General features: G+C 56.8%; 91 protein-coding genes and 1 pseudogene (1 of these 92 running past the window's edge). 52 read left to right on the top strand and 40 right to left on the bottom strand.

The features are described from left to right. Window positions 1–155: 155 nt before the first annotated feature. From ACR0AA_RS14770 to ACR0AA_RS14705, 14 genes are all read left to right on the top strand, one after another. Entirely contained in the window at window positions 156–1,106 is a 951-nt protein-coding gene (locus tag ACR0AA_RS14770; protein ID WP_480756332.1) for an MBL fold metallo-hydrolase, read from the top strand. Window positions 1,107–1,440: 334 nt separating this feature from the next. Further along, complete coding sequence (locus ACR0AA_RS14765) at window positions 1,441–1,590, top strand: FAD-dependent monooxygenase (RefSeq protein WP_480756331.1); 150 nt, start codon at window positions 1,441–1,443, stop codon at window positions 1,588–1,590. 537 nt (window positions 1,591–2,127) lie between these two features. Further along, window positions 2,128–2,892, top strand: coding sequence for an IclR family transcriptional regulator (locus tag ACR0AA_RS14760; RefSeq protein ID WP_480664671.1), 765 nt, complete (start codon window positions 2,128–2,130; stop codon window positions 2,890–2,892). A 189-nt stretch (window positions 2,893–3,081) separates the two neighbouring features. Continuing rightward, entirely contained in the window at window positions 3,082–5,544 is a 2,463-nt protein-coding gene (locus ACR0AA_RS14755) for an FAD-dependent oxidoreductase (protein ID WP_480664672.1), read from the top strand. Between the two features lie 26 nt (window positions 5,545–5,570). Further along, window positions 5,571–6,812 carry a Tm-1-like ATP-binding domain-containing protein gene (locus ACR0AA_RS14750; RefSeq protein WP_480664673.1) on the top strand — a complete coding sequence of 414 codons (1,242 nt, stop codon included), beginning with the start codon at window positions 5,571–5,573 and terminating at the stop codon, window positions 6,810–6,812. Window positions 6,813–6,851: 39 nt separating this feature from the next. Continuing rightward, a complete protein-coding gene (locus ACR0AA_RS14745) occupies window positions 6,852–7,784 on the top strand; it encodes a tripartite tricarboxylate transporter substrate-binding protein (RefSeq protein WP_480756330.1) in 933 nt (310 codons plus the stop codon). A 158-nt stretch (window positions 7,785–7,942) separates the two neighbouring features. After that, window positions 7,943–8,410, top strand: coding sequence for a tripartite tricarboxylate transporter TctB family protein (locus ACR0AA_RS14740; RefSeq protein ID WP_480756329.1), 468 nt, complete (start codon window positions 7,943–7,945; stop codon window positions 8,408–8,410). Between the two features lie 7 nt (window positions 8,411–8,417). After that, window positions 8,418–9,944: a tripartite tricarboxylate transporter permease gene (locus tag ACR0AA_RS14735; RefSeq protein ID WP_480664676.1), complete on the top strand. Its 1,527-nt coding sequence runs from the start codon at window positions 8,418–8,420 to the stop codon at window positions 9,942–9,944. A gap of 4 nt (window positions 9,945–9,948) precedes the next feature. After that, window positions 9,949–11,436 carry an aldehyde dehydrogenase gene (locus ACR0AA_RS14730; protein WP_480756328.1) on the top strand — a complete coding sequence of 496 codons (1,488 nt, stop codon included), beginning with the start codon at window positions 9,949–9,951 and terminating at the stop codon, window positions 11,434–11,436. A gap of 17 nt (window positions 11,437–11,453) precedes the next feature. Next, window positions 11,454–12,743 carry an aspartate aminotransferase family protein gene (locus ACR0AA_RS14725; protein WP_480756327.1) on the top strand — a complete coding sequence of 430 codons (1,290 nt, stop codon included), beginning with the start codon at window positions 11,454–11,456 and terminating at the stop codon, window positions 12,741–12,743. Beyond that, window positions 12,740–13,696, top strand: coding sequence for a phosphotransferase enzyme family protein (locus ACR0AA_RS14720; protein WP_480664679.1), 957 nt, complete (start codon window positions 12,740–12,742; stop codon window positions 13,694–13,696). Before ACR0AA_RS14725 ends, ACR0AA_RS14720 begins: the two co-directional genes overlap by 4 nt. Then, on the top strand, window positions 13,693–14,478 hold the full coding sequence (locus ACR0AA_RS14715; RefSeq protein ID WP_480664680.1) for an SDR family NAD(P)-dependent oxidoreductase: 786 nt from the start codon (window positions 13,693–13,695) through the stop codon (window positions 14,476–14,478). The genes ACR0AA_RS14720 and ACR0AA_RS14715 overlap by 4 nt, the downstream gene beginning before the upstream one ends. A gap of 73 nt (window positions 14,479–14,551) precedes the next feature. After that, on the top strand, window positions 14,552–15,904 hold the full coding sequence (locus tag ACR0AA_RS14710) for an aminotransferase class III-fold pyridoxal phosphate-dependent enzyme (RefSeq protein WP_480664681.1): 1,353 nt from the start codon (window positions 14,552–14,554) through the stop codon (window positions 15,902–15,904). A gap of 96 nt (window positions 15,905–16,000) precedes the next feature. Further along, on the top strand, window positions 16,001–16,774 hold the full coding sequence (locus ACR0AA_RS14705; protein ID WP_480664682.1) for a metallophosphoesterase: 774 nt from the start codon (window positions 16,001–16,003) through the stop codon (window positions 16,772–16,774). 367 nt (window positions 16,775–17,141) lie between these two features. Here the strand turns inward: ACR0AA_RS14705 and ACR0AA_RS14700 are convergent, their stop codons facing one another. After that, on the bottom strand, window positions 17,142–17,264 hold the full coding sequence (locus tag ACR0AA_RS14700) for a hypothetical protein (RefSeq protein ID WP_480664683.1): 123 nt from the start codon (window positions 17,262–17,264) through the stop codon (window positions 17,142–17,144). Between the two features lie 110 nt (window positions 17,265–17,374). Here ACR0AA_RS14700 and ACR0AA_RS14695 point away from each other — a divergent pair, with 110 nt between their 5' ends. Next, window positions 17,375–18,316 carry a LysR family transcriptional regulator gene (locus ACR0AA_RS14695; RefSeq protein WP_480664684.1) on the top strand — a complete coding sequence of 314 codons (942 nt, stop codon included), beginning with the start codon at window positions 17,375–17,377 and terminating at the stop codon, window positions 18,314–18,316. 9 nt (window positions 18,317–18,325) lie between these two features. Here the strand turns inward: ACR0AA_RS14695 and ACR0AA_RS14690 are convergent, their stop codons facing one another. Both ACR0AA_RS14690 and ACR0AA_RS14685 read right to left on the bottom strand, forming a co-directional pair. Further along, window positions 18,326–19,786 (bottom strand): sulfatase family protein, encoded by a 1,461-nt coding sequence (locus ACR0AA_RS14690; RefSeq protein WP_480756326.1) that lies wholly within the window; start codon window positions 19,784–19,786, stop codon window positions 18,326–18,328. Between the two features lie 194 nt (window positions 19,787–19,980). Continuing rightward, the gene (locus ACR0AA_RS14685; RefSeq protein ID WP_480664686.1) at window positions 19,981–20,574 is read right to left on the bottom strand and encodes a TetR/AcrR family transcriptional regulator; all 594 of its coding nucleotides are present in this window, start codon (window positions 20,572–20,574) and stop codon (window positions 19,981–19,983) included. A 178-nt stretch (window positions 20,575–20,752) separates the two neighbouring features. Between ACR0AA_RS14685 and speB the strand changes: the two genes are divergently transcribed. From speB to ACR0AA_RS14670, 3 genes are all read left to right on the top strand, one after another. Beyond that, window positions 20,753–21,712 carry an agmatinase gene (gene speB, locus ACR0AA_RS14680; RefSeq protein ID WP_480664687.1) on the top strand — a complete coding sequence of 320 codons (960 nt, stop codon included), beginning with the start codon at window positions 20,753–20,755 and terminating at the stop codon, window positions 21,710–21,712. 363 nt (window positions 21,713–22,075) lie between these two features. Next, window positions 22,076–22,456, top strand: a complete 381-nt coding sequence (locus tag ACR0AA_RS14675) for a hypothetical protein (protein WP_480664688.1) — start codon at window positions 22,076–22,078, stop codon at window positions 22,454–22,456. A gap of 153 nt (window positions 22,457–22,609) precedes the next feature. Then, complete coding sequence (locus ACR0AA_RS14670; protein ID WP_480664689.1) at window positions 22,610–23,491, top strand: SDR family oxidoreductase; 882 nt, start codon at window positions 22,610–22,612, stop codon at window positions 23,489–23,491. Here ACR0AA_RS14670 and ACR0AA_RS14665 read toward each other — a convergent pair. Beyond that, window positions 23,488–24,390: a LysR family transcriptional regulator gene (locus ACR0AA_RS14665; protein WP_480756325.1), complete on the bottom strand. Its 903-nt coding sequence runs from the start codon at window positions 24,388–24,390 to the stop codon at window positions 23,488–23,490. The genes ACR0AA_RS14670 and ACR0AA_RS14665 overlap by 4 nt on opposite strands. On the opposite strand from ACR0AA_RS14665, the gene ACR0AA_RS14660 reads away from it, so the two are divergent. Then, window positions 24,284–24,919: a PACE efflux transporter gene (locus ACR0AA_RS14660; protein ID WP_480664691.1), complete on the top strand. Its 636-nt coding sequence runs from the start codon at window positions 24,284–24,286 to the stop codon at window positions 24,917–24,919. The genes ACR0AA_RS14665 and ACR0AA_RS14660 overlap by 107 nt on opposite strands. 186 nt (window positions 24,920–25,105) lie before the next feature. On the opposite strand, the gene ACR0AA_RS14655 is transcribed toward ACR0AA_RS14660, so the two are convergent. Beyond that, window positions 25,106–25,996, bottom strand: a complete 891-nt coding sequence (locus ACR0AA_RS14655; RefSeq protein ID WP_480756324.1) for a LysR family transcriptional regulator — start codon at window positions 25,994–25,996, stop codon at window positions 25,106–25,108. Between the two features lie 92 nt (window positions 25,997–26,088). Between ACR0AA_RS14655 and acdA the strand changes: the two genes are divergently transcribed. Then, window positions 26,089–27,309 carry a 3-sulfinopropanoyl-CoA desulfinase gene (gene acdA, locus ACR0AA_RS14650; protein ID WP_480664693.1) on the top strand — a complete coding sequence of 407 codons (1,221 nt, stop codon included), beginning with the start codon at window positions 26,089–26,091 and terminating at the stop codon, window positions 27,307–27,309. Between the two features lie 307 nt (window positions 27,310–27,616). Here acdA and ACR0AA_RS14645 read toward each other — a convergent pair whose 3' ends face one another. Both ACR0AA_RS14645 and ACR0AA_RS14640 read right to left on the bottom strand, forming a co-directional pair. Further along, the gene (locus ACR0AA_RS14645) at window positions 27,617–27,913 is read right to left on the bottom strand and encodes a hypothetical protein (protein WP_480664694.1); all 297 of its coding nucleotides are present in this window, start codon (window positions 27,911–27,913) and stop codon (window positions 27,617–27,619) included. A 152-nt stretch (window positions 27,914–28,065) separates the two neighbouring features. Next, a complete protein-coding gene (locus tag ACR0AA_RS14640; protein WP_480756323.1) occupies window positions 28,066–29,073 on the bottom strand; it encodes a helix-turn-helix domain-containing protein in 1,008 nt (335 codons plus the stop codon). A gap of 379 nt (window positions 29,074–29,452) precedes the next feature. Here ACR0AA_RS14640 and ACR0AA_RS14635 point away from each other — a divergent pair, with 379 nt between their 5' ends. From ACR0AA_RS14635 to ACR0AA_RS14625, 3 genes are read left to right on the top strand one after another with little or no spacing between them, the layout of a single operon-like run. Continuing rightward, a complete protein-coding gene (locus ACR0AA_RS14635; RefSeq protein WP_480664696.1) occupies window positions 29,453–29,833 on the top strand; it encodes a hypothetical protein in 381 nt (126 codons plus the stop codon). Next, entirely contained in the window at window positions 29,830–31,047 is a 1,218-nt protein-coding gene (locus ACR0AA_RS14630) for an HlyD family secretion protein (protein ID WP_480664697.1), read from the top strand. The genes ACR0AA_RS14635 and ACR0AA_RS14630 overlap by 4 nt, the downstream gene beginning before the upstream one ends. Continuing rightward, window positions 31,034–31,405 carry a hypothetical protein gene (locus ACR0AA_RS14625; protein ID WP_480756322.1) on the top strand — a complete coding sequence of 124 codons (372 nt, stop codon included), beginning with the start codon at window positions 31,034–31,036 and terminating at the stop codon, window positions 31,403–31,405. The genes ACR0AA_RS14630 and ACR0AA_RS14625 overlap by 14 nt, the downstream gene beginning before the upstream one ends. Window positions 31,406–31,584: 179 nt before the next feature. Here the strand turns inward: ACR0AA_RS14625 and ACR0AA_RS14620 are convergent. Beyond that, window positions 31,585–31,719, bottom strand: a pseudogene (locus ACR0AA_RS14620) (IS3 family transposase); the annotation flags it as partial. A 164-nt stretch (window positions 31,720–31,883) separates the two neighbouring features. On the opposite strand from ACR0AA_RS14620, the gene ACR0AA_RS14615 reads away from it, so the two are divergent. Further along, window positions 31,884–32,072: a type II secretion system protein GspG gene (locus ACR0AA_RS14615; protein ID WP_480664841.1), complete on the top strand. Its 189-nt coding sequence runs from the start codon at window positions 31,884–31,886 to the stop codon at window positions 32,070–32,072. Beyond that, window positions 32,009–32,233, top strand: a complete 225-nt coding sequence (locus ACR0AA_RS14610; RefSeq protein ID WP_480756337.1) for a type II secretion system protein GspG — start codon at window positions 32,009–32,011, stop codon at window positions 32,231–32,233. Before ACR0AA_RS14615 ends, ACR0AA_RS14610 begins: the two co-directional genes overlap by 64 nt. A 102-nt stretch (window positions 32,234–32,335) precedes the next feature. Here the strand turns inward: ACR0AA_RS14610 and ACR0AA_RS14605 are convergent, their stop codons facing one another. Next, window positions 32,336–32,653 (bottom strand): type II toxin-antitoxin system RelE/ParE family toxin, encoded by a 318-nt coding sequence (locus ACR0AA_RS14605; RefSeq protein WP_480664699.1) that lies wholly within the window; start codon window positions 32,651–32,653, stop codon window positions 32,336–32,338. Next, window positions 32,650–32,913 (bottom strand): type II toxin-antitoxin system ParD family antitoxin, encoded by a 264-nt coding sequence (locus tag ACR0AA_RS14600; RefSeq protein WP_480664700.1) that lies wholly within the window; start codon window positions 32,911–32,913, stop codon window positions 32,650–32,652. Before ACR0AA_RS14600 ends, ACR0AA_RS14605 begins: the two co-directional genes overlap by 4 nt. Window positions 32,914–33,368: 455 nt before the next feature. Between ACR0AA_RS14600 and ACR0AA_RS14595 the strand changes: the two genes are divergently transcribed. The 3 genes from ACR0AA_RS14595 (at window position 33,369) to ACR0AA_RS14585 (ending at window position 49,085) form a co-directional block, all read left to right on the top strand. Continuing rightward, on the top strand, window positions 33,369–46,694 hold the full coding sequence (locus ACR0AA_RS14595; protein WP_480756321.1) for a hypothetical protein: 13,326 nt from the start codon (window positions 33,369–33,371) through the stop codon (window positions 46,692–46,694). A 3-nt stretch (window positions 46,695–46,697) separates the two neighbouring features. Then, complete coding sequence (locus ACR0AA_RS14590; RefSeq protein ID WP_480756320.1) at window positions 46,698–47,192, top strand: invasion associated locus B family protein; 495 nt, start codon at window positions 46,698–46,700, stop codon at window positions 47,190–47,192. A gap of 261 nt (window positions 47,193–47,453) precedes the next feature. After that, window positions 47,454–49,085 carry a bifunctional aspartate transaminase/aspartate 4-decarboxylase gene (locus tag ACR0AA_RS14585; protein WP_480756319.1) on the top strand — a complete coding sequence of 544 codons (1,632 nt, stop codon included), beginning with the start codon at window positions 47,454–47,456 and terminating at the stop codon, window positions 49,083–49,085. Window positions 49,086–49,224: 139 nt separating this feature from the next. Here ACR0AA_RS14585 and aspT read toward each other — a convergent pair whose 3' ends face one another. Then, on the bottom strand, window positions 49,225–50,934 hold the full coding sequence (gene aspT, locus ACR0AA_RS14580; RefSeq protein WP_480756318.1) for an aspartate-alanine antiporter: 1,710 nt from the start codon (window positions 50,932–50,934) through the stop codon (window positions 49,225–49,227). Window positions 50,935–51,318: 384 nt separating this feature from the next. Continuing rightward, on the bottom strand, window positions 51,319–52,221 hold the full coding sequence (locus tag ACR0AA_RS14575) for a LysR family transcriptional regulator (RefSeq protein ID WP_480664705.1): 903 nt from the start codon (window positions 52,219–52,221) through the stop codon (window positions 51,319–51,321). 131 nt (window positions 52,222–52,352) lie between these two features. Here ACR0AA_RS14575 and ACR0AA_RS14570 point away from each other — a divergent pair, with 131 nt between their 5' ends. After that, window positions 52,353–53,216, top strand: coding sequence for an MBL fold metallo-hydrolase (locus ACR0AA_RS14570; protein ID WP_480756317.1), 864 nt, complete (start codon window positions 52,353–52,355; stop codon window positions 53,214–53,216). A 116-nt stretch (window positions 53,217–53,332) separates the two neighbouring features. Here ACR0AA_RS14570 and ACR0AA_RS14565 read toward each other — a convergent pair whose 3' ends face one another. From ACR0AA_RS14565 to ACR0AA_RS14550, 4 genes are all read right to left on the bottom strand, one after another. Then, window positions 53,333–54,181 carry an enoyl-CoA hydratase/isomerase family protein gene (locus tag ACR0AA_RS14565; protein WP_480756316.1) on the bottom strand — a complete coding sequence of 283 codons (849 nt, stop codon included), beginning with the start codon at window positions 54,179–54,181 and terminating at the stop codon, window positions 53,333–53,335. 74 nt (window positions 54,182–54,255) lie between these two features. Continuing rightward, window positions 54,256–55,044, bottom strand: coding sequence for an SDR family NAD(P)-dependent oxidoreductase (locus ACR0AA_RS14560; RefSeq protein WP_480756315.1), 789 nt, complete (start codon window positions 55,042–55,044; stop codon window positions 54,256–54,258). A 12-nt stretch (window positions 55,045–55,056) separates the two neighbouring features. After that, complete coding sequence (locus ACR0AA_RS14555) at window positions 55,057–56,022, bottom strand: LLM class oxidoreductase (protein WP_480756314.1); 966 nt, start codon at window positions 56,020–56,022, stop codon at window positions 55,057–55,059. A gap of 12 nt (window positions 56,023–56,034) precedes the next feature. Next, a complete protein-coding gene (locus ACR0AA_RS14550) occupies window positions 56,035–56,811 on the bottom strand; it encodes a CmcJ/NvfI family oxidoreductase (protein ID WP_480756313.1) in 777 nt (258 codons plus the stop codon). A gap of 114 nt (window positions 56,812–56,925) precedes the next feature. Here ACR0AA_RS14550 and ACR0AA_RS14545 point away from each other — a divergent pair, with 114 nt between their 5' ends. After that, window positions 56,926–57,831 carry a LysR family transcriptional regulator gene (locus tag ACR0AA_RS14545; RefSeq protein ID WP_480756336.1) on the top strand — a complete coding sequence of 302 codons (906 nt, stop codon included), beginning with the start codon at window positions 56,926–56,928 and terminating at the stop codon, window positions 57,829–57,831. Between the two features lie 84 nt (window positions 57,832–57,915). On the opposite strand, the gene ACR0AA_RS14540 is transcribed toward ACR0AA_RS14545, so the two are convergent. The 7 genes from ACR0AA_RS14540 to ACR0AA_RS14510 form a co-directional block, all read right to left on the bottom strand. Beyond that, a complete protein-coding gene (locus ACR0AA_RS14540; RefSeq protein WP_480664711.1) occupies window positions 57,916–58,965 on the bottom strand; it encodes an AI-2E family transporter in 1,050 nt (349 codons plus the stop codon). Between the two features lie 67 nt (window positions 58,966–59,032). Then, a complete protein-coding gene (locus ACR0AA_RS14535; RefSeq protein ID WP_480664712.1) occupies window positions 59,033–59,836 on the bottom strand; it encodes a TIGR03084 family metal-binding protein in 804 nt (267 codons plus the stop codon). Window positions 59,837–59,839: 3 nt separating this feature from the next. Next, window positions 59,840–60,220 (bottom strand): hypothetical protein, encoded by a 381-nt coding sequence (locus ACR0AA_RS14530; protein WP_480664713.1) that lies wholly within the window; start codon window positions 60,218–60,220, stop codon window positions 59,840–59,842. Continuing rightward, complete coding sequence (locus ACR0AA_RS14525; protein ID WP_480664714.1) at window positions 60,221–62,194, bottom strand: acetyl/propionyl/methylcrotonyl-CoA carboxylase subunit alpha; 1,974 nt, start codon at window positions 62,192–62,194, stop codon at window positions 60,221–60,223. It lies immediately after the preceding gene. Between the two features lie 3 nt (window positions 62,195–62,197). Beyond that, window positions 62,198–62,992: an enoyl-CoA hydratase/isomerase family protein gene (locus tag ACR0AA_RS14520; protein ID WP_480664715.1), complete on the bottom strand. Its 795-nt coding sequence runs from the start codon at window positions 62,990–62,992 to the stop codon at window positions 62,198–62,200. Between the two features lie 2 nt (window positions 62,993–62,994). After that, window positions 62,995–64,614 carry an acyl-CoA carboxylase subunit beta gene (locus ACR0AA_RS14515; RefSeq protein WP_480664716.1) on the bottom strand — a complete coding sequence of 540 codons (1,620 nt, stop codon included), beginning with the start codon at window positions 64,612–64,614 and terminating at the stop codon, window positions 62,995–62,997. After that, a complete protein-coding gene (locus ACR0AA_RS14510; protein WP_480664717.1) occupies window positions 64,614–66,398 on the bottom strand; it encodes an acyclic terpene utilization AtuA family protein in 1,785 nt (594 codons plus the stop codon). The genes ACR0AA_RS14515 and ACR0AA_RS14510 overlap by 1 nt, the downstream gene beginning before the upstream one ends. A 113-nt stretch (window positions 66,399–66,511) precedes the next feature. On the opposite strand from ACR0AA_RS14510, the gene ACR0AA_RS14505 reads away from it, so the two are divergent. Together ACR0AA_RS14505 and ACR0AA_RS14500 are read left to right on the top strand one after the other, a co-directional pair. Continuing rightward, window positions 66,512–67,150 (top strand): TetR/AcrR family transcriptional regulator, encoded by a 639-nt coding sequence (locus ACR0AA_RS14505; RefSeq protein ID WP_480756312.1) that lies wholly within the window; start codon window positions 66,512–66,514, stop codon window positions 67,148–67,150. Beyond that, entirely contained in the window at window positions 67,147–68,304 is a 1,158-nt protein-coding gene (locus ACR0AA_RS14500) for an acyl-CoA dehydrogenase family protein (RefSeq protein ID WP_480756311.1), read from the top strand. The genes ACR0AA_RS14505 and ACR0AA_RS14500 overlap by 4 nt, the downstream gene beginning before the upstream one ends. Window positions 68,305–68,313: 9 nt before the next feature. Here ACR0AA_RS14500 and ACR0AA_RS14495 read toward each other — a convergent pair whose 3' ends face one another. After that, the gene (locus ACR0AA_RS14495) at window positions 68,314–69,309 is read right to left on the bottom strand and encodes an AraC family transcriptional regulator (RefSeq protein ID WP_480756310.1); all 996 of its coding nucleotides are present in this window, start codon (window positions 69,307–69,309) and stop codon (window positions 68,314–68,316) included. A 97-nt stretch (window positions 69,310–69,406) separates the two neighbouring features. On the opposite strand from ACR0AA_RS14495, the gene ACR0AA_RS14490 reads away from it, so the two are divergent. The 3 genes from ACR0AA_RS14490 (at window position 69,407) to ACR0AA_RS14480 (ending at window position 73,445) form a co-directional block, all read left to right on the top strand. Further along, a complete protein-coding gene (locus tag ACR0AA_RS14490) occupies window positions 69,407–70,615 on the top strand; it encodes an acetyl-CoA C-acetyltransferase (protein WP_480756309.1) in 1,209 nt (402 codons plus the stop codon). A gap of 15 nt (window positions 70,616–70,630) precedes the next feature. Then, window positions 70,631–72,772 carry a 3-hydroxyacyl-CoA dehydrogenase NAD-binding domain-containing protein gene (locus ACR0AA_RS14485; RefSeq protein WP_480756308.1) on the top strand — a complete coding sequence of 714 codons (2,142 nt, stop codon included), beginning with the start codon at window positions 70,631–70,633 and terminating at the stop codon, window positions 72,770–72,772. 316 nt (window positions 72,773–73,088) lie between these two features. Then, window positions 73,089–73,445 (top strand): hypothetical protein, encoded by a 357-nt coding sequence (locus tag ACR0AA_RS14480; protein WP_480664723.1) that lies wholly within the window; start codon window positions 73,089–73,091, stop codon window positions 73,443–73,445. Between the two features lie 90 nt (window positions 73,446–73,535). Here the strand turns inward: ACR0AA_RS14480 and ACR0AA_RS14475 are convergent, their stop codons facing one another. Then, window positions 73,536–74,780, bottom strand: coding sequence for a B12-binding domain-containing radical SAM protein (locus tag ACR0AA_RS14475; RefSeq protein WP_480664724.1), 1,245 nt, complete (start codon window positions 74,778–74,780; stop codon window positions 73,536–73,538). Between the two features lie 242 nt (window positions 74,781–75,022). Between ACR0AA_RS14475 and ACR0AA_RS14470 the strand changes: the two genes are divergently transcribed. Further along, a complete protein-coding gene (locus ACR0AA_RS14470) occupies window positions 75,023–75,220 on the top strand; it encodes a hypothetical protein (RefSeq protein ID WP_480664725.1) in 198 nt (65 codons plus the stop codon). 452 nt (window positions 75,221–75,672) lie between these two features. Continuing rightward, on the top strand, window positions 75,673–78,465 hold the full coding sequence (locus tag ACR0AA_RS14465) for a bifunctional aconitate hydratase 2/2-methylisocitrate dehydratase (protein WP_480756307.1): 2,793 nt from the start codon (window positions 75,673–75,675) through the stop codon (window positions 78,463–78,465). Between the two features lie 107 nt (window positions 78,466–78,572). On the opposite strand, the gene ACR0AA_RS14460 is transcribed toward ACR0AA_RS14465, so the two are convergent. Beyond that, window positions 78,573–79,844, bottom strand: coding sequence for an MFS transporter (locus tag ACR0AA_RS14460; protein ID WP_480756306.1), 1,272 nt, complete (start codon window positions 79,842–79,844; stop codon window positions 78,573–78,575). Window positions 79,845–80,043: 199 nt separating this feature from the next. Between ACR0AA_RS14460 and cyoA the strand changes: the two genes are divergently transcribed. Genes cyoA through ACR0AA_RS14435 form a run of 5 tightly spaced genes read left to right on the top strand, consistent with a single transcriptional unit; the run spans window position 80,044 to window position 84,879 of the window. Further along, complete coding sequence (gene cyoA, locus ACR0AA_RS14455) at window positions 80,044–81,105, top strand: ubiquinol oxidase subunit II (protein WP_480756305.1); 1,062 nt, start codon at window positions 80,044–80,046, stop codon at window positions 81,103–81,105. Window positions 81,106–81,138: 33 nt separating this feature from the next. Next, a complete protein-coding gene (gene cyoB, locus ACR0AA_RS14450; protein WP_480756304.1) occupies window positions 81,139–83,172 on the top strand; it encodes a cytochrome o ubiquinol oxidase subunit I in 2,034 nt (677 codons plus the stop codon). Further along, window positions 83,172–83,810 (top strand): cytochrome o ubiquinol oxidase subunit III, encoded by a 639-nt coding sequence (gene cyoC / locus ACR0AA_RS14445; RefSeq protein ID WP_480664730.1) that lies wholly within the window; start codon window positions 83,172–83,174, stop codon window positions 83,808–83,810. Before cyoB ends, cyoC begins: the two co-directional genes overlap by 1 nt. Then, window positions 83,807–84,163 carry a cytochrome o ubiquinol oxidase subunit IV gene (gene cyoD / locus ACR0AA_RS14440; protein WP_480664731.1) on the top strand — a complete coding sequence of 119 codons (357 nt, stop codon included), beginning with the start codon at window positions 83,807–83,809 and terminating at the stop codon, window positions 84,161–84,163. Before cyoC ends, cyoD begins: the two co-directional genes overlap by 4 nt. Further along, window positions 84,160–84,879, top strand: coding sequence for an SURF1 family protein (locus ACR0AA_RS14435; protein WP_480756303.1), 720 nt, complete (start codon window positions 84,160–84,162; stop codon window positions 84,877–84,879). The genes cyoD and ACR0AA_RS14435 overlap by 4 nt, the downstream gene beginning before the upstream one ends. Before the next feature lie 275 nt (window positions 84,880–85,154). Here the strand turns inward: ACR0AA_RS14435 and ACR0AA_RS14430 are convergent, their stop codons facing one another. Both ACR0AA_RS14430 and ACR0AA_RS14425 read right to left on the bottom strand, forming a co-directional pair. Continuing rightward, window positions 85,155–85,562 carry a substrate-binding domain-containing protein gene (locus ACR0AA_RS14430; protein WP_480756335.1) on the bottom strand — a complete coding sequence of 136 codons (408 nt, stop codon included), beginning with the start codon at window positions 85,560–85,562 and terminating at the stop codon, window positions 85,155–85,157. A 127-nt stretch (window positions 85,563–85,689) separates the two neighbouring features. Beyond that, window positions 85,690–85,896 (bottom strand): LysR family transcriptional regulator, encoded by a 207-nt coding sequence (locus ACR0AA_RS14425; RefSeq protein WP_480664733.1) that lies wholly within the window; start codon window positions 85,894–85,896, stop codon window positions 85,690–85,692. Window positions 85,897–86,076: 180 nt separating this feature from the next. Here ACR0AA_RS14425 and ACR0AA_RS14420 point away from each other — a divergent pair, with 180 nt between their 5' ends. Continuing rightward, a complete protein-coding gene (locus ACR0AA_RS14420; RefSeq protein ID WP_480756302.1) occupies window positions 86,077–87,024 on the top strand; it encodes a tyrosine-protein phosphatase in 948 nt (315 codons plus the stop codon). Between the two features lie 5 nt (window positions 87,025–87,029). Here the strand turns inward: ACR0AA_RS14420 and ACR0AA_RS14415 are convergent, their stop codons facing one another. Next, window positions 87,030–87,917 (bottom strand): LysR family transcriptional regulator, encoded by an 888-nt coding sequence (locus ACR0AA_RS14415; RefSeq protein ID WP_480664735.1) that lies wholly within the window; start codon window positions 87,915–87,917, stop codon window positions 87,030–87,032. A gap of 153 nt (window positions 87,918–88,070) precedes the next feature. Here ACR0AA_RS14415 and ACR0AA_RS14410 point away from each other — a divergent pair, with 153 nt between their 5' ends. Continuing rightward, window positions 88,071–88,688 (top strand): nitroreductase family protein, encoded by a 618-nt coding sequence (locus ACR0AA_RS14410; protein WP_480664736.1) that lies wholly within the window; start codon window positions 88,071–88,073, stop codon window positions 88,686–88,688. A 9-nt stretch (window positions 88,689–88,697) separates the two neighbouring features. After that, a complete protein-coding gene (locus tag ACR0AA_RS14405) occupies window positions 88,698–89,672 on the top strand; it encodes a DMT family transporter (RefSeq protein WP_480756301.1) in 975 nt (324 codons plus the stop codon). A 32-nt stretch (window positions 89,673–89,704) separates the two neighbouring features. Here the strand turns inward: ACR0AA_RS14405 and ACR0AA_RS14400 are convergent, their stop codons facing one another. The 10 genes from ACR0AA_RS14400 to ACR0AA_RS14355 form a co-directional block, all read right to left on the bottom strand. Beyond that, on the bottom strand, window positions 89,705–91,282 hold the full coding sequence (locus ACR0AA_RS14400; RefSeq protein ID WP_480756300.1) for an ATP-binding protein: 1,578 nt from the start codon (window positions 91,280–91,282) through the stop codon (window positions 89,705–89,707). Then, window positions 91,276–91,962 (bottom strand): response regulator, encoded by a 687-nt coding sequence (locus ACR0AA_RS14395; RefSeq protein ID WP_480756299.1) that lies wholly within the window; start codon window positions 91,960–91,962, stop codon window positions 91,276–91,278. The genes ACR0AA_RS14400 and ACR0AA_RS14395 overlap by 7 nt, the downstream gene beginning before the upstream one ends. Window positions 91,963–92,124: 162 nt before the next feature. After that, window positions 92,125–94,224, bottom strand: a complete 2,100-nt coding sequence (locus ACR0AA_RS14390) for a VIT and vWA domain-containing protein (protein ID WP_480756298.1) — start codon at window positions 94,222–94,224, stop codon at window positions 92,125–92,127. After that, the gene (xrtT, locus tag ACR0AA_RS14385) at window positions 94,221–95,669 is read right to left on the bottom strand and encodes an exosortase T (RefSeq protein WP_480756297.1); all 1,449 of its coding nucleotides are present in this window, start codon (window positions 95,667–95,669) and stop codon (window positions 94,221–94,223) included. The genes ACR0AA_RS14390 and xrtT overlap by 4 nt, the downstream gene beginning before the upstream one ends. Window positions 95,670–95,740: 71 nt before the next feature. Then, window positions 95,741–96,670: a hypothetical protein gene (locus ACR0AA_RS14380; RefSeq protein ID WP_480756296.1), complete on the bottom strand. Its 930-nt coding sequence runs from the start codon at window positions 96,668–96,670 to the stop codon at window positions 95,741–95,743. A gap of 6 nt (window positions 96,671–96,676) precedes the next feature. Next, complete coding sequence (locus ACR0AA_RS14375; protein ID WP_480664743.1) at window positions 96,677–97,990, bottom strand: TRAP transporter large permease; 1,314 nt, start codon at window positions 97,988–97,990, stop codon at window positions 96,677–96,679. 4 nt (window positions 97,991–97,994) lie between these two features. Continuing rightward, window positions 97,995–98,528 (bottom strand): TRAP transporter small permease, encoded by a 534-nt coding sequence (locus ACR0AA_RS14370; protein WP_480664744.1) that lies wholly within the window; start codon window positions 98,526–98,528, stop codon window positions 97,995–97,997. A 70-nt stretch (window positions 98,529–98,598) separates the two neighbouring features. Then, a complete protein-coding gene (locus tag ACR0AA_RS14365; RefSeq protein WP_480664745.1) occupies window positions 98,599–99,576 on the bottom strand; it encodes a TRAP transporter substrate-binding protein in 978 nt (325 codons plus the stop codon). 51 nt (window positions 99,577–99,627) lie between these two features. Continuing rightward, entirely contained in the window at window positions 99,628–100,878 is a 1,251-nt protein-coding gene (locus tag ACR0AA_RS14360) for an NAD(P)/FAD-dependent oxidoreductase (RefSeq protein ID WP_480756295.1), read from the bottom strand. Further along, window positions 100,875–102,008, bottom strand: coding sequence for an enolase C-terminal domain-like protein (locus tag ACR0AA_RS14355; protein ID WP_480664747.1), 1,134 nt, complete (start codon window positions 102,006–102,008; stop codon window positions 100,875–100,877). The genes ACR0AA_RS14360 and ACR0AA_RS14355 overlap by 4 nt, the downstream gene beginning before the upstream one ends. A gap of 98 nt (window positions 102,009–102,106) precedes the next feature. Here ACR0AA_RS14355 and ACR0AA_RS14350 point away from each other — a divergent pair, with 98 nt between their 5' ends. Beyond that, window positions 102,107–103,027: a LysR family transcriptional regulator gene (locus ACR0AA_RS14350; RefSeq protein WP_480664748.1), complete on the top strand. Its 921-nt coding sequence runs from the start codon at window positions 102,107–102,109 to the stop codon at window positions 103,025–103,027. Here ACR0AA_RS14350 and ACR0AA_RS14345 read toward each other — a convergent pair. Continuing rightward, window positions 102,988–104,682, bottom strand: coding sequence for a thiamine pyrophosphate-binding protein (locus ACR0AA_RS14345; RefSeq protein WP_480664749.1), 1,695 nt, complete (start codon window positions 104,680–104,682; stop codon window positions 102,988–102,990). The two genes, ACR0AA_RS14350 and ACR0AA_RS14345, sit on opposite strands and share 40 nt — an antisense overlap. 112 nt (window positions 104,683–104,794) lie before the next feature. Here ACR0AA_RS14345 and ACR0AA_RS14340 point away from each other — a divergent pair, with 112 nt between their 5' ends. The 6 genes from ACR0AA_RS14340 to queF form a co-directional block, all read left to right on the top strand. Beyond that, window positions 104,795–105,493, top strand: a complete 699-nt coding sequence (locus ACR0AA_RS14340) for a GntR family transcriptional regulator (protein WP_480756294.1) — start codon at window positions 104,795–104,797, stop codon at window positions 105,491–105,493. Window positions 105,494–105,495: 2 nt separating this feature from the next. Further along, window positions 105,496–106,215 carry an aspartate/glutamate racemase family protein gene (locus ACR0AA_RS14335; protein ID WP_480756334.1) on the top strand — a complete coding sequence of 240 codons (720 nt, stop codon included), beginning with the start codon at window positions 105,496–105,498 and terminating at the stop codon, window positions 106,213–106,215. Window positions 106,216–106,334: 119 nt separating this feature from the next. Next, window positions 106,335–107,033 carry a 7-cyano-7-deazaguanine synthase QueC gene (queC, locus tag ACR0AA_RS14330; RefSeq protein ID WP_480756293.1) on the top strand — a complete coding sequence of 233 codons (699 nt, stop codon included), beginning with the start codon at window positions 106,335–106,337 and terminating at the stop codon, window positions 107,031–107,033. Further along, window positions 107,033–107,386, top strand: a complete 354-nt coding sequence (queD, locus tag ACR0AA_RS14325; RefSeq protein WP_480664752.1) for a 6-carboxytetrahydropterin synthase QueD — start codon at window positions 107,033–107,035, stop codon at window positions 107,384–107,386. The genes queC and queD overlap by 1 nt, the downstream gene beginning before the upstream one ends. Next, the gene (gene queE, locus ACR0AA_RS14320; RefSeq protein WP_480664753.1) at window positions 107,383–108,084 is read left to right on the top strand and encodes a 7-carboxy-7-deazaguanine synthase QueE; all 702 of its coding nucleotides are present in this window, start codon (window positions 107,383–107,385) and stop codon (window positions 108,082–108,084) included. Before queD ends, queE begins: the two co-directional genes overlap by 4 nt. Window positions 108,085–108,101: 17 nt before the next feature. Further along, a protein-coding gene (queF, locus tag ACR0AA_RS14315) for a preQ(1) synthase (RefSeq protein WP_480664754.1) crosses the window boundary here: on the top strand, window positions 108,102–108,369 show its 5' portion. It continues 197 nt past the right edge of the window; the window shows 268 of its 465 coding nt (coding positions 1–268); the start codon lies at window positions 108,102–108,104; the stop codon falls past the right edge of the window.

Here is a 108,369-nt window from a genome sequence, read left to right as displayed (position 1 = left end):
AGACGGCGACACGCTGACACTGCGCGGCAGCGCAAAGGGAGACGGCTATACCATCGGCTTCGGCGACTGCATCGGAACCGTCCAACCACCGATCGAAAACCCGTTCAAACGCAACTGAAAATCAAAATCACCCGCAAGGGCACCGGAGGACACCCATGGCAAAGGCATTCGCATCCCAAGGCGATCTGACAGAAAAGAAAATCACGTTTGATGAGATCGGCGAGGGGCTTTACGCCTTTACCGCCGAGGGCGATCCGAACTCTGGCGTCATCATTGGCGACGACAGCGTCATGATTGTCGAGGCACAGGCGACCCCGCGCCTGGCCAACAAAGTGATCGAGTGCGTCCAATCGGTGACCGACAAACCGATTAGCCATGTGGTCCTGACCCACTACCATGCCGTTCGTGTGCTGGGCGCCAGCGCCTTCAACGCCCAGCAGGTGATCATGTCCGATGTGGCCCGCTCGATGGTCGTGGAGCGTGGGCAGGAGGATTGGGACAGCGAATTCCAGCGTTTCCCGCGCTTGTTCGAAGGCCATGAAAGCATCCCAGGCCTGACCTGGCCTACCACCACTTTCAGCGATAGCATGACGGTGTATCTCGGCAACCGCCGCGTGGACATCAAGCAGATCGGCCGCGCCCATACGGCTGGCGACGCGGTGATCCATGTGCCGGATCAAAATGTGATGTTCACCGGGGACATCGTCGAGGACCATTCGGCGTGCTATTGTGGCGACGGCCATTTCGAGGATTGGGGCGGAACGCTGGACGCGATCAAAGCCTATGACGTGGACGCCATCGCTCCGGGCCGCGGCGCCGCGCTGGTCGGAAAGGACGCAGTCGAACGCGCCATTGAAAGCACTCGCGACTTCGTAAACTCGACATACGGCCCGGCCAAGCGTGTTGCAATGAAGGGCGGATCGCTCAAGGACGCCTGGGACGCGGTACGAGACTCCTGCGACCCCAAGTTCAAGGACTACGCGATCTATGAGCACTGCCTGCCGTTCAACGTCAGCCGTGCCTATGACGAAGCCCGTGGGATCACCCATCCGCGCATCTGGACCGACAAACGGGATCTGGATATGTGGGAACAGCTGCAAGGCTGATCCCCACCCTTCTCGCCCAAACTCCGCAAGGTCGGTATTCCGCTGCTCCGGGACCGAAATCCCCTCGCCTTCAAGTTTTAAGCCTGCCGATCAAAACGCATCAGACGCGGTGCGTCCCCCGGTCATCATTGTAGGCGGGGGGCATCGGTTTGGCCAATGCGCTGGATTTGGCCGGCAGGGCAATCCGGCGCGTCCAAACTGCTACAAAAGAAGACTGACGACATGTGGCATTTAGACCTCCAGACCGGCTGGGATTTGCACCGCAATGAAGAGCTGGAGGAGGGAAAATACGCAGACATCTGGATGCAACGCTGGGCGATAATGTGGATATGAAATGGTCTGGTCGCCGATCTACACCTTCCGGTGTCGCCGCATGACCAATTTCCGCCACAGGCGCGAGGTCTTTGCTGGTGATGCTGCGCACCGGATATCGCCATTTGGGGCACGTGGTGCGAATTCCGGGTTTCAGGATGCCGACAACTGACGTTGGAAGCTTGGCCTCGCCATTTTGATAAAGGTGCCCGAGACCCTTCTTGACACTGACGACGACGAGCAAATTTTTGGGATGCCACCCTCAAACAGATGGAACGCCATGCGTTTGCGCGGCCCCTTGTGAGTCCAGGACGTCTTATCCTCGTGCTGGCCAATCACATTGGTCACCATGAGACTCTCTAACAAGCGCTTGTAGCCTCGAAGTAGTGAATACTGAGGGCAGGAAACAATAGCGCCGGCTTGCTGCGTCAACATACAAAAAGGCAAATGAAGGCGGCCTAGAGAACAAGAAACGACACCTTGCCGGTATCGGCAAGAAAACTTTTTTCGACAACTTAGCTCCACAGGTGCATGTACCGCTGCATCAAACCTACAGACCCGCTGACGGCAGAAAGTAGGTGCGTTTTTCGCACCCTTGGTGCCTTGTGTGTTGGCGGCAGTGCCAATCTCGTGCCAGGTTGACAACTGGAAAGGGCCAAAAACCTTTTTCAGACCATTTTTGGACGTTAATCGAAAGAACAAGGCCATCATGAAAACAGTCGACAAAGCCATGAGCCTATTGCGTCAGTTCTCGCTGGAAAATCTGGAAATCGGATTGAACGAATTTGCGCGCGCCACCGGCGAAGACAAAGCCGTGGTTCGCAGGTTGCTGATTTCACTCACCAAACATGAGTTCATCGAACAAAATCCAGAGAACCGAAAGTATCGGCTTGGACACGCCTTTCTGTCATTGGCACGATTGCGAGAAGCCACAGTTCCGATGATCAAAGCCACACAGGTCGTTTCGCAGTGGTTGTCGGCGCAGGCAAATGAAACCGTTCATGTTGGCATCCCCGGAGCCACCGGTATGTCGACCGTGTCCTTCACTCTGCCTCCTCGGGGGAACGTCATAAACCTCCGCCCCGCAGATACTTATCCGTACCATTCTTCGTCTTCTGGGCTCGCTTTTTTGTCATTCTGTTCCGACGAAACCCGAGAGCGATTATTGGCGCAAAATCGTGAAAAACTAACTAAATTTACCGTGACCGAGGTCGATGAGCTCCTCAAGCTCATAGCTCAGAATCGTGACCGCGGATATTCCACGACTCGCAACACAGTCGAATTGGGTGTGGCAAGCGTGGCGATGCCTTTCTTCACCGATGGCAAAGACCCGGCAGGCACCATAGCAATTGCCGTTCCGGACCTGAATATGGACGACGCGCGTTGTGACGAATTGGCTAAGCTGTTGAAAACAGCAGTCGAACAACTTGAGACCGCGCTGACCGGTTCTGCGCGGCAAACAGGCGCGGGATAAGTTGTCCTTTGGCGTCTTTTTTTGAACGGTGCGATAATCGCACTGATGGTGCTTTTTTCTTTGCGCTACCCTTTTACTCTGTCAAAAAATACGGGTTCGCGCGAATGAGGTCCGCACTCCAAAAGGCCTGATTTGCAACCAGTTGAAAACCTGCGGATTGCCTGCAACGCGGGCTGAAAGGTTGATGTGATGGCCCACTCTCTTCCCGAACAGGCACCTGTTGTGATTGTCGGCGGCGGAATTATCGGCGTGTCGACTCTGTATCACCTGGCAAAGCGTGGCGTGCCAGCCGTTCTGGTCGAGCGTCGGAAAATCGCAAGCGGCACGACCTGGCATGCAGCGGGGATCGTAGGGCAACTTCGTGACAGCACCGCGCAGACAGAGCTGGGCAAATATACAGCACGCCTGTTTCGCAGTCTGGAAGAGGAAACCGGGCAAGCCACTGGATACAAACCGAACGGCACGATTAACCTTGCGATTGGCGATGTGCGGCATGAACAGCTGCTGCGCAGTCATGATCACGCGGTTCGGATGGGGATCGAGACTTTCCTCCTGTCGCCGGAAGAACTGAAAGAAAAGTGGCCCTGGATCGAAGCGGATGACGTGAAATCGGCCTTTTTCGTGCCGTCAAACGGTCAGGTGAACCCTTTGGACGTATCGGTGGCGCTCAGCAAAGGGGCCCGCGCCTTGGGGGCGCAAGTGTTCGAGGACACCAAGGTCAATCAGCTGATTATTCGTGATGGCAAGATTACCGGAGTCGAGACGGATAAAGGTGTGATCGCCACGAACAAAGTGCTGCTGGCAGGCGGCATGTGGAGCCACCTGTTCGCCAAAGCGCACGGCGTCACGGTGCCGCTGCACGCGACCGAGCATTTCTACATCGTCACCGAACCAGTCGACGGTCTTCCAAAGACACAGCCGATCCTCAACATCGCCGAGGAAAGGACCTACTGGAAAGAAGATACCGGCAAGCTGCTGATCGGCTCGTTTGAAAAGCACGGCAAGCCTTATGGCAAGGACGGTATCCCCGAAGATTTCGAGTTCGACGAACTGCCCTTTGACATGGAACATGTCGAACCGAACCTCGAAAAGATGTTCGAACGTATGCCCGCCTTGGGTGAGATGGGCATTCAGACTTTCTTTAACGGGCCCGAGAGCTTCACTCCGGATGGCCGCCCCTATTTGGGCCCGACAAGCGAGATTAAAGGCTTGTTTGTAGCCACGGGCATGAACTCGAACGGCATCCTGAACTCGGGCGGTGTTGGCCTGACAATGGCGGAATGGATGACTCAAGGGGCTCCGTCGCGCGGGATGGGTCCGATGCTGGCCCGCCGGGCGCACCCGTTCCAGCGCAACACCAAATACAACCACGACCGCAGCGCAGAATCCGTGGGTTTCCACTACGGAGTCAGCTGGGTCGGCCGACAAATCCACTCGGCCCGTGGCGTACGCCGCGTTCCCCTGCATGACCGCCTCAAGGAAGCGGGCGCGACCTTTGCCGAACGGATCGGGTGGGAAATGCCGATGTATTACGACCCGCAACAGAAGGGTTGGAACGAAGAACCAAACCTATGGTGGAAAGACTGGTCTGGCCATGTGCAGACCGAATGCCTAGCCGCCCGAGATGACGCAGTTCTGATCGACCAGTCGATGTATTCAAAGATACAAGTTCAGGGCCCGGATGCGGTCAAGGCGCTGAACAAGGTCTGCGGCGCACAGATGGATGTCGAGGTTGGCACTTCGGTCTACACTCAGTTCCTGAACGCACGCGGCGGGATCGAAGCGGATGTTACCGTGACCCGCACCGCGCATGATTGCTTCATGGTCATCACCGGCCACCCCAGCCAGATGCGCGATCAAGGCTGGGTCAAGGACCATGCCGATCCGGACTGGCGTTTCGAGGTATTCGACGCGACCTCGGCCTATGGCTTGATCACGATCCACGGCCCCAAGTCCCGTGAGATTCTGGCGGCCATTTCAGGCGACGACCTGTCAAATGAGGCTTTCCCCTTCGGCGCAGCTCGCGAGATCGACATGGCCTATGCCCGCGGTTGGGCCATCCGTCGTTCGTTCCTGGGTGAGCTCGGGTATGAGCTGATGATGCCCACCGAATTCGTGGCTGGCGTTTATGAGGCGCTAATGGAGGCAGGAGAACCACGCGGCCTGCGCCATATGGGTATGTTTGCGATGAATGCGTGCCGCTTGGAAAAGGGCTTCCGACACTTTGGCCACGACATCGCAGAAGATGATACACCTTACGAGACCGGGCTTGGCTTTGCCGTGGCCCTGGACAAGGAAGACGACTTCCTCGGCCAGGCCGTTCTGGCCGAGCAAAAGGCAGGCGGCGCGGCTACCGGTTCCCGAACCGTGTCGTGTATTGTCCAGGGCGTGGATGCCAAATCCGGGCCTTACCTGATCCACAACGAGCCGGTCTGGAAAGACGGCCACATCGTGGGGCATGTGACGTCCGGCGATTGGGGGTTTCGGCTTGAGGCGATGGTCGGTTTGGCAAGCCTGCACCGCGACGAAGGAGTTTCAAAAGCCTGGATCGACGAAGGCGGCTTTGACGTGCAGATCGCCGGAAAAATGTACCCGCTGAAGGTACAGCTGGCTCCGTTCTACGATCCCAAAGGCGAGATAATGCGCGGTTAAGGAAGCCAAGGCAAAGGGAGGATTTCATGGTGGACAAGACCATTCTGGTCATCGGTACCTACGACACAAAAAATGACGAGCTGGAATTCATGGCCAGCAAGATCCGCGCATTGGGCGGTAGTGTGACAACACTGGATGTCAGTGTGCTGGGCGATCCCGCCAAACCGACCGACTATTCGAAACATGACGTGGCCAAAGCTGGCGGCAGTTCCATTCAGGCAGCAGTCGACAGCGGCAGCGAACATGTGGCCATGCAAATTATGTCCGCCGGTGCCTGTGTATTGGCCCGCCAGATGCACGAAGAAAGCCGGATTGACGGTGTGATTATTTTGGGCGGCACAATGGGTACAGATTTAGCCTTGGATGTCTGTCAGGCCCTGCCGATCGGCGTGCCAAAATACGTGGTATCGACTGTATCCTTTTCGGCTTTGATCCCGGCAGAACGCCTGTCGCCCGACATTCAGATGATCCTGTGGGCCGGAGGGCTTTATGGATTGAACGCGATCTGCAAATCCTCGCTGGCGCAGGCAGCTGGTGCTGTCCTGGGTGCAGCCCGCGCCGCAGAACCCGCTGTCAGTGGTCGCCCCGTGGTGGGGATGACATCGCTTGGCACGTCCTGCCTGAAATACGTCAAAACCCTCAAACCGGCACTTGAAGAACGCGGTTATGAAGTGGCGGTGTTCCACGCTATGGGCATGGGCGGCATGGCTTTTGAACAAATCGCAAGCCAGAATGGGTTCGTCTGCTTGATGGACTTTGCCGGCTGTGAACTGGGCAACCTGATGGCTGGCTCTGTCGTAAACGCGGGCAAGGACCGGCACCGCGCAGCAGGGCGTGCGGGTATCCCGCAAATCGTGGCTCCGGGATGCATGGACCTGATTGATTTTGCCGGTTGGCAGGACATCCCGGAACAGTTCAAGGACCGTCCAATCCACACCCACAACAAGCTGGTCAAGAACACCTACTATAACGCCGACGAACGGTGTGAGATTGCCCGGGAAATGAACAAACGTCTCGGGGAAAGCAAAGCGCCGACGCATCTGATCATCCCGCGCGAGGGGATCGAGGAATGGGATCGCCCGGGTGGCGATTGTCACGACGCTGAGGGGCTGGCGGCATTCATCGGGGAACTCAGCGCCACAGTCGCACCCTCGGTTCAGGTCACAGAATTGGACGCGCACATCAACGACCCCGAATTCAGTGCCGCAGCGCTGGAGATTTTCGACCAATGGGTTGCCGACGGAAAAGTCCCCGCAGGCATCAACTGACCAAACTACGCAACAATTTTCGTCACTAGGGAGGACATTATGACGAACGTTTTCAAAATGGCTTGTGCGGCCACCATACTTAGCGCAACAGCGGCTCTCGCCGAATACCCTGAAAAGCCGGTTTCCTTTGTCGTGCCGTTCCCACCGGGTGATTTGGAAGACGTTCTAACCCGCATCATCGCTGACAAGTTTCAAGAAATGTACGGTGTTCCGGCAGCCGTGGTAAACAAGCCCGGCGGTGGCGGAGGCCCGTTCCCGGGGGCTGTCGAGGTGGCAGGCGCACCAGCGGACGGCTACACGATCGGCTCGTTCGTGATCGATGTGCCGGTCGTTGGGCCGGAAATCGGCATTCCGGAATTGAGCCCGAACCCGTTTGATCCGGTCGGCATCTTTATGACCTACCCGTTCGTGATCGCCACCCTGAAAAGCCAACCCTATAGCAACTGGGAAGAACTGGCTGACTATGGCAAAGAGAACGATGTTTCGCTTGGTCACTACGGCTCGTTCCTTGCACCGACACAGGTAACATTCGCCGCAGCGCAAAAAACCGGATGGGACTTCGGCTCCGAGGCAGCGTTCGATCTGCTGGACTGCAACGTTCTGGCCTCGGGCGATGCGGATATCGTCAATGCCACGATCCAGACTCTGTTGCCCTGCATCGACGATCTGACGATCCTCGCAACCATCGGCGAAGAGCGTACGCCGCTGACACCGGATGCACGGACCGTGGGTGAGATCGTTCCCGAACTGCCCCTGTCGCTGTGGAATGGTCTGTTTGTGCCCAAGGGTACGCCGGATGATGTGAAAGCCAAGATCGAAGCAGCCGCTACTGCGGCGCTGGACAGTGACGCCGCCAAGACTCTGGCGCAGGAAACCGGCGTGCTGATCTATTGGAAAGACGCTGCTGAATCGAATTCTCAGATCGAGTCTGACATCGAGGTCAACGGCGTAATCACTGAACTGCTGGAGTAACGGCCAAGGTGTGAGGGGTGGCAAACCCCTCACACGCTTCCAGAACGTTAAACCAGCTCGCTTCAGATCAGGGAAGAGGACCAGTCGTGACACGCATCAAGTTTTTCCAGGAACTGTTTCAAAGATACCGGCGCCCCGGGGACAAAGTCTTTGCTGTTGTGTTCCTGCTGTTTGCCCTCTTCCTGTTCAGCCAACTGGGCGAGCAAACCCAGTGGGTCAAACGCACGAAATGGTTTGCGCAGCCGTCGCTTTGGCCGACCGTTGCGGTGTGTGGGATGGTTTTATTTGGCGCCTTTCATGCATTGGGCTCGTTCGTCTCTCCGCGCATTCCCGGCCGTTGGCGCGAGGTCGTGTTCTGGCTTCGCTCGCTGGAATATGTGCTGTACTTCCTGATCTATGTGGTTCTGGTGCCGCTGTGTGGTTATCTCCCCTCAACACTGGTTTTCGCTCTTTTTCTGTCGCTACGGGCCGGGTTCCGCAGCAAACAGGCATTGGGGCTGGTCGTTCTTTTCGCGTTCAGCGTCGCGATAATTTTCCGTGGCTTTCTGCAGGTCAAAATCCCCGCCGGACAAATCTACAATCACCTTCCCGATGCGCTCCGAGCCTTCGCGTTGACCTATCTCTGAGGCTGACATGGACACTCTTCTTTCCGGTATTTCGCTTCTTGCACAATGGGACGTAATGATCGCCCTGATCATAGGTTCCATCGGCGGTGTCATCATCGGTGCACTGCCCGGCGTCGGCCCTGCTGTTGCCATTGCCATTCTGTTGCCCGCAACCTTCGCATTCGAGCCGATCGTTGGTCTGACCCTTCTGTTGGGAATTTACGGCTCGTCCATGTACGGCGGTGCCATCCCTGCGATTCTGATTAATACGCCCGGTACGCCGGTGAATGCGCTGACAACTTATGACGGTTATCCCATGACCAAACGCGGTCAGGGCCACCGGGCATTGTCACTGGCCTATTCAGCATCATTTTTCGGCGGCATCTTCTCGGTCATCTGCCTAATCGTGCTGTCACCCCTTCTGGCCCTGATCGCACCGCATTTCGGCAGCCGAGAGATTTTTCTGGCCGCATTCATGGGTATCCTGCTGGTTGTTGTGGCGCATCGCGGTCAGACCTTTGCCGCCGGTATGCTCGCCTGTTTCGGTATCTTTCTGAATACTGTCGGTCTTGAGCCCGTCAAATATACGCGCCGCTTCACGTTCGAGCAAAGCTGGCTGACGTCGGGATTCGATCTGATCGTTGTGGTGCTGGGCTTGTTCGCGATCAGTCAGGCCTTCTTGCTGCTGATAGACAAGGATCACGCACCCAGTGACACGCATGTCGAAGGCAACATGTTTTCCGGCTTGAAAGAGTTGCTGGGGATCAAACGCATCGCAGGCGTCTCCTCCTCCTTAGGCGTCTTGATGGGTATGATCCCCGGCGTCGGTGAATTCACCGCGCAATTCCTCTCTTACACCTACGCGCAAAAAACGTCGAAAGACCCGGAATCCTTCGGCAACGGCTCTCCCGAAGGTCTTGTCGCATCCGAGGCCGCAAACAACGCAGTCCCGGGTGCGGCGATGATTCCGCTGTTGGCCCTTGGCATCCCGGGCGAAGCGCTGACAGCGATGATGCTGTCGGTGTTTTATGTCCACAACGTGATCCCCGGCCCACAGCTGTTCGAAAACCAGCTGGACTTTGTCATGGCGCTTTATGTGGCGCTGATCCTGCTGAACGTGATTGTTCTGGTGTTCCTGCTGTTTTCGACCAATCTGTTGTTGAAGATCATCCAGATCCCGACCCGGTTTCTGGGCATCATGATCCTGACTCTGTCCTTCATCGGCGTATATTCCCTGCGCAACTCCATCACCGACTGTGCCGTTGCAGCGGGGTTCGGTGTGTTTGGTTTGATCCTCAAACGGCTGAACTTGCCGATCGTCCCGATCATTCTGGGCATGGTTCTGGGCGGCATCATGGAGGTCAAGCTGCGCAGCGCCATGGCGGCGGTCAAAACTCCGATCGATTTCATCAGCCGTCCGATTGCCGCGATCATATTCATCATGATCATCGGCATCCTGATCCTACACGTCCGCACCCTGATCAAAGAGCACAGGGCCAAGACCAAACCCGAGCCGCTCGGACCGGATACCGAACATTCAAGCCAGCAGGGATAACGACATGCTGAACCAGGAAAAAATCGACAGGCTGAGACATGCCGACATTCCCTTGCAAGGACATTTTGTTGATGGGCAGATCGTTCCGTCAACCTCGGGCAAAACGCTGGACGTTCTTTCCCCGATCAACGGTCAGGTCATAACCCGGATCGCCGAAGGCGAGGCCGAGGACATGAACGGAGCCGTGGCTTCGGGCCGGGCGGCGTTCGAGGACGGTCGCTGGTCTCGCATGGCCCCGGCGGCGCGAAAAAAAGTACTGTTGCGTCTGGCCGACCTGATCGAAGAACGGGCGCTCGACATTACGGTTTTGGGGGTTCGCGACAACGGGACCGAGATCAACATGGCCCTGAAGGCCGAAGCCCTGTCTGCGGCCCAAACCTTTCGGTATTACGGCGAGGCAATCGATAAGGTCTATGGCCAGATCGCTCCGACCGCGCACAACATTCTGGGCCTCGTACATCACGCGCCAGTCGGAGTCGTCGGCGCGATTGTTCCCTGGAATTTCCCGCTGATGATCGGCAGTTGGAAGATTGCTCCGGCTCTGGCTGCAGGTAATTCCATCGTGCTTAAACCGGCAGAAAGCGCCTCGCTGTCGCTGTTGAAAATCGCCGAACTGGCGTCAGAGGCTGGTTTGCCCGACGGCGTCTTCAACGTTGTGACCGGCAAAGGCAGCGTCGTGGGCGAGGCTTTGGCACTGAGCCTGGATGTGGACATCATGGTCTTCACCGGGTCCGGTGCCACAGGGCGCCGGTTGCTGGAGTATTCGGCCCGGTCGAACCTGAAACGCTGCTACCTGGAATTGGGCGGCAAATCTCCCAACATCGTGTTCAACGACGCCAAAGACCTAGCCGAAGCCGCAAAAGTGTCAGCGGCTGGGATTTTTCGCAATTCAGGTCAGGTCTGCATCGCCGGCTCACGCCTGCTGGTGCAGGAAGACACTGCCGAGGACTTCATTGCGGAAATGGCACGCCACGCGCAGGCTTACCGCGTCGGCGACCCCCTGGATCTGAACAGCCAGATTGGTGCTGTGCATTCAATGTCAGAGCTCGAGGCCAACCTGGCCTTTGTAAACCGAGCCGAAGCCGAAGGCGCGGAATGCCGCTCGGGGGGCCAGCGTATCCTTAAAGAAACCGGTGGGTACTACATGCAGCCCACGATTATGGCCGGGGTCAAACCGGGCAGCGATCTGTTTCAGAACGAAGTGTTCGGGCCGGTGCTGTCAGTCACCACGTTCAGGGACGAAGACGAAGCGGTCGCGCTGGCCAATTCCACGGTCTATGGCCTGTCGTCAGGCGTCTGGACAGCCGACCTCAGCCGCGCCCACCGCATGGTCGATCGCATCCGCGCCGGGATCGTGCATGTGAACACCTATGGCGGTTCTGATCTGACCGTGCCGCTCGGGGGTGTGCGCCAGTCTGGCAATGGCCACGACAAATCGCTGCACGCGATGGAAAAATACTTCGACCTGAAATCCGCCTGGATTCAACTTTAACTTCTGGAATGACTGCGATGGCACTCTCTCCCAAATCTGCAGAGCTGATTGAACGGCGCAACAAGCTGTTGGGTCCCAATGTCTCGACCTTTTATGACGAACCCGTTCATGTCGTGAGGGCCGAGGGTGTCTGGCTGTGGGATGCGGATGGGCGTAGATATCTGGATTGCTACAACAACGTGCCGCATGTCGGGCACTGCAATCCGCGTGTGGTTGATGCGATCTGCCGTCAGGCATCGACCCTCAACACCCATACCCGCTATTTGCATGACGGTATTCTGGACTATGTCGAGAAGCTGACCGGCACCATGGACGCGTCGCTGGACACCGCGATCATGACTTGCACCGGGTCCGAAGCCAACGACATTGCCCTGCGCATGGCCGAGGGCATGACCGGTAAGCGGGGCGTCATCGCCACCGATGCGACCTATCACGGCAACACCTCACTGGTCAGTCAGTTGAGCAAATCGAACGTGCCGACCGTGGGCTTTGGCCTGGGTCAGTATTTCCGCTTTGTCAAAGCGCCCGACAGCTATCGCAACCCCGACCCCGACGGCACCAAATTCGCTAACGCTGTAGCCGAGCAGATCGCCGAACATGAGAAATCCGGCGTTGGGTTTGCCGCCTTGGTGGTCTGCCCCTATTTCCTGAATGAAGGCTTCCCGGACAATCCTGATGGCTGGCTGAAACCGGCGGCGGATGTGGTGCGCAAGGCCGGAGGCTTGCTGATTTGTGATGAGGTGCAATCCGGCTTTGGCCGCACCGGCACCCATATGTGGGCGCATCAGAAGATGGGCATCGTGCCCGATGTGATGACGCTGGGCAAGCCCATGGCCAATGGCCATCCGGTGGGGGCCGTGGTGACTCGGTCTGAAATTCTGGCGACCTTCCGCAAAGGGTACCGCTATTTCAACACCTTCGGCGGCAACCCGGTCTCCTGCGCAGCGGCCATGGCCGTGCTGGAAGAAATCGAAGACAAGCAACTGCTGGCAAACGCCAAATACGTGGGTGACCATGCCCGCGCGCGGTTGGAGGCATTGCAGCAGAAGTACGACTTCATCGGCGATGTGCGCGGGTCGGGCTTGATCTTTGGGGCCGAAATGGTGACTGACCGGGACACCAAGGAACCTGCCAGCGAATTCACCGACCGCGTGATCAACGAAATGCGCCAGCGGGGCATCATTCATTCCAAACTGGGGCGGCACAAGAACACGCTCAAGATCCGCCCGCCGATGCCATTTTCCACGGAAAATGCCGATCTGTTGTTCGACACGCTTGATGACGTATTGGCGGAAACATCGCTATGACCGTTGCAGAGACGATCAAAAAGGCACTGTCGCTCTGGGGGTTCGGAGGCTCAGATTGCCAACTGGTCGCAGAGCGCGAAAACCGGGTGTTCAGGGTAGATCATCAGGGCCAGGTGTATGCCCTCCGCCTGCATCGGCCGGGATATCGCACCGATGCCGAGCTATGGTCGGAACTGGAATTGATGGCCGCACTGGCGAAAGGTGGGCTTTATGTCCCTGCCCCGATCGCTTCGGCTTCGGGAAAGTTCCTGCATGTGCTGGACGGGATTCAGATCGACGTTCTGACCTGGTTGTCTGGTGCCCCAGTCGGAAAGTCAGGGACCACTCTGGAGCTTGACGACCGCGCCGGATTGTTCCGCGGTATAGGGCGAGAAATGGCACGGATGCATGTGCTGACCGACGCCTGGACTCCACCCGAAGGCTTTACCCGCTGCGCTTGGGACCGCGCCGGACTTGTCGGTGAGAAACCTGTCTGGGATCGTTTCTGGGATAACCCTACCCTCTCTGACGAAATCCGAACCTTGTTCCTGAAGGTCCGGAATGTTGCGGTTCAGGAATTGCAACGCCTTGAACCGAATTTGGACTATGGCCTCATCCACGCCGATCTGGTCCGTGAAAATGTGTTGGTTGACGGTGACAAGTTGCAACTGATCGACTTCGACGACAGCGGCTATGGATTCCGACTGTTCGACCTCGCCACGACCCTGCTCAAGAACATCGATGAGCCCGATTATCCCGAGCTGCGCGCCGCCTTGATCGAGGGGTACAGATCTGTGCGCGACATCGACACCACGGCGCTGGACCTGTTCCTACTGCTCAGATCCGCAACCTATGTGGGCTGGGTCATCACCCGGATGGAAGAAGAAGGATCAGAAATCCGCAACGAAAGGTTCAAGCACAACACCCGCAAACTGGCGCAGGCCTATCTGGCGGGTCGGGAGGATTCATCATGAAACGATTTGACGGAAAAACCGCAATCATAACCGGTGCCGGAACGGGTATCGGTGCGGCAACGGCCTGTCGCATTGCCGAGGAAGGCGGCAATGTCATCCTGACCGGACGGCGGGTCGAACCTATCGAAGCCGTGGCCACCCGCTGTGATGGTATCGCGATTGCCGGGGATGCATCGTCTGCGGAACACATGGATCACCTCGTCGCCACTGCACAGGACAAGTTCGGCGGCCTTGACATGATGGTCTGCAACGCTGGTGGCTTTGGGTTTGGCACATTGTCGGACATCACGGATGACGATTGGGCCAAGGCCGTGCAGGCCAACCTGAACACAGCCATGGTGGCCGCACGATCCGCGATGCCTGCGCTGATCGAACGGCGAGGCAACTTACTGATGATGGCATCAATTGCCGCCTTGGCTGCCGGTCCCGAGGCGTGCGGATACGTCACTATGAAGCATGGGCTACTGGGCTTGACCCGATCAATTGCCCGCGACTTCGGCCCAAAGGGCGTTCGCTGTAACGCCATCTGCCCGGGGTGGGTGCGTACAGAGATGGCCGATGCTGAAATGGCGGAGCTGGTCGAACGAAAGAACCTGACTTCGATCGAAGAGGCCTATGCCCTTGTGACGCGCGATGTGCCTATGGGGCGTCCCGCCACTGGCGATGAAGTCGCTGCCGCCGTGGCGTTCCTGTGCTCGGGCGATGCGTCCATGATTACCGGCGCAACCCTGACCGTGGACGGCGGTGCAACCATAGTCGACGTCCCAACGCTGGCATTTTGATAACCCGGCTCTGTTTGAGCCAAAGACGACCAAAAGTTTCGATGCCGACAGGCAATCTACGGAGAACCATGAAATGAAAGACTCCAATTTCTTGAAAGAAAACAACGCCCGGCATTTCTGGCATCCGATGGCACATCCTGGCGACAGCCAGAAGAACCCGCCCACCATTCTGACCGGCGGTGAAGGGGTAAGTATCGTCGATATTGACGGGCATAAGGCCATCGACGCTGTAGGCGGTCTGTGGAACGTCAATCTGGGCTATTCCTGCGACCCGGTAAAGCAGGCCATCTCCGAACAGTTGAACGCCCTGCCCTATTATTCAACGTTCCGCGGCACCAGTAACGACAAGGCCATCGAGCTCTCTTATGAGCTGGCTCAGTTTTTCGCCCCCGACGGGTTGACCCGCGCGTTCTTTACATCAGGCGGTTCAGACTCGGTCGAAATCGCACTGAAACTGACGCGGCAGTATCACAAGGTGCGCGGTGAGGCCGGGCGTACCAAGTTCATCAGTCTGAAACAGGGCTATCACGGCACGCATTTCGCGGCCGCCTCGGTCAATGGCAATCAAAAGTTCCGTGCTGCCTATGAACCGATGCTGCCGGGTTGCTTCCACATCCCGGCGCCCTGGACATATCGCAACCCGTTCGACGAGACCGACCCCGAACGCCTAGCGCAACTTTGCGTCAAAGCGCTGGAGGCCGAAATCGCCTTTCAGGGCGCGAACACCGTAGCTGCCTTTATCATGGAACCGGTTCTGGGCGCAGGTGGAGTGATCCCGCCACACAAAAGCTTTATGCCAATGGTGCGCGAGGTCTGCTCGAAACACGGTGTCCTGCTGATCTCGGATGAAATCATAACCGCATTTGGCCGCACCGGCAGCGAAAGCGGCGCACGGCATTGGGGCGTGCAGCCCGACATCATGACCACCGCCAAGGCCATAACCAACGGCTATTTCCCATTCGGCGCGACGATGATTTCCGGTTCAGTCGCCGAGGTGTTCGAAAGCGACACCACTGGCAAGGCCTCGGTGGATCAGGGTTACACCTACTCAGGCCACCCTGTCGGGGCGGCAGCGGCGCTGGCCGCGCTTTCGGAAATCAATCGTCTGCGGGTTTGGGAAAATGCAAGCCCGCGTGGGGATGAGCTGTTTGCCGGATTAAAGAAGTTGGCCGACAAGTATGATGTAATCGGCGATGTGCGCGGCGGCGAAGGCCTGATGTGCGCGCTGGAACTGGTCTCGGACCGGTCAACCAAGGCACCGGTCGCAAAGCATCTGCCGTTGCAGGTGCAGAAAGCGGCCTATGAGGACGGTGTGATGGTCCGGGTATCGGGCAACAACATCATCTTGTCGCCACCGCTGATCATCACATCCGACGACGTCGCCAAGATCCTGTCGGCGCTCGATACTGGTCTGGCGTCGCTGTAAGGGTGGCCTTTCAGGGTCATGCAGGGGCGATTGCCTGCTTGACCGCGAGAGCCGCTTTATCGTCGACCGAACCGGCTTGCTTGGAATAGATCAGGAATGAAACAGAAGGACCCCAGTATGACCGCTCCGATCTATGCCATTGGTGATATTCACGGACAACTGGGGCAGCTTGAAACCGCGCTGTCCCGAATAGAGCGAGATGGCGGTCCAGATTCCCAGATCGTGTTTCTGGGCGACTACATTGATAGAGGTGCGCATAGCCGCGAGGTGATCGACCTGCTGGTCGAGGGTCTTGCCACGGGCCGAAACTGGGTTCCCCTGTTGGGCAATCACGACCGGATGTTTGCGATGTTCATGGAAGACTATCCCCGCCATGACTCTCAGTTTCTGGTTGGGTATCATTGGCTCGACCAACGGATCGGCGGTATGGAAACGCTTCGGTCCTACGGGGTGGAAGTGTCCGATGGGGATCGGCTCTATCAAGTACATCAACGCGCGCGCGCGGCGGTCCCGTCAAATCACGTCGAATTTCTGCGAAACTGTCCCTATTTCCACCAGCGGGACGAGTTACTTTTTGTTCACGCTGGGATCAGGCCCGGAGTGCAATTGGAAGATCAAAGCAAAGATGACCTGATCTGGATTCGTGGCGAATTCCTGAACGAGACAAACGAACATCCATGGTTGGTGGTGCATGGGCATACACCAGTGCGAAAAGCGGAACATTGGGGAAACCGCATTAATCTTGATTCAGGCGCTGGTGTCGGGCGTGCAATAACCGCTGCTGTGTTCGAAGGACGGACCTGTTGGGAATTGACAGATCAAGGTCGCGTTCGGCTGGACCCTAAGTTTGGCGTGGCATCGACCACTTAGTGCAGGTCAGGCGCTGGTTTCGTTTCGGCACGTTGTCCTATGAGGCGCCCGGAGTGGTCGACATCAAAACCCAACAAGACCGGCGCACGATCCGAGTTGGGTTCCCTAGAACCCTGATCCCAGCCCCATCCCCGGCTTGCAGACACATCGCTTGACCAAAACACTCTTCACGAAATCTACCCAAAAGTGCCAGTCGTCGAAAAAACACTTATGTCAGCTGAATTTTGTGCACACATTTCTGCGGATATTGACGAGCCTCAGCACAGATTGGAATGGTGCAGCACTAAATCTGTTCAAGCGCGGCACTGCCTTTGCCCCGCCGCTCGGACGGGAAAATCGTAACCTTCATCATGCCGTTCGAATACTTTTAAACCTGATTGGCGATGTACTGGTGTACCCGCGTTTCGGCGCTTTCGGACAATAGCGCGCTGGCAACGCGCCATTCCACATCTGCGACCTGCGCGGCCGAGGCCACCACACTCAGGGCCAACCTGTAAATCGCGGAAACCTAGCAAAGAAAAGTTCGTGCTGATACCGGTAAATATCCGCTACATAGTTCCGCATTTATAATAACATCTGTGCCGCATCCGGAGAGCGTGAATGTCCGCAAGAATGCCCAAGATCCCTTCACTCAAGCTATTCGTCGAGGTCATGCACGCAGGCACGATTGCTAAGGTCGCCGAGCAGATGCACCTGACGCCGTCTGCGGCCAGTCGGATGTTGTCTGCATTGGAACGCGATCTGGAACTCACGCTGTTCCGCCGTGAGCGGCAGCGGCTGATGCCGACCGAGGCGGCGGAAACTTTCCTGCCCGAGGCCATGCGCGCGCTGAACGTAATGGATGAACTGCCCCGAATATCTGACGCTATACGCGACGGCGCGAATAGGGAACAGTTGATCCGTATCCTGAGTTTCCCGCGCTTGGCGGAACAAATCATGCCAGCTGCCGTGCAACGATATTATAGGGAAACCGGCTCGGATACGCGCATCAACATCAGCGTCGAAGCGCGCCAAAACCTGAAACGATGGGCAGCGTCACGCATGTTCGACGTCGCCCTCACCTCGGTTCCTGTCGTCCATCCCGGTGTACGTGGAGAGCCGATCATAGACTTTCCTCTGTGTGTGACTTTGCATCGCGATCATCCTTTGTCAGGAGACCGCGAAATACCGGTACAAGCCCTGGCGGATGCGCCCCTGTCGTTAATCGAGGAGGGTTCGATTTTGCGCCAACGTATTGCAAAGGTGTTTGACGAAGCAGGGCTTGTTCCAAATGTCCGCCAGGAAAGCGGGACAGTTGACGTGTCGATTTATATAGGGTTGGCGGCTGGCAGCATAACAATAAACGATGGGATTTTCCCCAAATCGTTGTTAGAACAAGGTTTTGTTTTGCGCCGCCTGAAAACGCAGCATAGCGTTCCAGTCGGTTTCGTTATCCCCCTCGACCGCAAAGTCGAAGGGGCCGCTGCTCATTTCATGGACGCAATCCGGCACGAGGTTCTGGCCTATCGCAACAACCTGAACAAAGTACTGGATGCCGATTGACCCAAAGTCTCAGATACTTTCCAGATTGACCTCTTTGCCGGGGACAGGCGAGGCCGCAATCGACCCTGCGCCTCTTACAACATCATAGCCACCCAACGCTTCGATCCGGGCCAGCTGATCGGCTTTGCTGCGCGCGTCCATAGCTTCGGGGTCGATCCGTTCGCGCAGCAGCGCGACCAACTCTGCCTCTTTCGGGTGGCTGCTCTTATTGGCAAGCAAATCATTTGCCTCATCAGGATCAGAGGCCAGATCAAACAGCTGATTGGGCATGTTTACGTGGTAAATCAGCTTCCAATTGCCATCTCTGATCAGAAAGCTGGAATTTAGGCTGCCCATGGCGTGATATTCGACAAAGCCTGGCCGCGGGTCCTGCCGCCCGTCGATCACCTGCAAGAGCGAACAGCCTGGAAGGCCTTGGTCATGTGATGTGGACACGTCGAACAGATCCAGAATTGTCGGAAACAAGTCCACGTGACCGACGCAATCAGAAACCGTCTTAGCCTCTGGCAAACCAGGACCCGCCATAATCAGGGGGACACCGGTAGAATGCTCATGTAGATTGGCTTTGCCCAAAATGCCGTGGGCGCCGATTGCCTCGCCGTGATCAGATGTATAGGCCATCCATGTCGTGTCGGTAAGGCCCAGATCATTCGCCTTGTCGATCACCTTGCCGATCTCCGCGTCGGTTTGGCTGATTAGCGCACAATAGCCCGCATAAGCCTGTCGCATGAAGGTTTCGTCCATACCTTCGGGCAGTTGGTTCATCCACGCCAGATAGGCCATCGCCGGGTGGTCGTAACGATCAGGCGCATCCCAAGTCGACGGCAAAGGCATGTCCTTGGGTGGGTACAAATCCCAGAATTCCTGATCAGCTCGGAACGGCGGGTGCGGGCTGGGATACGATACGATCAAGGCCCACGGCTCAGGGTTATCGGCGTTTTTGTGCAACCATTCAATCGCCCGTTCAGTGATCTGACGGTCGTAGATCTGATAATCGGTCTGGCCCGGGCCCGAGTTGCCGTAAATCGCCTTGTGCCCCGAGCGGCTTGGCACGCCTTCTTCGGTCGCCCGCAGCAACGTCAGCGGAGACCCAATGCCGCCAACGACGTGCATCGTGTGAATTTCCTCGGTGAATCCGTTGTCGTCCTTTTCTGAGCGGTAATGCAGTTTCCCTATGGCGGTGACCGAAATACCTTCATCCCGCAATCGATGATGCCAGGTTTTTATCGCCCCGTCGTACATCGTTGCGTTGTCCCAATACCCTGTCTGATTCGGGTAGCGCCCGGTTGCAATCGCGGCGCGTGCCGGGCAGCACAATGTCGTGGCGGCATAGGCATTCTCGAAAAGGACACCGCGCCGTGCCAGACAATCAAGGTTCGGAGTCCGCACATGTGAATGGCCTGCGGCGCCAAGAAAACTGCGCGCATGGTTGTCCGTTACAAATAAGATCAGGTTGTTTGTACGTGTCATGATTTCCCGCCAATTTTGCCGTATTGGCGTCGATAGATATCCTCAATATCTGCCGAAGTTGTTGCGTTTTTGGAAACACCTGCTTCCGAATTCAACGTCGTTGTTCGCGTGGTTTTGCTACTGGCAATTTTCGCTCGATCCGAAGACAAAGCGCTTGCAAAGAGATACTTTTCGAAAAGCCCAATGGATGAACGTCACATCCAGCTTTTGACCGTATTACGTAGGGTTTCAGTCGCCAAAGCTTGGATCTGGCCGCGTTCATCATCTTCGGCGATGCTCACCATTAACAGCAACGACACGGCCAGGCGCATTGCAAACTTGATCTGGATCGCAGAGAACTGTTGGCTCGAATAGGCTAGGACGTTGTCACGCACCGTGTTTACGATATCGGCCTCATAATTTTTGTCCGCCTCACGGATTCGATCATTCATCATCATCGCCTTGGTCAACTCGACGGCCAATGAATGGTCAAAGGCAGTGTGCTCTTCGATGTGCCGACGGAACAGATAAGCCGCCAAGTCCGCGGCGTTCATTGGTTCGGTCAGTTCATTCAATGCCTGTATGTTTACGCGTTTTTCTTCAGCGAGCCACTCGTCATACAGGCGTCGAAAGATGTCATCCTTGTGGGCAAAGTACCGATAAACCGTGCCGATCCGGCATCCGACGGCATCCGCGACGTGGTTTGTCGTAAAGTTCTCGAACCCACGATCAACAAGGACTTGTCGAGACGCTGTAAGGATTTCCTCCACTTTTTCTTGTGCGCGTAGTTGAAGCGGTGTTTTGCGCATCGCGCTCTTTTCTCTTCTAAAATTTCAGCATTCGCGTGAGTTCGCCCAACCAACTTAGCAACTTCAAATACGAGGAACCAGCAAGGTCGCAGAGTGCAGCTCATAAAAATGATTATTTACTCATTTTTATAATTCTCGTAGCGTCCCCAACTATCGAGGCAACAATTTTGAGGTCATCATGTCCTGCGATGAAGTGGATCAGGCATTCCTGCGCACAGAACTTAAGGGCACCCAAAGCGAAAACACTTTTGCTGGCGCGCTGAGTTTTATGCGTCGTAAGTACTCGCGCGATCTTTCCGGGGTGGACGTGGCAGTCACCGGAATCCCGTTTGATTGCGCAGTATCGCACCGGCCCGGCGCCCGGTTCGGACCAGCAGCTATTCGCAAGGCATCGGCCCATTTCGCGACCGGCCCGATCTGGCCCTGGCGGTTCGATCCCTTTGATACCCTCGCCGCTATTGATTATGGCGACTGTCCAGTCGACTACGCGAATGCACCATCTATCGACGCAACGATTGAAGACCACGTCCGCCCGATTGTCGAAAGCGGAGCTTATCTGCTGTCGCTCGGTGGCGATCACTATTGCTCGTACCCGCTTCTCAAGGCGGTTGCTGCGGCCCATGGGCCTCTGGCCCTGGTTCACTTCGATGCGCATCGCGATGTCGAACCGTCCGACAACCGCGTGCAGGACCATGGGGCGATGTTCGGCTACGCAATCGAAGACGGAGTGATTGACCCCCAAAAAACTGTACAGATCGGCATTCGCACCACCTTTGAAGACGAAGGTGACTACGGTATGACCATCCTCGGCGCAGACAAGGTGCACGCCAGTCGCGCAAGTGAAATCGCTAAAATTGTTCGCGAGGTTGTGGGCGATAGCAAATCGTATCTGACCTTTGACATTGATTGCCTCGATCCCGCTTTCGCTCCGGGCACCGGAACGCCGGTCCCCGGCGGCTTGAGTTCCTGTCAGGCCCTCGCGATCTTGCGAGAACTTACCGACATCAATTTTGTTGCATCCGATTTGGTCGAGGTCCTGCCCGCCCACGACGTCAGCGACACCACAGCGCTGGCGGCGGCGATGGTCTGCGCCGAAATGCTCTGTCTTCGGGCAGCGCGTGTACGCCAGGCATCCTGACCAAACCAGCAGAGGGCCAAATGCACCGCTTTCACAAACAACTCTCTGGGAGGAGAACCAATATCGACGAAAGACTGTTGGAGAGTTGTAAGCCGAAACGGGCATCGACCTCGTCTATGATGTCAACGAAAGCAACGAAACGCTAAAAACCAAACTGTTGGCCGGAAACGCAGGCTATGGCGTTGTCGTGCCTTCAGCCTCATTTTTTAAACGCCAAATTCAGGCACGTGTCTTTCAGCCATTCAACATGACGAAACTGCCCAACGCGAACCATCTTTGGGGCGCGATCCGCAACAGAACGGGCGTCTACTCTGGCGTAACTGACCATTCCGTCACCAATATGTGGGGCCCACCAGAATCGGCGTGAACCTTCCCCGCGTGCGCGAGTTTCTTAGGGAAGATGCTCCCATCGGTTCCCGGGAGCTGGTCTTTAACCCAAAGTACATGGAAGAACTGTCCGAATTTGGCGTCCACTTCCTGGATGCACCAACGGAAATCATCCCGTCTGCGCTGAAATACATCGGCGAAAACCTGATTGCACAGGACACAAAGGGCTGCGACCGGAATGTGAACGAAAATCAAGTCAGGTATTTCAAGGCAATCGTGCCATTGCGGCTTCTGACCTTGAAGGTGGTCGCAAATTTGGTCGCGTTGGCAAAAGGTTCCGAGTGTCCGCCTGTTGGAAACGGCCAGTTGCTATTGGATAGCACTTGCCTTGGATTGCGCCGCAGGCTTTGTAGCTGACCCAGCCACCTATTTTCTGCGATCTAGGCGAGCAACTGGAATATGCGGCTGATCAGAAGCTTTCCCTCAATACTATCTATCAACTAGATATATTGTAATTAAACACATCGCCCCAACACCTGTAGAAGCATCGCCGAAACAGGAGATATCACTATGACAAAGAAGATCACCATAATCGGCGCCACCGGGCATCTGGGCCATCGCGTTACCACCAAGCTCATCGAAAAAGTCGCGGAAGTGACCGCCATCGTGCGGGACCCGAAAGCGGCAAAAACAAAGCTGCCCGCAGGGGTTCACCTTGTGCAGGGAGATGTATCTGATCCGGCCAGCCTGGTATCAGCTTTGCAAGGGACTGAGACGCTTTACATCACACTGAACACCGAGTCGCTGGACACCACCCTGCCCTTCCACACCGAACGGGAAGGCGTGATCAATATCGTCGCGGCAGCAAAAGAAGTCGGCGTTCAGCACATCATGCAAATTGCAGGTGTTGACTATGCCTATCCCGAGTTTTCAACCGAAGGCTTGGCATATGGAACCAATGCGATCCGCAAGCATGGGATCGACGCCATCAAAGCGTCCAGTATCCCTTATACATTCTTCTATTGCTCGTTCTTTCTGGATTCACTACCCAAGCTTTTGATGGATAACCAACTGGCCGTGATCGGAAATCACGTCCATCCGATCTGGTTCACAAACTCCAGCGACTTGGCGGAACTGGTGTTCAATGCCATCGGCAATGATGCGGCCAAAAACAAAGAATTCGCGGTTCAGGGCCAGCAAGCCAAAACTTACACCGAAGCGGCGACCGAATTTTTGGAGACTTACGCCCCCGAGGCAGAAGTCATTCAATTGCCGATGGAGGCGGTTGGACAGATGGGCCTGCCGGAAGATCAGGCCACTTTTATTGAGCACGTTCTGACATTCGTTCAGCAACTGAAGGAAGAACAAGTGGCCGGTGAAACATGGGAGGCTCTTGGCGCGCCAAAATACACGATCTCCTCATTCGCCAAAGAGCTTCGCGAGGAAGCTTAAGCCGAAGCAGAGTTCTGAATATTGGCGGATTTTGTCAGTTTTTTCACCAGATTGGCGGTTGCCTGGCCCATCGGCCTTTCGAATGACCAGACCATATCCACCGCGCGCTCGGCATAAGGTTTGGTCTCGAATTGCAGCGGCAGGATTTTAAGGGCGCCAGTTTGAATGAAGGCATCTACCGCATGCAAGGGCAGCGCCGACCACCCCAGGTCGGCCTGCACAAGCTCGATGGCCTCGGCTGTGGTACTGACCTGCCAGATCGATGGCGAGGCCTTAAGGATCGCACTGTTGGGATTATCGGCCTCTTTCAATAAGATCTGACGATGCAGGCGCAACTCCTCCCATGAAACCGACGACATATTCGCCAGCGGGCTTTCCGGATGGCTGACGCAGACCAGCCTCAGAGTTCCCAACGAGCGAAAGTCGAGCGCTTCTGGGATACCCTCGGGTTCCAGAATAATACCCAGATCCACCGCGCCCTGAACGACCAGCCGTTGAATTTCCCCGGCGGTAAATGACTGGATTTCCACATCAACGGATGGGAATTCAACGCTGAACGCGCGGATGATCTCTCCTAGGTTGGCCAGCTTGATATGCGGCGCCATGGCAAGCGTGATGCGGTTCTCTACGGTCATGGACAAGGCATCGGCAACGGCCAGAAACCTGCTGCGGCGTTCCAACAGAATTTCAGCCTGCGAGATCAACGCCTCACCAGCCTTGGTCAGGGTCGGGTACCTTCGGCTACGGTCGAAAAGCGTCAGATCCAAATCGACCTCAAGATTGGCAACCAATGTGCTGATCACCGATTGCGCTTTTTTACATTTTCGGGCTGCCGCGGAAAATGACCCCTCGCCGTGGGTTGCGACGAATGCCTCTAATTGCTCAAACGATGCGCGCATAGCGGTGCTCTGCCATCTATCTATTTACCATATGGTATCCACCTTTATTGATCTCTCCACCCAAGTACAACCGTTACAAGGACATAAATTCAGGAGAACACACATGAGCTTTGGCGGTCGGGTTGTACACGCAGTACTGTTTGAGGTCTTCGCGCTTTTGGGCATTGCGCTATTGCTGCCGATGATCTCGCATGTTGATGTCCACAAAACACTGATCCTAGGTGTGTTCTTTTCTTTGGCAGCGATGCTGTGGAACGTGGTTTTCAACACAGGGTTCGATTGGTACCTAGCGAACATCCGCAGAAACACGCACAAGTCGGCGGCGGTGCGGGTTGTTCATGCTTTGCTGTTCGAGGGGACATTTGTCGCGCTGACCCTGCCTGTTCTTGCCTGGGCCCTGGGTCTGACAATAAGGGGCGCAATGAAACTGGAAGCAGCGCTGATCGTGTTTATTCTCATCTATACATTTTTCTTCAATATTGTGTTTGATTGGTGTCGCGTGAAACTCACCAACCCGACGGTGTGTTGACCGGGCAAATTGTAACCCCGCGTCGTCGACGCCGAGTGAAAACAACCCGTCGCGGAATACAAGATTTGACGACATCCGGCCGGTTTGATCGAGCGCCCGATGCCAAGTCTTTCTATCCGTTTGCGGACACTTGTTCGCATTTGCCGCCCAGTGAATTGTCCCAGAATGCGTTCGGGAACGGTCAGCTCAGGTCTTCACCTTTTTGGCACCGTTAAGGTCTGCCTCGAGTAGCGATTTCAATTTTGGACGCCAGACGTCTGCCAAAGCGTCTTCACGTGTCACCAACGAGATGTTTCGAAACAATGGCCGAGGCTCACAGGGCAAGACAAGAACCTGGTCTGCACCGTAACGAATGACATCCGCTTTTGGCAAAAGCGCGTATCCGATCCCGTGTTTGACGCAGTTCACGATCGTTTCGATATTATCCAGGATGATCACATCATCGGACTTCAATTGCATTTGGTCGCAATGTTGGGCGATCAGTTTTCCAATGCCCGACGACGGGATGAAGTGCAGAAAGGGATAGGCTTGAGATAGCTCAGCTAGCCCGCCGGCCTTGCTGTACAATGGCGCTGTCACCACCATCTCTTCGCGGATAAGCGTTTCGCAGCACAGCCCATATGTTGCTTCGGAAATTTCCGTTACAACAGCCGCGTCCAGTTGGCCGTTTCGCACCTGTTCACACAATGCCTCGGACAGTCCTGTACTTGTGCCGAACACTGCTTTTGGAGCCATCTTCGCGGCACTCGTGAGAAATCTGGGCAAGATCCGAGCGCCAGCAGAAGGGACAAATCCGATCCGGTAGGACCCCGTTAGTTCATGCGTTGACACGCAGCGCGATTTCAAAACCGAAAAGGCATCGACTATGGTCTTTGCGTCCTGGGCAACCCGAATTCCCAACGGGGTCAGCTTGGGCGGTCGGTACCTGCGATCGAACAATCGAGCCCCAAGTTCTTCTTCCAAGGACTTCATCTGCATGCTCACCGCCGACAACGTCATGTTTCGGATTTCCGCTGTGCGAGTGAAAGAGCTTTGTTGCGCGATAGTAACCAGAGTTTCAAAGGCTGAAATTTGCATAAATTCAACAAACTTTAATTTAATGACAAAGTAAATTCGATTGAAAAAAACATGTCATACCTCACATACTCGTGAGCAGAGAGGATGACCCAATGTTTGATCAAGGAACAAATTCGTATCAGGCAATTGCTCGCGAACTGGCCGCCGGGTTTGCAGAACGAGCGGGTTATTGGGATGAAAACCGCACGTATTGTTGGGAAAACGTGCGCGAACTTACCGAAGCCGGGCTTATGGGGATGACGATCCCGACAAAGTTCGGGGGGCTGGGAGCCTCGTATTTTGACGTGGTTCTGGCGGTCGAGGAAATCGCCAAAGCCTGTGCACTGAGCGCCCGGATCGTGGTCGAGGCCAATATGGGCGGCATCAGCGCAATCATGGCGTACGGAACAGACGAACAGCGCGCCTTTGTAGCTCCGCTTGTCCTTTCAGGTGATAAGCCCGCAATTTGCATAACAGAGCCAACCGCGGGCAGCGCTGCGACCGAGATGCAGACGACCGCCCGGCGTGTTGGCTGCAAGTACTTGATAAACGGCACAAAACACTGGATCACGGGTGGCGGCGTTTCGAAGCTTTATCTGATTTTTGCGCGCGTTTTGGATGACGACGGAAAAGACAAAGGGATAACTGGTTTTCTGGTTCACTTTGACCCTGAAAACGGCATCGCCCCCAAAGGGTTCGATGTGATCCGCCACGAGCGGACCTTGGGTCTTTGCGGTATGCCCGAAGCTGAGTTGCGCTTTTCCGATCTGGAAGTTGATGAGCGGTTCGCACTGATAACTCCCTCAGGGATAAAACGCGGCTTTGCGGATCTAATGACCGCATATAACAGTCAGCGTGTTGGCGCAGGAACAGTTGCCATGGGCATTGCATCAGGTGCGCTGGAACATGCAAAAAGATACCTGCGCGAACGTCACCAATTTGGCCGCCCGCTGCAGGAGTTCCAGGGCCTACAATGGATGATTGCGGATATGGACACAGCGGTTCATGCGTCTCGTCTGATGTTGCACGAGGCTGTGCAAGCATTGGGTTCAGCTGGTTTTCCTGACATGATGATGGCGGCTCGGGCAAAGGCATTCGCCTCCGAACAGGCGGTGAAAGTGGTCAATGACGCCCTGCAAATTTTCGGTGCCCGTGGATATGGTGCCCAGGAACCGATCGAACGGATGTATCGCGACGTCCGAATGTTCACAATCGGTGGCGGCACTGCTCAGATTTTGAAAACACAGGTCGCAGGTTCGTTGTTGGGTATCAAAACACCGCAAACAAGGGATGGATACGCAAAGCTCGCGGGTCGGTCCTCATTTACGAACTAACCTGACGCCCGGTTCTCGCTATAAGCTGTTCGAGTTTGACACGTTTATAAACACGCATGACGGGTGAGGCGCCCAACATGGTTTCGCACAGAAATAGACATTTTCTTTGTTTAAATGGCTCAAAATAAAGTTGCCACCCGAGCCCTTTTGAAGGCTGGATGGCAACTCAGTAGAAACTGTGCGGGGTAGCCGGCCAAGCAGCGCCTGAATTTCAACGGCGCTTGTACAGAAACAAAACCTGACCGGTCGTCGTTTTATCTAATGTGCTTCCTCCTATTGCGGCGATAGCTGCGTTGGTGATTTCGTATTAGTCCTGATTGCTCCAGTGATCACCATTTTTATAGTCATCGCGACGCTCTTCCGCGCGGTCCTGGGCATCTTCAAAGTTGTCTTTCTGGATCGCGCCGCCCACAGCACCAACTGCAGCACCGGCCGCAGCGCCACCTACGATGCTTTCGCCCGCAATACCGGCAACGGTGGCGCCGACAACCGCGCCTTTGATGGCTTTGTCAGTGACGTAGTCCGCCTGCGCTGCGGCCGCCATTGTGATCAGGATTGCTCCGGAGATTGGTGCGATAAAGAGGTTCTTGTTTGAGGTCTTCATTGGGTTCATCCTTGTTCTGGTCAGCAACCACTGCGGCTGCCGTGTGCCCATGAACTAGGTGGCCCGATGGCGGGAATTCTTTTGGAGATGGGACAAGGTTTTGTGGATCCTGGACATCTTCAGGATCTGTGGGTTTCAAAGAACAAATGGACTTACCGACCGGCCTTTCGGAACCTGGCGGGCGTCTCACCCGTCCAGCGCTTGAACGCCACCGAAAAAGCCGCCTGATCTGCAAAACCAAGCATGAAAGCTACGCGCGCGACACCCTCGCCACTGCGCAGCATTCGTTTGGAAAGATCACACAGCACGCCTTCCAACAGCTGCTTAAAGCTTGTGCCCTCGGCTGACAGGTGACGTGTCATCGTACGCCGGGTAAGCCCAAGCTCGCCGGCTATTTCATCCCCGTTCGGGATTGGCCCGGGAAGGCGTTCGCCAAGCATGCCCACGATGCGGTCAGCGAGGCTCTTGACGACGTCCGGTTGGGCTTTCAACTGCTCTTCTCCGTGCTTGCGCAGGTGCCCCAGCAAGGTAGGGTCAGCGGTCGGGATCCGAAAACTCATGCCGTTCGAAGGTAAGCACAGCGCGTAACCCGCTTTGAAACCTTCCACGGCACAACCCGCCATCTCGGCCAGAAATCGGCAATGCTCGGCGTCGTCCGTTTCAAGCTCGATCGAAATGGGTCCCAGCCCGCCAGACGTGATTTGTTGCACGCGCCTATAGAGACCAAACAACAACATTTCGCGATGTCGAGGATATTGATGAGCTGGGATCACGTTACTTTCCAGCGTGATCTTTGGAGCATCCGGCGCTCCGACCACGTATAGTCGCAGATCCGGGTCCTGCATCGCGTAAAACCGCTGGGTCATTGCCAATGCGTCTTCAATCGTTTCGGCAGCCCGTACGATATACGCAAGCAGCGTTCCGGGGCCTTGCGCGGACAAACCAACGTGAGCGGCAAAAGTCTTGTCTTCAAGCACTCGGCACGCGGTCTCAACTGCCCCCGCTTCATGCAGCAGCTCCACAGTCGCATCGGGCCCTTCGATCACGTCCGACGGGGCCCCCGCCATTTCAAGAATTTCAGGAAACGGAATGCGGGCACCGGGCTGCTGCGCGTAGAGACGCCCGACATGTTGCAGTCTGTACGCGCTGATGCGTGGCACCTGTGCTTCCTCCCCTGACAATGCAGGCAATTGTCCAGAAGCCAACAACAAATGTCCAGAACCCAAAGGATCGCCAGCGAGATGGTGGTTAGTTCGCGGTCATCAGAAAGGAAAAGACCATGATCTACTTCGCAAGGTACTACCGCGTTTTCAAAGCAATCCACGCGTCCGCAAAAAATGAGTGGTCCGGCGCAAATGTCCACGTGCCGCTGAAACGGGCACTTGGCGAGAAAACGCCTAAGGGGCCTCGTTGGGACCCGCCCTACGTCCCGCCGCAACAGCCCTCTGAACCGACACAACAACCAACCGGAAGCTGACCTTCCAATCGTTCAAAACACTACAGCCGCATCCTGGCTGCGTTAGCAAAAGGACCTGAAACATGAAACCACCTGCGTTCCTGATGGCCGCCGCACTCGGCGTCATCTCAACCCCCGCCTTCGCCGCTGGCGGCGACCCCCGTTGGTGGGTCGCGCCCGGCCAGACCGACAGCTACGCCTGGGTCGGCCTGATCGTTTTCTTCCTGGCGATCCTGCTGATCGTTCACCTCTATGCCCGCTTTGACCGTTACACCGAGCACAAGGCAATCGGCACGCCCCTGCGCACAACTATTCCAGTAATGCTGAGTGTCGCTTTGGCTTACGAACTGATGCCGGCCTTGAGCCATTTCAGCAATCTGTTGCCGGCTGCCCTGATCCTGACCGCAATCGCCCGCGACTTCATGCTGTGGTGGCGCCCATCCGATGAGGAGACGGTAAAATGATCGAACTTCTCGTTACATCCTTCCCGTTCGTTCTGCGCGTGATTTACCTGAAATGGCGCGGAATACCCGTTACTCTATATAACGTGCATCGGGCGATCTTTTTGTGGTTCGTGCTGGCCCTGATCGTCTTCTTCGCCGTGTTCTATTACTACCCCAAGTCCTACACAGGCCTTGTGCCGTTCAGAACCGTTCCGGTTGTGGCCGAGAATGGCGGAACAGTCACAGAAGTCTATGTAAAAGGTGGCGATCTCGTAGAGCCGGGTGATCCGTTATTTGCAGTCGAGAATTCGTCCGAAAAAGCTGCCGTGGATTTCGCAACGCGTAAAGTTGAGGAAATCCAAAGCGCGAAACTGGCCGCTGAACTTCAGGTCGAAACTGCGCAGGCCGTGCTGGACGCCGCAGTGACCGCGAGGGAACAGGCAGAGCTTGTTCTGATGGATCATCGCGCCCTTCAAGCCAAAAGTTCCGCCGCATTCCAGGTGAGCCAGTTGGAACGGGCCCAGGCCACACTGGAAACCCGGGAAGCGGAAGTTGAGGCTGCTACAACTCAATTGGGTGTGGCGCAGGTTCAGGCGACTGCCGTGTTGCCGGCACAGCTTGCATCTGCTCGCGCGTCGCTGAAACAGGCCGAGGTGGAACTGGCCAAAACACTCACGCTCAGCTCTGTCGATGGAGTTGTCGAGCAGGTCACGCTCAACGTCGGATCACGCGCAGCCCAGGCAGCGATGAGCCCCGCCATGCTGATTGTACCGGACCGAAAAGATGTTGAGCGCGGACGTATCGTTGCCGGGTTCTCGCAGGTCTCGCGCACCGAGTTGTACGAAGGCATGGCGGCTGAAGTGGCCTGCGAAAGCAACTTCAACATTTCGATGCGCAATACCATCTTGCCTGCGCGGATCGTGCGTATTCAGGACTCGATCTCTTCCGGCCAACTTGCACCCAGCGGTCGCCTGATCGAGCCCAGCGAAAAGGTGAAACGTGGCCAGATCGTCGTACATCTTGACCTTGTGCATCCGGAACACCGTGACCTTCTGGTTCCAGGCAGCGGTTGTATTGTGCAGTCCTACACCACCAACCTGGAAGGCAATATGGAAGGCACAATTGTCGCGCACGGAATCCAGGCCATGGGGATCATCAAGGCAGTTGGCCTGCGGATCAAAGCGTGGTTTGGCCTAACTTCTGGCATCGGATTGATCGGCGGTGGACACGCTTGATCTCCCAGCAAAAAACCTGACTAAAGCCCGCGTCTCCCAGCGTTTGCAGGGAGACGCATTTATTGGTGCATTTTGTGATATTTTGCGTAAACAAGACGCTCGAAACCGGTCATTTCTAGGCTGGGTCCGCTACCGCAGTCTGTTGGGCCAGAAAACCACGGTAACCAACAAGAACTATCAAATCGTAAGCCCAGACCTAAAAAACAGTCCTTTAGCCGCCAACGTAAACACCATCCTTTGGGCGGTAGAAGATCTTTTGATCGTGGAGCCGACCAAGAAGATCTTGAATGCGATGAAGGGCGTCTTCCCTTTCCGCCTTATCGTCTTCATTTTCGTCAGCGGCCTCATGCGACAATGAATTCAAGGCTCGCCTCAGTGAGACTTCTATAAGATCAATGTCCTCAACAGACAGTTCGAACATATCGTTGTATTGGGGCATAACAGGACTCCGACTATGCGCATGCCACTAGAGTGCCTTGTGGGCGGTTTGTTTTCCAGCTTTCCTCGTCTGTCGTTCAATTCCGCCCCGCCAATGGGCGTTTCTTTGCCCCGCAGACCCGCCAAGACAATCCTGATCTTCTCTTCGGCTGAGTAGTGCTTGCGCGTCTTACGCTTGATGCCCTTGACCAACTTGTCAGCGGCGTCCTTCGATGTTCTGGTTTTCTTGGTCATCTTCGCTCCATATAGGCTTCGATGAACCAGAAATCCTTCGTTGCTCAAACCCGTAAATCCGTCCGGAAGGGGCTGACGTTAGACAGAAATCCTCAGATCATAAGTGGACCGCAAAGAGTGACGCAACGATCCTTGAGGTTTTGATTGTCCTGACAATCATTACCATGATTGCGGCTGTGGCGGGGCCGCGTTTGATTGGTTATCTAGGTCGAGCGAAGTCCGAGACTGCCAAGTTACAGGTGAAACAAATCGGCGGCGCATTGCAGCTGTTCGATATTGATACCGGTCAATACACAGCCAACTCCGAAGATCTCAATGTTCTAATCAGCTCTCCTCCGGGGGACCCATCCTGATCGGGCCGTATCTGGATAATGCGGACGGGATGATCGATCCTTGTGGTCGTGCCTATATCTATACAGAACCAGACGATCAGGGCCAGCCGCGTGTAAGCAGTCTTGGCCGCGACGGTGCGCGCGGCGGCAGCGGAGAAGATGCCGGCGTCGCTTCAAATTAGCACACAACTGGAAATAACGTGGTCGACATGCGCTGCCGCAATCGCGACAAGCCATCGATAACTCACCGCCTGATGGACTGAGGCGAAGCGCTTGCCAATGGATTATTGCCGGCGCGTTTCGGCCCGCGTGATCCAGTCGGCTCCGGCATAAGCGATGGTAAGCACTTGGATCTCTTGCGCGTCCTCATCAATCGTAAAGGCAATGACGGCGCGACGGGCGGCTGGAATGGCACGCAGGCCAGGTAAAATGTGATCCCGCCGAGACCCTTTATGTGGCAAGTCCTGCAACCCCTGCGCAACGCGCGCGATTTCGTCGAGTTTGCGGCGCGCTGCCCGAGTCCCCGCGTAGTCCGAAATCAACTCTGCAATCAGACTTAGATCATCGGCGACTGCAGGGTGGTAACGCAGGCGGTAGGTCAATCGGAGGGATCCAGCCCGCGAATGGCGGCTGCGAACACACTGTCATGATCAACAAATGCTTCACGCGGAGTGTCTGCACGGCGTCGGATTTCATCAGCCATAGCCTCAAGCGCGGTTTCGCGGGCTTGCTCATCCTCGATCATCCTCTCAACTGCGGCAGCCACCGCGGCAGAGGCCGAAGCATAGACACCCTCACCCACCTTATCCTTAAGAAACTGGTGGTGCCGGTCAGTAAAGCTGAGCGTGGTTTTGACGGTCATCGAACCTTCCTTTCGAAGTAATACTTGGTCATACCTACAATCAAGTCAAGTGGCAGAACGCTGTGTCCGTCAGAGGATTTGAGTTTTTCAGACAAGGGAGAAACCCTGAGATCCGCGAACGTGTCGGACATGGATTTCTAGAAACAGTTGCTGAGTGGTGCCGCGCGGGAATAGCGGCAACTTAGCATGTGTTTCTCTACCTGTCCGCTTCGCAAACTTGGTCTCAGGTCTCAGGCAAACTCGACCACGATCCTAAATTGGCGTCCCAGATGTTGCATTTGTGCAAACGGCGTGGCGAATCCACAAAAGAGCGATCAATAAAAAAATAATCTCCTTTTACTTGTGCATATCCTGCCTGAGATGGTGATGGGGAAAAGTCAAAAAATAGGTTGTCGTTCTTTGCGAGCGCAGCTTATGCCCGTCGGTTTTGGCAAAGTCGGTTGCGGAGTGCACGGGTGAAAATCAAATCAAACTTCCTAATTTCTGTTTCATTTTTCGCTTTGATTTCAACACAGTCTCTGGCAGCCCCGACATCTTCGTCAATAGTTGGAGATACTGTTACCAATCCTGTAACCGGCTTGGACACTACGGTCAGCGCGCTTATCGTAGACCCGGCTTCGACCCCAACCGCCGGAACAACGGCCTTTGTGGAAACAGCCGACGGCTACGTTTTTCTCGTGAAAGATGCGGGCGATACGATCTACAATTCTGACAATCCTCCGGCTGCTTTTGAAATTGTTTCCATAACCGGAACGACGGCACAAATCAGCAATTCGAGTGCTTCGGGCACGGCCAGTTTGTCCACCCAATTGACCGTTTCGCAGTACAACAGCAGCTTCAACAGTTCCGGCACTCCGGGTGGCGTGACCGCGCCGGTGGATGTCTCGGGACCAAATGGCGTGGATCAGGTTGTTTACGGTCAGGACGGAAGCAACGGTCGGGATGGCGCATTGTTTGTACCGCCAAGTTCAGGCGGCAATGGTGCCACAGGGCCCACTCAGACAAAAACCCTGAGCGGGGATGTCAATGCCACCAGTAACATTGGATGGCAGGTTGGCAGTGTCGGAGGCGACGGCGGGAACGGCGGTGACTCGTATCTGAGCTTTTGGGACGGGCGCGATGGTGGCGACGGTGGCAAAGGGGGCACGGTCAACGCGACGCAGGCGGCCAGCAGCACCATTCAAACGTCAGGTTCCGGCAACAAGGGTATTTTCGCGTTTAGCCGCAGCGGTGAGGCCGGAAACGGCGGCAGCGGTTTCGCGGCCCCGGGCGGCGGCACCGGCGGACACTCGGCCGACGGGGGTAATGTCACGGTCACCCAAGAAGGTACGATTTCAACAACCGGAGATTCCGCCGACGGCATCTACGCGCTTAGCGTGTCGAACAACGGCGGCAATGGTGGCTCTCAGTGGGGGCTGGTCGGGTCCTCTGGTGACGGCGGATATGGCGGCAACGGCGGAACTGTAACAGTCAACACCAAGTCCGGCGCCAGCATTTTAACGACTGGGAATTACGCAAACGGTATCTATGCTCAGTCGGTCGGTGGATCGGGCGGGTCTGCGGGAACAAGCGGAAACCTGTTGGTGTCGCTTATCGGCGGCGCAGATAATGGCGGCAATGGCGGTGAGGTGATTGTCTCGCACGCTGGTGCCATTGAAACCCGCGGCGATTTCTCGCGCGGGATTGTTGCACAGTCGGTCGGCGGCGGCGGCGGTTCGGGCGGAACCGCAGGCGGATTGGTTTCGCTATCGCTGGGCGGGGTCGGATCGAACGGCGGCAGCGGCGACGATGTCAGCGTCAGAATCGAGGGGACTGGCACTATTCTGACCTCAGGAACCGGCGCGGACGGTGTCATGGCTCAATCCATTGGCGGTAGCGGCGGTACTGGCGCGAACTCATATGGACTTGTCGCGATCGGCGGAACCGGGTCCAGAGGCGGATCAGGCGCTGCAGTCAGTGTAAGCAATTTTGGAAGCATCGTGACAGGTGGCGACGGTGCCCGAGGTATCATTGCCCAATCCATCGGCGGCGGCGGCGGAGACGGCGGATCGTCCGGCGGCATGGTCTCGGTTGGGGGTAACGGCAGTGGCGGTGGCGCCGGTTCGGACGTGACCATCGTGAATGACGGGATCATCACCACAACCGGAGACGATGCGATGGGCATTCTGGCCCAGTCTATCGGTGGCGGCGGCGGCAATGGCGGGTCGTCCGGATCTGTCGGTGCATTCGTTGGTGTGGCAATCGGCGGTGACGGCGGTAGCGGCGGCGCAGGTGGTGACGTCAACGTCACCTTGTCCAACACTGACAACACCCAACCGTCATCCATCCAAACATCGGGTGATCGCTCGACGGGTGTCTTTGCTCAATCTGTCGGTGGCGGTGGCGGCAATGGCGGTGGCGCAGTTTCAGTCGCCGTCGGCGCATTTGGGGCCGCGTCAATTTCGGTTGGGGGTTCCGCTGGTGATGGCGGAAATGGCGGAGAAGTCACTCTGACCGGCACCAATTCGGCATCTGTGCAGACCAGTGGGGATGATTCCGTTGGGATCTTGCTGCAGTCGGTCGGCGGCGGTGGCGGTAATGGCGGATATGCCGTTTCAGTCGCAGTGTCCGGCGGTCCGGTTTCCGGATCACTGGCCGTTGGGGTTGGCGGAGACGGCGGCACGGGCGGCATAGGCGGGCCTGTTACCGTTGGCCAATTCAACAGCAGCGGTGTTGGCACGGCTGCGGGTTTCGAAGGCACCGTTGTCACCACCGGCAACCGCTCGACCGGTATGTTGTTCCAGTCCGTCGGCGGCGGCGGCGGTAACGGTGGTTTGGCTGTCGCAGCGACCGGAGGTGCCTCGGCTCTGTTTTCCGGAAATGTCTCTGTTGGTCTCGGCGGTCAGGCCGGCAGCGCCGGGGATGGTGGTCTCGTCCGCGTCTATACTAATGCGGACATAACGACGACGGGCACGAACTCCAGCGGGATGATCGCGCAATCCGTCGGAGGTGGCGGCGGAAACGGCGGCGGCAGTATCGCTGCCGGGATCAGCGCAAGCGCAGGGGCCGCAGTCGGAATTAACGTTGGCGTGGGCGGAGACGGCGGCGGCGCAGGAATTGGCGGTGACGTCACCCTGATTGCCGGCGGAAATACAATTGAAACCAGCGGCGCATTCTCCAGCGGTGTCGTCGCACAGTCCGTTGGCGGCGGTGGCGGCAACGGCGGTTACAGCGTCGGGGCCAGCGCTGATTTCGGCGGTGCGGCGGCGGGATCTGTCAGCGTAGGTCTTGGCGGAAAAGCAGGCGGCGGTGGCGCGGGCGGCGCGGTGACCGCGCAGGTTGACGCGGACGTCACAACGCGCGGCGACGATTCCGGAGCTGTGATCGTGCAATCCATCGGCGGCGGCGGCGGCAACGGCGGATTTAGCGTTGCGGCTGGTCTGGCTGCGGGCGGTGCAGGTGCCGGCACCGTTGACGTCGGTCTGGGCGGCGACGGCGGCAGCGGCGGCATCGGCGGGACCGTCACTGGTGTTCGTGTGAATGGCGATGTTCGCACCGAAGGGCTGCGCTCGACCGGGGTGGTAATCCAATCCATCGGCGGTGGAGGCGGCAATGGCGGCTTCAATGTTACTGCGGGCGTCGCAGCGGGTGGTGCCGGTGCCGGTACAATCGGAGTCGGTCTGGGCGGAGATGGCAGCACAGGCGGCAACGGTGGCATTGTCGAAGGTCAGGTTGCAGGGAATGTCACAACGCTGTCCGACAATTCAGGCGGCGTCGTGTTCCAGTCTATTGGCGGCGGCGGCGGTAATGGCGGTTTCAATGTCACTGCAGGGATTGCGGGAGCAGGCGCAGGTGGAGGTGCCGTCACCGTGGGCCTTGGCGGCGACGGATCCGGTGGCGGGATTGGCCAATCAGTAACCGGGCGTGTCACAGGGACAGTCACCACGGTTGGCGCGGATTCCACGGCCGTGTTGGCGCAATCCGTTGGCGGCGGCGGCGGTAACGGCGGCTTCAACGTCAGCGCTTCGCTAGCTGGCGCGGGTGTGGCCAGCGGCGCTGTATCGGTTGGACTTGGCGGTAATGGCGGCAGCGGCGCGGTCGGAGGAACAGTCGAGCTTACCACAACACAAAGTGTTACCACGACCGGAGACCGGTCGTCCGGTGTTGTCGCCCAATCCATTGGCGGCGGCGGCGGTAACGGCGGCTTTAACGTTTCAGGCACTGGCAGCGGTGCAGGCGTCGGCTCGGGCGCAGTCAGCGTCGGGCTGGGCGGCACAGGAGATGGCGGAGGAAACGGTGGCACTGTTTCCCTGACTTCAAACGGGAAAATCCTGACCCAAGGTGACTCTGCTACAGCGTTTCTGGCACAGTCGGTTGGTGGCGGCGGTGGTAACGGCGGCTTTAACGTCAGCGCGTCAGTCCAGGGATCGGGCACCGCTGGCGGTGCTGTCTCTGTTGGTCTGGGCGGCTCGGGCGCAGGCGGAGGTGACGGCAACACGGTCATCGCGACCTCCAACGATGCGGTTGAAACCCAAGGCGATCAATCTTCTGGCGTCGTAGCGCAGTCTATCGGTGGCGGCGGCGGCAATGGCGGGTTCAATGTTTCCGCTGTGATCTCTGGCGCAGGAACGGCGAGCGGCGCAATCGGTGTCGGGCTGGGCGGCTCGGGCGACACGGGCGGTGACGGTGGCAATGTCACGCTGACGTCAAACGGAACTATTTTGACCGATGGATTTGCCTCAGGCGGTTTTGTTGCACAGTCCCTCGGCGGCGGCGGCGGCAATGGCGGATTCAATGTCTCCCCGACTATCTCTGGCGCGGGAACCGCTGCGGGGTCGCTGTCAGTTGGCCTGGGAGGGTCAGGTGACGCCGGAGGCAACGGCACCCAGGTCACGGCCAAAACAACGGCGAATGTTGTAACCAAAGGCGACGCGTCCGTAGGTATTCTGGCCCAATCCGTAGGCGGCGGCGGTGGTAACGGTGGCTTCAATGTTTCGCCCTCCATTGCGGGCGCTGGCACCGGCGCAGGAACTGTCACCGTCGGTTTGGGTGGTTCTGGTGGCAGCGGCGGCAATGGTGGCATTGTTGGCCTGACCGTCGAAAACAGCGTTCGGACCGAAGGCGCGCAGTCGAGCGCAATTGTCGCGCAATCCATTGGCGGCGGCGGCGGCAATGGCGGCTTCAACGTATCTGCTTCCCTAACCGGTGCAGGTACTGGGTCCGGTGCCGCCGCTGTGGGGCTGGGAGGTCGCGGAACAGGTGGCGGCGACGCGTCTGCGGTAACTGCGAATGTCACCGGAAACATCGTGACATTGGGCGAAACCTCTACTGGCTTGTTAACACAATCCGTTGGCGGCGGCGGCGGCAATGGCGGAATGAACATTTCAGTCGCTGTTGCGGCTGCAGGAACCGGATCGGGCGGCGCATCGGTCGGCCTTGGCGGGGCATCGGGAACGGGCGGTGATGGCGGTACCGCAGAGGCGACTCTGACCGGGAACGTTTCGACACAAGGCGGCGACTCGGGCGGTGTCATCGTTCAAAGCCTTGGCGGCGGCGGCGGAAACGGCGGCATGAATGTCTCGGCCACCGTCACGGTGGCTGGCACCGGCAGCGGCGGTGCATCCGTTGGACTTGGCGGCAGCGGCGGCAGCGGCGGCAACGCGGATACTGCCAAAGGTACTGTGGTGGGCAACGTCACAACTGCTGGCGACAATTCAGGTGGTGTTCTTGTGCAATCTGCTGCAGGCGGCGGCGGCAATGGGGGGCTGAACGTCTCGGCGGCCGTGAACCTGTCGGGCACCGGCGGCGGAGCAGTTGGGGTCGGCATCGGTGGCTCAGGCGGAGATGGCGGCAATGCCAGCTCCGCTACGGGGTCGGTCACCGGGGATGTTGCGACTGCAGGCGAGAATGCAACTGGCGTTCTGGTTCAATCCGTAGGCGGCGGCGGCGGCAATGGCGGCCTCAACATCTCGGGCGCGATCAGCATTGCCCGCACCGGGTCTGGCGCTGCCGGTATCGGTGTCGGCGGATTTGGCGGCAGTGGCGGCACAAGCGGCGTAGTCGACAACACCTACGCGGGCGATGTCAGCACGGCCGGTTCCCGATCTGCCGGCATAGTCGCACAAAGCCTCGGCGGCGGTGGCGGCAATGGCGCTACGAACATCTCTGGCGCGATTTCCGTTGCCAGCAATTTCTCGGGCGGCCTTGGCATCGGCGTTGGTGGGTTTGGCGGCGACGGTGGCGCGGCGGATAACGTCACGCAGCGTGTCACCGGGAATGTCACGACAACCGGCGACGACTCGGTCGGCATACTGACGCACAGCCTTGGCGGCGGCGGCGGCAATGGTGGCACAAACATCTCGGCCGCCCTGTCCCTGTCCCGAACAACGAACGCGGCAGTGGGAATTGGCGTCGGCGGGTTTGGCGGCGGCGGCGCAAATGCCGGTACGCTGGTCCAATCGACCATTACAGGTGGCGTCAGAACCGAAGGTGACCGCAGTACAGGTATTCTGACGCAGAGCCTTGGCGGCGGCGGCGGCAATGGCGGCACAAACATCTCGGCATCGCTTGGCATCAGTCAGCAAAACGGTGGCTCTATCAGCTTGGGTGTTGGCGGCTTCGGCGGCGGAGCTGGTAATGGTGGCAATGTGACAAGCACCCTCCGATCCAACACGGGCACTAGCGGCGCAACCTCGGTTATTACGACGGGTTCGGACAGCATCGGCGTCATGGCTCAGTCCGTTGGTGGTGGAGGCGGCAATGGCGGTCTCAACGTTTCCGGCGCGGTCAGTCTGACTGGCAAATCCGGAGCTGCAGTTGGTCTAGGCCTTGGCGGCTTTGGCGGTGGCGGCGGTGATGCCGGTACGGTCTCACTGGACGTAGAAAGCGACGTGGTAACCGCAGGTGACGGATCACACGGCGTGTTCGCTCAAAGCCTCGGCGGTGGCGGTGGAACCGGCGGCGTGAACATCTCGGGCACTTTGTCTCTCACAAAACCATCGGGATCCGATACGATTTTCTCAGTCGCCGCAGGCGTCGGAGGATTCGGTGGATCGGGCGGTGACGCAAGCGCGGTCGATCTGGACTACACCGGAAGCGTTCAGGCGGTTCCGATGGTTCAGCAAACAGACGGCTCTTTCGCAGTTGATGAAAGCAAGGGGGCAAGCGGCATTATCGCGCAATCCCTCGGCGGCGGCGGTGGCAATGGTGGTACCAACGTATCGGGCGGACTGGCGATTAGCGGAAAACCCGGCGCCGGCCAGACGGATAGCAGCAAGTCCTACGCAGTTGTTGTTGGTGTCGGCGGTTTCGGCGGCGGCGGCGGTGATGCCGGAAACGTGGATGTGGATATCGAGGCCGGAAGTACAATCAGGGCGCATGGCACCGGGCAATCCGGTCTGCTGGCGCAATCCCTTGGCGGTGGCGGCGGCAATGGCGGGATGAACGTGTCCGGAGGGATAGTCTCGGACAGCTCGCTGATTGTTGGCGTTGGCGGATTTGCAGGAGATGGCGGCAAAGCTGGTGATGTAACGGTTACATCGCAGGCCGACATCACGGTGACAACCAACCCCGACGACATCTCGATCCCGGACGACACTACCTTCGAAGACAAACTGCGCGATTTCCTTGGGGACACGATCGTCGACGAGACCGAAGAACTGGCGTCGACCTTCGGACTGGAACGTTTGTTCATAGATATGGGCGTCTTCAACGAAGAAAAGCAGGATACTGACGGCTCGGCAGGTCTTATGGCGCAATCCATCGGCGGCGGCGGTGGCAATGGCGGCCTGAACGTTTCCGGGGGCATTGCCCTCAGCAAAGACGGCAAGATCCCTTCGGTGACCTTTGGTGTTGGTGGCTTTGGTGGCGACGGCAATGTTTCGGGCAATGTGACCGTGGACCATACCGGCGCTGTTTCAGTAGCTGGCAACTGGAAGCACGGTGTTCTGGCGCAGTCCATCGCTGGCGGCGGCGGCAACGGTGCGTTGAACGTGACCGGACAACTGAACTATGGCGACTCGAACAACTCCGACGGCAAGACCGATCTGAGCATCGTCGGTGGACTGGGCGGTCACGGTGGCACCGGCGCGGATGCGGGTGATGTATCCGTCACGCAAACCGGCAATATCGCGACAAACGGGTACCATGCCCGCGGTGTCTTTGCCCAAAGCATTGGCGGCGGCGGCGGCACTGGCGGGATCAATGCGACCTTTGTCGGCACCAAGGACAGCTCTCCTATAGCAATGGGCATTGGCGGCTTCGGCGGGGGCGGCGGTGATGCGGGCGATGTCACTGTGGCACGCGGCACTTCAGTCGCGACAGCCGGCACCATCCAGACTGACGGCGTTGGATCGCACGGCATTGAGGCTTCCAGCATCGGCGGCGGCGGCGGTGATGCCGGGATCAATGCTGTAGTAGGTATCAGCAAAACCACCGGCAGTCAGAGCAACGGCGGCACCGGCGATTCAACCGACCGCAAAACGCCGACCAACACGGGGGTCGATGACTCCGTGATTTCAAATTACAACGCCGTTCTGGATGAGCTGGAAGGCAAGGTGAACCCCGCAGATTCATCCGGCAACAAAACCGGTGTTTCAGCTGTAATTGCTATCGGCGGCGATGCCGGAACAGCGGGAGACGGCGGCACTGTGGATATAGATCACTATGGCGATGTCATCACCTTGCAAGACAGCAGCCACGGGATATTCGGTCAGTCCATCGGTGGCGGCGGCGGTAACGCTGCCCTGAACCTTGGCATGACCTACGAGCTGGCTTCGGATGCAACCAACAAAGGCTTTGGCCTGGCCATCGGCGGCGGGACTGGCGAAGGCGGTATTGGTGGCTCGGTCGATGTCCGCAACACAGGTAACATCACCACAAGTGGCGCTGACTCTCATGGTCTGTTCGCCCAGTCTGTCGGCGGCGGCGGCGGCAACGCGGGCTATAACTCTGCCTCCACATCGGTAGATGGCGGCAACGTGAACATTCAGATCGGTCGGACAGGTGGCACCGGTGGAAGCGGTGGCGATGTCTATGCAAGTTCGAACGGCGTCGTTCGCACCTCGGGCAACCGGTCCTACGGCTTCTTCGCACAGTCCATCGGCAACGGCGGTGGCAACTCGTCCTCGACCTCTATCAGCATTGGCACGCCAAAAACCGGCGACAGCAAAGGCAACAAGGCCAGCCTGTCCGTTGGGCTTGAAGGCGGTACCGGAGGCGCGGCGGGCGACGTTACGGCTGCGGTAGCAGGAACTGTGGCCACGGAAGGTTCGGATGCCCACGCCGTGTTTGCTCAGTCCGTTGGCGGCGGCGGTGGCAATGGTGGCAAAGCCAGCAACTCCGCCGGCAAGGGCACGTCCGTCGCGCTTTCCATTGGCGGCACGGGCGGCACCGGTGGTTTAGGCGGCAAAGTCGACGTTTCCAACACGGCACGCGTTGCGACCTTCGGAGACCGGTCGGTTGGCCTGATGGCGCAATCCATCGGTGGCGCGGGTGGCACCGGCGGTATGGTGCAGGCGGGCCAGTCAAACCTCGACACCATCAAAGCCGTCGTTAATCCATCGACAGTTGGCACAACTATTTCGGTCAACATTGGTGGCACAGGTGGCGACGGTATGACGTCGGACACGGTGACTGTCGTTAGCGACGGCATCATCACAACCGAGGGCACGATGTCTCATGGCATTTACGCACAGTCAGTCGGTGGCGGCGGCGGTATGGGTGGTCTGGTTGAAAACCGGATTATCAGCCTGCGCAAAGACATCGGTAACACCGCGACGCTGTCCATTGGTGGCAATGGTGGGACCGGAGCTATGTCTGCAGCTGTTTCTGTCACCAACCGCGACATGATCCAGACGACAGGCGACAAGTCCATTGGCATCTACGCGCAGTCTGTCGGCGGCGGCGGCGGCGATGCGCAACAGGTGCGCAACATCATATTGGGTCGGTCATCGGACGGGGCAACGACAAATGCCATTCTGATCGGTGGCACTGGTGGCACCGGCGGGTCCGGTAGCACGGTGACCGTCGTCAACGAAGCCGACGCCACAATTCGCACGACCGGTAGGGAAAGCCACGGCATCTTTGCGCAATCCATCGGTGGCGGCGGCGGCAACGGTGGCTCCACGATCTCGGTCGACGGGCGCTATGGCGGGGCCGAGGCCAGCACACGGCGGGCCTTGCAATTCGGCCTGGGCGGTTCAGGTGGAACTGGCGGGACCGGCGGCAATGTCTCGGCAACCAATACCGGAACGATTATTACAACTGGTGATGGTGCTCATGGTATCTTTGCGCAGTCCATCGGCGGCGGCGGCGGCAATGGTGGCAGTTCGATCACCGGAACGCTGCGCCTGAAGACGGGCGACAGCAGTTCTCCGACGGCGCAGTTGAACATCGGCGGTTCAGGCGGAAGCGGAAATGTTGCAGGCAACGTGGTCATCACGAACAACGGCGACATCCGGGTCGACGGCGCCGGAGCTTATGGCATCATGGCACAGTCCGTTGGCGGCGGCGGCGGCAATGGCGGACTGGCCGTTGCGATGGATGTCAACGACCTCAAGAACACCATGACCGGCAAGTCCTACTCGAAGATCGCCATTGGCGGATCCGGAGGAGACGGCGCTGATGGCGGCGACGTTACGGTCAACCATACGGGCTCTATCGTCGTGAACGCTGAGAACGGATTTGGCATCTACGCGCAATCCGTCGGCGGTGGCGGCGGCAACGCCGGGTATTCGGTGTCATCCCCGCTGGTCTCGGCGCTTGACTACACGATCTCACAGGCGTTGGGCGCGCGCGAAGGGTCGACCGGCACCGTGGGCACTGTGACTGTCAATTCGACCGGAGACATTCTGGTCAAAGGCGCAGGCAGCGAAGCTGTGTTTGTCCAGTCCGTGAACGGGGGCGGTGGCAATGTCGATACGTCTGTCGATTTCACCGGGTCCACTGCTGGCGCGACCGGCACCGTAATCCACAGCGATATCGCACTGGGGGGCGATGACGTGTCAGGCATGGCCGGCAATCAGGTTATGCAATCGCACAAGGGCAACATTGCCACGACAAGCAATATGTCCACGGCCCTGATGCTGCAGAGTATCGGCGGTGGTGGTGGTACGTCCGCGACCACAGTGGGTATTCAGGACGGCGACGGCATAGATATAACCGCCCGCCTGGGTGCGATAAATACGGACGACGCCAGCGGCGGAAACGTAGATGGCAGTCGGGCTGGTGATGTGGGCACCGATGGCGCCTTCTCGTCTGCAGGTACGACGCAGTCCATTGGCGGTGGCGGCGGTAAGCTGGTTCTGAACAGCGAAAGCGATGGCGGCGCAAGTACCGACCGGAGCGCGTCGGTCATTCTTGGTGCTGATCCCAGCTTCAGAAACGATGGCGGTGACATCAATCTGTCCCTAAACGGCAACGTTTTCACCAGCGGTGATCACGCCTTTGGTCAAAGCGTCCAAAGCATCGGTGCCGGCGGCGGTGAAGCTGTTGTTTCTGGTTTGGAGCGCATCGACGTAACGCTAGGCGCGCAAGATGACTCGACCGGCGACGGTGGAAGCATCGATACTGCCAACACAGGTGATGTGACCACCACTGGTAAAGGCTCGCACGGGTTTGTTCTACAAAGCATTGGTGGTGGAGGCGGCCTTGTATCCACCGACCTCGACGCCAGCCAGGTTTCAGTGAATCTGTCGGCGGCCAATGGTGGAGACGGCGGCGAGATTAAATTCGCGCAGACCGGCAATATCATGTCGACCGGGGAAAATGCGATTGGGGTCGTTGCCCAATCCCTTGGCGGCGGTGGTGGTATCGTTGACTCGGTGTTCCGCGGTTCGGCCGGCGGCGTCGGCTCGGGTGGCGCCATTGAACTGAATGTGGATGGAAACGTCCTCTCGGTTGGCGAAGGGGGCATCGCGGTGTTCGCTCAATCCAAAGGACGCGACGGGGCGGACACAATGGCACTTGGGCTGGACGGCGTTGTCATGGGCGGCACCGGTCAGGTGGACTCGGTGGCTTCGATCATCTTGGACGGTGGCACCAACAATGTTCTGACTTTGTCTGAAAACTCTGTCCTGCTTTCGAGAAACGACCAGCTGTTGAATGCAAGCGACGGCAACGATCAGGTCACGCTTGCGGGCAAGGCGCTTGGGAACCTGGATCTTGGTGCGGGTACGAACGGCCTGACGATTGAGGAAGGTGCAACATTCTATGCACTGGATACGGTCAATCTGGGTGCCGCCGGACAAATGCAGGTGGACGGCAATCTGGTTCTGGGGAGCAATTGGAGCCTTAACGGAACTCTGTCCCCAACGGTTCAGTCAACCAACTTTGCATTCAGCGACAATGTCAGCCAGGTCACGAACGTCACTGGGAGCCTTGCCTTTGGTGCGACAGCAACATCGGTCTTCGACGTGTACTTCCTAACCTCGGGAGCATCCGGCGGTCGTAGCGACCTCATCAATGTTTCAGGGAATGCCACGATGGGCGGGACGCTGACGCCCCAGCTCAACACACTTCAACGCGCCCTGCCCCTGGTCATTATCAATCCTGAAGGAACCGTTTCGGATGCCGGAACGACAATACAGGACACGGTTGTATTGGATTACTCGATTGGCCTGAACGGCTCGACTTCGGACGGCAGTTCGATAGACCTCGTGATTACTCCGGACTATTCGACACCGGGCATGAATGCGAACCAGGCAGCGATCGGCGATTACATCAATCAGATTCTGAACGGACAAGGATCAGCTGCGCAAGGTGAGTTGTTCGCGTTGATCGGCAATATGCAGACAGAGGCCGAAGTTATTAACGCAATCGACAGCTTTACAACTGCGGATTACGCTGCAGATGCGGTGGATGCGTATTATGGCACACGAGTATTTGCCGAAGCTCTGCACAATTGCGAACGCTACACTGAATACCAGTCAGGAGACGATCCGCGCCGCTGCGTCTGGTTCGCGGGCGGCAGGTCCTTCTTTGACCGCGAGCAGACCGGAATTTATGACGAGTTGGATATCAACAACACCAACCTGTCCGCAGGCTTCCGACTGCCGGTCGGCGATGACCTCTACGCCGGATTTGCTTTGGGCCATGATCAGATCAGTCTTCGCAACGGGACACAGTACAACGCGACAGGTGATCGCTATAACCTCGGAGCGTCGCTCACCAAGTATATCGCCTCTTGGGAACTCGCTGCGATGCTCTCTGGTGGGTGGTCGGACTATGACACCGTTCGTTCGGGCGGGATCAGTGGAACCCTGCCAAACGGAACGGTTGTCGACACAATCGGCGTCAGCTCGATCAAGCACAAGATGAACCACCAAAATCTGCGCCTCAGCCTTGCCTACGATTACAGGTTTGCTGGCGGCAAATCCTACCTAAAACCGGAACTTGTATTGGACGCGACGCGCCTAGCCACAGAAAGCAACGGTAAGGCAACCCTGTCCGGCGTGTCGCTTCAGGATAGCAGCGACATGATCTATTCGATGACACCCTCGCTGGAAATCGGGACAGAACAGTATCTCACGTCTACACAGAAACTGCGCGCAAGCCTTCGTGCAGGTGCCATAATCTCGTCTCGTGACACAGTTTCGGTCAGCGCGGGCTTTTCAGGCGCAAGTTCTGCCGATGGCGGGTTTTCGAACACCAGCTTCATCGGCAACAAGCAAGGTCTGGTGTCCGCGGAATTGGGCCTCTACGCTATGGATGACAGCAGTTTCGTAAATCTCAATCTCGATCACATGTTCGGGGATTCCACCGAAAGCCTGCAAGTCAGCCTGGGGATCGGGGTCAAATTCTAATCAATGAGGTACAGCAGCATGAGAACCTGGAAATGCGCCGCGGCGTTGTCGTTTGGATTGATACAACCCGCCCTCGCACAAGAGAGTGCGGCACCGCCCTGGTCCGTCAATTGCAGCAATCTGGGAACAGGCACGGAACTTGTCTGTGAAATGACGCAGAGCATCGTCTTAAGTGAAAATAATCAGAGACTTGCCTCGATCGCATTTGTGAAATCTGCGGGCAATGACGAAACCGAAGCAGTTCTTACCCTGCCCTTCGGTTTGCTTTTCAGCGATGGGTTGACCGCAAAGGTCGATACGTCCGAGGTGGCCAAACTAGAGTTCCTGACCTGCGAAGCGCAAGGCTGTTTCGCCCGTTCTCCGGTATCATCGGATTGGATAGCGTCCATGCGCGCCGGCAAGCAGTTGACGATCGAGGCCAGAAACACCAACGAAGAACCGATATCCTTTGGCTTCGATCTGACCGGGTTCACTCAGGTGTCGGATCTTCTGCCGTAAGAGGCTGACGATAGCAGAAACCTTACCCTTTCCCGCAGACTGCCAAGTGCTAGTGGGATGCAACTTCCGTCTAAAGGCGCGCTGCTCGAAACCGAGTGAAAGCGCCACTAAACTAATTGGCAGGCACGGTGCGGGCTTGGGCCTCAAGTCCGCGCCATAATCTTGCGATTGCTGCACAAGACTTACAGTTTACAGACACGTCGATCCGTTTTTACTATCAAATTGCTTTATTCCAATATTTACAATCATGGGTGGCAATCGATGTCAGAGACTCTGAATTTACACAAGTTCGAAAATCTAAGCCCGTTTCAGATCAAAGATGAGCTAATTAAACTGGCAAAGAAAGAGTCGCGCGCCACGACGTTGCCTTATCTGAACGCCGGGCGTGGTAACCCCAACTGGATTGCCACTAAGGCGCGAGAAGCGTTCTTCCTGCTGGGCCAGTTCGCAATGACCGAGGCTCAACGTCACCGAAATGAACCTCAGGTGGGTTTGGCGGGCATGCCACAAGGTCCGGGGTGTTACGACCGGCTCAAGGCGTATTGCGCAGCTTCTGAAAAACAAAGCACGCCCCCCGGCGCCGAGGCGCTCGCGGCTGCTGTAGATTTCGCAATACAGAAGTTCAATTTCGATCCCGATACATTTGTTCTTGAGCTGACCGATGGGATTGTCGGCGACCACTATCCGATGCCAGACCGCTGCCTCGTGCATAACGAAACGATTGTCCACGAGTACCTGATGTGGGCAATGTGCGCGGGGCATCGACCAAATGCCAAATTTGACCTCTTTCCCGTCGAAGGCGGAACGGCGGCAATGTGTTATATCTTCAAGTCACTCAAGAACCAAAGGCTGTTGAATGCCGGTGACACAATTGCATTGGGCACGCCGATCTTCACGCCTTACCTTGAGATGCCAGTGCTCGAAGACTATTCCCTGAACGTCGTGGATGTCTCTTCAAAAGAAGAAGATCACTTTCAATTGACGGACAAAGATCTGGAAACTCTCGCGGACCCTAAGGTCAAAGCGCTGTTTCTGGTTAATCCTGGCAATCCGTCGGCGGTCGCCATCAGCCCGGAAGCGCTAAAGAGGTTGGTTGATTTTGTCAAAACGCGCCGCCCGGATCTGATTATCCTCACGGATGACGTCTACGGAACTTTCGTTCCGAATTTCGAGTCTGTGATGGGCCACCTGCCAGAAAACACTATTGGAGTTTATTCCTACTCCAAATACTTCGGATGCACCGGATGGAGGCTGGGAACGATCGTGATCGCCCAGAACAACATCTTCGACAAGATGATTGCCGAAGCGCCTGCTGAAACAAAGGCAATAGTCGAAGCTCGCTATGAGACTTTGTCGCCAAATCCATCAGAAATGAAATTCATCGACAGAATTGTGGCTGACAGCAGGGACGTTGCGCTTAATCACACTGCTGGCCTCTCATTGCCGCAGCAAGTCATGATGACCTTGTTTTCGTTGGTAGAAATGATGGATGAGGACAAGGCATATCAAGCGTTCTGCCGCAGTATTCTGGATCATCGCTTTACCGAACTCGTTGAAGGATTGGGCATTGAGGTTCCCGATAACCCGTATTTCGACAAGTACTACGGGATAATTGATTTTGAGTTCTGGCTTCGCAAATACGTCGGTGAAGAGGTCGTGGAATGGATCAAGGAAAACGTCCACCCGCTCGACATCTCTTTCAAGCTTGCACAGGATCACGGGATCGTCTTGCTGAACGGCTCAGGTTTTGACGCGCCAAACTGGTCGGCACGAGTATCCTTTGCGAACCTGGATGACAGCGCGTACCGACAAATCGGGCGGGCTGTACGGGCAGTCGCTATCGGTTACGTGCAAGCCTACCGCGCTTCAAAAGGTGTGCCGATACACGGTTAGAACAGCGCGCTTAAACAGAAAGCTTGCATGAGGTTAGCCGGAATGGTTAACGGGCGTCTTCTGGCCGATATATTGGTCGGCCAGACAGGTGCGGAGGTGCTCTTTGACTAAGTCCTTTTAATTCTTGTCTTATGCGGATTTAAAAACTCAAGGGAACGAAGGCGACAACCAGCGGCCCCCACAAAGTCAGAAAGATATTCGCGACGGCATAGGTCATTGTAAACGCCGGTGTCGGCGTCGAATTGCCCGCCTTTTCCAGCAATGTCGCGAACCCCGGATTACCTGATCGAGACCCCGTCACGACCGCGCAGGCTTCGATCGGGTTACGAATGCGCAGTACAAAGAAATTGATCGGAAACTGAACGATCATCGGCATCAGCGTCACCACCACGCCCAAAAGCAAGAGAGTGATCCCGTATTCCTGAATTGCCTGCAGCGCAGGCTGACCGGCATTTAGCCCGACTACACCAACGAAAACGGCCAGGCCAAAACTTTGCAGGAAGTTCGCCGCACCCCGGTTGATCCCCCCAATTTTTGGGCGCCGGATGCGCAGGTACCCAATAATAAGGCCCGTAACAAGACAACCAAGACCTGACCCAAGCGCCACCTTCGTTCCGGCAATTACAAAGCTGATTTCACCGATCAGATAACCAACAGCGACCCCGATACCAAGTGCAATGAAATTTGTCACCGACGCCGAAGGCGGGACGTAGCCGGCAGCCTTTGCGACGCGATCCAGGTCCTTTTTGTGTCCAACTATACTAACTTCGTCCCCAGCGTGGATTTCGGTATTGCGTAGCACAGGAACATCGTGACCCATGCGGGTGATCTTGGTGATGTGAAACCCTCGTCTTTGATCCGGGGTAAGCGCAGCGCGCAATTCCGCAAGAGTTTTACCAGCCAACTTATGATTGGTAATGACGACATTCCGCCTTTCTTCCACGATGATAAGTTCAGGTGGATATTCTCCGACCTCAGCGCCTGCAGCCTCTTCAAACCGGGTCAAAGCGGTGATGAGACCTGAAACCACGATCACGTCGCCTGCATCAAGCGCTGTATCGGGCTTTGGATCAAAGGGCGCCCCATCGCGTAAGATCCGCTCGACCAAAATATCGCTATCAAAGTCGGATTCGATTGCCTTCACAGACTGACCAACGATCTTTGCCCCGTCCTGGATGTGATAAGCGCGCGCCTCGAAACGGCTCATGGGAATAAACTCGCCTTCATCCAGCGTGCGGCCACCACCGCTCAGCTTCTGCGCGAGTTTGATCGCCTCCTGCCGCAAGTCCCAGCGCATCAGAATAGGAATAACGCTGACCGCCAAAATCGGGCCGATCGACCCGAAGATATAAGTCACCGAATACCCAACGGCGATATTCGTTTTGAGTTTTTCTGCCTCTTCCGTCGCAAGCCCAAGAAGGTCGATTGCATTGCCGGCGGTTCCGATAATTGCGGATTGCGTTAATCCGCCGGCCGCCAAACCCGCTGCCAACCCTTTGTCCAGCCCCGCCCAAGTGGCAACGACAACGACGAAGAAAAGGCCCCAGAGTGTCATCATAAACGCCGCAAAGAGCTTAGTCAGAGCGGTACGGTTCAGCGCCGCAAAAAACTGCGGTCCGCCATTGTATCCAACCATAAAAATAAACAATGAGAAGAAGACATTCTGAACATCGGGACTGAGGTTTATACCGCCTATCTGGCCCACGAGAACTGCAACAATCAGAGTTCCTGCAATCCCGCCCAGTTCGAATTTGCCAACTTTGAATTTGCCCACGCCGTATCCAAGGCCCAGGCACAAAAAAAGCGCCATAATCGGAAACGAACGAAGCTGGTCCGCAATTACTTCCATAGATACAACCTCAATCGTAGGCTCGATACTATCTTCAACCGACGAGGCAAATCAGATCGTTGCTGATATTCACCCATCTAAATTATTGCGCCGGGTCGAAAACAGGTAAACACCGACAATGGTTTCGGTCAATCTATTGCTTTCTTTGGAACTAATCTTTGATCCTAAAGCAAGTCTACTGACACCTTTTGTGGATGGTCGAGCCGAAAACTGGTCAAGGCAAGTTCCACATTGACCCTCGGTAGTTGATCTCTACTCGCTCGGAAGTTTTAAAATAGAGATCCCTCGTCATCTGCAGAAGGAGTACCAACCGCCAGCCATGTACTAAAGGATAGCTGTTCTGTCGCGCAGAACTGAAAATCGGGACCGACCCGCAGATGCCTTTTACGCCAGTTCTTTCCGCATGTAGTCGTGAAAAAGCTCTGCGAACCGTTGCGTGGCGGTCGATCTGTACTGAGTTGGGGGGTAGACCGAGTAGATCCCTCCGGACGGAAGTGACCAATCTGGCAGAAGCTGGATCAGTGATTTATCCGCTAGTTCCTTGCGCACGTAGAAATCCGGCAGGATCGAGATACCGGCCCCCTCAATCGTCATGGCTTTGATGGCTGGAGTCACATCGGCGGACAGGGCAGGCGCCATCTCAATATCTGCGGTCTCGCCTGACGGGGCCGAAAAGCGCCAGCGCAGCGGGTTGGACAAAGCCTGATGCTCGATAAACGGAATCTCAGTCAATTCTGCTGGCGACTTTAGCTCTCCCATTTCTCTGGCCAAACTGGCAGAGGCCACGACGATTTGCCGAAATCCGGCCAGTTTACGCGCGATGTTTGCTGAATCGGCCAACCACCCAACCCGATAGGCTATGTCAAATCGGGCTTCGACGGGGTCCATGCGCGTGTCACTCAACGTCAGATCTATTTTGACTGCCGGGTAAGCTCTCCGAAAACTCGCCACCACCGGAGCGACATATTCAGAGCCCAAATCAAGTGGTGCCGTGATGCGCAACGTCCCGGACGGTTCTGCGCTGCCACGACGTACCATAGCATAAGCCTCTTCCGCCTGGGCTACGGACGCCTGCGCGGCAGAGTAGAACGATTGGCCAATTTCGGTCAGGTTCAGATGGCGCGAATTCCGGACGACCAAAGTTGCCCCCAACTCTTCTTCGAGCAATTGCAATTGCTTGCTGACAACCGCCTTGCTCACACGCATGCGATCTGCTGCGGCCGTAATGGTTCCCGCCTCGGCTATGGAGACAAAGTACTCCAAACGGTTCAGATTTGATTTTGCCATCTTTTGTCATCTTTTCATTGACGCTAAGTATTCATAATACGCATTTAGATGACTTCATCGACTCCTTATTTGTGGCTCACCAGGTAACCGCGACAGCATTGAAAGGTTGCCGCCTGACAAAGGAGATGAAGATGAAGTCAATCCTGACCACGACCGCCGCCATGTTGCTTTCAACAGCTGCATTGGCTGCAGACCTGAACATCACCCATTTCACCCCCAACGAGGGCAGCCTATTTCCGGTTTCTTCGAACGTGATTGAGGGGCCGAATGAAGTACTGTTGGTCGACGCTCAGTTCGAAAAGGATGATGCCGAACAACTGGTGGAGATGATCCAGGCCACTGGTAAACCACTCACAACCGTGTTCATCAGCCACAAAGACCCTGATTTCTATTTCGGGCTGGACACGATCCGCACGGCTTACCCCGATGTCAAAATCGTCGCCACACCCGAAACGGTGAGGGGAATCGAGAAGACGATCCAGCTCAAATATGACTTCTGGGGACCTATCCTCGAGGCCAATGCGCCTTCAGAGCTGATCGTACCGGACGTGCTGGAAGGAGACAGCCTGACTGTGGATGGTGAAACCATTCAAGTGATCGGCCTGGATGGTCACGATCCTGCGCACACATTCCTTTGGGCACCGTCTGAAAAAACCGTTCTTGGCGGCGTGGTTCTCTATGAATACGTTCATGTTTGGCTTGCAGACAACCAAACGCCCCAAAGCCGCGATAGCTGGCGTATGACGTTGGATCAGATCACCGCTCTCAACCCCGAGCGCATCATCCCGGGTCATGTCGCTGGCAAAAGTGCCGAGGATGCCAGCATCATCGATTTCACCAAGGATTATGTTGCGGCATTCGAAGCCGCTGCGGAAAAGGCGGAAAACTCGGTCGAGCTGGTTGCTGCGATGCAAGAAGCCTATCCCGACTTCAAAAACGTTGGTGACCTGGAACTCAGCGCGCAGGTTATCACGGGCGAACGCTCCTGGCCTTGAATGCAGGACCTCACAAATAACCAGCATATGATCTGAAGGATTCCAAACCGGTAATTGGTTTGGAATTGAGGCTGGCCCCCTGCGGCGGTGGCCAGCCCCTATGCATGCTCGCAGCTTTACTCTTGGATTTCCTGAACCTTCATTACCAACTCATTCCAGTTGCGCTGGTTTTCTATGTCATGCTGCAACCCTTGTTCATCTGCGATAGTAAATCGCTTGATGGCCGGGGTTTTGCTTGTGGCCTGATAAAGCCAATAAGCTTCGGCTTTGAGGGCTTCATCGATGGGTTTATCGATGGACTCGTAAACCATCTGTTTGCACGCGTTGATCGACTCTGCCGGGAACTGTGCGATGCGTTCTGCCAGCGCGCTGACATAAGGGCCGATTTCATCCGGTTCGAGCGCCTTGTTGATCGTACCAAATCGCTCTGCATCGTCGGCGTCATAATCCTGCGCACTCAGAATGATCTCTAACGCGCGACCGAGACCGGTTTGACGCGCCATGCGTGACGCTCCGCCACCGCAGGGTAGGATACCCATGCCGACTTCCATCTGCATGAACTTGTACTTGCCGCGCGCCGCAAAGCGCATATCAAGGGCCAGCGCCAACTCGTGCCCGCCGCCCCGCGCATAGCCCTCCAGTTTGGCAATAGTTGCCTGAGGCACCTTGCTGACGCGTTCGCAGACCGATTGCAGGTCGAGCAACTGAGCGTCTTCGCGTGACACGGCCTCGACTGACATATCCTTGAGCAGTTCCGTGTCGTAGTGACAAACCCAAACCTCGGGATTGGCAGATTGGAAGATCACCACCTTTGTGTTGCGATCACGCTCTAACCGCATGGCAAGACTGTTGAGGTCAGCCAACATCTGCTGCCCCTGCACGTTTACCGAGCCAAAATCAAAGGTCACCGTCGCAATGGCGTTTTCGACTTTAACATCGAATGTATGGAAGTTTTCATATTTCATCAGGCAGTCCTTTCTTGATCCCCTGCATCACAGATGAGGGGGTGGGTTAATCCGGTTAGGTTGGGTGGACGTTGTTAACTGTGCTGGCGCACCAAGGCTTTGATCATATCCATGACGTCCGCCGCATGCGTAACGTCCAACGCAGCGCCGTGCGGGTGTGCGAATGCGCCGCTGTCATTGTCAAAGTATGCGCCGGATGCGTCAGCAAAGCGCGAGCCAAGCGCAGCGTCGATCAGGATATCGGCGCCGATGCTCAGGTCATTACCTGCGACGCCAAATCCTTCTTTCACCATCTTCGATGCCAGCAGCGAACCGGGATTGACGGCGATCATCGCAGGTCCATTTGGCAAGGCCTTGGTCCACTCGCGGGTCCAGATGGTGATGGCGAGTTTGCTTTGCGCATACGCGTCCATATCCGAAAGGCGTGTTGTTCCCTGCAAGGCCTCCAGTTTCACCGGTGCCTGCGCGGCCGAAGACAGATTCACCACGCGACCGTCTTCGGGCATAATCGGCAAAAGCAGCTCGGTCAGCAGATACGGCGCAAGCGTGTTGACGACAAAACGGATGTCCATCCCGTTATCCAGCACGGTCTGGGGGGCTTTCAACACACCCGCATTGTTGATCAGCACGTCCAGCCTGTCGTGCTTATTGCGGATCGCATCAGCCAGGCCTTCCACCGCTTTCATGTCGGACAAGTCCGCGATGTACCCTTCGACCGAACCGCCGATCTGAGCAGCAGCGGCCTCCACCTTGGCGGCACTGCGACCATGGATCAGAACGCGGTGCCCGTCAGCGGCAAGTTTCCGGGCAGTGAGCAGTCCAATCCCGTCTGTTGAGCCCGTGATAAGAATAGTCTTGGTCATGTGATCCGTCCTTTAGACAAAGTCGGGCAGCAGATTGTCTGCCAGCCGTTTGAGCGTGTCGCCAACAGGCGCGTGATTGAACCGCAGATTGAGTGCTACGTGGTTGATTCCCTGCGCCTCGATCTCTTGCAGGTAGCGGCGCAGGAAGACCGCACCAGACTGAAAGCCGAGATGTATAGGCCGCGCGGGCGCTGTCGGGTCATCAAGAAGATCGATATATAGCGACTGCATCACCGGTTTGTTGGCCTGCCCCGCAGCAGTTAATCGAGCTCGGTAGTCTGCTATCACCCGACCTTGCGACCCGGCATCGCGCGGGTACGTGATCCACCCGTCTCCGTTCTGGGCCACCCAATCTGGGGATTGCTGACTGCTGCCGGTAATCAGCATTGGCAGGCGCTTTCCGGCGGGCTTCGGCAGCATATCGATATGCCCGTTCAGTTGACCGTGTGCGCATTCGTGGCGGGGGAATGGCGTGCCAACAGCCCGGATATAGTCGAAGCTATCGCGAAAGCGTGCGCCACGATCCGGATAGGTTTGAGCCATCGCCGGATACTCCTCGGGTCGGTCGCCGGAAGCCACGCCGAAAATCGTACGCCCGCAGGACAAGACATCGGCAGTGGCAGCCGCCTTTGCGACATGGGCCGGATGGCGCAAGGGCAGAATGATGCTGGCCGTACCAAGCGCGATCCGATCCGTCACCGCCCCCAACGAACCGAGGTAAACGAATGGGTCAAACATCTGACCGGCATCACCAAAACTCGGGACGTTAAAGGGCACGTCTCGCAGCCAAAGAGCGGAAAACCCCAGTTGCTCGGCCAGTTTTGCCATTTCGATATGGTCGCGCATCGTCGGTTCGGCCCCGACCGCGTACGCCTCGAGCGGCAACACCAAACCAATGCTCAACCGACCGGGACGGAACACGTTATTGTAGGCCGTGTTGATTTGAGCAAAGGCGTTGCCTTCAGTCTTGTCCAACATCGTCTCTCTCCTTCAGTACCGTACCAAAGTGCGGCTTTCGATACTCTTGCGGATGGTTGTGACCTCCGGGTCTTCGACCATATCCAGTGCGCTATGTGCGATCGACGGCAGCCCTTGATTGTCGTAGATATTGAAAAACGCCACCTCTTCCGGCGTCATCCTGGACCGGTAAAGCCATTCATGGCTCGGGTTGCCCACAAGGCCCATGATTTGGCCCTGCCGATCCGGATAGTTCAGGTCAAGCAGGATCCAGTCTGCAGGATCAATGCTCGACGGCCGGACAAAGCCAAGGGGAGCGCTGTTGACCGGTTGCGCGATGGGCCGCCAGACATTGATGAAGGCGTAATGCCCCTTGCTCCACTCCGCCGCCTTTTCGACCCCTAGCAGATCGACCAGACGCTGCTTAGCTCCTTCTTCGCTATAGTCGCTATGCACGTTGCGCGCTGGTTTACGAATTGCATCCGGATCATCAACGCGAACCGTATGGTCAAAGATCAAAACTTCTCGCGCACCCAGCCTGTTTGTCAAAAGCTGCTTCAACTCATGGTCATAGGTGGCGTGCCATGCATCACCTGCAAAATCCTGTACCGCACTAGACGCGGTAGCGAACTCTACGGCGTCCTGCATAAAACACACTGCGTCCGACGTTGAACGCGTGTCGCTCAGCGCAACCTGCGTGGGTTCAAGTTCGGGCGAAACAAGGTTCCCAGCGATGCCGCCTGCATCAAGATGAAATGCTTGCCGTTCGTTCTTGTGGACGTGGTAATTGACTGTGGCGGTGCGTGCCATTCCAGCAATCTCCTGCGATCTGTGCCTATTGTTGATCACAGATATGTCTTATAGATATTTGCGAATAAACAGTGCATTTCAGTATTCAAAATTCGGGAAACGCAGATAATGAGCATGGGCACTGACGGGTTACGCCTGTTTGTTCTGGCCGCAGAGTTACTGAATATCAGCGCCGCCGGGCGGCAGTTGGGGATGGGACCGGCCGTGTCCAGCGCAAAGCTCGCCAAGCTGGAACACAGCATTGGCGCGGAACTCTTGCACCGCACTACACGCAAGGTTTCCCTATCTGTCGAAGGCGAAGACTTCCTGCCCTTCGCGCGCGAGATCCTTGCCCAAGAGGACGCAGCCATGGCGGCGCTTGGCAAGGGTAAGACCAATATCACGGGGACCTTGCGGTTTGCGGCCCCCAGCACCTTTGCGCAGCTCTACATCACGCCAATCCTTCCGAAATTCCTTAACCAACACCCGGATCTTACGCTGGATCTCCGCCTTTCCGATGTTCAGGTTGATCTGATCGAAGGCAGCTATGATCTGGCACTGCGCAACGCTCCGTTGCTGGATACCAGCCTAAAGGGGCGCAAACTGGCGGATGACACGCGGTTCTTGTGTGCCGCGCCCGCCTACCTTGATGCATATGGCTTTCCCGAAACACCCGCGGACCTCAACCACCACAAGCTTATCGCTTTTCGCCATCTTGGCCCGCGGCCACTCAAAAACGCAAAAGGCGATACTCTGGCGTTCGATCCCGGAGCAGCGCGCAGCCAGCTGATCCTGGACGACGGGCTAAGTCAGAAGCGCGCGACGCTAGCCGGTCTGGGCATTTCGATAAACGCGCTGTGGAGCGTACACGAAGAATTGGCCTCGGGGCGACTTATTCGAGTCCTGCCTGATTACGAAGGTGCCGAAGAAAATGTGCTATGGCTCATCTACCCCAAGTCCAACGTACTTTCACCCAAGGTGCGGGTGTTCATGGACTTCCTGCTCACCGAAATCGGAAGGGCACCGCCATGGCTGACCTAGATCAGGGGTTGATCTCGTTATTGAAGACAGACAGCCGTACATAGGCTCAACGAACGCGCGACTTCGGGCGCTTGCCGCCCGCGTTCAGTCAAGCTCGCCGTTTTCCGACATCAGGATAGCCAGCGGTCGAGTGGATTGGATTTGCGACAATATGATCATTACGACGGCCGTCAGTGGTATTGCGAGGATCGTACCGGCCAGACCCCACATAGCGGTCCAGATCGTCAACGAAAACAAAACCATGAACCCGCTTAGATTGACCGAGTTTCCAACCAGCCGGGGTTCGAGGTAATTGCCGACAAAAAGCTGTGCCGCCATCAGCGCGATGAAGGCCACGCCAGCGTGCCAGAGACCACTGAATTGCACGAGGCTCAACATCACGGGGAACAAAACACCCATAATCGAGCCCAAATAGGGTATGTAGTTCAAAAGGCCGATCAATATGGCCCAAAACAACGCAAACTCGATCCCCAAAAGCAGCATGATCGCAAATGAGATCGCCGCCAGAATAACATTGATCAAAGTCTTTGCGCTCAGGTAGCTGCCGATTTTCTGATTGATCTGCGCGACGATTTTCAGCGACCGGTCCGCGGATTCAGCATCGCCAAGCGCCTTTTGCAATTTTACGGGCATGCCGTTCAGGTCAGTGAGGATGAAAACGATGTAAAGGATCGTCATCATCAGAACCGTGCCGAAACCCTGCACGGTGGAAAGTGTTCCTTGCAAAAAGCCCAGGACATCAAACTTACCGGAAAGGGTTTGCTCGATTGAGGACCAGTCCGGCAGCTTTTTCACGCCCAACATGCTCATAACCGACTCGATCAGCGCGTTCAGGTTGGTTTGATAGCGTGGGATGTTGGCAGCCACGGCTTGCGCATTTGACTCAATGAGCACACCCATCAGAACCAGAAGCAAAAAAATCACGAGAAGTGCGAGCAAACGACGGGCCCGGCGCGGCATCCCGCGCAATCCCGGCACCCGCCCGATTGTTGAAGCAGTCGAGTCCAGAATATAAATCCCGATTATGCCCAAAAGCACAGGCAGAAGGATGCTTTTACCCAGCACCAGCAGCCAGCCAATGGCGACAGCAACGATCAGGCCAGACGCCAGTTTTGTTACATTAAACTGAAGCATGTCTTTGTTTTCGGTCCGTTCTGTTACCTCTTTTCTGCCGGGACCAACCTTCATATTCAACTGTTAATCAGTTTTCCGCCACACCTTCTGCCCGGTATCGGCTGCCAGGTGCAGGGGGTTTTTCGCAACCACCGGCAAAACACTGCGCGATTGACATCCACTCTCTGGCAACCGGTCCTTCCACATTTAGCGATGTATCCGCAATGTTACGGGTTTGGGCCGAGACCTGTGCAAATTCCACGGCCGAGCCCGTGATCCGGTTGTCACCCGGTTCACCGAATTCCCACAGTGCCCCTGACGGGGCAGTCAGTTCCAGTCGCGGCATGGTCTCGGGTATGGGCTTGCCGTTTACCTGATAGGCCCATCCAAAGGTGTTCACGCCCAGAACGACGATGTTTTTGACCCGATCCTGTTCGACGCGCTCACGACCAAGTATGTCGAAGACCTCTTGCCCGTGTGCCCAAGTCTCCATCTGGCGGGCCGTGATTGATGAGCGCACGGACATGTCCGGCCCGGCCCATTTCACGCGATGCTTTGGATCAAAGTCAGCCCAACGGGTGCCAATATCCTTATAGAGTTCCCTCCACGCGTCGCGAAGTTCGTTCCCGCGCAGAGAAATCGCCTCGTTTTCCGCAGGCCGCAGACCTTCGGATTTGGCCTTGGCAAACAAGGCTCCGATCCGGGCCGTAAACGCGTCAGGGTCCTGAAGTGACAGATCCGCCATCTGGTTCCAGTAGTGCAGATGAATAAGCACGTCGTTCAGCGTCCACCCTTTGAACTGGGTTACAGTTTCCCATTTGTCGGATGTGACATCCGCCAGTACGGCATGCAAAGCGTCGCTTTCTGCCAGAAAATCCGTTGCCTGTTGCACCGCTCAGTCCTCTAATGTTGTATTCAGCCGTTCTACAGCGGCCAGATAGTCTTGCTTGAACTCCCAAACCACCGCCGTGGCTGAGCTTGCCTGGTTCATCAAACCGACGCCCTGCCCGACCCAGTATGCCGAAAGTTCGTCAGCTCCTTCATGAATGAACTGCGCCGGCTTTTCGGCCTTGCGCAATGCTGGCTCGGACACCAGCGATAGATAGTGTATCACCAACGGGTCTGGCCCATTGGCTTCCCACGCTTCGGTCCAAGCGGACTTAAGCCGTCGGGAGTGTTTGCCTGCGCGCGACACCGGGGCGAGCACATCGCGGCAATGGCTGAATGCAAACAGTGGAAACTCGATGCCAAGCTGACGGCGCAGATCCGAACTCATCTACGTTTCCTCAATCTCGATCATGACGTCGCCCAAGGTCAGTTGCTGCCCTTCCCCGACATGAACAGCGGTGATCACACCGGTTACGGGTGCTGTGATCTGATGCTGCATCTTCATTGCTTCAAGAACGGCCAGACGGTCGCCTTTGGCGACGTTTTGGCCGAGTTCGGCCGCTACTTCGATCAGAAGGCCAGGCATGGGGGCAGTAACGCGACCGCCGGCAGCAGTTGTTTCATCCTGCGCGCCGGGGCGCAGGCGACGAAACGCCAATCGCTCGGAACCGATTGCTATCTGTGCAGTATCGCGTGTCAGACGGGTCATAGCATCCACAGTCTGATCGTTGATACGGGCGCGAACATTCCCATTGGCGTTGCTGACGAAAGTGATGTCGAATTTGGCGTCCTCAATCCAGACGGCCCACCCATCCGGTCGCGCCTGGGCACGCGCGTGTATCTCCGCCTCGCCATAGGCCAGCGTTGCACTGGACGGCAAAAGGGCTGCGCTGGACCAACCGAGTTGATCGGACGACACATACCCAGCCGCAGCCTTGGCCCGCGCTTGATCGGCGTCGAGCATCAAAGCCAGTGCCAATGCGGCGTCACGCCCCGTGACCTGATATGCGGGAAACCCATCAGGATATGCCCGGTCGAGAAATGTGGTCGTTGCATCGCCTTGGATAAAGGCATCTTGACCCAACACGTCAGTCAGAAAGGCCGAGTTGGTCATCGTGCCCAGCAATACAGTTTCCTTAACCGCCTTGATCAGCCGTGCCCTTGCGGTATCGCGGGTAGGACCATGCGCAATGATCTTGGCGAGCATGGGGTCGTAGAACGGAGACACCTCCTGCCCGGGCTGAATACCCGCATCAACGCGCACTCCGGGGCCGGTCGCCGGTTTCCAGACATCAACGGGACCGGTTGCAGGCAAGTATCCGTTCGACGGGTCCTCGGCATAAAGGCGCACCTCGATGGCATGGCCGTTCAGGGTTATTTCCTCTTGTGTAATCGACAGCGTTTCGCCCTGTGCGACAGCAATCTGCAACGCCACAAGATCAAGGCCCGTGACCATTTCCGTTACCGGATGTTCAACCTGAAGGCGGGTATTCATTTCAAGGAAGTAGAAGGCCCCTGACGGTTCCAACAGAAACTCGACCGTTCCTGCCCCGCGATAGTTGACGGCACGGGCAGCGTCGATTGCGACAGCCCCCATCTTCGCGCGCAGCTCAGACGTTATTCCGGGGCTCGGCGCCTCCTCGACAACTTTCTGGTAGCGACGCTGGACTGAACAGTCCCTCTCACCGAGATGGACCACATTGCCATGCGTGTCCGCAAAGATCTGCAGTTCGACGTGGCGGGCCTCGGTGATCGCTTTTTCAAGGATCAGCGCACCAGAGCCAAACGCGTTCTCTGCCTCGGATCGAGCCAGCGCGATTGCCTCGGGCAAGGAGCCCGCGTCCGGTACCAGACGCATACCACGCCCGCCTCCGCCCGCCGCCGCCTTAACCATGATGGGAAAGCCGATTTTTTCTGCGGCCTTGATCAAAGCAGTTTCGGATTGATCGTCACCCTCATACCCCGGAACGCAAGGCACGCCTGCGCAGATCATCAGGCGTTTGGCATCAGATTTGTCACCCATTAAACGGATCGCTTCGGCATCAGGCCCGACGAATGTCAGGCCCGCATCCTCAACCGCTGCGGCAAACTCCGCGTTCTCGGAAAGGAACCCATATCCCGGATGGATCGCCCCTGCCCCGGTTTTCTGGGCGGCGGCTATGATCCTGTCCCCGTTCAAATAGCTGTCACGAACCGGTCCCTCACCTACCCAGACCGCCTCGTCCGCCAGGCTCACATGCGGCGCATTTGCGTCTGCAGTCGTGTAAACGGCAACCGTTCGAAGCCCCAGCGATTGGGCCGTTCGAAGGATGCGCACGGCGATTTCCCCGCGATTGGCGACCAGAAGTGTATCGAATGCCATTGCTCAACCCCCTGCCCATTTGGGTTTTCGTTTTTCAAAGAAGGCTGAGATCCCCTCGTGCGCCTCATCTGAAAGCATTCGCTCCGCAAAGCTTTCAGCCGCCACCTTCCGCTGTTGATCTCGTGACTGGAATGGCATCTCGACCAATTGTCTTTTTATCGCCGCCATGGCTTGTGGAGCCGCCGCCTGAACCATGTCCTGAGTTTCACCCAGCGCTTCGCCCATGTCTTCACCTGCCACAACCTGATCCACCAAACCAAGTCGCTCCGCCTCGTGGGCATCAATCGTGGCGCCGGTTAACATCAATCGCCGTGCGGCAGGCATACCGATCCGGGCGACCACGAAGGGTGCGATCTGAGCAGGGGTAAGGCCAATGCGTGCCTCGGATAGGCTGAAATGAGTATCATCAGCGGCGATGACCAAATCCCCGGTACAAGCCAACCCAAATCCACCTGCCATTGCAGCACCTTCGACGGCCATAACTGTGAATTGCGGTAACGCGGCCACAGCGTCGAAAAGATCGGCCGCCCGTAGGCTTTGGCGGATGATGTCCTCGCGTGAAAGGTCGCCCTCGAAACTGGCCCTAAAGGCCTTCAAATCGCCGCCGGCGCAAAAAATGCCCCCGCGACCGCGAATTGTTACGCCCTGAACAGGCGCAGTTTGCAGGGCAGCACACAGTTCAATCAGCGCCTCAACCCGCTCGGTGGTCAAGGGGTTTCGCCGGTCTGGATCGTTGAACCAGACCGTCAACCACCTGCTGTCCTGTTCGAGATCGAGGTGAGGAGAGTTTGGCAGCATGATCAGAACCTGTGGACGCCGTACACGCTGGGTTTGACTGTTCGCGCCCGCCCTTCAAGGCAGGTTTCCAGACAAAAGCCCAGCACGCGCCGCGTGTCACGCGGATCGATGACGCCGTGGTCGATGCACCGGCCCGAGGTATAGAACGCGCTCTCTTGTTTGTTGAAATGCGCCGTGATCGCCGCCTTTTGTGCTGCCAGCTTGCTCTCGTCAGGTTCGATCCCTTTACGCTGGAAGCCGGTTCGGGCGACCATTTCCATTGTTCCCGCCGCCTGTTCGCCCCCCATCACACCAGTCGCGGCGTTCGGCCATGCGAACAAGAAATCCGGGTCGTAGGCATAGCCGCACATCCCATAGTTGCCCGCCCCGAAACTGGCACCGATATAGAGCGTGATCTTGGGCACATCGACCGAGGTCACGGCCTGAATCATCTTGGCACCATGCTTGATCATGCCGCCCTGTTCATATTGGGTGCCGACCATGAACCCGGTGATATTGTTCAGGAATATCAGCGGAGTGTCAGACTGACCGCAAAGCTGGATGAATTGGGACGCCTTGTTGGCACCGGCCGGGTCCAACGGGCCATTGTTACCAATAATACCGACAGAAATCCCATTGACTGCCGCCTGCATGCAGACCGTCGCCGGTCCGTATCCCGGCTTGAAATCCTCAAATTCCGACCCATCCACAATACGCGCCACAACTTCCCGAACATCGTAGGGAATTCGGTAGTCAGTCGGAACCACACCCGCGATCTCTTCGGGATCGAGTTTCGGCGGTTGCACCTCTTTGCGGCGGCGCGTTGGTAGGGATTTGTTCCAATCCAGCCGCGCCATCACACCTCGTGCCATTTCAATGCCATGCGCGTCGTCTTCGGCCAGATACTCGACCAGGCCGGACTTTGTGGCGTGCATCTCGGACCCGCCAAGATCGCGATCATTGGCCTTTTCGCCCGTAGCCGCATGGACCAAAGCCGCACCGGCTAAGGCCGCCATCCCGTTTTGCTTTACGCCTACCACGTAGTCGGCGAGCCCCGGCATATACGCCCCACCTGCTGTAGAAGGCCCGTGCAACACAGCGACGTTGGGCAGACCAGCGGCCGAGTGTCGGGCCAGATTGCGGAACAATTTACCGCCATTGGCCCAGAATTCGACCTTGTACTCCATCAGGTTAGCGCCAGCGCTTTCGACCAAATGCACAAATGGCAGGTTTTGTTTCAATGCCATATCCTGCGCGCTCAGGAATGCCACGCCCGACATCTCGACCATTGCCCCGGCTTTGATCCCTGCGTCATCGACGATGATCATGCAGCGCACGCCTGAAATGAACCCAATACCTATAATGAGTGATGCGCCTGGCACCGACTTCTTAGGGTCGTCAATATCAACGCAGTAGCCCGCCAACCCGTGCAGTTGCAAAAACGGCATTCCGGGGTCCAGCAAATGTGCAAGGCGGTCGCGCGGAGTGATTTGACCACGGGCTTCCATCCGCTCGCGCCGTTGTTCCGAGAGGGCGACGGGTCTGGCCTCAAGCGCGCGCATCTCATCGATGAGCGCCAGCATGTCGGCCCGGTTCTTGGCGTAGGATTCAGAGTCGCGGACGACCTTGCTGACGAAACCCATCAGGTATCTCCTTGCTCGGAATTTGCGCTAAGCCGCGCCGGAATTCTGATTGGCGTAGCCAAAAGGATCTGGGCAAAGCTTTTGCCTTGCGCGTCATTGCGCAAAGAGGCGATGCCGCCACCGCCCAGAACGTCGTGCAGAAGGATGTTCATGGAGTGTGTCCCGGGCACGTAGAACCGCTCAACACCCCCGGACAGGTAATCAGAAAATACATCGGCCAGTATGTCGTCCGTCAACGCAGACCAGATAAAGGGCAAATAGGCTGCGTGCCGGGCAATAACGCCCACGTTCACCTTGTCACCTTTGTCACCGGATCGCGCCCACGCCAAATCCTCCAGCGGACGGGTGACCCATTCGGCTGCTTTTTCAACGGTCGGTTCAGGAACATCATGCCTGACTTGCGCCGGTTCCTGCGGCGTCACATCTGGAAGATCGTAAGCAACCACTTGCCCATCCACCGTTAATCTGTAGGTGAGCGTGTCGTTCGGCAACAAAAACGAAAATAGGGCAACAACCGGCGAAGGCTTTGGGCGCCCTCCACCCGTGAAGATGTGTAGGCCCGGAGGCGCCGCCAATGCCGTTCCGGTCATTTCCCGCAGAAACAACCCAACCGCACGGGCGTCGTCGTGTTTCACGGCTGCCTTGAAGGAAATCTCTTCATAATCACCGTCGCCGGGTCGCCCTCCGAACGCCTCGAAGGAGACATCGCGATAGTCCGGAGCGCCCATTTGGTGCAGGAAACTGCGGGCGCGATCCAGTGCAGCTTGGGCAAAAACTTCTGCCTTTTGTCGGGCATCCCGCCCGTTCATCAGAAACGTCATTCCTGCACGATACCCGTCCGCCCATGTGGCTGACACCTTGAGTTGCCCGGTTGGCGCACGACCATTGGCGCCCGCTACGTGCACACGGTCTGGTGCAACCTGCTCTATTGCGACGTGTGAAAAATCACAGATTACATCCGGCAATATATAAGCCTGTGGATCACCAATCTCATAAAGCATTTGCTCGCAGACAGATGCGGGGGTCACGCAGCCAGTCGTACCTTCTGGTTTGGCCATGACCATTGAGCCATCTGCTTTGATCTCGGCAATTGGATACCCGATCCGAGCAATATCGCCTGCCAGATCCCAGTCGGTGAAGTTACCACCAGTCGCCTGGGGACCGCATTCGAGCAAATGGCCTGCCAACGACCCAGCCGCCAGTAGATCATGGTCGTCATGCCCCCAACCGAAATGATGCATGCAAGCCGCCAAAGTCAGCGCGCTGTCCACACATCGCCCTGTGATGACAATGTCGGCCCCGGCCTGCAGTGCGGCCACGATAGGACCGGCTCCGATATAAGCATTTATGGACGCGATTTTTTCAACCGCAGGCATCGGTGCTCCGGAAAACATCTCGGTTCGGTTGGCGAACTCGGATACCCGCGGCAACAAATCGTCGCCTTCAACAACCGCTACCTTCAGGTTCAGACCGAGTTCTGAGATTTTTGTTCGCACGGCTTCGGCGCACGCTGCTGGATTTACGCCCCCCGCATTCGACAAAACTCTAACGCCTTGCTCGGCAATCTGAGGCAAGTTCTGCGCCATGACTTCCGAAACGAAGTCCACCGCATAGCCCATTTGGGGATCTTTCAGACGCGCGCGCGCCATGATCGACATGGTGATTTCTGCCAGGTAGTCATAAACCAGAACATCTAGTCCCGGATCGCGCAGCAATTGCTTAGTGGCGTGAGGGGCATCCCCCCAAAACCCGCTTGCTCCTCCGATCCGCAGAGAATGCGTCACGCTACGTCCCTCCTCCCTGTCGGCCATCCGCACTTTACAGACCGACTGTTCTGTTTTTATGATTTGTCGATCACATCGGTCAACAGTGATCTGCCACTACGACGCCACGGAACATGACGGATACAACAACCAATAAGCAATCGGTGCAGGATCAGCGATCGCGGGATATGCAGGCCAGAATCTGCAACGCTGCGGTCGCTTGCCTGGATCAGCTTGGCTATGCAGAAACTACATTCGCCAAGGTTCAGGCTAAGGCAAACATCTCGCGTGGGGCTATCACCCATCATTTCCCGACCAAGCAGGCGCTGGTCGCCGCGACTGCGATGCGCCTTTTGGGCAACGCGCAGAACCCAATATGGCAGGATACTACGACACCTCGGGTCTATGAGCTGATCATGTCCTCATGGACCGGCATCGTAAACTCCTCGGGCGGGCGAGCCATCGTTGAAATCCTTGTCGCGTGTCGAACCGATGCGGAGTTGTTCGAGCTGCTCGAACAGAGCTTACGGGATTGGGACAAATCCAACCTGAACCTGATCTCCAGCCGCTATATCAGCGTCACCGGTGACCGCGAAGACACCGATCTGCTTTGGAGCATCACCCGAAATTTCTTACGCGGCCTCCTATTGCACGAGAAGTTCGTTTCGTCGCCCGAATACCTCACGCAAATGATGGATCGGTTTGCTCGAATGATGGAAAGCCAGCTTCAGGTTCTTCCCCACGAAAAAGCCGAGATTGAGGAAGTCGAATGACAATGCCATCCCCTTTCATGACCCCCGAGCGCGAAGCATTTCGCCGAGACTTTGGGCGTTTTGTCGATTCCGAAATCAAGCCAAACATTGAACAGTGGGAGGCTAATCGCCGAGTTCCATGGGAATTGCACGCCAAGATCGCCGAATTTGGCGTTTTTGGCTTTGGAATTGACGAAGATTACGGCGGTTTGGGATTCGACAACGCTTTCATGCGACATGATTACAGCGAATTACTGTTCGGGTGCGGGGCGTCCGGGATCGGCGCGGCTGTCGGAGGGCGCACGATTTCAATCAGCCCGATCGCAAAATTCGCCTCGGAAGAGTTCAAAAAAACGGTTCTGCCTGAGATCATCGCAGGACGGATGATGTCGGCCCTTGGCATCACTGAGCCCGGAGCGGGGTCGGATGTTGCCAACATCAAAACCCGCGCCGATTTCAAGGGCGGGAAGTGGATTCTGAATGGTGAAAAAACCTATATCACCGGGGGGATGGATGCCGAGTGGTTTGTGATTGGGGCTCGCACCGGCGGCCCGGGGCTGACCGGGATCTCGCTGTTTTTGGTTCCGTTCGATGCGCCCGGGTTCAGCCGCACACCGCTGGGTGGCAAAATGGGCTGGCATAGTTCGCAGCAGGCGACATTGCATTTCGACGATTGCGAACTTGATGCGGACGCGCTTCTGGGGCCAGAAAACAAAGGCTTTATCGCGATCATGAACAATTTCAATTTTGAACGGCTGGGGCTGACGTCTGCCTCTCTGGGCATGATGAAACTGTGTTACGACAGCGCGCTTGAGTGGGCGCGCGAACGCGAGACCTTTGGAAAACGGCTGATTGAGCACCAGGTTATCGGTCACAAATTTGCGGAAATGTCCGCGCGGATAGACATGAACGAGGCCTATATCGAACGGATTTGCTGGACGATTGAACAGGGCCTGATGCCCGTGGCAGAGCTTGCCAAGGCCAAGGTGCAAGCCACCAAGTCGCTGGAGTTTGTCGCTTCTGAGGCGATGCAGGTTTTTGGCGGTGCGGCTTATATGCTGGGCAACCCCGTTGAGCGGGTCTGGCGCGAGATCAAAATCATGGCGATTGGCGGTGGATCAGAAGAGATCATGCGCGATTTGGCCGTGCGCCAGATGGACCTGACGGGCCAATAGCGGCAGGCCTTACAGATCCGAAGCGCGGTACGCTCGGGGCGTCAGACCGGTCCATCCTCTGAAGGCGCGAATGAAGGAACTGGCCTCGCTAAACCCGGATCGGGCCGCGATGTCCTCGATAGACAGATCGGTTGTTGTCAGCAAACGCACGGCCAGATCCCGCCGAACTTGCTTGCGCAGGTCCGAGTAATCCACCCCTTCCCGCTTTAGGCTGCGACGCAACCTGTGGCTGGGCATGTTCAGACTACGACCGACTTCGTCCATATCTGCAAGCCGCCCTTCCCGTGTCAGGACAGTGTCGATGGCAAGAGCAGCTTCAAGCGCGAGGCCGATAGCTCCATCCATCGGCAGAAAGGCGTCCAGCGGAGTGCGACGGGCATATGCCATGGCCTGTTCTTCCGTGCGCACAAGGGGCAGCTTCATCAGGCTGCGCGGGATTGCAACGCCACTGCTGGACTGCTCGAACCGGATCGGTGCCTGCATGAACATCGCCCGATAGATTGGCGCATGGGCCGGGCTGGGATAGTCAAACCAGACCCGGTTGACCGCCCCTTTGTTTCCGGCCAGCCAGCTGAGCATGCGATTTACGAGCACCATGATCATCTCAACCGCAAGTTCGTTAAGCACGACGCGCCCAGGGATCCGCTCCATTTCGAATATGACGCTCTCGCCCTCTTCTCGGAACCGGTAGCGAAAGGAATTGTCCGCAACGTCCATGAACTGAACCGTTCGGCGATAAGCGTCCCCTAAGGTTTCCGCGTGGCTGGCGTAAGCGGCTAATATTGCGGTGCTTCCAATCCGTTGGGGTCGCTCCTGCAAACCGCCCAGTTCATCATCAAGCGTCAGGGTCACCGTTCGGACCAGTTTGACGAAGTCCGGATGAGACATTGGGCGGGTCGCGTTCTCCAACCCGGCGTGCCGGAGCATGGACGCGGGATCACCTCCACGCCGTGTCACACCCTGCAGAAGATTGACGGCAAAGACCGCCGGGATGAGAACCGCCATGAGCGTCAGATAATGTCTATTTTTTTGTTCCGCCAGATCATTGTTGCGCATTAGCCGCCCTGTCACTCTGCGCCTCAAATCGACTTTGGAGGATCCAATGGCGAACGCCGCCTATATCTACGATGCCATTCGCACCCCACGCTCTCGGGGAAAGGCCAACGGAACGCTGCACGAAGTCAAACCCGTCCAACTGGCCGCCGGACTTTTGCGCGAGATGCAAAGCCGCCACGATCTGGATACCGCACGCGTAGCCGATGTGGTTTTGGGATGTGTTTCCCCGGTTGGCGATCAGGGCAGCGACATCGCGAAGGGTGCCGTACAGGCCGCGCATTGGGACGAGTCGGTGTCTGGTGTCCAATTGGATCGGTTCTGCGGATCGGGGCTTGAGGCGGTCAACACCGCCGCCGCCAAGATCATCGCCGGGCAAGAGGATCTGATGGTTGCAGGGGGCGTTGAGTCAATGAGCCGCGTGCCGATGGGATCATCCGGCGGTGCCATGTATCTGGATCCGGACATGATCATGGATCAACGCGCGGTGCCGCAAGGTATCGGCGCCGATCTGATTGCCACGATAGACGGATACACTCGCGAGGATGTGGACGCCTTCGCAATGGAAAGCCAGCGTCGCGCCGCTCATGCCCGTAACAGCGGCTGGTTCGACAAGTCCGTGGTACCGGTTCGCGACGAAGGTGGCCTGACCATTCTGGAGCGCGATGACTTCATCAAACCCGAGACGGATATGCAAAAGCTCGGCGCGTTGAACCCGTCCTTCGCAGCTATGGGAAGCTATGGCTTTGACGACATGGCATTGTCGAAATACCCAGAGGTGGCGCGCATTAATCACGTGCACACGCCCGGCAACTCTTCGGGTATCGTGGACGGATCCGCAGCGGTTCTGATCGGATCGGAACAGGCAGGTAAAGATCTGGGATTGACGCCGCGCGGACGCATCGTACAGGCGACGATGGTTTCCACTGATCCCGTCATCATGCTGGCCGGTCCCGGGCCGGCTGCCAAGAAATGCCTGGATAAGGCCGGTCTGACCGTGAATGACGTCGACCTCTGGGAAATCAACGAAGCCTTCGCGTCGGTCGCCATGCGCTACATGAAAGATCTGGGCATCGACCACGAGATCACCAATGTCAACGGCGGCTCAATCGCGATGGGCCACCCGCTGGGCGCGACCGGCGCGATGTTGGTTTCGACAATGCTGGACGAACTGGAACGGCGAGATGCCAAGCGCGCCATGCTGTCGCTGTGTATCGGCGGCGGCATGGGCATCTCGACCCTGATCGAGCGCGTGTAAGAAAGGACCAGACCTATGGCATTTGCATATGAAAAAGACGCCAACGGCATCGTTATAGTCACCATGGACATGGACGGTCCAGTGAATGCGATGAACGACGCCTTTTTGCCCCAGTTCCTAGAAGCCGTGGACAGGATCGAAACCGAAGTGGACCTAAAAGGGGTTATCTGGACGTCGGCGAAGGAAACTTTCTTTGCCGGCGGCGACCTGAATATGCTGAAATCCATCGCCCCGGACGGTGTCGAAAAACTGTTCGAAAACGTCGAGGGGACCAAAGCCGTCATGCGGCGTCTCGAGACGCTGCAGGTTCCCGTTGTCGCCGCCATCAACGGCGCAGCGCTTGGCGGTGGGTATGAACTCTGCCTGGCCTGCAATTACCGCATCGCTTCTGAGAACCCGAAAACCAAGATCGGTCTGCCCGAGGTCACACTGGGCCTGCTACCCGGTGGCGGCGGTACGGTACGTCTCACTTGGCTGCTGGGACTGGAGGCAGCCATGCCTTTCCTGCTGGAAGGGCGTCAGGTCTCACCCTCCAAAGCATTGGCTGCGGGGCTAATCCATGAGGTCGTGGCCCCTGACCAACTGCTGGAACGCGCGCGGGAATACATTCTGTCAATTCAGGATGTCCAAACGGCATCAGTGCAGCCGTGGGACACCAAAGATTACAAAATCCCCGGTGGCCCTTCGAATTCGCCCAAAAACGCGCCGCGCATCGCGGGCGCAGCGGCGATGCTGTTCAAAAAGACCAAAGGGTTGATGCCCGCGCCAACTCGGATTTTGGACATTATGACCGAAGCCGCAGGACGCGTCGATTTCGACACCGCGCAGCGCTATGAAAGCCGCCGTTTTGCGTCTCTGGCACCAATGGCACCCACCAAGAACATGATCGAAACTTTGTTCTTTGGCATGAACAAAGTGAATGGCGGCGCGTCTCGCCCCAAAGACATCCCACGCTCGAAAGTCGAGCGTTTGGGTATTCTGGGTGCTGGAATGATGGGCCAGGGCATCACCTATTCAGCAGCTATGGCGGGTATTCCGGTTGTTCTCAAGGACACGACGCTGGCAGCCGCGGAACGCGGCAAAGCCTATACCGAAAAGCTGTTGACCAAGCGTGTCGAAAAGGGCCGCATGACAGCTGAGCAACGCGACGCCGTGCTGGCCCTGATCACCCCAACCGACAAGGGCGAAGACATCAAGGGCTGCGACCTGATTATCGAGGCGGTCTTTGAAAAGATCGACGTCAAGAACGCGGTACTGGCTGAGCACCAAGATTTGCTGGCGGAGGGCGGCTTTTGGGGCTCGAATACCTCGACTCTGCCTATTACCCGACTGGCAGAAAAGTCCGCCAAGCCCGAGAACTTTGTCGGCCTGCACTTCTTCTCTCCAGTCGACAAGATGCCGCTGCTAGAGATCATCGCAGGCGATGAAACCTCGGACGAGACTCTGGCGCGGGCCTTTGACTTTGCCCGTCAGATCAAGAAGACGCCGATCATCGTCGGTGACAAAACCGGGTTCTACACCTCACGCACGATAGGAACAAAGATGCTGGAGGCTGCGCAGCTCGTGGCGGAAGGTCAGGACCCACTGCGCGTGGACAACCTGTCACGCTTGACGGGAATGCCGACGGGGATGCTGTCGCTGTTGGATGAAGTGCAACTGAAACTCGTCGATGACATCTACAACACGCAGGTGCAGATGGGATTGCAGGACCCTGCGGATGAGGTGACACCCGAAGCCCGCAAGTTGGTGCGCGATCTGATCACCGAGCATGACCGTCTTGGCCGGGCAACAGGCAAAGGGTTTTATGACTACACCGCCGATGGCAAGGAAATCTGGTCCGGTCTGGCCGCCTGGCGCAAGGAAGGATCTGATCTGCCGGATCAGGACATTCAGGACCGCATCATGTTCCGCGCCATTCTGGAGACTCTGCGCTGTCTGGAAGAGGGCGTTCTTCGGTCGGTCGCAGACGGCAACGTAGGCTCAATTCTGGGTATCGGCGCCCCTGTTTACACCGGTGGATACATTCAGTTCGTAAACACATACGGCCTGGACAGGTTTGTTTCCCGCTGTGACGAACTTGCCAGTTTGTACGGCGATCGCTTTGCACCACCTGAAATTCTCAAGAAACACGCGGCAGACCAACAAGAGTTCCGCTAAAACCAGATTGCATTGCGGCAAGAGTGCGTCTTTGCTCTTGCCACTTGGCCTTTGGCCACAAGTTGTTAAGGAAACTTCTTTTTTGCAGCAGATTCGATCTCCCGCTCTTCGGGTGTCTGAGTTTTCCCTCGATCAAGCACGAAGGACCCTGAGTAAATTACCATCTCTAATCTCGGTCCGTTGCCTTTACGTTGTCTAAATTTCCTTCAGTGCCAAAAATTCATTGGCTTCATAACTCCTGGGTCTCGCGACGCGAGTATACGTTGGGCGCACAAATCCGGCACCCGTAGGAATACGAAGACCTAAAAATGAAGTAATGGCATTAGTTTGTATGTTGGGCCTTTCCGCATGTGGCAGTTACTCATTCAACAAACCACTTGCTGTCGACGGCACCCGAAACGGGAATATTGCGCAGGATGAAACCGAGTGCCGGGCGCTGGCCGCAAATTTCAATCCCGGCAAACAAGCGGGAAGTATCGGCGCGGAAGCAGTATTTGGCGCCCTGATCGGCAACCTGACCAGTTCCGCCGGAAACGCAGCCGAGGGTGGTCTCACCGGCGCAGCCATCAGGGGCGCACTGGGTGCCGCGGAAGGGTATTATGAAGACGAGGGAGCCCGTCGCCAAGTGCTGGTCAATTGCATGCTGAGCCGCGAGCACAAGGTCTTCGCCTGACGGCCGGAACATACAGGAGCGGCGCGTACTTTGAAAAATGCGGCCGCTCCCTCTTTTACCTTAAGTTCGCAAGGTAAGCGCAGCGGCGCGTCAGGACTGGATCCGCATGGCGGTTGAAAGTCCGAAATGGCCAATTTGGCGCACGGTTCGGGACATGCAGCGCCCGACGGAAAAAAACCTGCGGTTGAATTCATCCGCGCCGCGTTCCAGTCGCTCGGGGGTCATCTGTTTCGGCTGGAACACTGCGTGCGCTCCGTCGTAATCGCTCCAATTGTCCGATAGCAACCGGCCCTCGGCCTCAAGTTGCTTGTACATCCGGGATCCAGGGAACGGGATGGCGATGGCCGCTGCGGTACTATCCACTCCGGTCTCATGGTAGAGGTCGGCAGTTCTGGCAAAAATATCCGGGCTGTGTTCATCGAACCCAAGGATAGCCGCACTGTCGACGATGATCCCTCTTTCGTGGATACGAGCAATCTGGTCTTTCAGGTTCTCAGGTTTGACAAAGCCCTTTCCTGCCCGTTTCAACGCCGCCTTGTCGACAGTTTCGATCCCGATCAACAGATACTTGCAGCCTGACCGGGCCGCCGCATCCAGTAATTCCTCATCGTCTGCGATGCGGATCGTCGTTTCGCCGACCCAACTGATGCCCAAAGGTTCGATAGCGCGGAACAGTTCGAGCGCATAGTCGCGGTCTTCGGTCAGGTGGTCAGCGTGCAGTTCGACCCAGTCCGTTTGCATCGCTTCAAGCTCGGCCACGATGTCAGGAATGGGACGGTACCGGGTTTTTCCCAGCATCCCGGGGATCAGGCAGAAACTGCAATTATGTTTGCACCCCCTGCTCACCAACACTGACCACTCCCAGCGATAATCCTTGGCTTTGATCAGGTGTGTCGGATACGGGTTGAGTTTACTCAAATCCGCAGGCGTGCCGGTATATCTCGGTTTAAGCTGTCCCCGATCAGCATCTGCCAGAAAATCTTCCCAGATGTTTTCGCACTCTCCGGTTATCACCGCGTCCGCATAGTCCTTGGCCTCTTCCGGCAAAAACGTCGCGTGCAATCCTCCGATGGCCACCTGGACGCCCTTGGCCTTCAAGACCCGGGCAATTTCGTATCCGCGATTTGCATCCGGGGTCGAGAAAAAGATGACCGCGACGTCGGCATGAATACGCCGCGGATCGCATTTTCTGAGCACTTCATCGAACAGCAGAACATCCACCCAATCCGGCGTAGCCGCCGCTGCCGAGAAAATGCTTTGCGGCGGGCCGCCCCTGACGGATTTGTAGGCTTTGAAATCACTTTCGGCCGATGCTTTGATTAGACAGAGTTTCATGTGCTGCTCCTCAGAGTGGATGGCATCTCGCCGTTGGCGCCATTTTGCCAATCAGTGTTCGTCCGGCAAGACTATTGTTTGTCATTTTTGACAATAAACATTGAGGCAGCGTGTTTCAATGAAGCCATCAAAAATTTTTTGCACACGGATTGGTCTGAGTTTCATCACTTCAGGCTATGTCAACTTAATGGCTTATCATTTATGACAAATTATCATCGAACGACTCGCCAATTGAGGACATAATGGACATCTGGCTTTTCATCGGTCTCGGCTTACTATTGTGGGCCATCAGGGATCTGGTTTTCGGCTCTACTTACCTGTGGGAGCGGGTCACACGCGCGGAAAACCCGGGGACATACTGGATATGCGTGCTGGTGTGGCTTGTGATCGCGCTGGTAATTCTGGCGACGTCTCCCACCACCTATTCGCTGCTCTACTGACATTGATGGCCGGCCACCGCGTTTTGTTTTGGCAATTGGCGCGGGCCCGAAATGCGCCATTCAGCGGCTGGTCAGCGTGGCGCAGCCCGTGAAATCTGTCGTTTGCTGTAACGGGCAAAGTTACCGGGTGGGCTCCCGAACGAGCGCCGACCTTTTCAGGTGCCTCTACAGCAACTTGCCTAAGACATAGATCGAGCCGTGGTGTGCCAATCACTCCCCTAACCAAGTCCGCGGCCTGATTCTACAGGACTGTGACGAAGGGTCACCCAGACGACACCCGGGCGGCATGCAAGACGGCGGTGGATGGCCCATGCCCCGCGAAACTGGGAAAATTCGAAGCGCGACATCTTGAAACCGCCCCCAAGAATGTATACCGGTGTATACAAATCGCGATCGAGCCTGATGCCCGACGCTTACCCACATCAGAAGACTCAGACAAAGCGGAAACAGCCATGAGCCAGTATTCAGACTACTTGGATGAAATTGAAGCGCGTAAAAAACAAGGTCTTAGCCCGAAACCCATCGATGATGGTGCGCTAGTCAATGAAATCATCGAACAAATCAAGGATGCTGATCATCCGCATCGCGTGGATTCGCTGCACTACCTCATTTACAACACGCTGCCCGGCACAACCAGCGCTGCGGGTGAAAAGGCTCAGTTCCTGAAGGCCATTATTGTCGGCGACGTGGACGTTGAAGAAATCACTCCAGCTTTCGCATTCGAACTGCTTTCGCACATGAAGGGCGGCCCATCGGTGGAAGTGCTGCTTGATGTCGCATTGGGGGAAGATCAGGATATTGCGACCCAGGCGGGCGACGTCCTGAAAACACAGGTATTCCTGTATGAAGCTGATACCGAGCGCCTGAAAGAAGCTTACAAGGCGGGCAACAAAATTGCCGCCGATATCCTTGAAAGCTATTCCAACGCCGAGTTCTTCACTAAGCTGCCTGATCTGGACGAGGAAATCAAAGTCGTCACCTATATTGCGGCTGAAGGCGACATTTCCACCGACCTTTTGTCACCGGGCAATCAGGCGCACTCGCGCTCGGATCGTGAACTGCACGGCAAGTGCATGATTTCTGAGGCGGCGCAGAAAGAGATCGAAGCGCTCAAGATACAGCACCCCGACAAGCGCGTGATGTTGATCGCAGAAAAAGGCACCATGGGTGTTGGCTCGTCGCGGATGTCGGGTGTCAACAACGTGGCGCTTTGGACCGGCAAACAGGCCAGCCCCTATGTGCCGTTCGTGAATTTCGCGCCTGTTGTCGCAGGCACAAACGGCATTTCGCCGATCTTCCTGACAACTGTAGGTGTGACCGGCGGTATCGGTGTCGACCTTAAAAACTGGGTCAAGAAAGTAGACGAGAACGGCAATCCGATCCTCAACAACGACGGCAACCCGATCCTCGAACAGCGCTACTCGGTCGAAACCGGCACTGTGCTGACCATCAACACAAAAGAGAAAAAGCTCTACAGTGCAGATGGCAGTGAAGAACTGGTCGACATGGCGGGATCGTTCACGCCGCAGAAGATGGAATTCATGAAGGCCGGTGGTTCTTACGCCATTGTCTTTGGCAAGAAGCTGCAGACATTCGCGTGCGAGACTCTGGGCGTAGAGCTCAAATCTGCCTTCGCCCCGTCGAAAGAGATCAGCCACGAAGGCCAGGGCCTGACCGCGGTTGAAAAGATCTTCAACGCAAATGCACGCGGCACTACACCGGGCAAAACTCTGCATGCCGGTTCGGATGTGCGGGTCAAAGTCAACATCGTAGGTTCGCAGGACACAACTGGCCTGATGACCAGCCAAGAGCTTGAAGCTATGGCGGCCACAGTTCTGTCACCCAGCGTGGACGGCGCGTATCAGTCCGGCTGTCACACGGCGTCGGTTTGGGATCAGAAGGCACAGGCCAATACGCCCCGCCTAATGGCGTTCATGCATAAGTTCGGCCTGATCACGGCACGTGATCCCAAAGGCGTGTACCACTCGATGACGGACGTCATTCACAAAGTGCTGAATGACATCACCGTGGACGATTGGGCCATCATCATTGGAGGCGACAGCCACACGCGTATGTCCAAGGGCGTAGCATTCGGCGCTGACTCGGGCACGGTTGCGCTGGCACTGGCCACGGGCGAAGCAACAATGCCGATCCCGGAATCCGTCAAAGTGACTTTCAAGGGCGAAATGGCACCACACATGGATTTCCGTGACGTGGTACACGCGACGCAAGCGCAGATGCTGGCGCAGCACGGCGACAACGTGTTCCAGGGCCGGATTATCGAAGTGCATATCGGCACGCTGCTGGCGGACCAAGCCTTTACCTTCACCGACTGGACGGCGGAAATGAAGGCCAAGGCCTCGATCTGTATCTCCAACGACGACACGCTCATTGAATCCTTGGAAATCGCCAAGTCGCGTATCCAGATCATGATCGACAAAGGCATGGATAACGACGTTCAGATGCTGAAAGGCCTGATCGACATTGCCGACAAGCGTATTGCCGAAATTCGCTCGGGCGAAAAACCGGCTCTGCGTCCGGATGACAACGCCAAATACTTTGCCGAGGTTGTTGTGGATCTGGACCAGATCGTCGAACCCATGATCGCTGACCCGGACGTCAACAACGCGGACGTCTCCAAGCGCTATACGCATGACACGATCCGCCCGATCTCTTACTACGGTGCAGAAAAGAAGGTGGATCTGGGTTTTGTCGGCTCGTGCATGGTGCACAAGGGCGACATCAAGATCGTGGCCCAGATGTTGCGTAACCTTGAAGTGGAATACGGCAAGGTCGAATTCAAGGCTCCGCTTGTGGTTGCCGCGCCGACCTACAACATCGTTGATGAGCTCAAAGAAGAAGGCGACTGGGCCATTCTGCAGAAATACTCGGGCTTTGAATTCGATGACCTTTTCCCGAAGCAAACCGCACGGACCGAGTACGAGAACATTCTCTATCTTGAACGTCCGGGCTGCAACCTTTGCATGGGTAACCAGGAAAAAGCCGCTAAAGGCGACACCGTTCTGGCCACGTCCACCCGCCTGTTCCAAGGCCGGGTAGTCGCGGACAGTGAAACGAAAAAGGGTGAATCCCTGCTGGGCTCGACCCCGGTTGTTGTCTTGTCGGCGATCCTTGGACGCACCCCGACGCTGGAAGAGTACAAGGTAGCAGTCGAAGGCATCGACCTGACCAAATTCGCGCCGCCGATGGAGGTTCCCGGGACCAGCCGCTCGGTCCATTTCTAAAACTTATACGGGCGCGGTAGTCATTTACCGCGCCCGTATAACTTAATGCATCTGAGGGTGGATGCCGCTGTGCCCGTTTCCCCGACCCTAACTCCCAAGTAGTTTCGTTAGTTTTCAAATTTGGGTGTGTCTTCTTTGTTCAGCAGATGCAGGGCTGCAAACGTGACCACGGCACCGGAAAGCAGATACAAACCCGCCGCCCAAAGACCGAACGCAGCGCTAAGCCCGATGCCGACAAGCGGCGCGAAGGCCGCGCCGAAAATCCACGACAGATTTGTTGCCATCGCAGACCCAGAGTAGCGATACTGCGCCGGAAAGCGCTTGGGAACGATTGCGCTTGCTTGTCCATATGCAAGGCCCAACACCAAGAAGCCTGAGATAATGAAGGCGTAGGGGAAATGCGCCATGGTTCCGATCATCAGGCTCAAAACCACGATCAGGATTGAACTGACTCGGATCACAGTCCGCCGATTGTAGCGGTCCGCCAACACGCCCGATGCTATTACCGTCAGAATAGCAAGAGTACCCCCAATGAGCTGAACGGCCAGAACTTCGGGGATTTCGTATCTTTCGTAAATGGCCGCAAAGGCAAGCGGGAACACGGTGACCATGTGGAACAGCGCATAGCTTGCCAGCGGCAGGAATGCGCAAAGGAGGATCGTTCTGCCCTCATTTTGAACCAGCTCTTTTAGGGGCGCGGATTTTGTGACTTCCGGGTCGACCCCCAGATCGGAGTTCAGCAAGCGCACCCGAGCGTACAGAGACACGACATTGACCGCCATGACGGCAAAGAACGCGAACCTCCAACCCCACTTCAGGAACTCTTCGTCCGTCAGAAAGCCCTTGAGTACGAAAAAGATCGACGCGGCGACGACAAATCCGATGGGGCCACCCAATTGGGGAACCATTGCATAAATGCCCTTGCGATGCTCGGGTGCGGCGTTTTGCAACTGCAGCGTCAATCCGTCCCAGGCCCCACCCAGTCCCAGACCCTGCAGGATGCGCAGAACCGCCAAAAACACCGGTGCAAGCCAGCCGATTTTCTCGTACCCGGGCAATAATCCGATCGCCACGGTCGATGTTCCAAGCAGAAATAGCGCCAGCGTGACCTTTCCGACCCGGCCGATTTTATACTGTAATGTGCGCCCGGCAAGACTGGCCACGGGGCGCGCCAGGAACGCCAGAGAAAAGATCGCAAAAGACGCCAATGTACCCGACAACGGGTCAAGCATCGGGAAGAATAACTTGGGAAAAACCAGGGCCGATGCGATGGCGTATACAAAAAACCCAAAAAAATCAGTGACTCGCGCCATAACGACAGTCGTGATCACTTCGTCAATCGTGGCTGTGTAGCGCGGTGTGTTATCAACGCTGGTCATGATATACTCCTGTCTCGACCGTTCGGGATACCCATCGTTTCCGGAGCGTCAAGCCAAAGGTAAGTCTGTGGGTCATCATTTGTCGCATTGCACCACGAGACTGAAAACAGCACAAGAGGCCACGCAAGCAGAGGTTCATGGAATGTCTCGCCAGCATAGCAACTCTTCCATCCAAAACCGATCCAAGAGACGCAAAAATATGAAGCGCGCATTTCCCGCGGCAGCATTGTTGTCGCTAATCGCACTGGCAGGGTGCGACCTGGTTGTCCTCAATCCGTCTGGCGACGTTGCCGTTCAGCAGGCCGATCTGATTTTGTATTCAACCGTCCTGATGCTGATAGTGATCATCCCGGTCATGGCGCTAACGGCTTTCTTTGCCTGGAAATACCGCGAGTCGAACAAGGACGCGACTTACGAACCAGATTGGGATCATTCGACCAGCCTCGAGATTATCATCTGGTCCGTTCCTCTGGCGATTATCATCTGTCTTGCGGGCCTGACATATGTTGCCACTCACAGGCTGGACCCGTTCGAGCCGTTACGACGTGTTTCAGATGGACAAGAAATCGATCCAAATGTCGAACCCATGGTGATTCAGGTTTCGGCGATGGACTGGAAATGGCTGTTCATCTACCCGGAAGAAGGCATCGCGACCGTCAACGAAGTTGTGGCGATCGTGGATCGGCCGATCAGGTTCGAAATCACCTCGACCACTGTTATGAATTCGTTCTTCGTGCCAGCCTTGGCGGGGCAGATCTATGCCATGTCCGGCATGCAGACCGAGTTGAATGCGGTGATCAACGAGCCCGGTATCTATAACGGTTTTTCGGCCAATTACAGCGGCGAAGGCTTTTCGCAGATGCGTTTCAAATTCCACGGCAAGGATCAGGCGGACTTTGATACCTGGGTCGAGCAGGTGCGCACGCAGGGTTCTGAGCTGGATCGCGAAACGCTTGCCAGCCTGAACCAACCCAGCATTTCCCACCCGGTGACTTACTACAATTCGGTTGAAACCGGGCTTTGGGACAAAATCGTCAACCTGTGTATCGAGGACGACTCGCTTTGCCTCAACGACATGATGATGGTGGATGCGTTGGGCGGTGGTGGCCTTGAGGGGCTTTGGAATCGCGAAATGTTCCGTGGCATCTGCTCGGCCGATGATCCCGGTGCGCTGATGACGATGATCCGTCCTGAAATGCGCATCCGCAAAGACGAAATTATCACTGCGATGACGCTGGTTCCTCCGGCGGCCGCGAACTGACCTGAACCGAATAAGAACTGGAAAGATAACGCTATGTCGCTATCTCACGAAGTCGCTGACGGTATCGCCAATGTCTCGGGCGTGGACCCATTCTGGGGCAAACTGTCTTGGGACGTGTTTCCCTTCTATGAGCCGATCGTGCTGGTCACGTTCATCGTTGTCGTGCTTGGCGGTCTGGCTGTGGTCGGAGCGCTGACCTACTACCGCCTCTGGGGCTATCTCTGGAAGGAATGGTTCACCAGCATCGACCATAAGAAGATCGGGATCATGTACATGGTTCTGGGTCTGATCATGTTGCTGCGTGGCTTTGCAGATGCGCTGCTGATGCGGGGTCATCAGGCTATCGCCGCCAGTGGCGGTGAGGGCTATCTGAACGCTCACCACTATGACCAGATCTTCACCGCCCATGGCGTGATCATGATCTTTTTCGTGGCGATGCCCTTTGTCACCGGCTTCATGAACTACGTCATGCCGCTGCAGATCGGCGCGCGGGATGTGGCCTTTCCGTTCCTGAACAATCTTAGCCTTTGGCTGACCATCTCGGGCGCCGTGCTGATTATGCTATCGCTGTTTGTGGGTGAGTTCTCGACTGCGGGCTGGCTGGCCTATGCGCCTTTCTCGGGGCTCGAATACAGTCCGAGCGTCGGCATGGACTATTACCTCTGGTCGCTGAACATTGCCGGGGTCGGGACAACTCTGTCGGGCATCAACCTTGTGGTGACGATCATCAAGATGCGCGCGCCGGGCATGACACTGATGAAGATGCCGGTGTTCGTCTGGACGACGCTGTGCACCAACATCCTGATCGTCGTAACGTTCCCGGTATTGGCCGCAACGTTGGCACTTCTGACGGCGGACCGCTATCTGGGCACCCATTTCTTTACCAATGATCTGGGCGGCAATCCGATGATGTATGTAAACCTCATCTGGATTTGGGGTCACCCCGAAGTCTACATTCTGATCCTGCCCATCTTTGGTATCTTCTCGGAAATCGTGCCTACATTCACCGGTAAGCGACTGTTTGGCTATACCTCGATGGTTTACGCGACCTGCGTGATCATGGTGCTCAGCTATATCGTCTGGCTGCACCATTTTTTCACCATGGGAGCCGGTGCCAACGTGAACGCCTTCTTTGGTATCACCACGATGATCATCTCGATCCCGACCGGGGCTAAAATCTTCAACTGGCTGTTCACCATGTATAAGGGACGCATCCGGTTCGAGACCCCGATGCTGTGGGTCATGGGCTTTATGCTGACATTCGTGATCGGCGGTATGACCGGCGTTCTGCTGGCTGTGCCCCCGGCAGACTATGTGCTGCACAACTCGCTGTTCCTGATCGCGCATTTCCACAATGTGATCATCGGCGGTGTGGTGTTCGGCATCTTTGCAGGCATCATCTATTGGTGGCCCAAGGCGTTCGGCTTCAAGCTGGAGCCATTCTGGGGCAAGGTCAGCTTCTGGTGCTGGCTGATCGGGTTCTACTTGGCCTTCATGCCATTGTACGTTCTGGGCCTGATGGGCGTGACCCGCCGTATCAGTCAGTTCGAAACAACCTTCTATTCGGTCTATTTCGTGATCGCTCTGGTTGGCGCGTTGTTCGTCGCTGCAGGTATCGCGGCGTTCCTGGTGCAGATTTATGTCTCGATCCGCAATCGTGATGCGCTGCGCGATGTCACGGGCGATCCGTGGAATGGACGTACGCTGGAATGGTCGACCTCTTCACCGCCGCCTTACTATAACTTCGCTTTCACGCCGCGTGTTTATGAGCTGGACGCCTTCACCCAGATGAAGCGCGAAGGGTTTGTGCGCCCCACCGATGGTTTCGTTCCGATCCACATGCCGCGCTATACGGCTACGGGCATCGTCATGGCCGGGTTCCTGACCGTCATGGGCTTTGCTCTGATCTGGCATATCTGGTGGCTGGCTGCGGTCAGTTTCGCTGCGACACTGGTCTATGGCATCGGCCATACGTTCAACTACGACCGCGACTACTATGTCCCGGCAGATGAAGTGAAGGGTATCGAAGACCAGCGGACACAACTGCTGGCGGGGGCTGCGGAATAATGACGGATACAAGTACGGATCAGCCGAAAGAGTTCTTCGTCATCGAAGAGCCCCATCACGGGGAAGATCACGAAGAGCATCACGAAAACGGAACCATGCTTGGGTTCTGGATCTATCTGATGAGCGATTGCCTGATATTTGGCATCCTCTTCGCAACTTACGCCGTTCTGGGCCGTAACTATGCGGCCGGTCCAGCCCCTGTCGACTTGTTCGATATCGAGATGATTTTGGTGGCGACTTTCGCACTGCTGTTCTCATCGATCACTTACGGGTTCGCAGTTCTACGGATGGAGATGGATGACCTGCGCGGTACAGTGCTGTGGTTGATCGTTACCGGGTTGTTCGGGGCCGGGTTCCTGTATCTGGAACTTCTGGAATTCACCCACCTCTGGCATATCGGCGCGACACCGATGGCCAGCGCCTTCCTGTCGTCATTCTTTATTCTCGTCGGCACGCACGGTTTGCACGTTCTGGGCGGCAGCATCTGGCTGATCGTCCTTCTCTCGCAACTCGGGCTGCACGGTCTGACGCCCGAGAACAGGCGAAGGGTTATGTGCCTGTCCCTCTTCTGGCACTTCCTTGATCTGATCTGGATCGGTGTCTTTTCCTTGGTCTACCTGACGGGGGTTCTGCTATGAGCGATCACGCAAAAGGGGTTGGCGGCACCTTCAAATCCTATGTCATCGGCTTCCTGCTTTCGGTCGTTCTGACGCTGATCCCGTTCTGGATTGTGCTGGGCGACGTGATGGACAGTGCGGGTTGGGCAGTTGCAATCATCTTCATGATGGGTGCGATGCAAATGCTGGTTCACATCCACTATTTCCTGCACGTCACGCTGAAAGCCGAGGAAGGCTGGCAGGCAATGTCGCTTGGTCTTACCGTTCTGCTTCTGGTGATTGTGCTGGCCGGATCAATTTGGGTCATGTTCAACTTGGATGCCAATATGATGCCCGCACATGAACAGATTGAGCGGGTTCGCAACCTGCCATGAGCGATCAAACCACCGTCCGGCGGCCCGGATGGGTTACGGCACTGTTGCTGGCGCTGTCGGCGGTAATGATTGTCGTATTTGTCCTGTTAGGCAATTGGCAGATCAGGCGGCTGGCATGGAAGCAGGACCTGATCGCCGCCGTTGATGCAAGGGTATTTCAGGACCCGGTTGGTTTGCCTGACAGCTTTGACGCAGACAAGCATGCCTATTTGCGCGTGTCCGTAGAAGGTAAGTTTCAAGAGGACTCGGTTGTTCTGGTCAAGGCCGTAACGGAGATCGGGCCCGGCTATTGGGTCATGATGCCACTGCATACGGATCAGGGCATTCTTTGGGTTAACCGGGGCTACGTCCCGCCAGATTTTAGTACACTGGAACATTGGGCCGAACCGGCAACCCCAGTGAACGGTTTGCTACGCCCGACCGTCGAAGGCGGAACGCTGCTCGAGAGCAATGATCCGGCAATCGATCGCTGGGTTTCACGGGACACCCGCGAAATGTCGCGCGCCCGGGATCTCGGCACCACCTTGCCCTTTTTCGTGGATGCAGACCATCAAGGCGCTCCAGGAACCTGGCCGCGTGGCGGCCTGACGGTGATCCGCTTTAACAATTTGCACCTGTCCTATGCGTTGACTTGGTACGCTATGGCCGCATTGTTCGCCGGCGCGCTTGTTTATGTCATTCGCAGCACCCGGCGCAAAAATCCTAACGTGCCCTAACTCAGTTTCCGTGCTGACGTCACTTTCGAAACAGACATTTGCCTGCTTTTGCGGGCGCAAATGGGAACGTGGCACGCAGTTCAGACTGACATGACACACGTTCCCAGCACCAAAAGGCTACTTTGCACCCACCCGGCGATCACCGATCCAAGCCCGCTGATCCCATGCGCTGATCTGTTCGACCATCCATCTCATCACCGAACCCTCCACAGACGCGTTGCTGGTTAGAAAATCGACAGGGTAAATGATTGAGTTTTGGGCAAATTCGTAGTTCATCACCGCAAGCTCGCCCCCCCCCGCACTTCGCTTTGAACGGTATCCGCCGGCTGCTCTGCCCACCCCATGCCGTTCAGGACCATCGTTTTCCTTGCCGCAGAACTGGCGGAGATCCAGATGTTCGGACCAAAATGCCGGTCATTCGGCCCAACGATTTGACGATGGTGCGTCAAATCCATCCGGCTGAGCGACGTGTTTTTCGCGAAGGGATGACCCGAAGTGCAAACGGGCACACAACTTTGGAACCCTATTCCTCGACAATGATAGCCCGGATCCGAAGCTTCTGCCTGCACCACAAAAGCGGCGTCCGCCTCGCCGGTTTTCAACGCCTTCAATGCGGATTTCTTCGATGTTTTTTCGATAGTCAGTTCAAGTCCCGAAAACGTCTCGGACAGGTCGACGAACAGCTTGCAAAGTCGCTCGACCTACAGCCCTTCCTCAACAAACAGTGCGAACTGGGTTTAACCGAACCGCTGAATGCTTCGGCCTGCGCGCGAAATACACCCTCGCTCTCAAGGACCGCCCTAGCATGTTTCAAGAGAGCTTTCGCTTGCTCGGTCGGGACAGGCCGATACGCGCTGCGGTCAAAGAGAAACGCATCAAGGTCGATTTCCATGTTCGATATCGTGGTGCTGATCCAGATTGTGTCCTACCCAATTTCCGCGCTGCCGCCGAAAAGGAACCGCATTCGACGGCTGCCACGAACGTCTTCAACTGATCGATATCCGGCACGAGCACCATCTGAAAATCGGATGGAGATTAGCTTTCTATACCGACGCTCCATCTGATCAAAGCGCTCCCAGTCAACCATCCCGCACACCCCGGAGTGCCCGGTTGAAAGCCGTTTGCCCACTTGTGCTCGCTTTTGTAGTGAGTCCGATAGCTTCAAGCGCTGTGACGGCCCAGACGGAGGCTTGGGACATGTCGCTGGCCATTGATCTGCCTAGCCAATGTGACGAGCCCCCGGTTTCGCATCCTATTGAAAGTCTCAAAAACTACAGACAAGTGACTACGCCAGGCGGCCGGATCAAACCCGGCATCTTGTTTCGTTCGGATCAACTCTATGATCTGTCTGAGACAGCGGTTACCGACCTGAACGCACTGGGCCTTGAAACGATTGTCGACCTCCGATCCCATGACGAGCTAGAGACGCACCCCAATTTGCGCATTGACTCGGTAGACTTCGACGTCAACTTGCCGATTGGCTCGAATCCCGCCGATATCGAGAAGATCATGCCTCTTGAAGTTGCTGCGCAAATCCGTCCGATGTGGGTCGATGGCAAGTTCGAAGAATTCGACAAGTTGCTTGAAGACCATGATGTCGATCTGAACCAGACAAGGATCAACTGCGATCAGGATTTTGCGACAAAGTTCGATCCGCAAGTGTCCCGGTTTCTGCATCTGCTGACCGACAGCAACGATTTTCCGCTGCTGTTTCACTGTGCTGGCGGCAAAGACCGGACCGGGTTCATGGCCGCCGTCACCCTCCTGACACTCGGCTATTCGAAAGAAGACGTAGTGCGGGACTACCTATCCACGAATGTTTATACATTCGTGGAACTGGAAAACTGGTTAGGCAAGGCCCTCAATCGCTGCGCCCAGCATTTGGTGCGCACCCCGAACAGATCGAAGCATCGCTGCGGATCATCACAGACAAATACGGCTCGTTCGAAACCTACAGGCGAGACATTCTTGGCATCAGCGATCACGAAGTCGATGCGATCAAGGAGAACCTGCTGGTCTAGAACCAGGCACCTCAAAGCCGCCTTTAGACCGCTCAGTCAAAACACCAACGGCAGACTACCACTTTCGTCGGCGATCTGCCGGGATGCCCTTTTAACGGGCGTACCGGCAGATTTTTTTGCCTAATTGTTTCAGCCGCGCAGCTCTCCAACCAGAAAGTCTAGAAATACGCGGACTTTGGGGTCAACATAACGCCGCGAAGGATAGACGGCATAGAGCGCCGTTTCATTTGGCGTCCAGTCGTCGAGCGCAACACAAAGCCGCCCCGATGCCAAGTCGTCTGCCACATACATGCGCGGGATGAGGCTGAGTCCGAAACCCGCTCGCAAAGCATCACGAACCGCCAGGCTGGAAGAAACTTGATAGCGGCCTTTGACCGGGACCGTCTCGGTCCGATTGCCTATGCTGAAAGACCATTTCTTTGCATGCCCGGACAGGGTGAATTGGATGCAATCGTGTTGCACCAGATCGCCGGGCTGTTGCGGAAACCCATGCCTTTCAAAGTACAAGGGCGATGCGCAAAGCACATGCTCCATCGTTAGTAGTTTCCGTGCGATCAGATTTGAATCTTCCAGGCTGTCGCTGCCGCGCAGGACTATGTCGAACCCCTCTTCGATTAGGTTGACCCTGCGGTCATCAAGATTGAGATCCAGTGACAGATCTGGATAGCGGTCCAGAAACCTTGGGATAGCTTCAGACAGGCTGACCAGCGTCACGGTCATTGGAGCACTGACGCGCATCAGTCCGGATGGTTTGCTTTGGTTGGCCTGGATCGAGCCATCGGCCTCTTTCAAGTCGTCCAGAATCCGGACCACACGCTCGAAATACACCGCGCCAGCTTCAGTCAGGTTCATTCGGCGTGTCGTGCGATTGATCAACTGAGTGGACAGGTGCGCCTCTAACTCGCTGACATTTTTACTGATCGCCGCCGGAGAAAGCCCCAGTTTGCGCGACGCGGCTGCAAAGCTGCCGTGCTCAACGACAGTGCGAAAAACAGTCAGTGCGGTCATTTGGTTCATTTTTATTCACTATCAGTGAATTATCTTTTTACCAATCCCCGTATTCTCCACTGAAAGACATGAGCGTATCTCAAAGCCATGACGCAAGCGTGGCCGTTCATCGCAGCTCACGCGCCGAAATCAAACCGAAATCTACGGATTGGAGAGCCCTACATGCAGCATACCGCAAGAACCCCGGATCACCCGATCGAACCGCTTTTTCTGTCGCGCTGGTCCCCGCGCGCTTATGATGCCTCGACGATACCAAAGTCCGATCTTCTGACTATTCTGGAGGCAGGGCGGTGGGCGCCATCCGCCTACAACGTGCAACCGTGGCGGTTTCTTTACGCCCTTCGCGAGGACGGTCACTGGTCGGATTTTTGTTCCCTCCTCGATCCGTTCAATCAGCAATGGGCAAAAGACGCATCCGCGCTGATATTTTTGATTTCGGACACCGTGATGCCCGGCGATCAGGATCGGCCCGACGCGATGTCCGGCTATAACAGCTTCGATGCGGGCGCTGCGTGGATGCAGATTGCATTACAGGCCACAGCCTTTGGCTACGCCGCCCATGCAATGGCAGGCCTTGAGTTTAGCGCCGCGCCGAAGGTGTTGAATTTGCCAGATCGCTTTCGGCTGGAAATCGGGATAACCATCGGTCGCCAATCGGACACAGCCCGCCTGCCGGACGCGTTGCGGTTACGAGAGGTTCCGAGCGGCCGGATGCCACTGGATCAGATTTCCTTCTCAGGCGCGTTTCCAGATCGTCTCAATACAATAGCTGCAGAATAGGAGGCTGCGATGACCCTGCATCAGAATAAATCGCTCCCACTCTCTGGTTCCGGGTCCGTGTTTCAAGTTCACGGCCTGATGCTGGTGGCCACTTGTCTTGTTGCGACTTCCTTTCCGGTCGTGGCGGCCATAACCGACGATCTCAACAGTGTTGTGCTGACCTTCATTCGTTTTGCCCTGGCAACCGTATTGTTCGCGCCACTCGTTGCACTGCGATACGGAATTGTGCGGCCAAGCCTACGCGATCTCGGGCGCTATGGGGTGCTCAGCATCCTTTTGGTGACGTTCTTCTGGTGCATGTTTGCTTCGCTTCGGGTGACAACACCGCTGAACACAGCTGCAGTCTTTGCGCTGAGCCCTGTTATCACTGCGGTTGTCGCAGCGGTCTTGCTCGGCGAGCGGTTGACTCTGGCGGCGCGGATCGCGCTTCCGATCGGCACATTAGGAGCGATCTGGGTCATTTTTCGTGGCAATCCCAAGGCACTGCTTACGCTTGAAATCGGTAACGGAGACCTTTTGTTTTTGGCGGGGACAACTGCGCTGGCCAGCTATAGCACTTTGATAAAGGTTCTTCATCGCGGTGAACCCATGGCGCGTATGACCTTCTGGATTCTCGCCACGGGCGCAATCTGGTTGTTTGTGTTATCGCTCCCCAGCTTGGGCAACGTTCAGTGGGCCGCCATTCCGGGCAGGGTGTTTGCCGGAATCGCCTATCTGTCGGTTTTCACCACAATCGTCACGTTCTTCGCTTTTCAATGGAGCACAACGCGGATCGGACCGACAAAAGTCGTTTCCTACACGTTCCTGAACCCGGCGTTGGTTCTTCTGATTGGGCTCGCGCTTGGAGAAAGCCTGCCGCCCTTGGCGACGTGGCCCGGCGCAGTCCTGACAATAGTAGCGACAATTGTTTTGCAACGGGACATTGCGCCCCGGAAACGACAGAAACGCCCGAGCGATGCCTCTGCCGTAGTTACCTCAAGCTAACCCCTTAAATGGCGAAGAACCGCACGGATGCTTTAGAAAGCATCCGTTGCCGGATCGAACATTATCCGAAAAAGTGCACCTTGTTCGACAGGTTCCGAACGAATACGCGCACCCACCTGTTTCAGCACTGCAACTATAATGGCCAACCCCATGCCAGTACCTCCAGCATTCCGGCGTGTCGTAAAGAATGGCTCAACAATCCGTTCATGATTTCGGCTGGAAACCCCGATCCCGTTGTCCCTGACCGTCAAACTGGCAGTCTCGGCGTCGTATGTGATATCAATTCTCGTGGCCGAATGCTGATGCGCGTTTTGAAACAGATGGTGCAGCACGATCAGACTTTGATCTGCAGACAAAGGAAGAGAAACACCAGCGTCTGCATGCAAGTTTATTTCCAAGTCGGTGAACTCCGCTGCCGCGGAGGCTACAATTTCCTCAAGCGACGTTTGCGTCCTGTCAGTCTGGACAGAAGCCCGCGCCAATTCGCGCAGACGTTCCAGCAGCGCATTCATGCGCAAGCCTTCTTCCTGGATGTTTTTCACCAGTTTCTGGTGCCGTACACCCGACGCATCAGGACCCGCATCGGCAAGCAGTTCTGCCGCGCCAAGGATCGCCGTGACGGGGGATTTCAACTCGTGCGTGACATGGTTGGTATAGGTTTCGATCGCGGCAGACCGATCCGACAGTGTCGAAGCCATTGATACTACGTTATGACCCAGATCCGCCAATTCGCGCACACCGTAATGCCGTACCGGATCAGGCACGGGTTTGAGCCCGCTCGCCACATCCCGGCTCTGAATGCTGAGATCGCGAATAGGCTTGGAAATCAGCCGCCACATCAGGAACCCGACGAGGGCTGCGGACAACACCATGAAGGCCGCGACGGACCCCAATGTATAACGCTCCTGAAACAGAAACTTGCGCAGATCCATGGGCGTCCGCGACAGATAGATCGCACCGATAACCCGGTCGTTTACGATGACGGGATGCGCAACGAAGACACGATAAGACGTGTCCCGGCTGATAGAGTTCAATAGATGCCGGTCTGTCTGGTCGTCCCTGAACCGCAGCAATGTGACCGTTTCGCCCTTTAATGCCTGCGCCACTTCGGGGATGTGACCCACCGATCCGCTAACCGACCCACTGCTGGCAACGATCTGGCCGGAATGATCCACGAACAGATAACCCGACAGCGTTGTTTTCTTGCTCGCTGCCGCCAGTTGGGAAAGGGACTGGGAAATCGCTAGGTAGGGCGGGCGGAGTGTTTCAGATGTCTCGACCGGATCGGGACGCGGGGGCGAAACCCAGCCACGAAACAAATCCAGTCGGGGCGGAATGGGATGATGGTCTTGCGCAAGGCGCGCGATCTGTGCTTCTGAAAGTCTCTGACCGGCCTCTGGCAAAGGCTGGTGTTGAGCAAATGCAGCCGCGTAAACCTCCGCAAAGATGGCGGCTTGGGCTAGCAGACTGCGTTCGGTTTCGCGGGCAAACTGGTTGCTGGACAGGCGTGCACCCAGAACACCGATGATCGGTAAGGCCACAAGCCCGAAACAGACCAACGAGATCACCAGCGCAAGTGAAGGCCGCCATTTCCTTGTGACCTTCAGCACTGACAAACACCCAGCTTCACGCCTACACCGTGGACAGTCTGAATCAGGTCCGGGTAGCCTGCGGTGCGCGCTTTTTGGCGAATGTTTCGAATGTGGCTGTCCACTGTTCGACCCGAGAGATAGGTGTTTTGCCCATAGACCCGCTCGATCAGCTGAGACCGGGAAAACACCCTGTCCGGAGAGTTTGCTAGCGTCGCCAAAACCGAAAACTCGATCCCGGTGAGCTGCAGTTCGACCTCTGCAAGGGTGCAGCGATGGGCTTTTTCGTCCAAACGCAGGTCCTGAACAACGGTTACGTCATCCGCCGGGGCCGGCGAGGCCGCGCGGGCTAGGATGGCGCGGATGCGCAGCACCAGTTCACGCGGACTGAAGGGCTTGGTGACGTAGTCATCCCCTCCCAGTTGGAAACCCAGAATGCGGTCAATCTCTTCATCGCGCGCGGTCAGAAAGAGGATCGGCACGTCGGTCTTCCGGCGAAGTTCCCGGCAGGTGTCCAATCCATCCATGTCCGGCATGCCAATATCCAGAACAACAAGATCGGCAGGCGTTTCGTCAAATCGGTCCAGAACCTCCAGCCCGGTTGCGGCTTCGGTAATCTTGAAACCGGAGTCCTCCAGCGCAAAGCGCACCACGTCCCGTATACGGGCATCATCATCTGCAATCAGGATTTGGTTTGCCATGGTCTTCAATCGCCGCTGTCGCGTGGGTGTTCCGATCACAGATCACACTGGTGTTGGCACGGTCAAGTGAGCCATTTGCCCTGTTGCGAACCTGTGGCTTGCGCCAGGTGATTTCGCCGTCAAGCCACCAGGCATCCGTGCGCAGTTTGTACGGAACAAAACTCATGCCGATTTGCCCTTTGCTCGGGACAGGCGCAAGGCTCCCAATGCCAACAAGGTAATAATACCGAAAAGGGTTTGAGGTTCCGGTGTGGAAGACCCGCTGAAGCCACTGTTTGGGTAGGCCTGCGCGCTCACGCCAGCCACTTGCGGCAATGGAACCGCAGACTTTCTGACAACTGCGTCGCCTTCGTTCACAATAGCGTTCGAAACCGCTACGAACGAGGTGTAACGAGTCTGCAAATTGAAGCCCAAGCCAAGTTTTGCAATACGGTTCTTCAATTGCCCTTCTTCACCATCCTGAACGGCAATGGCCCGGTCCAGATCAGCGATTTTGCTGCGCGCCCAAGTCAGCGGGATTGAAGCGCTAGTGCTCTGCTCACCCTCTGGATCTGGTTTCGCGGGCAAATTCAGGGACAGAGGCATATTGGCTTTGCGGCCCTGAACCAGCCCCTTGACCTGAACATCGGCCGATCCGCCGCCTTCGTATCGGGCCAAAACACGAACCGAGCCGCCATCGAACAGATCCGGTATCCTCTGCGGAACGACGTCCGTAACATTCAGCCCGCCCCAATCAATCGAGATGTCGGTCAACACGGGTGACTTCAGGTCGCGCGCGAGAGTTTCTGCTACCTCTGAAGCGTGTTCCGTCGGATCGACATAGCGGGCATAACCGCGCCCCTCATCCGCCATGGCATCAAGCAGGTAGCGGTTCACTGACGTGCCCACACCGAATGCATAGATCCGGGCATCGCCGATCCGGCGGCGGATCGTTTTCAACACACGTGCCTCGTTGCCAATGTAGCCGTCGCTCAGGAAAACCACGATGCGCAGAGTGTTGGCGGGTTGCCGGGTTGCAAACGCGTGGCGGATGGCATTGTCGATCTCGGTTCCACCTCCTGCCCGCAAACTGCGCACATAACGCTGGCCCGCTGCAATGTTGCCGCGCGTTGCAGGCACGGCACCGGTCGCAAACTCCGACGACTCGGAGGAAAACCGGATCACACGGAAGTAATCCTCGAGGCGTAGCCCCTTCAACGCGGCCTCCATGAAACGTTTGCTTGCGTCCAAGGGCTCACCGTTCATAGAGCCGGATGTGTCCAGCACAAACACCAGTTCACGGGCCGCGATCTCGTCCGCCTCGGGCATTTTCGGTGGCTCGATCATCAGTGATACAAAGCCGCCCCGCGCGTCGTAGTGCGACAGGACCCCGGCTGTTGTGTCCTCGCCCCCAAGTTCGTAGCGCAGAACTACGTCGCGATTGTCGATCACACGACCATCCGAGAAGGACGCGTCGACCGAGTTCTCGGTCCAGTCAATATCCAATTCATGTGTCGCGCTCTCTAGCATGGAAATTGGAACGGCGGCATCCAAGGTCACATCAAGCGATACCCGTGCGGGATCGATGATATCTGGGATCGTAAGACCGGAAACTGGTGGATATGCGGGGAGCTTTGCGACATTCCAACTGCCCACAGGCCCCGTCGCTGCAGGCTTGCCTTCATCAACTGCGTACTCTGCCAAGACAGGATCCGCTGGGCCTTCATCGCTGTTTGCCCCCCCTTGGTACCGGGGACCAACAACCAATGGTAAAACCAGTTCATACGCACCGTCGATCTTGGGAACCGACTGCACATAACTGAGGGTGACGGCAACGGGCTGGCCCGGCATCAGGTTCGCGATGTTCTGCGTGAACATGTTGGGTCTATGCTGGGTCAGCAGGGCAGCCGCCTTGCCCTCCTGCTCGGCTTTTTTGAACGTCTGTTCCGCCTCGGCCTTACGCTGAATCTGCGCCTGAACCACTTCGTCGCCGACTTGCATCTGCATGGAATAGACGGCCGCATTCTGACTAAGCGGGAAAAGGTATTCCGCAGACATGGGAAATTCCGTGGGGTTGGCGAATATCTGACGGACCCGAACCGTTGCCATATTCCCCTGAATATCAACCTTGAGGTCGGATTTCAGCAATGGCATGTCCACCTCACCCTCCGCAGTAGAGCCTACCACGCGACCGGCAAGGTCATCCACGGTCTGAGCGTATGCCGCGGATGTCCAAACTCCGGGCAGTAGAAAAAATGTCAGAGAAACAATCTGTCGTATCATATGTCCGTTCCTTTGATGGATTGAATGTCGAGGGATGCAAGCGCCGCCGCGTCCAGTTCCGCGCCAAGCTTGGGATCCAACGTCCAGGGTGTGATCCGTTGAACACTGCTCCAGGTGCCGCCCGATCCAGTCATCCAACGCCAGATCGCCTCACCCACGCTGGGTGCGACCTGCCCGGATTGAGATACGTAGCTGACCACTACTCGCCACTGGTCCCCATCGGGGCCAATCGCCTGGTAATAAGCGCTGGGGACGCCGTTGTATCGCGTGCCGAGAAAGCGAACCTTGTATCCCAAACCGCGCAGACAGATTTCAGGCGCATGCAGGTGACGCAAAGGCGCCCGCGAACTGACCACATTCAGACCCAGCGGACCGAATTGCGCCTTTTGCGCTTCGCCGCCATAGGTTTCGAAATAGGTAGCTTCCAGCGGTGTCAGCGGCACGTCCTGAGCCCTGATTCCATGGATTTGGGCTGGCATCTCCGGCCCATTGACCATGCCGGAAATATCCACCGGATCAGGCTTCAGTGAGACAATTGCCAAACTCGCGAGCAGACAGATCAGACCCGCCGGCAAGGAAAGGCTCGTAGACGCGTAACATCTCGATGGGGCGTTGTCGGCAACGCCGGCGTTGCTCGGTCGATAGAACAGTGCAAAGGGCAGAACAGTCAGGCCAAGCGTCACTAATCCTACGAGCGAGTGCCAAGGTTCAGCCATCACATCCAGATCGTTGACAAGACCAATAGCCAGCAAGGAGATACGCAGGCTGTTTCCCAACGCCGCGCAACCGACCATCGCCAACAGGCTTGCCAATGCCGTCAAAAAACGTGGGCGCATGATCGCGTTCTGGGTCACGACAAAGGCCAGCGACAGCAATAGCCCCGAGGCCCCTGAACACGGCAAGTCCACAAGAATATCGCGTTGTTCCAACGTGATACGCACCCCGTCGCAAACAACGTCGGCAAACAACAGCGTTAGCATCTGGCACGAAATTTCCGCCGAGATCATTTGCAACGGAAATCCCAAGGTGCGCTGCAACACCACTTCGGTCGGAAGGGAAAACAGAAACAGCGCTGCCATCCAGAACGGTGACAGGGCAAAGGGTCTTTGTTCCAGGCGCAACAGCCGGACAACGGCAAAGACGTCCACCGCAAGCGCCAGAGCGCTGAGGATATTGATGGCCAATACCTGACCCAATAACCGGATTAAGGCCGCCGTGAACAAAAGCACCAGAACCGGGGCTTTGGCACTGCTTCCATTGGCCTTGCCGCTTAGCAGACTGGCGCAACCCAGACCGACAATCAAAAGGACGTAGAGATACCCGTAAGACCCGTAAGCCGGACTTACCCAACTTTGGACAAGCCAATGCACGGGTTGCGCCGCGAGGATTGCGGAGGCCGCCGCCATTGCGGCCCATGTCAGGGGTTCGGTGATCGTTCTTTTCATACCGCCAGAATTGCGGACGAATGCGCACTTCCTCTGCCTAAGATGTGCAGAATTTCATGAAATCGAGTGCGTTAGGACGCGGCTGGCGCTCGGTACAACCGACGCATCACCATGGGAGTCAGGTACATCGGAATCTGATAGGCACCGATAAAAACCAATATGGGCGCGGTGATGTCGGGCGGCAGAGCGAGAAAAAAAATCGCGACATTTCGGTTTCCGGCGATCAGAGAGATCGCGATGGACTTTTCGGCCGCCATCCGGCCGCGCGTCAGGAAAAACGAAAACACCTGGGTGCCGAAATTGGCCAGACATGCGAACACGAACCAGAAAACCGCGACCCCCGGATCAACCAGCGCGGTCGCAGTGACCGATGGCATCAAACCGATAACAAAGACGGCAAGCGTGATCGTAGCCAGCCCTTCGATGTTCTTAAGGGCCGCCGGGGTTGGGTTGCGCAAGAACAACCGACGCAGCGCGACGGCGGAAAGCGTCGCAACCGCAATCGTCAGGAACAGGCGAAGCACGGCGGTCAGGACAGACTGAATGTCGCCCAGTTCAGGCATCATCAAGAAAATGGGAAACGCAGTCAGTGGCAAAACCGCAGTACCAATCACCATCAGACGCAACGCATGTTCGGCCGGGTATCCCATCATAAGGCACATATTGGCGCTTCCGGAAATCGAAGGTGCAGAGGCCATGATGAGCAGAGACAGGAACACTGCCGTGCCTGTCCAACTGCCCAGAAACCCGATTGCCAGGACCAACATTGGTATGCCCAGCTGAAACGCGGCGACCGTTTTCACCACCTGATGCAGATCCGCCAAAGACCCCAAAAGCGACGCGGGCTCCATTCGCAGCACCGTCAGAAACAACAACAACGCCACCAGCGGCGGTAGCAACGCCCGCATCGGCTCCGCCAATCCCGGCAGCAGCAATCCGGCGGCCAGCCCTGCTACCAGGACGTAAGGCCCATGGCGGGCCGCCAGATGTAGAGGGTTCACTTCCTGCTACCCGCCGGGGCTCTGGCGCAGGTTTTCTGGTAGCCAGGTGGCCAGGTCAGGGAACCAGATCAGGACAAACACCATCAGCACCATGATCAGGAACATCGGGATTGCGGCACGCGCGATATAGCTCATTTCGTGGTTCGTCATGCCTTGCATTACGAACAGGTTGAACCCGATCGGCGGCGTGATCTGCGCCATCTCAACGACGACGACGATGAATATCCCGAACCAGATCAAGTCGATCCCAGCATCGCGGATCATCGGCTCGACCACAGCCATGGTCAGCACCACCGAGGAAATACCGTCCAGGAAACAGCCCAGAACGATATAAAAGACCAACAGAACCATCAGTAGTTCGAACCGCGTCAGTTCCCACCCTGCGATCAGGTCGGCCAACCCGCGCGGAAGACCGGTGAACCCCATGGACAGAGACAGGAATGCAGCCCCCGCAAGGATCAACGCGATCATCGCGCTGGTTCGCGTCGCACCCATCAGGCTTTCGGTGAAGGTCTTCCAAGTGAGCGATCCCTGCCCTGCGGCCAGCAACAATCCTCCGATCACACCAAAGGCAGCCGCCTCGGTCGCGGTGGCATAGCCCAGATACATTGACCCAATCACCACCATGATCAGCAGGATCACGGGCAACAGGAAACGCGAGTTTCTCAGCTTCTCGGAAAAACTCAGCTTGTTTTCGGTGTTCGGGTTCCAGTCTTTCCCGAACTTCGAATAGATCGCGACGTAACCCATGAACATTGTTGCCAGTACCAACCCCGGCAGGATGCCCGCAAAGAACAGCTTGGTGATCGATTCATTGATGGTCACGCCATAGACAATCAGCGTCAGTGAGGGCGGGATCATCAAACCTAGCGTCGCAGCGCCAGTCAGCGTACCAATGATCATCCGCTCGGGGTAGTTGCGTTTGCGCAGTTCAGGGATCGACATTTTGCCGACCGTCGTCAGCGTTGCTGCCGACGATCCGGAAACGGCGGCGAAGACCGTGCAGCCCACGATATTGGTATGCACCAACCCACCGGGCAAAGGCGCCATCCATGGCGAAAGGCCCTTGAACATATCCTCGGATAATCGCGTTCGATACAGGATTTCGCCCATCCAGATGAACATTGGCAGCGCCGTCAGGGTCCATGAAGAGGACGCCGACCAGATGGTTGTGATCATCACATCGCCTACTGGCCGCGTGGTAAACAGTTCCATCCCGACCCACGCGACGCCCATCAGCGCTAGGCCAACCCAGACACCAGTGCCGAGCAGAGTGAAAAGGACAAACAGAAAGAGGATAATGACAGACAGGTTTTCCATGCGCTCACTCCCCGTGGCTTTGATCGGCCAGATCGCGGACGATACGGTGTTCGCCACGGAACAGGACATGGATCAGGTGATCCGTCAGGGCGATGGCCAGAATGACAGCGCCGATTAGCATCGTTGATTGTGGAATCCAGAGCGCGGTTTTGTCCTGCCCCTGGCTGACATCGTTGAACTTCCAGCTCCAGTAGACAAAGCGGTAGGCGTACCAGCAGAAGTACCACATCACGGCGGAACCGATGGCAAAGCACCAGATTTCCAGAATGCGACGCACCCCGTCCGGAACCGCGTTCAACAGGATCGAAACACGTATATGGCTGCCCCGATTCAGCGCATTGGCAAACGCAAGAAATGACGCCGCGGCCATTGCGTAACCGGCGTAATCGGGTGCTCCGGGGAACACCTCGCCTGTCCAACGGGCCAGCATCTGCACCACGATGAGCAGAAGAATGGCGATCAGGCTAAGCGCCGCCAGAACCCCTGCTGCCTGATAAATGAAATCCAGTACGGACCGAAGCCCTCGCAATGCCGCCATGTTGTCCCCGCGTCGTTGTTATTGGATATGAAACGGGCGGCAGTATGCACCGCCGCCCGGAAGGGGATGATTACTGAGACGCGTTGAAGGAATCGACGATTGCTTTGCCCTCGTCGCCCGCGGCCTCAAGCCATTCGTTGGTCATGGTGACGCCAATCTCTTTCAACTCATTCGTCATCTGCTCGGATGCCGGACCAACATTCATGCCGCCATCGCGAAGTCCCTGCAGCGTAAAGCCAGTGTATTCCTTGGCGCGCCAGTTGCCCGCATATTCCGCCAGTTCGGCGCAGGCCTTGATAACGTTCTTGTTCGCGTCGGATACGCCAGCCCATACATCCGAGTTGACCATCACATAGTTGCGCGGCAGCCAGGCATCCACTTCGTAGAAATAGTTCAGGCTTTCCCAGACTTTCCGGTCATACCCGGTCGACCCCGACGACACCATCGAGTCTGCAACACCGGTTGCGAACGCCTGACTGATTTCAGCGGCTTCGATGGTCACTGGAAGCATACCGGTGAGTTCCGCCAAGCGAGATGTCGCGTTGTTGTAGGACCGGAACTTGATGCCTTCCATATCGGCGACCGAGTTCACTTCGTTCTTGAAGTACAGGCCCTGCGGTGGCCACGGCACGGCATAAAGCAAGGTCAGGTTCTGCTCTGCCAACAGCTTTTCAATCGAGGGCTTCGCAGCTTCCCAAAGCTTGGCGCTATCATCAAATGAAGTTGCCAGGAACGGAATGGAATCGAACCCAAACAGCGCGTTTTCGTTCTGGTGACCGGACAGTAGCCGCTCGCCAATCGGCGCTTGCCCGGTCTGAATTGCGCGTTTGATGTCAGCGCCCTTGAACAAGGAACCAGACGGATGGGTGACGATTTCGATCTCACCACCGGTCCCGGTCGTCACGCATTTCGCAAATTCCGCGCCTGTTGCCGAGTGGAAGTTTGACGCCGAATAGGCCATGGGCATATCCCATTTTTCGGCCATCGCCGGAACAGTTGCAGCGGCGGTCAAAGCGGTTGCTGCCAGAAGGCTTGTCAATTTCTTCATCATTTTCTCCCTGTCTAATTCTAAGTTGCCGATGTTTTTCACCAGTATTTATCAAGTCGCGTAACGTGACGGAGCATACACGCTCATGTCAGTGTTCGGCGTCCGACCCGCAATCATTTGCGCCAGCAGACGTCCTGTTTTCGGCCCGCCCGTCAAACCGATGTGATGGTGTCCAAAGCCCATGTATGCACCTTCAACGCCCGGCACCTCGCCGATAACGGGGATCGAGTCCGCCGGTGCGGGCCTGTGTCCCATCCATTCCACTTCCTCCTTCCATGTCACTCCCGGAAAGGCCGCCCGGGCGTTCTTGCGCATCAGATCAAACGGCGCGCGCGAAGGCGCAGCGTCGAGCCCGCCGAATTCGACAATTCCCGCCAGCCGAATGCGTCCCTCCATGGGCGTGGCCACGAACTTGCCCGAGGCCACCATAACCGGACTGCGCGGCATGGCAGAAGGCTCTACCAATTCAAGATGATAACCACGTTCACTTTCAAGAGGAACAGAAACACCCAATTGTTTGGCCAACGGGCCAGACCAGACTCCGGCCGTCACGATTGCCGTGTCGCAGGAAATCGTCTCACCGTCGGCCCGCACGCCCGTCACCCGGCCGTCGTCGCGAACAACATCGTCGACAGAAGCCCGGATAATCCTGCCACCGTTTTCCTCGACATGCGCGGCCAAGTCTTTCACGTATCGGCCCGGGTCAGTGATATGGCCGTGATCCGAGAGTTTTGCAGCGAACCCGATATCTTGGCTGAAGACCGGATCGTAGGCGTGAAAGGCCTGGCCTTCCAGCTCCTCCCAATTAAAGCCGTGCCTGCGCCGGACATCCCAGCCAAAGGCGTCTCCTTCAAAATGGGCGCGGTTTTCGTACAGAAACAAGTAATCAGATGGCACGATCCATTTCTCGGCCCCGGTGCCTTCGGCCAGCGCCTTGTGATCATTCAGACTGTCGCCCACGATCGGCGCCAGCGCGGCTGCAATCCGCTCCACGTCATCAGAGTTCGCGTGTTTCAGATAGCGCGTAAGCCATGGGATTAGCTTCGGTAGATACCCCCATTTCAAGAACAGCGGTTGAGTGGGACTAAGCAGCATTTTCGGCGCTTTGCGAAGCAATCCCGGAACGGTCACCGGAATGATTGAACAAGACGCCAGCACCCCACCATTGCCATGCGAGGTCCCCTCACCTGGCCCAGCTTTGTCGATCAGGATCACGTTGTGACCATCCCGTTGCAGCCAGACGGCTGCCGAAACGCCAACAATACCAGCGCCAATAATGGCTATGGTCTTCTGTACGCTCATGCGGCCACGGCTTTCGACACTGCAAAGTGGTCGAGCCTGCTCAGATCGGGTTTTGCGCCCAAACCCGGGCCGTCGGGGACAATAACCTCGCCCCTCTTCACCTCGAAGGGTTCTTCCAAAATGTCCTCAGCCAGGAAGTATGAGGCCTGATAGAACTCGCAGCCCAAGGTTACTTCCGGTGTCGCGGCGATCATGTGGGTGCCCGCCAGATGCGCCAATCCGGCCTCAAACATATCTCCACCATAGGCGCTCAGGCCATGCGCGGCGGCGATACGGGCAACAGTTTGACCACGTGTCAGACCACCGGATTTCATGATTTTCACCGAAACACCGTCGCAAATTCCTTCACGAGCGGCGCGCTCCATGTCCTCGGGGCCAAAAACACTTTCATCAGCCAGCAAGGGCACATCCGTCATTTGCCGCAGCTTTGCCATCATACCGTAGTGATGTGCCCGCACGGGTTGCTCGATGAAGTCCGGCTTGAACTGCGCCACATCCCGCACCTGAGAAGGCGCGTCCTCGATGCTGAGGCCTTGATTATAGTCGACACGTACCGAGAATTCGGGACAGTTCTGGGCCAAATACTCCAACCGCATGATGTCGAAAGCGTGGTCTTTGAACCCGGTCTTCAGTTTGACGATCCGAACCCCATCTTCCCGCAGGCGCGCGAGCAGTTCGATATCCCGCGAAAAATCAGGATTGGCGATTGAGCAGCTCAATGGGATCGTGTCCCGGCATTTTCCGCCCAACAGAGACCAGACCGGTACGGCGGATATCCTGCCGGCAAGGTCAAGCAAAGCCGTTTCCAGCGCTGCCTTGGCCTCGGTACAATGCGCCACCGCATATGCGGCCCGAGACATTATTGCGGCCCTGTCGGCGACCCTTGCGCCTATGACCAAGGGCCGCAGATAGCGATCGAGCGCCGCGTATGTCGCCTCGGGCGTACCGGTGAACACCGACCAGGGCGACGCCTCGCCAAAGCCCTGAGTGCCATCCTCAGACGTCAGCCGCAGGACAACAACCTCGCAAACACCTTCGACGGACCCAATTCCGTGATCGCGACGGGATGTGACCGGCAGTTCAAGATGCCACAGGTCGTATCCAATGATTTTTTGTGTCAGATCGCCCATTCGTCCTCTCCGCGATGGAACGAAGCCTGCCTTGACCGTCATATCATTTCAAATACTATATTTTCGTAGGTCCATCATAAGAAATGATGAGGTAAACCGTGTCGCTGCGCTTTCGTCAGTTGCAGGCGTTTCACGCCATTATGGAAACCGGAACCGTTACTGGGGCCGCATCGGTGCTTGGAATTTCACAACCCGGCATCAGCAACCTGCTTGCGCAGTTGGAGCGAGAAGCTCGGCTGCCTCTGTTCGAACGCAACAAGGGCCGGCTGCTACCGACCCCCGAGGCAGAGCTGTTGTATCGCGAGGTCGATACTGTGGTGCGCGGCTTGGATCACGTTGCTCAGGCCGTTTCTGATCTGCAGAACAAGCATCCCGGGCAATTGCAGGTGGCGGCCCCTCATCTTCTATCGTTCGGCTTTATGCCGCGAGAGATTGCGCGATTTGCCAAATCACGTCCCAACCTGTCCGTCAGCTTTCAATCGCAGTATTCCTCAAAAATTCAGGAATGGGTCATTTCCGGCCTGTTCGAGATCGGCATCGTCGAGATGCCAATTCTCCACGACACACTGAACTATCAGGTCTTTCACTTCGAAACGGTGGTAACCTTTCCGGAAGGCAGCCATTTGGCCGCTTATGACGTGTTAACGCCAGAGCTTTTGGAAAATGAAGCCTTCATCGTCATGGGCCCCGAACATCAGACCCACCGTCGAACCCGCGACATCTTTCAGGCCGCTGGGCGATCGTGGCAAACCCGGATTCACACGCATTTGTCCGAGAACCTGTTGAGTTTCGTCAAACAGGGTATGGGCGTCGCAATGATCGACCCTTTCACGGTCACGTTCGATGGCGAGAGCGGGTACCAGACCCGCCCATTTAGTCCGGCCGTGACGCTGGACCTTGCCATCATCACAGCCAAGGGACGGCCACTATCGACGATCGCGCAGGAGTTTCTGGCCCAGTTGACCCCGTCGATTGCGTCTTATGCCACCCATTCGGAGACCGGAGCCGCGGCTTCGTGAAGCTGCTGAGAATGAATGTCGACCAGTGTCGGACCATTATGCTCAACGGCTTTCTTCAGGACTTTGCTCAGGTCATCCAGATCTTTCACAGTCCATGATTTGACACCAAAGGCCGAGGCGACGGCGGCATGATCGGTCCGGTTAAAATCAACGTTGTAATAACGCTGACCAAAACCCGCATCCTGACCTGCCTTGATCCATCCGAAGACCGAATTTGAGAACACGATCGAGGTGATCGGCATGTTGTGTCGCACCATCGTTTCAAACTCACCGCAAGTGAAACCGAAGGAACCGTCGCCCATCACCGCCAGCGTCTTGACCGATGGTCGACCCACGTGCGCCCCCATGGCAGCCCCCAATGAATACCCCAACGCACCATGTGCCCGGTTGGTGATAAAGTGTCGCCCTGGCTTGCGCCAACGGTAGTGGGCGCTGAAATAGGGGCAAGGCGTACCGGGATCAGCGACGACAATCGCATCGTCATCAAGAATATCCATCAGCGAGGCCATCACGGCCTCGGGCCGGATCGGAGTTTCCCGGCTGGCGGCAAGCGGGGCAAATGCCGCCATCTTTGCTTCCCACGCCGCACGGGCCTTGGCAGCACCGCCCAGGTTGGGCAGATCGTTCCGCGCCTCCAAGGCGCTCGCCAGTGCCTCAAGCGCAAGCCGGGCATCGGCGCAAATAGCCACCTCGGTCTGATAGTTTGCACCGATGACCATCGGATCACTGTCGATATGAATGATTGTGGTATCCCGCGCGGGGCTGCGCCAGCGTTCCGTCGTGACCGACCCCGCACGGCATCCGACAAAAACGACGACATCGGCTTGATCCACAACGGCCCGAGTCGCCGGAACGCCTCCGTTGGAGCCCACAACGCCCAGCGCGAGCGGGTCGGTTTCGGCAATCGATCCCTGCCCGGAAACAGTCGTCGCAACGGGTATGTCCAACAGGCCCGCAACCCGGCGCAACGCATCAGTGGCCCTGGACAGAACCGGCCCGCCTCCACATACGATGACGGCAGACTTCGACCTGGTAAGAATGTCAGCGGCGGCTTCGATTGCATCCAGATCAGGACCGCCTCGCTCAGCCGGATAGCTGCGGTGTCGGGCATCCGCCCAAATCTCGGCTTCGTCCACCTGCCCCTTTTGCGTGTCGAAGGGCAGAGCTAGATGAGTTGCACCCGGTGTGCCGGTTGTCATCGCCCGAAACGCCGCGCGCACCATCGCTGGCAATCGTGCCGCGTCATCCAGCGAAGCGTTCCATTTCGCCAGCGGTTTGAACAGTGCAGGTTGATCCAACTCGGTCAAAGGGTATTTCCCACGGCTTGTCGTGGCGACATCCGAGGTGATCGCCAGAATGGGAACCGAGCTTTCATTGGCTTCGACCACACCTGGCAGGATATAAGTCGCTCCGCCTCCCGACGGACCTTCGCACACACCCGGCTTGCCGGTCACACGGGCGTAGCCGTCCGCCATGTAAGCCGCGTGCCGTTCGTCCCGCGTCAGAATGTGCTGAATTCCGTGATCCATCCGCGCCAACGCGTCATAGAAGGGCAATGTGGTATCCCCGCACAAGCCGAACATGTGCTTCACGCCATGCGCCTCAAGCATGCGCACCATCGCCTCGGCTCCGGTCAGATAATTCGTCCCTGTCATGGTTTTTGATTCCTTCATATTCGACCTGCACACAGAACTGTATACAGTTTTGTATATTGATTTCAAGCGCGGCCTGTGGCACCTGTGGGCCGAAGGAAAAAGGACGATTTCCATGGCAGGTCCACGCGTTGACGACATCTACGATCAGGTAAAGGCGATGGCCGTCTCGTTTCGGCTTCGGCCCGGCGACAGGTTGAACGAAGTAGCGCTATCAAAAGAACTGGGAGTCAGTCGGACCCCCTTGCGAGAAGCGTTGAACCGGCTGGTCGCCGAACGGCTGTTCAATTTTCGCCCCGGCCAGGGGTTTTTCTGCCGCCCGCTGGATGCGCAAAGCGTGTTTGACCTGTTCGAACTGCGCCAGATTATCGAGGTCGCCGCTGTGCGTGCCGCCTGTGAAAAAGCGTCTGACGAAGAACTTCAGGCGCTGCATGATGAGCTTTATGCGACAGGCATTGAAATCACCGGCCTGACGATCGAAGAAGCCGTCAGCAGGGACGAGGCATTCCATCTGGGCATCGCCAACCTGTCCGGCAACAACGAACTGCTACAGACCCTGATCCGGATCAACGAGCGAATCCGCTATATCCGCTGGATTTCAATGAGTCTGGACCGGGTTCAGCGTTCGAAGGACGAACACAAGCGGGTCATGCAGGCCCTTCTCAACCGCGAGGCGGATGAGGCTGCACATGTGTTGGGCGCTCACATTACCAAACGTATGGATCAGGTGCAGGACGCTGTACGCCACGGGATTTCCAGCATCTACATGGAAGGGTCCGAAGACATCTCGGCCCGCATCATCGAGGAGGCATAATGATGATCGCGCAAGGCGGAAAATCCATATACGGCGCATCTGTTGGCATTCTCATGCTGGATGCCCAATTCCCTCGAATCCCCGGCGATATGGGGAATGCGCTGACATGGCCGTTTCCGGTGCTCTACCGCATCGTGCGGGAAGCCTCGCCGGATCGGGTGGTCCGGCACAGGGCCGAAGGTATGCTGGATGCGTTCATCGACGCCGCGCGCGAACTGGTCAAAGATGGTGCAGATGGCATCACCACAAATTGCGGATTCCTGTCCCTGTTCCAGCAAGAACTGTCAGAGGCGGTCCCGGTCCCGGTCGTGACATCCTCGCTGATGCAGGTCGACATGGTGAACCGCATTCTTCCCGCCGGGAAACGCGCTGGTATTCTGACGATATCAGCATCCACGCTAACCAAAGATCACCTGCGCAGCGCCCAGGTGCCCGACGGGACACCCATCGGCACTACAGAAGGCGGGAGCGAATTCACCCGCGCGATTCTGGGGAACGAACTGACATTGGACGTCGACAAGGCGCGCACAGACAACGTTGACGCTGCGCTGGCCTTGCAATCCGAAAATCCTGACCTTGGCGCCGTCGTTTTGGAGTGCACGAATATGTGCCCGTACGCCGCAGATATTCGGCAAGCGACGGGGTTGCCGGTCTTTTCCATTGTGACATTGGTCAGTTGGTTTCAGGCCGGACTCGTGCCGCCGCGCTTCACTGAGGCCTGACCAAAGCGCCCGCGTTCAAAAAACGCACCAAGACGTGCATTGCGCTTGTCGCCAAAAGTCCTTATGCGTCCCGCCCGCCGGTCGCAGCCTACCCGGCTATCAAAACAAGGACTGAAAAAATGAAAACTACTTTGGTCTGCTCAGGCGGACTGGATTCCGTGTCGCTGGCACATGTGTTGGCGGCGGACAGGCATCTTTCGCGGCTTGTGTCCTTCGACTATGGCCAGCGCCACACCAAGGAACTTTCTTTCGCGGCGGCCTGTGCTGAACGGCTGAACGTACCCCATCACGTAATCGACTTGCGGTCGGTCGGAGCGTCTTTGACCGGCTCAGCCCTGACCGACGACGTTGACGTACCGGATGGGCACTACGCGGAAGATACAATGAAAGTAACCGTCGTCCCCAATCGCAACGCGATCATGCTGACAGTCGCATATGGTGTGGCTGCCGCGCAGGGGGACGACGCGGTTGCTGCTGCCGTGCATGGCGGTGATCACTTTATCTACCCTGATTGCCGCCCCACGTTTACGGGCGCTTTCAATGCCATGCAGCGAGCTGCGCTGGACGGCTATGCGGATGTGGCGCTGCACGTACCTTTCGTTCACCGCAGCAAGGCGGATATTGTTGCCGAGGGCGCGCGTGTAGGCACTCCGTTCGATCAGACGTGGTCATGTTACAAGGGCGGCGATGTTCACTGCGGCCGTTGCGGCACCTGTGTCGAGCGGCGCGAGGCGTTCGATTTGGCCGGCGTACCGGACCCCACCGAGTACGAAGACGCCGAATTCTGGAAATCGGCCATTGCAGAGGCACAGGTCTGATGTACCGGATCACCAAAGAGTTCCACTTTTCCGCCTCGCACCAGCTGACACACCTGCCGGAAGACCACCAATGCGCCCGCATGCATGGGCACAACTATATTGTCGTGGTCGAACTGGCCGGAAAGGATCTAAATGCCGACGGGTTCGTGCGTGATTATCACGAGCTCAAACCGCTCAAGACCTATATCGATGACGAGTTTGATCACCGGCACCTGAATGAAGCGCTGAACGTGGTCTCGACTGCGGAAAACCTCGCGCGGCATTTCTTTGACTGGTGTTTTGACCGGTGGCCTGAAACCGCTGCGGTCCGAGTGTCCGAAACACCCAAGACCTGGGCCGAGTATCGCCCATGACCCTACGGATTTCCGAAATCTTCGGCCCCACAGTACAGGGCGAAGGCGCGCTTATTGGCCAACCGACGGTCTTTGTGCGCTCGGGCGGATGCGATTTTCGCTGCAGTTGGTGCGACAGTCTGCATGCCGTAGATAGCGCCTATCGCCACGATTGGACCGCGATGGAGACTGAGGCCATCTGGGCGGAGGTTCAGCGTCTTTCAGGTGGACGGCCCCTGACCGTGTCTCTGTCTGGCGGCAACCCTGCCATTCAGGACTTTGGCCCGCTGATCAAGCATGGGGTTTCTCGAGGCTATGCTTTTGCATGCGAAACTCAGGGTTCGATCGCCAAACCGTGGTTTTCCGACCTTGCAATTCTGGTACTCAGCCCGAAGCCGCCCAGCAGTGGCGAGGAGATGAACTGGGCCGCATTCGAAGCTTGCCTGGCTGAGCGTCCAGATCAAACGGCCTTGAAAATCGTGGTCTTTGACGACGCCGATTTCAACTGGGCTCGCGACGTCGCCGATCAGTATCCGGACCTGCCGCTGTATCTGCAGCCCGGCAACCCTGAAACCGACCCCTCCAGCCCTGTTGATCTAACCAATGCCACCAACCGCTTGGAATGGCTGATCGACAAAACATTGAATGCCGGATGGTTCACACCACGCATTCTGCCTCAGCTACACGTTCTGGTCTGGGGCAATAAACGCGGCGTCTGACCCGCAGGAGAGACAAGATGACCGACAGTATCTACAGCAACCTCACCCAACTGGGTGGTGAAACGAAAATGCCCGCCAGCCCGGAAGAAGCCGTGCTGGAGCGGGTACAGAACCCGCAGGCAGACGTGGATTACAATGTGCGCTTCACCGCGCCAGAATTCACCTCGCTCTGCCCGATGACCGGGCAGCCCGACTTTGCCCATCTGGTGATCGACTATGTGCCCGATCAGTGGTTGGTGGAAAGCAAGGCGCTCAAACTGTTTCTGGGCTCGTTCCGCAACCATG

This window comes from Ruegeria sp. CE8 (assembly GCF_056537465.1).
This window is presented reverse-complemented; position numbering and strand designations above follow the sequence as displayed.

What these genes read in the sequence shown, in the direction of transcription:
- ACR0AA_RS14770 (WP_480756332.1), top strand. Translation starts at nt 156, where the DNA reads ATGGCAAAGGCATTCGCATCCCAAGGCGATCTGACAGAAAAGAAAATC.
- ACR0AA_RS14765 (WP_480756331.1), top strand. Translation starts at nt 1,441, where the DNA reads ATGGTCTGGTCGCCGATCTACACCTTCCGGTGTCGCCGCATGACCAAT.
- ACR0AA_RS14760 (WP_480664671.1), top strand. Translation starts at nt 2,128, where the DNA reads ATGAAAACAGTCGACAAAGCCATGAGCCTATTGCGTCAGTTCTCGCTG.
- ACR0AA_RS14755 (WP_480664672.1), top strand. Translation starts at nt 3,082, where the DNA reads ATGGCCCACTCTCTTCCCGAACAGGCACCTGTTGTGATTGTCGGCGGC.
- ACR0AA_RS14750 (WP_480664673.1), top strand. Translation starts at nt 5,571, where the DNA reads ATGGTGGACAAGACCATTCTGGTCATCGGTACCTACGACACAAAAAAT.
- ACR0AA_RS14745 (WP_480756330.1), top strand. Translation starts at nt 6,852, where the DNA reads ATGACGAACGTTTTCAAAATGGCTTGTGCGGCCACCATACTTAGCGCA.
- ACR0AA_RS14735 (WP_480664676.1), top strand. Translation starts at nt 8,418, where the DNA reads ATGGACACTCTTCTTTCCGGTATTTCGCTTCTTGCACAATGGGACGTA.
- ACR0AA_RS14730 (WP_480756328.1), top strand. Translation starts at nt 9,949, where the DNA reads ATGCTGAACCAGGAAAAAATCGACAGGCTGAGACATGCCGACATTCCC.
- ACR0AA_RS14725 (WP_480756327.1), top strand. Translation starts at nt 11,454, where the DNA reads ATGGCACTCTCTCCCAAATCTGCAGAGCTGATTGAACGGCGCAACAAG.
- ACR0AA_RS14720 (WP_480664679.1), top strand. Translation starts at nt 12,740, where the DNA reads ATGACCGTTGCAGAGACGATCAAAAAGGCACTGTCGCTCTGGGGGTTC.
- ACR0AA_RS14715 (WP_480664680.1), top strand. Translation starts at nt 13,693, where the DNA reads ATGAAACGATTTGACGGAAAAACCGCAATCATAACCGGTGCCGGAACG.
- ACR0AA_RS14710 (WP_480664681.1), top strand. Translation starts at nt 14,552, where the DNA reads ATGAAAGACTCCAATTTCTTGAAAGAAAACAACGCCCGGCATTTCTGG.
- ACR0AA_RS14705 (WP_480664682.1), top strand. Translation starts at nt 16,001, where the DNA reads ATGAAACAGAAGGACCCCAGTATGACCGCTCCGATCTATGCCATTGGT.
- ACR0AA_RS14695 (WP_480664684.1), top strand. Translation starts at nt 17,375, where the DNA reads ATGTCCGCAAGAATGCCCAAGATCCCTTCACTCAAGCTATTCGTCGAG.
- ACR0AA_RS14690 (WP_480756326.1), bottom strand. Translation starts at nt 19,786, where the DNA reads ATGACACGTACAAACAACCTGATCTTATTTGTAACGGACAACCATGCG.
- ACR0AA_RS14685 (WP_480664686.1), bottom strand. Translation starts at nt 20,574, where the DNA reads ATGCGCAAAACACCGCTTCAACTACGCGCACAAGAAAAAGTGGAGGAA.
- speB (WP_480664687.1), top strand. Translation starts at nt 20,753, where the DNA reads ATGTCCTGCGATGAAGTGGATCAGGCATTCCTGCGCACAGAACTTAAG.
- ACR0AA_RS14670 (WP_480664689.1), top strand. Translation starts at nt 22,610, where the DNA reads ATGACAAAGAAGATCACCATAATCGGCGCCACCGGGCATCTGGGCCAT.
- ACR0AA_RS14665 (WP_480756325.1), bottom strand. Translation starts at nt 24,390, where the DNA reads ATGCGCGCATCGTTTGAGCAATTAGAGGCATTCGTCGCAACCCACGGC.
- ACR0AA_RS14655 (WP_480756324.1), bottom strand. Translation starts at nt 25,996, where the DNA reads ATGCAAATTTCAGCCTTTGAAACTCTGGTTACTATCGCGCAACAAAGC.
- acdA (WP_480664693.1), top strand. Translation starts at nt 26,089, where the DNA reads ATGTTTGATCAAGGAACAAATTCGTATCAGGCAATTGCTCGCGAACTG.
- ACR0AA_RS14645 (WP_480664694.1), bottom strand. Translation starts at nt 27,913, where the DNA reads ATGAAGACCTCAAACAAGAACCTCTTTATCGCACCAATCTCCGGAGCA.
- ACR0AA_RS14635 (WP_480664696.1), top strand. Translation starts at nt 29,453, where the DNA reads ATGAAACCACCTGCGTTCCTGATGGCCGCCGCACTCGGCGTCATCTCA.
- ACR0AA_RS14630 (WP_480664697.1), top strand. Translation starts at nt 29,830, where the DNA reads ATGATCGAACTTCTCGTTACATCCTTCCCGTTCGTTCTGCGCGTGATT.
- ACR0AA_RS14615 (WP_480664841.1), top strand. Translation starts at nt 31,884, where the DNA reads ATGATTGCGGCTGTGGCGGGGCCGCGTTTGATTGGTTATCTAGGTCGA.
- ACR0AA_RS14600 (WP_480664700.1), bottom strand. Translation starts at nt 32,913, where the DNA reads ATGACCGTCAAAACCACGCTCAGCTTTACTGACCGGCACCACCAGTTT.
- ACR0AA_RS14590 (WP_480756320.1), top strand. Translation starts at nt 46,698, where the DNA reads ATGAGGTACAGCAGCATGAGAACCTGGAAATGCGCCGCGGCGTTGTCG.
- ACR0AA_RS14585 (WP_480756319.1), top strand. Translation starts at nt 47,454, where the DNA reads ATGTCAGAGACTCTGAATTTACACAAGTTCGAAAATCTAAGCCCGTTT.
- aspT (WP_480756318.1), bottom strand. Translation starts at nt 50,934, where the DNA reads ATGGAAGTAATTGCGGACCAGCTTCGTTCGTTTCCGATTATGGCGCTT.
- ACR0AA_RS14575 (WP_480664705.1), bottom strand. Translation starts at nt 52,221, where the DNA reads ATGGCAAAATCAAATCTGAACCGTTTGGAGTACTTTGTCTCCATAGCC.
- ACR0AA_RS14570 (WP_480756317.1), top strand. Translation starts at nt 52,353, where the DNA reads ATGAAGTCAATCCTGACCACGACCGCCGCCATGTTGCTTTCAACAGCT.
- ACR0AA_RS14565 (WP_480756316.1), bottom strand. Translation starts at nt 54,181, where the DNA reads ATGAAATATGAAAACTTCCATACATTCGATGTTAAAGTCGAAAACGCC.
- ACR0AA_RS14560 (WP_480756315.1), bottom strand. Translation starts at nt 55,044, where the DNA reads ATGACCAAGACTATTCTTATCACGGGCTCAACAGACGGGATTGGACTG.
- ACR0AA_RS14555 (WP_480756314.1), bottom strand. Translation starts at nt 56,022, where the DNA reads ATGTTGGACAAGACTGAAGGCAACGCCTTTGCTCAAATCAACACGGCC.
- ACR0AA_RS14550 (WP_480756313.1), bottom strand. Translation starts at nt 56,811, where the DNA reads ATGGCACGCACCGCCACAGTCAATTACCACGTCCACAAGAACGAACGG.
- ACR0AA_RS14545 (WP_480756336.1), top strand. Translation starts at nt 56,926, where the DNA reads ATGGGCACTGACGGGTTACGCCTGTTTGTTCTGGCCGCAGAGTTACTG.
- ACR0AA_RS14540 (WP_480664711.1), bottom strand. Translation starts at nt 58,965, where the DNA reads ATGCTTCAGTTTAATGTAACAAAACTGGCGTCTGGCCTGATCGTTGCT.
- ACR0AA_RS14530 (WP_480664713.1), bottom strand. Translation starts at nt 60,220, where the DNA reads ATGAGTTCGGATCTGCGCCGTCAGCTTGGCATCGAGTTTCCACTGTTT.
- ACR0AA_RS14525 (WP_480664714.1), bottom strand. Translation starts at nt 62,194, where the DNA reads ATGGCATTCGATACACTTCTGGTCGCCAATCGCGGGGAAATCGCCGTG.
- ACR0AA_RS14520 (WP_480664715.1), bottom strand. Translation starts at nt 62,992, where the DNA reads ATGCTGCCAAACTCTCCTCACCTCGATCTCGAACAGGACAGCAGGTGG.
- ACR0AA_RS14515 (WP_480664716.1), bottom strand. Translation starts at nt 64,614, where the DNA reads ATGGGTTTCGTCAGCAAGGTCGTCCGCGACTCTGAATCCTACGCCAAG.
- ACR0AA_RS14505 (WP_480756312.1), top strand. Translation starts at nt 66,512, where the DNA reads ATGACGGATACAACAACCAATAAGCAATCGGTGCAGGATCAGCGATCG.
- ACR0AA_RS14500 (WP_480756311.1), top strand. Translation starts at nt 67,147, where the DNA reads ATGACAATGCCATCCCCTTTCATGACCCCCGAGCGCGAAGCATTTCGC.
- ACR0AA_RS14495 (WP_480756310.1), bottom strand. Translation starts at nt 69,309, where the DNA reads ATGGCGGTTCTCATCCCGGCGGTCTTTGCCGTCAATCTTCTGCAGGGT.
- ACR0AA_RS14490 (WP_480756309.1), top strand. Translation starts at nt 69,407, where the DNA reads ATGGCGAACGCCGCCTATATCTACGATGCCATTCGCACCCCACGCTCT.
- ACR0AA_RS14485 (WP_480756308.1), top strand. Translation starts at nt 70,631, where the DNA reads ATGGCATTTGCATATGAAAAAGACGCCAACGGCATCGTTATAGTCACC.
- ACR0AA_RS14480 (WP_480664723.1), top strand. Translation starts at nt 73,089, where the DNA reads ATGGCATTAGTTTGTATGTTGGGCCTTTCCGCATGTGGCAGTTACTCA.
- ACR0AA_RS14475 (WP_480664724.1), bottom strand. Translation starts at nt 74,780, where the DNA reads ATGAAACTCTGTCTAATCAAAGCATCGGCCGAAAGTGATTTCAAAGCC.
- ACR0AA_RS14470 (WP_480664725.1), top strand. Translation starts at nt 75,023, where the DNA reads ATGGACATCTGGCTTTTCATCGGTCTCGGCTTACTATTGTGGGCCATC.
- ACR0AA_RS14465 (WP_480756307.1), top strand. Translation starts at nt 75,673, where the DNA reads ATGAGCCAGTATTCAGACTACTTGGATGAAATTGAAGCGCGTAAAAAA.
- ACR0AA_RS14460 (WP_480756306.1), bottom strand. Translation starts at nt 79,844, where the DNA reads ATGACCAGCGTTGATAACACACCGCGCTACACAGCCACGATTGACGAA.
- cyoA (WP_480756305.1), top strand. Translation starts at nt 80,044, where the DNA reads ATGAAGCGCGCATTTCCCGCGGCAGCATTGTTGTCGCTAATCGCACTG.
- cyoB (WP_480756304.1), top strand. Translation starts at nt 81,139, where the DNA reads ATGTCGCTATCTCACGAAGTCGCTGACGGTATCGCCAATGTCTCGGGC.
- cyoC (WP_480664730.1), top strand. Translation starts at nt 83,172, where the DNA reads ATGACGGATACAAGTACGGATCAGCCGAAAGAGTTCTTCGTCATCGAA.
- cyoD (WP_480664731.1), top strand. Translation starts at nt 83,807, where the DNA reads ATGAGCGATCACGCAAAAGGGGTTGGCGGCACCTTCAAATCCTATGTC.
- ACR0AA_RS14435 (WP_480756303.1), top strand. Translation starts at nt 84,160, where the DNA reads ATGAGCGATCAAACCACCGTCCGGCGGCCCGGATGGGTTACGGCACTG.
- ACR0AA_RS14425 (WP_480664733.1), bottom strand. Translation starts at nt 85,896, where the DNA reads ATGGTGCTCGTGCCGGATATCGATCAGTTGAAGACGTTCGTGGCAGCC.
- ACR0AA_RS14420 (WP_480756302.1), top strand. Translation starts at nt 86,077, where the DNA reads ATGTCGCTGGCCATTGATCTGCCTAGCCAATGTGACGAGCCCCCGGTT.
- ACR0AA_RS14415 (WP_480664735.1), bottom strand. Translation starts at nt 87,917, where the DNA reads ATGAACCAAATGACCGCACTGACTGTTTTTCGCACTGTCGTTGAGCAC.
- ACR0AA_RS14410 (WP_480664736.1), top strand. Translation starts at nt 88,071, where the DNA reads ATGCAGCATACCGCAAGAACCCCGGATCACCCGATCGAACCGCTTTTT.
- ACR0AA_RS14405 (WP_480756301.1), top strand. Translation starts at nt 88,698, where the DNA reads ATGACCCTGCATCAGAATAAATCGCTCCCACTCTCTGGTTCCGGGTCC.
- ACR0AA_RS14395 (WP_480756299.1), bottom strand. Translation starts at nt 91,962, where the DNA reads ATGGCAAACCAAATCCTGATTGCAGATGATGATGCCCGTATACGGGAC.
- ACR0AA_RS14390 (WP_480756298.1), bottom strand. Translation starts at nt 94,224, where the DNA reads ATGATACGACAGATTGTTTCTCTGACATTTTTTCTACTGCCCGGAGTT.
- xrtT (WP_480756297.1), bottom strand. Translation starts at nt 95,669, where the DNA reads ATGAAAAGAACGATCACCGAACCCCTGACATGGGCCGCAATGGCGGCG.
- ACR0AA_RS14375 (WP_480664743.1), bottom strand. Translation starts at nt 97,990, where the DNA reads ATGGAAAACCTGTCTGTCATTATCCTCTTTCTGTTTGTCCTTTTCACT.
- ACR0AA_RS14370 (WP_480664744.1), bottom strand. Translation starts at nt 98,528, where the DNA reads ATGGCGGCATTGCGAGGGCTTCGGTCCGTACTGGATTTCATTTATCAG.
- ACR0AA_RS14365 (WP_480664745.1), bottom strand. Translation starts at nt 99,576, where the DNA reads ATGAAGAAATTGACAAGCCTTCTGGCAGCAACCGCTTTGACCGCCGCT.
- ACR0AA_RS14360 (WP_480756295.1), bottom strand. Translation starts at nt 100,878, where the DNA reads ATGAGCGTACAGAAGACCATAGCCATTATTGGCGCTGGTATTGTTGGC.
- ACR0AA_RS14355 (WP_480664747.1), bottom strand. Translation starts at nt 102,008, where the DNA reads ATGGGCGATCTGACACAAAAAATCATTGGATACGACCTGTGGCATCTT.
- ACR0AA_RS14345 (WP_480664749.1), bottom strand. Translation starts at nt 104,682, where the DNA reads ATGACAGGGACGAATTATCTGACCGGAGCCGAGGCGATGGTGCGCATG.
- ACR0AA_RS14340 (WP_480756294.1), top strand. Translation starts at nt 104,795, where the DNA reads ATGGCAGGTCCACGCGTTGACGACATCTACGATCAGGTAAAGGCGATG.
- ACR0AA_RS14335 (WP_480756334.1), top strand. Translation starts at nt 105,496, where the DNA reads ATGATCGCGCAAGGCGGAAAATCCATATACGGCGCATCTGTTGGCATT.
- queC (WP_480756293.1), top strand. Translation starts at nt 106,335, where the DNA reads ATGAAAACTACTTTGGTCTGCTCAGGCGGACTGGATTCCGTGTCGCTG.
- queD (WP_480664752.1), top strand. Translation starts at nt 107,033, where the DNA reads ATGTACCGGATCACCAAAGAGTTCCACTTTTCCGCCTCGCACCAGCTG.
- queE (WP_480664753.1), top strand. Translation starts at nt 107,383, where the DNA reads ATGACCCTACGGATTTCCGAAATCTTCGGCCCCACAGTACAGGGCGAA.